Annotated in this window: 92 protein-coding genes and 1 pseudogene; 60 read left to right on the forward strand and 33 right to left on the reverse strand. The window is 64.0% G+C overall.

Features of this window, described 5'->3' with window-relative positions; genetic code table 11:
* Nucleotides 1-200 precede the first annotated feature (200 nt).
* From ACLV8F_RS11515 to ACLV8F_RS11570, 12 genes are all read left to right on the forward strand, one after another.
* On the forward strand, nucleotides 201-1,430 hold the full coding sequence (locus ACLV8F_RS11515; RefSeq protein ID WP_411884358.1) for an MFS transporter: 1,230 nt from the start codon (nucleotides 201-203) through the stop codon (nucleotides 1,428-1,430).
* A gap of 271 nt (nucleotides 1,431-1,701) precedes the next feature.
* The gene (locus ACLV8F_RS11520) at nucleotides 1,702-2,586 is read left to right on the forward strand and encodes a helix-turn-helix domain-containing protein (RefSeq protein ID WP_411880552.1); all 885 of its coding nucleotides are present in this window, start codon (nucleotides 1,702-1,704) and stop codon (nucleotides 2,584-2,586) included.
* 170 nt (nucleotides 2,587-2,756) lie between these two features.
* Nucleotides 2,757-5,789, forward strand: coding sequence for a xanthine dehydrogenase family protein molybdopterin-binding subunit (locus ACLV8F_RS11525; protein ID WP_411884359.1), 3,033 nt, complete (start codon nucleotides 2,757-2,759; stop codon nucleotides 5,787-5,789).
* Nucleotides 5,786-6,631, forward strand: a complete 846-nt coding sequence (locus ACLV8F_RS11530; protein WP_411884360.1) for an FAD binding domain-containing protein — start codon at nucleotides 5,786-5,788, stop codon at nucleotides 6,629-6,631. The genes ACLV8F_RS11525 and ACLV8F_RS11530 overlap by 4 nt, the downstream gene beginning before the upstream one ends.
* Nucleotides 6,628-7,176: a (2Fe-2S)-binding protein gene (locus tag ACLV8F_RS11535; protein WP_411884361.1), complete on the forward strand. Its 549-nt coding sequence runs from the start codon at nucleotides 6,628-6,630 to the stop codon at nucleotides 7,174-7,176. Before ACLV8F_RS11530 ends, ACLV8F_RS11535 begins: the two co-directional genes overlap by 4 nt.
* Nucleotides 7,169-8,716 (forward strand): AMP-binding protein, encoded by a 1,548-nt coding sequence (locus tag ACLV8F_RS11540; RefSeq protein WP_411884362.1) that lies wholly within the window; start codon nucleotides 7,169-7,171, stop codon nucleotides 8,714-8,716. The genes ACLV8F_RS11535 and ACLV8F_RS11540 overlap by 8 nt, the downstream gene beginning before the upstream one ends.
* Nucleotides 8,717-8,748: 32 nt before the next feature.
* Nucleotides 8,749-9,555 (forward strand): enoyl-CoA hydratase/isomerase family protein, encoded by an 807-nt coding sequence (locus tag ACLV8F_RS11545; protein WP_411884446.1) that lies wholly within the window; start codon nucleotides 8,749-8,751, stop codon nucleotides 9,553-9,555.
* A 57-nt stretch (nucleotides 9,556-9,612) separates the two neighbouring features.
* Complete coding sequence (locus ACLV8F_RS11550) at nucleotides 9,613-10,782, forward strand: ABC transporter substrate-binding protein (RefSeq protein ID WP_411884363.1); 1,170 nt, start codon at nucleotides 9,613-9,615, stop codon at nucleotides 10,780-10,782.
* Between the two features lie 52 nt (nucleotides 10,783-10,834).
* A complete protein-coding gene (locus tag ACLV8F_RS11555; protein ID WP_411884364.1) occupies nucleotides 10,835-11,728 on the forward strand; it encodes a branched-chain amino acid ABC transporter permease in 894 nt (297 codons plus the stop codon).
* Nucleotides 11,721-12,746, forward strand: a complete 1,026-nt coding sequence (locus ACLV8F_RS11560; protein ID WP_411884365.1) for a branched-chain amino acid ABC transporter permease — start codon at nucleotides 11,721-11,723, stop codon at nucleotides 12,744-12,746. Before ACLV8F_RS11555 ends, ACLV8F_RS11560 begins: the two co-directional genes overlap by 8 nt.
* Complete coding sequence (locus tag ACLV8F_RS11565; protein WP_411884366.1) at nucleotides 12,743-13,531, forward strand: ABC transporter ATP-binding protein; 789 nt, start codon at nucleotides 12,743-12,745, stop codon at nucleotides 13,529-13,531. Before ACLV8F_RS11560 ends, ACLV8F_RS11565 begins: the two co-directional genes overlap by 4 nt.
* Nucleotides 13,524-14,231, forward strand: coding sequence for an ABC transporter ATP-binding protein (locus ACLV8F_RS11570; protein WP_411884367.1), 708 nt, complete (start codon nucleotides 13,524-13,526; stop codon nucleotides 14,229-14,231). The genes ACLV8F_RS11565 and ACLV8F_RS11570 overlap by 8 nt, the downstream gene beginning before the upstream one ends.
* A 65-nt stretch (nucleotides 14,232-14,296) precedes the next feature.
* Here ACLV8F_RS11570 and ACLV8F_RS11575 read toward each other — a convergent pair whose 3' ends face one another.
* Entirely contained in the window at nucleotides 14,297-15,046 is a 750-nt protein-coding gene (locus ACLV8F_RS11575) for an SDR family NAD(P)-dependent oxidoreductase (protein ID WP_411884368.1), read from the reverse strand.
* A gap of 218 nt (nucleotides 15,047-15,264) precedes the next feature.
* On the opposite strand from ACLV8F_RS11575, the gene ACLV8F_RS11580 reads away from it, so the two are divergent.
* From ACLV8F_RS11580 to ACLV8F_RS11595, 4 genes are all read left to right on the forward strand, one after another.
* Nucleotides 15,265-16,170 carry a LysR family transcriptional regulator gene (locus ACLV8F_RS11580; RefSeq protein ID WP_411884369.1) on the forward strand — a complete coding sequence of 302 codons (906 nt, stop codon included), beginning with the start codon at nucleotides 15,265-15,267 and terminating at the stop codon, nucleotides 16,168-16,170.
* Nucleotides 16,171-16,370: 200 nt separating this feature from the next.
* Nucleotides 16,371-16,700, forward strand: a complete 330-nt coding sequence (locus tag ACLV8F_RS11585; protein ID WP_411884370.1) for a YciI family protein — start codon at nucleotides 16,371-16,373, stop codon at nucleotides 16,698-16,700.
* Between the two features lie 155 nt (nucleotides 16,701-16,855).
* On the forward strand, nucleotides 16,856-18,502 hold the full coding sequence (locus ACLV8F_RS11590) for a methyl-accepting chemotaxis protein (RefSeq protein WP_411884371.1): 1,647 nt from the start codon (nucleotides 16,856-16,858) through the stop codon (nucleotides 18,500-18,502).
* 60 nt (nucleotides 18,503-18,562) lie between these two features.
* A complete protein-coding gene (locus tag ACLV8F_RS11595; protein WP_411884372.1) occupies nucleotides 18,563-18,835 on the forward strand; it encodes a hypothetical protein in 273 nt (90 codons plus the stop codon).
* A 21-nt stretch (nucleotides 18,836-18,856) separates the two neighbouring features.
* On the opposite strand, the gene ACLV8F_RS11600 is transcribed toward ACLV8F_RS11595, so the two are convergent.
* A complete protein-coding gene (locus ACLV8F_RS11600; protein ID WP_411884373.1) occupies nucleotides 18,857-19,606 on the reverse strand; it encodes an SDR family oxidoreductase in 750 nt (249 codons plus the stop codon).
* Nucleotides 19,607-19,705: 99 nt separating this feature from the next.
* On the opposite strand from ACLV8F_RS11600, the gene ACLV8F_RS11605 reads away from it, so the two are divergent.
* From ACLV8F_RS11605 to ACLV8F_RS11615, 3 genes are all read left to right on the forward strand, one after another.
* On the forward strand, nucleotides 19,706-20,611 hold the full coding sequence (locus tag ACLV8F_RS11605) for an AraC family transcriptional regulator (RefSeq protein ID WP_411884374.1): 906 nt from the start codon (nucleotides 19,706-19,708) through the stop codon (nucleotides 20,609-20,611).
* A gap of 44 nt (nucleotides 20,612-20,655) precedes the next feature.
* Complete coding sequence (locus tag ACLV8F_RS11610; RefSeq protein ID WP_411884375.1) at nucleotides 20,656-21,240, forward strand: TetR/AcrR family transcriptional regulator; 585 nt, start codon at nucleotides 20,656-20,658, stop codon at nucleotides 21,238-21,240.
* 149 nt (nucleotides 21,241-21,389) lie between these two features.
* Nucleotides 21,390-21,980 (forward strand): DUF308 domain-containing protein, encoded by a 591-nt coding sequence (locus ACLV8F_RS11615; protein WP_411884376.1) that lies wholly within the window; start codon nucleotides 21,390-21,392, stop codon nucleotides 21,978-21,980.
* A gap of 72 nt (nucleotides 21,981-22,052) precedes the next feature.
* On the opposite strand, the gene ACLV8F_RS11620 is transcribed toward ACLV8F_RS11615, so the two are convergent.
* A complete protein-coding gene (locus tag ACLV8F_RS11620; RefSeq protein ID WP_411884377.1) occupies nucleotides 22,053-24,026 on the reverse strand; it encodes a GAF domain-containing protein in 1,974 nt (657 codons plus the stop codon).
* A gap of 243 nt (nucleotides 24,027-24,269) precedes the next feature.
* On the opposite strand from ACLV8F_RS11620, the gene ACLV8F_RS11625 reads away from it, so the two are divergent.
* The 9 genes from ACLV8F_RS11625 (at nucleotide 24,270) to ACLV8F_RS11665 (ending at nucleotide 33,130) form a co-directional block, all read left to right on the forward strand.
* Nucleotides 24,270-25,061, forward strand: a complete 792-nt coding sequence (locus ACLV8F_RS11625; RefSeq protein WP_411884378.1) for an SDR family oxidoreductase — start codon at nucleotides 24,270-24,272, stop codon at nucleotides 25,059-25,061.
* A 27-nt stretch (nucleotides 25,062-25,088) separates the two neighbouring features.
* A complete protein-coding gene (locus ACLV8F_RS11630; protein WP_411884379.1) occupies nucleotides 25,089-26,345 on the forward strand; it encodes a branched-chain amino acid ABC transporter substrate-binding protein in 1,257 nt (418 codons plus the stop codon).
* Between the two features lie 47 nt (nucleotides 26,346-26,392).
* The gene (locus ACLV8F_RS11635; RefSeq protein ID WP_411884380.1) at nucleotides 26,393-27,334 is read left to right on the forward strand and encodes a branched-chain amino acid ABC transporter permease; all 942 of its coding nucleotides are present in this window, start codon (nucleotides 26,393-26,395) and stop codon (nucleotides 27,332-27,334) included.
* 1 nt (nucleotide 27,335) lies between these two features.
* Complete coding sequence (locus ACLV8F_RS11640) at nucleotides 27,336-28,628, forward strand: branched-chain amino acid ABC transporter permease (protein ID WP_411884381.1); 1,293 nt, start codon at nucleotides 27,336-27,338, stop codon at nucleotides 28,626-28,628.
* A complete protein-coding gene (locus ACLV8F_RS11645; RefSeq protein WP_411884382.1) occupies nucleotides 28,625-29,380 on the forward strand; it encodes an ABC transporter ATP-binding protein in 756 nt (251 codons plus the stop codon). The genes ACLV8F_RS11640 and ACLV8F_RS11645 overlap by 4 nt, the downstream gene beginning before the upstream one ends.
* The gene (locus ACLV8F_RS11650; RefSeq protein ID WP_411884383.1) at nucleotides 29,377-30,096 is read left to right on the forward strand and encodes an ABC transporter ATP-binding protein; all 720 of its coding nucleotides are present in this window, start codon (nucleotides 29,377-29,379) and stop codon (nucleotides 30,094-30,096) included. The genes ACLV8F_RS11645 and ACLV8F_RS11650 overlap by 4 nt, the downstream gene beginning before the upstream one ends.
* A 26-nt stretch (nucleotides 30,097-30,122) precedes the next feature.
* Nucleotides 30,123-31,061, forward strand: a complete 939-nt coding sequence (locus tag ACLV8F_RS11655; RefSeq protein WP_411884384.1) for a 3-keto-5-aminohexanoate cleavage protein — start codon at nucleotides 30,123-30,125, stop codon at nucleotides 31,059-31,061.
* Nucleotides 31,062-31,134: 73 nt separating this feature from the next.
* Nucleotides 31,135-32,181 carry an SMP-30/gluconolactonase/LRE family protein gene (locus ACLV8F_RS11660; RefSeq protein WP_411884385.1) on the forward strand — a complete coding sequence of 349 codons (1,047 nt, stop codon included), beginning with the start codon at nucleotides 31,135-31,137 and terminating at the stop codon, nucleotides 32,179-32,181.
* 40 nt (nucleotides 32,182-32,221) lie between these two features.
* Nucleotides 32,222-33,130, forward strand: a complete 909-nt coding sequence (locus tag ACLV8F_RS11665; RefSeq protein ID WP_411884386.1) for an SDR family NAD(P)-dependent oxidoreductase — start codon at nucleotides 32,222-32,224, stop codon at nucleotides 33,128-33,130.
* 57 nt (nucleotides 33,131-33,187) lie between these two features.
* On the opposite strand, the gene map is transcribed toward ACLV8F_RS11665, so the two are convergent.
* The 3 genes from map to ACLV8F_RS11680 form a co-directional block, all read right to left on the reverse strand.
* Nucleotides 33,188-33,979, reverse strand: a complete 792-nt coding sequence (gene map / locus ACLV8F_RS11670) for a type I methionyl aminopeptidase (protein ID WP_411884387.1) — start codon at nucleotides 33,977-33,979, stop codon at nucleotides 33,188-33,190.
* A complete protein-coding gene (locus ACLV8F_RS11675; RefSeq protein ID WP_411884388.1) occupies nucleotides 33,979-34,239 on the reverse strand; it encodes a ParD-like family protein in 261 nt (86 codons plus the stop codon). Before ACLV8F_RS11675 ends, map begins: the two co-directional genes overlap by 1 nt.
* 85 nt (nucleotides 34,240-34,324) lie before the next feature.
* The gene (locus ACLV8F_RS11680) at nucleotides 34,325-36,067 is read right to left on the reverse strand and encodes a sensor histidine kinase (protein ID WP_411884389.1); all 1,743 of its coding nucleotides are present in this window, start codon (nucleotides 36,065-36,067) and stop codon (nucleotides 34,325-34,327) included.
* Between the two features lie 350 nt (nucleotides 36,068-36,417).
* Between ACLV8F_RS11680 and ACLV8F_RS11685 the strand changes: the two genes are divergently transcribed.
* The 3 genes from ACLV8F_RS11685 (at nucleotide 36,418) to ACLV8F_RS11695 (ending at nucleotide 38,574) form a co-directional block, all read left to right on the forward strand.
* Complete coding sequence (locus tag ACLV8F_RS11685) at nucleotides 36,418-37,206, forward strand: SDR family NAD(P)-dependent oxidoreductase (RefSeq protein ID WP_411884390.1); 789 nt, start codon at nucleotides 36,418-36,420, stop codon at nucleotides 37,204-37,206.
* A gap of 56 nt (nucleotides 37,207-37,262) precedes the next feature.
* Entirely contained in the window at nucleotides 37,263-37,502 is a 240-nt protein-coding gene (locus tag ACLV8F_RS11690) for a hypothetical protein (RefSeq protein ID WP_411884391.1), read from the forward strand.
* Nucleotides 37,503-37,626: 124 nt separating this feature from the next.
* Nucleotides 37,627-38,574 carry a pseudouridine-5'-phosphate glycosidase gene (locus ACLV8F_RS11695; RefSeq protein ID WP_411884392.1) on the forward strand — a complete coding sequence of 316 codons (948 nt, stop codon included), beginning with the start codon at nucleotides 37,627-37,629 and terminating at the stop codon, nucleotides 38,572-38,574.
* Nucleotides 38,575-38,831: 257 nt separating this feature from the next.
* On the opposite strand, the gene ACLV8F_RS11700 is transcribed toward ACLV8F_RS11695, so the two are convergent.
* Nucleotides 38,832-38,984 carry a hypothetical protein gene (locus tag ACLV8F_RS11700; protein WP_411884393.1) on the reverse strand — a complete coding sequence of 51 codons (153 nt, stop codon included), beginning with the start codon at nucleotides 38,982-38,984 and terminating at the stop codon, nucleotides 38,832-38,834.
* 440 nt (nucleotides 38,985-39,424) lie between these two features.
* Between ACLV8F_RS11700 and ACLV8F_RS11705 the strand changes: the two genes are divergently transcribed.
* The 3 genes from ACLV8F_RS11705 to ACLV8F_RS11715 all read left to right on the forward strand — a co-directional run bounded on the left by ACLV8F_RS11705 (nucleotide 39,425) and on the right by ACLV8F_RS11715 (nucleotide 44,265).
* Complete coding sequence (locus tag ACLV8F_RS11705; protein ID WP_411884394.1) at nucleotides 39,425-42,991, forward strand: CHAT domain-containing protein; 3,567 nt, start codon at nucleotides 39,425-39,427, stop codon at nucleotides 42,989-42,991.
* 39 nt (nucleotides 42,992-43,030) lie between these two features.
* Nucleotides 43,031-43,867, forward strand: a complete 837-nt coding sequence (locus ACLV8F_RS11710; RefSeq protein WP_411884395.1) for a M12 family metallopeptidase — start codon at nucleotides 43,031-43,033, stop codon at nucleotides 43,865-43,867.
* A 182-nt stretch (nucleotides 43,868-44,049) separates the two neighbouring features.
* Nucleotides 44,050-44,265, forward strand: a complete 216-nt coding sequence (locus ACLV8F_RS11715; protein WP_411884396.1) for a hypothetical protein — start codon at nucleotides 44,050-44,052, stop codon at nucleotides 44,263-44,265.
* A 76-nt stretch (nucleotides 44,266-44,341) separates the two neighbouring features.
* Here the strand turns inward: ACLV8F_RS11715 and ACLV8F_RS11720 are convergent, their stop codons facing one another.
* The 3 genes from ACLV8F_RS11720 to ACLV8F_RS11730 all read right to left on the reverse strand — a co-directional run bounded on the left by ACLV8F_RS11720 (nucleotide 44,342) and on the right by ACLV8F_RS11730 (nucleotide 47,527).
* Nucleotides 44,342-44,734: a GFA family protein gene (locus tag ACLV8F_RS11720; protein WP_411884397.1), complete on the reverse strand. Its 393-nt coding sequence runs from the start codon at nucleotides 44,732-44,734 to the stop codon at nucleotides 44,342-44,344.
* Nucleotides 44,735-44,903: 169 nt separating this feature from the next.
* Nucleotides 44,904-46,874 (reverse strand): ATP-binding protein, encoded by a 1,971-nt coding sequence (locus tag ACLV8F_RS11725; protein ID WP_411884398.1) that lies wholly within the window; start codon nucleotides 46,872-46,874, stop codon nucleotides 44,904-44,906.
* The gene (locus ACLV8F_RS11730; RefSeq protein ID WP_411884399.1) at nucleotides 46,871-47,527 is read right to left on the reverse strand and encodes a TetR family transcriptional regulator; all 657 of its coding nucleotides are present in this window, start codon (nucleotides 47,525-47,527) and stop codon (nucleotides 46,871-46,873) included. Before ACLV8F_RS11730 ends, ACLV8F_RS11725 begins: the two co-directional genes overlap by 4 nt.
* A 128-nt stretch (nucleotides 47,528-47,655) precedes the next feature.
* Here ACLV8F_RS11730 and ACLV8F_RS11735 point away from each other — a divergent pair, with 128 nt between their 5' ends.
* Entirely contained in the window at nucleotides 47,656-48,321 is a 666-nt protein-coding gene (locus tag ACLV8F_RS11735; protein ID WP_411884400.1) for an O-methyltransferase, read from the forward strand.
* Nucleotides 48,322-48,426: 105 nt separating this feature from the next.
* Nucleotides 48,427-49,653 carry an arabinose transporter gene (locus ACLV8F_RS11740; protein WP_411884401.1) on the forward strand — a complete coding sequence of 409 codons (1,227 nt, stop codon included), beginning with the start codon at nucleotides 48,427-48,429 and terminating at the stop codon, nucleotides 49,651-49,653.
* Between the two features lie 26 nt (nucleotides 49,654-49,679).
* Here ACLV8F_RS11740 and ACLV8F_RS11745 read toward each other — a convergent pair whose 3' ends face one another.
* The gene (locus tag ACLV8F_RS11745; RefSeq protein ID WP_411884402.1) at nucleotides 49,680-50,609 is read right to left on the reverse strand and encodes an AraC family transcriptional regulator; all 930 of its coding nucleotides are present in this window, start codon (nucleotides 50,607-50,609) and stop codon (nucleotides 49,680-49,682) included.
* Nucleotides 50,610-50,743: 134 nt separating this feature from the next.
* Here ACLV8F_RS11745 and ACLV8F_RS11750 point away from each other — a divergent pair, with 134 nt between their 5' ends.
* Nucleotides 50,744-51,712 carry a quinone oxidoreductase family protein gene (locus tag ACLV8F_RS11750; RefSeq protein WP_411884403.1) on the forward strand — a complete coding sequence of 323 codons (969 nt, stop codon included), beginning with the start codon at nucleotides 50,744-50,746 and terminating at the stop codon, nucleotides 51,710-51,712.
* Nucleotides 51,709-52,146, forward strand: a complete 438-nt coding sequence (locus tag ACLV8F_RS11755) for a hypothetical protein (RefSeq protein ID WP_411884404.1) — start codon at nucleotides 51,709-51,711, stop codon at nucleotides 52,144-52,146. The genes ACLV8F_RS11750 and ACLV8F_RS11755 overlap by 4 nt, the downstream gene beginning before the upstream one ends.
* A gap of 35 nt (nucleotides 52,147-52,181) precedes the next feature.
* Here the strand turns inward: ACLV8F_RS11755 and ACLV8F_RS11760 are convergent, their stop codons facing one another.
* Nucleotides 52,182-52,541, reverse strand: coding sequence for a FlxA-like family protein (locus tag ACLV8F_RS11760; protein WP_411884405.1), 360 nt, complete (start codon nucleotides 52,539-52,541; stop codon nucleotides 52,182-52,184).
* Between the two features lie 123 nt (nucleotides 52,542-52,664).
* Between ACLV8F_RS11760 and msrA the strand changes: the two genes are divergently transcribed.
* Nucleotides 52,665-53,375, forward strand: a complete 711-nt coding sequence (gene msrA, locus ACLV8F_RS11765; protein WP_411884406.1) for a peptide-methionine (S)-S-oxide reductase MsrA — start codon at nucleotides 52,665-52,667, stop codon at nucleotides 53,373-53,375.
* Between the two features lie 11 nt (nucleotides 53,376-53,386).
* On the opposite strand, the gene ACLV8F_RS11770 is transcribed toward msrA, so the two are convergent.
* From ACLV8F_RS11770 to ACLV8F_RS11800, 7 genes are all read right to left on the reverse strand, one after another.
* Nucleotides 53,387-54,166, reverse strand: a complete 780-nt coding sequence (locus ACLV8F_RS11770) for an ABC transporter ATP-binding protein (RefSeq protein ID WP_411884407.1) — start codon at nucleotides 54,164-54,166, stop codon at nucleotides 53,387-53,389.
* Entirely contained in the window at nucleotides 54,163-54,936 is a 774-nt protein-coding gene (gene modA / locus ACLV8F_RS11775; RefSeq protein WP_411884408.1) for a molybdate ABC transporter substrate-binding protein, read from the reverse strand. The genes ACLV8F_RS11770 and modA overlap by 4 nt, the downstream gene beginning before the upstream one ends.
* A 17-nt stretch (nucleotides 54,937-54,953) precedes the next feature.
* Entirely contained in the window at nucleotides 54,954-55,637 is a 684-nt protein-coding gene (modB, locus tag ACLV8F_RS11780; protein ID WP_411884409.1) for a molybdate ABC transporter permease subunit, read from the reverse strand.
* 172 nt (nucleotides 55,638-55,809) lie between these two features.
* Nucleotides 55,810-56,157 carry a winged helix-turn-helix domain-containing protein gene (locus ACLV8F_RS11785; RefSeq protein ID WP_411880613.1) on the reverse strand — a complete coding sequence of 116 codons (348 nt, stop codon included), beginning with the start codon at nucleotides 56,155-56,157 and terminating at the stop codon, nucleotides 55,810-55,812.
* A gap of 54 nt (nucleotides 56,158-56,211) precedes the next feature.
* The gene (locus ACLV8F_RS11790) at nucleotides 56,212-57,216 is read right to left on the reverse strand and encodes a transporter (protein ID WP_411884410.1); all 1,005 of its coding nucleotides are present in this window, start codon (nucleotides 57,214-57,216) and stop codon (nucleotides 56,212-56,214) included.
* Between the two features lie 105 nt (nucleotides 57,217-57,321).
* Nucleotides 57,322-57,774, reverse strand: a complete 453-nt coding sequence (locus ACLV8F_RS11795) for a hypothetical protein (RefSeq protein WP_411884411.1) — start codon at nucleotides 57,772-57,774, stop codon at nucleotides 57,322-57,324.
* A 93-nt stretch (nucleotides 57,775-57,867) separates the two neighbouring features.
* Nucleotides 57,868-58,422 (reverse strand): hypothetical protein, encoded by a 555-nt coding sequence (locus ACLV8F_RS11800; RefSeq protein ID WP_411884412.1) that lies wholly within the window; start codon nucleotides 58,420-58,422, stop codon nucleotides 57,868-57,870.
* A 266-nt stretch (nucleotides 58,423-58,688) separates the two neighbouring features.
* Here ACLV8F_RS11800 and ACLV8F_RS11805 point away from each other — a divergent pair, with 266 nt between their 5' ends.
* The 8 genes and pseudogenes from ACLV8F_RS11805 (at nucleotide 58,689) to ACLV8F_RS11840 (ending at nucleotide 64,854) form a co-directional block, all read left to right on the forward strand.
* Nucleotides 58,689-58,934, forward strand: a complete 246-nt coding sequence (locus ACLV8F_RS11805) for a hypothetical protein (RefSeq protein WP_411880617.1) — start codon at nucleotides 58,689-58,691, stop codon at nucleotides 58,932-58,934.
* A gap of 105 nt (nucleotides 58,935-59,039) precedes the next feature.
* Nucleotides 59,040-60,044 carry a LacI family DNA-binding transcriptional regulator gene (locus ACLV8F_RS11810; protein ID WP_411884413.1) on the forward strand — a complete coding sequence of 335 codons (1,005 nt, stop codon included), beginning with the start codon at nucleotides 59,040-59,042 and terminating at the stop codon, nucleotides 60,042-60,044.
* A gap of 43 nt (nucleotides 60,045-60,087) precedes the next feature.
* A complete protein-coding gene (locus ACLV8F_RS11815; protein ID WP_411884414.1) occupies nucleotides 60,088-61,101 on the forward strand; it encodes an ABC transporter substrate-binding protein in 1,014 nt (337 codons plus the stop codon).
* Between the two features lie 24 nt (nucleotides 61,102-61,125).
* Nucleotides 61,126-61,950, forward strand: a complete 825-nt coding sequence (locus ACLV8F_RS11820; RefSeq protein ID WP_411884415.1) for an ABC transporter permease — start codon at nucleotides 61,126-61,128, stop codon at nucleotides 61,948-61,950.
* A gap of 4 nt (nucleotides 61,951-61,954) precedes the next feature.
* The gene (locus tag ACLV8F_RS11825; RefSeq protein WP_411884416.1) at nucleotides 61,955-62,752 is read left to right on the forward strand and encodes an ABC transporter permease; all 798 of its coding nucleotides are present in this window, start codon (nucleotides 61,955-61,957) and stop codon (nucleotides 62,750-62,752) included.
* A pseudogene (locus tag ACLV8F_RS11830) lies at nucleotides 62,742-62,879 on the forward strand (Fe3+/spermidine/putrescine ABC transporter ATP-binding protein); the annotation flags it as partial. The gene ACLV8F_RS11825 and the pseudogene ACLV8F_RS11830, both read left to right, overlap by 11 nt.
* Nucleotides 62,880-62,962: 83 nt before the next feature.
* Nucleotides 62,963-64,021: an ABC transporter ATP-binding protein gene (locus ACLV8F_RS11835; protein WP_411884417.1), complete on the forward strand. Its 1,059-nt coding sequence runs from the start codon at nucleotides 62,963-62,965 to the stop codon at nucleotides 64,019-64,021.
* A 5-nt stretch (nucleotides 64,022-64,026) separates the two neighbouring features.
* Nucleotides 64,027-64,854, forward strand: a complete 828-nt coding sequence (locus ACLV8F_RS11840; RefSeq protein ID WP_411884418.1) for a phosphodiesterase — start codon at nucleotides 64,027-64,029, stop codon at nucleotides 64,852-64,854.
* A gap of 50 nt (nucleotides 64,855-64,904) precedes the next feature.
* Here the strand turns inward: ACLV8F_RS11840 and ACLV8F_RS11845 are convergent, their stop codons facing one another.
* The 5 genes from ACLV8F_RS11845 to ACLV8F_RS11865 form a co-directional block, all read right to left on the reverse strand.
* Nucleotides 64,905-65,264 carry a hypothetical protein gene (locus tag ACLV8F_RS11845; RefSeq protein ID WP_411884419.1) on the reverse strand — a complete coding sequence of 120 codons (360 nt, stop codon included), beginning with the start codon at nucleotides 65,262-65,264 and terminating at the stop codon, nucleotides 64,905-64,907.
* 79 nt (nucleotides 65,265-65,343) lie between these two features.
* Nucleotides 65,344-65,706 carry a hypothetical protein gene (locus tag ACLV8F_RS11850; protein WP_411884420.1) on the reverse strand — a complete coding sequence of 121 codons (363 nt, stop codon included), beginning with the start codon at nucleotides 65,704-65,706 and terminating at the stop codon, nucleotides 65,344-65,346.
* Nucleotides 65,703-66,089: a roadblock/LC7 domain-containing protein gene (locus ACLV8F_RS11855; RefSeq protein ID WP_411884421.1), complete on the reverse strand. Its 387-nt coding sequence runs from the start codon at nucleotides 66,087-66,089 to the stop codon at nucleotides 65,703-65,705. Before ACLV8F_RS11855 ends, ACLV8F_RS11850 begins: the two co-directional genes overlap by 4 nt.
* Nucleotides 66,086-66,631: a GTP-binding protein gene (locus ACLV8F_RS11860; protein ID WP_411884422.1), complete on the reverse strand. Its 546-nt coding sequence runs from the start codon at nucleotides 66,629-66,631 to the stop codon at nucleotides 66,086-66,088. Before ACLV8F_RS11860 ends, ACLV8F_RS11855 begins: the two co-directional genes overlap by 4 nt.
* Nucleotides 66,628-67,317: a hypothetical protein gene (locus ACLV8F_RS11865; RefSeq protein ID WP_411884423.1), complete on the reverse strand. Its 690-nt coding sequence runs from the start codon at nucleotides 67,315-67,317 to the stop codon at nucleotides 66,628-66,630. The genes ACLV8F_RS11860 and ACLV8F_RS11865 overlap by 4 nt, the downstream gene beginning before the upstream one ends.
* A 295-nt stretch (nucleotides 67,318-67,612) precedes the next feature.
* Here ACLV8F_RS11865 and ACLV8F_RS11870 point away from each other — a divergent pair, with 295 nt between their 5' ends.
* The 4 genes from ACLV8F_RS11870 (at nucleotide 67,613) to paoC (ending at nucleotide 73,098) form a co-directional block, all read left to right on the forward strand.
* Complete coding sequence (locus ACLV8F_RS11870; RefSeq protein ID WP_411884424.1) at nucleotides 67,613-68,896, forward strand: phospholipase D-like domain-containing protein; 1,284 nt, start codon at nucleotides 67,613-67,615, stop codon at nucleotides 68,894-68,896.
* A gap of 391 nt (nucleotides 68,897-69,287) precedes the next feature.
* Nucleotides 69,288-69,938 carry an aldehyde dehydrogenase iron-sulfur subunit PaoA gene (gene paoA / locus ACLV8F_RS11875; RefSeq protein ID WP_411884425.1) on the forward strand — a complete coding sequence of 217 codons (651 nt, stop codon included), beginning with the start codon at nucleotides 69,288-69,290 and terminating at the stop codon, nucleotides 69,936-69,938.
* Nucleotides 69,935-70,891: an FAD binding domain-containing protein gene (locus ACLV8F_RS11880; protein ID WP_411884426.1), complete on the forward strand. Its 957-nt coding sequence runs from the start codon at nucleotides 69,935-69,937 to the stop codon at nucleotides 70,889-70,891. The genes paoA and ACLV8F_RS11880 overlap by 4 nt, the downstream gene beginning before the upstream one ends.
* Nucleotides 70,888-73,098 carry an aldehyde oxidoreductase molybdenum-binding subunit PaoC gene (paoC, locus tag ACLV8F_RS11885; RefSeq protein WP_411884427.1) on the forward strand — a complete coding sequence of 737 codons (2,211 nt, stop codon included), beginning with the start codon at nucleotides 70,888-70,890 and terminating at the stop codon, nucleotides 73,096-73,098. Before ACLV8F_RS11880 ends, paoC begins: the two co-directional genes overlap by 4 nt.
* A gap of 1,115 nt (nucleotides 73,099-74,213) precedes the next feature.
* On the opposite strand, the gene ACLV8F_RS11890 is transcribed toward paoC, so the two are convergent.
* From ACLV8F_RS11890 to ACLV8F_RS11910, 5 genes are read right to left on the reverse strand one after another with little or no spacing between them, the layout of a single operon-like run.
* The gene (locus ACLV8F_RS11890) at nucleotides 74,214-74,915 is read right to left on the reverse strand and encodes a hypothetical protein (protein ID WP_411884428.1); all 702 of its coding nucleotides are present in this window, start codon (nucleotides 74,913-74,915) and stop codon (nucleotides 74,214-74,216) included.
* 22 nt (nucleotides 74,916-74,937) lie between these two features.
* Nucleotides 74,938-76,215 (reverse strand): TRAP transporter large permease, encoded by a 1,278-nt coding sequence (locus ACLV8F_RS11895; protein ID WP_411884429.1) that lies wholly within the window; start codon nucleotides 76,213-76,215, stop codon nucleotides 74,938-74,940.
* A complete protein-coding gene (locus ACLV8F_RS11900; RefSeq protein WP_411884430.1) occupies nucleotides 76,212-76,784 on the reverse strand; it encodes a TRAP transporter small permease in 573 nt (190 codons plus the stop codon). The genes ACLV8F_RS11895 and ACLV8F_RS11900 overlap by 4 nt, the downstream gene beginning before the upstream one ends.
* Nucleotide 76,785: 1 nt before the next feature.
* Nucleotides 76,786-77,244 carry a type II 3-dehydroquinate dehydratase gene (locus ACLV8F_RS11905; protein ID WP_411884431.1) on the reverse strand — a complete coding sequence of 153 codons (459 nt, stop codon included), beginning with the start codon at nucleotides 77,242-77,244 and terminating at the stop codon, nucleotides 76,786-76,788.
* 19 nt (nucleotides 77,245-77,263) lie between these two features.
* Nucleotides 77,264-78,274, reverse strand: a complete 1,011-nt coding sequence (locus ACLV8F_RS11910) for a TRAP transporter substrate-binding protein (RefSeq protein WP_411884432.1) — start codon at nucleotides 78,272-78,274, stop codon at nucleotides 77,264-77,266.
* 288 nt (nucleotides 78,275-78,562) lie between these two features.
* Here ACLV8F_RS11910 and ACLV8F_RS11915 point away from each other — a divergent pair, with 288 nt between their 5' ends.
* The 4 genes from ACLV8F_RS11915 (at nucleotide 78,563) to ACLV8F_RS11930 (ending at nucleotide 81,665) form a co-directional block, all read left to right on the forward strand.
* Nucleotides 78,563-79,342 carry an IclR family transcriptional regulator gene (locus ACLV8F_RS11915; RefSeq protein ID WP_411884433.1) on the forward strand — a complete coding sequence of 260 codons (780 nt, stop codon included), beginning with the start codon at nucleotides 78,563-78,565 and terminating at the stop codon, nucleotides 79,340-79,342.
* 197 nt (nucleotides 79,343-79,539) lie between these two features.
* Nucleotides 79,540-80,595: a type IV toxin-antitoxin system AbiEi family antitoxin gene (locus ACLV8F_RS11920; RefSeq protein WP_411884434.1), complete on the forward strand. Its 1,056-nt coding sequence runs from the start codon at nucleotides 79,540-79,542 to the stop codon at nucleotides 80,593-80,595.
* A complete protein-coding gene (locus ACLV8F_RS11925) occupies nucleotides 80,558-81,409 on the forward strand; it encodes a nucleotidyl transferase AbiEii/AbiGii toxin family protein (protein WP_411884435.1) in 852 nt (283 codons plus the stop codon). Before ACLV8F_RS11920 ends, ACLV8F_RS11925 begins: the two co-directional genes overlap by 38 nt.
* Before the next feature lie 16 nt (nucleotides 81,410-81,425).
* Nucleotides 81,426-81,665, forward strand: coding sequence for a hypothetical protein (locus ACLV8F_RS11930; protein ID WP_411884436.1), 240 nt, complete (start codon nucleotides 81,426-81,428; stop codon nucleotides 81,663-81,665).
* A gap of 44 nt (nucleotides 81,666-81,709) precedes the next feature.
* On the opposite strand, the gene ACLV8F_RS11935 is transcribed toward ACLV8F_RS11930, so the two are convergent.
* Nucleotides 81,710-82,039, reverse strand: coding sequence for a helix-turn-helix domain-containing protein (locus ACLV8F_RS11935; protein ID WP_411884437.1), 330 nt, complete (start codon nucleotides 82,037-82,039; stop codon nucleotides 81,710-81,712).
* Between the two features lie 240 nt (nucleotides 82,040-82,279).
* Here ACLV8F_RS11935 and ACLV8F_RS11940 point away from each other — a divergent pair, with 240 nt between their 5' ends.
* The 5 genes from ACLV8F_RS11940 (at nucleotide 82,280) to ACLV8F_RS11960 (ending at nucleotide 94,143) form a co-directional block, all read left to right on the forward strand.
* Nucleotides 82,280-82,477 carry a hypothetical protein gene (locus tag ACLV8F_RS11940; RefSeq protein WP_411884438.1) on the forward strand — a complete coding sequence of 66 codons (198 nt, stop codon included), beginning with the start codon at nucleotides 82,280-82,282 and terminating at the stop codon, nucleotides 82,475-82,477.
* Between the two features lie 1,218 nt (nucleotides 82,478-83,695).
* On the forward strand, nucleotides 83,696-88,930 hold the full coding sequence (locus tag ACLV8F_RS11945) for a DEAD/DEAH box helicase (protein ID WP_411884439.1): 5,235 nt from the start codon (nucleotides 83,696-83,698) through the stop codon (nucleotides 88,928-88,930).
* On the forward strand, nucleotides 88,927-90,135 hold the full coding sequence (locus ACLV8F_RS11950; RefSeq protein ID WP_411884440.1) for a Druantia anti-phage system protein DruA: 1,209 nt from the start codon (nucleotides 88,927-88,929) through the stop codon (nucleotides 90,133-90,135). The genes ACLV8F_RS11945 and ACLV8F_RS11950 overlap by 4 nt, the downstream gene beginning before the upstream one ends.
* Nucleotides 90,136-90,415: 280 nt before the next feature.
* The gene (locus tag ACLV8F_RS11955) at nucleotides 90,416-91,618 is read left to right on the forward strand and encodes a hypothetical protein (protein WP_411884441.1); all 1,203 of its coding nucleotides are present in this window, start codon (nucleotides 90,416-90,418) and stop codon (nucleotides 91,616-91,618) included.
* On the forward strand, nucleotides 91,615-94,143 hold the full coding sequence (locus ACLV8F_RS11960; RefSeq protein ID WP_411884442.1) for a hypothetical protein: 2,529 nt from the start codon (nucleotides 91,615-91,617) through the stop codon (nucleotides 94,141-94,143). Before ACLV8F_RS11955 ends, ACLV8F_RS11960 begins: the two co-directional genes overlap by 4 nt.
* Before the next feature lie 282 nt (nucleotides 94,144-94,425).
* Here the strand turns inward: ACLV8F_RS11960 and ACLV8F_RS11965 are convergent, their stop codons facing one another.
* From ACLV8F_RS11965 to ACLV8F_RS11975, 3 genes are all read right to left on the reverse strand, one after another.
* Nucleotides 94,426-95,220, reverse strand: a complete 795-nt coding sequence (locus ACLV8F_RS11965) for a citryl-CoA lyase (RefSeq protein WP_411884443.1) — start codon at nucleotides 95,218-95,220, stop codon at nucleotides 94,426-94,428.
* A gap of 8 nt (nucleotides 95,221-95,228) precedes the next feature.
* Nucleotides 95,229-96,761: a class I adenylate-forming enzyme family protein gene (locus ACLV8F_RS11970; protein ID WP_411884444.1), complete on the reverse strand. Its 1,533-nt coding sequence runs from the start codon at nucleotides 96,759-96,761 to the stop codon at nucleotides 95,229-95,231.
* Nucleotides 96,762-96,787: 26 nt separating this feature from the next.
* Nucleotides 96,788-97,623 (reverse strand): tripartite tricarboxylate transporter substrate binding protein (locus ACLV8F_RS11975; protein WP_411884445.1); only part of this gene is annotated, 836 nt, incomplete at its 5' end.

The following is a 97,623-nucleotide window of genomic DNA, read 5'->3' on the forward strand; positions in this document are numbered from 1 at the left end:
CCTTCCAGGCGCAGGCCCAGCAGGATCTGGGTGAGGGGATCGGGCCCCGCGGCGGGCAGGCCCGCACCTTCGTGGGGCGGCTGGATGACGGGCGTGAAAGTTCTGGAGGAATCGTCAAGCATTTCGGCTCTTTCGCCATGGGAAAGTGCCGATGCTAGGCCTAAGCTGGTCACCCTGTCCGCAACAAGGCTTCACATTCCATGTCATCCAATTCTTCTTCCGCCACCCTGGACCCGCTGGCTGCGGGCGCCATCCCCGCCGGCGATCCACCCGGCGAGGCCGCCGCGCTCTGGGCGGCGGTCGCTTCCCTCTCCCTCGGTGTATTCGGCCTGGTCACGGCGGAATTCCTGCCGGCCAGTCTGCTCACCGCCATGGCGGCCGACCTCCACGTCACGGCGGGCGCGGCCGGCCAGGCCGTCACGGCCACCGCCCTCGTGGGCGCGGTGGCCGCGCCCACCATTCCCCTGCTCACGGCGCGCTTTGACCGCAAGCGGGTGTTGCTGACGCTCACCGCGCTTTTGCTGGTGTCCAACGTGATGGCGGCCACGGCCGGCTCGCTCGCGGTGCTGCTGTTCGCGCGCGTGGTGCTGGGCGTCGCGCTGGGCGGTTTCTGGTCCATGGCGGCGGCGCTGGCCATGCGCCTGGTGCCCGAGCGGCTGTTCCCGCGCGCGATGTCGCTGGTGCTGACGGGCGTCTCGATTGCCACCGTCTGCGCGGCGCCGGTCGGCGCGTGGATGGGTAATCTGTGGGGATGGCGCAGCGCGTTTGTCGCGGCGGGCATCGTCGGTTTGGTGGCGTTTGTGGTGCAGCTGGTCGCCTTGCCGGCCCTGCCGCCGCGCGACCAGGCCAGTTTGAAGGGCTTGCGCGAGCTGCTCACGCGCGGGCCGGTGCGCATCGCGCTGCTGGCGGTGCTGCTGGTGATCTCCGGCCACTTCGCGGGCTTCACCTATATCCGGCCCGTGCTGGAAGACGTGACCAAGCTGCCGGTGGCGGCGATTTCCGCTGTGTTGCTGGGCTACGGCATAGGTGGCTTCTTCGGCAACTTCGCGGGCGGCTGGCTGGCGGGGCGCAGCGAGCGCCACGCCATCGTCGCCGGCAGCGCGATGATCGCCGTGCTGGCGGCGGCGCTGCTGGTGGGCGGCAGCTCCACCGTGGTCACCGCCGTGGCCGTGGCCTTGTGGGGCTTCGCCTTCGGTGCGTTCCCGGTCGGCTTCCAGACCTGGATAGTCCGCGCCGCGCCCGACCAGGCGGAAGCCGCGGGCGGCTTGCTGGTGGCGGCCTTCCAGATCGCCATTGCCACGGGCGCCATTGTGGGCGGCCTGATGGTGGACTGGACAGGCGCACTGGGCGCTCCCGCCTTTGCCATGGTGGCCGTCGCGCTTGGCGGCTTGCTGGCCTGGCGCAACGGCCCCGGTTCCCGCCGCGGCTGAACCGCAAAGCGCACGGAGGCCATCGTGAGCAATCCGAAACCCGACCCGAACACGCTGGGCGCGCCCGGCATGCCGGGCTTCACCCGCACGCGGGGCCGAGGCAAGCTTGTGGTGCGTCGGCAGGCGTAGCGGCAGGGGCGGCGGGCCCTGCTGGCCGGTTTCCTTTGCCGGCTTTTGCCTGCGATCCCAAGCCCATGGTTTGCCCGTTTGCGCTTCGCGGCGCAGCCATCTATGATGAAAAACCCGGGCTTCACCACGTACTTGGACCGCAATGTCGAACGCCATCAAAATTTTCCAGGGCCGTTTTGGTCGAGTCGCCTTGCTGGACATGAATGCCTCGCTGATAGGCCATGCGCACCACCATTGCCACATCCTGCTCAAGGCCGGCGGGGCTGACAGCGCGTTCTGGGTCAGGGGTGCGAGCCGGCCTTTGACGGCCGACACGGCCGTGCTGGTGAACGCCTGGGAACCGCACGCCTACACGCATGCGCCGCCGCAGGGAGAGCAGACCCTCATCCTGGCCCTCTACATCGAACCCTCCTGGCTGTCGGACATACAGCGCTCCTTGTCGCTGTCGTCGCACCCGCGCTTCTTTCCGGAGTCCTGCGTCAAGATCAACGCCCGCACACAAAAAATCGTCGAGGAGTTTGTGCTCGAGCTCTGGTGGGCCGATGAGGTCGCCGCCGCCCGGCTGGAGGACCTGCTCTTCAACCTGGTGATCTCCGTCATCGACAGCTACTCCGGCTGGCGGGACATCGCCGGGCTCCTGAAGTCGCGCCCGCCGTCGGCGATTGACCCGCGGACACGCAAGGTCATTACCCACATGCGCGAGAACCTCGCCAGGGATTTCGACATGGATGACCTGGCCAGTTATGCGGGCCTCTCACGGGCGCATTTCTTCTCGCTGTTCCACCGCGACACCCAGGTCACGCCGCTGGTGTATGCCAACGTCCTGCGTTTTGAAGCCGCCATCAAGGGGCTCTCCGATTCGACGATTCCCGTCGGCAATGTCGGCCATGAGCTGGGGTTCTCGACCTCCAGCCACTTCGCCCGGTTCTTTCGCCAGCACCTGGGCATCACGCCGTCCAACTACCGCCGCGCGGTGAACCTGTACGAGCCGCCCCGGGAAGAGACGCCCGTCTCCGACCTGCTTTAAACGCAGCCGTTCGCACTTCGCGAAGATGCCGTGATGCTGCGATGCAGCATCGAATCCACCGGATTAACCGGTCCAATACCAGACGATTTGGTCCTTTGCCGGACTTTCCTGTTCACGCCGCACGGTGATGCCTGCCTAAGCTCCATCAAGAGCAAAAAGCAGGAGACAGTGTGCAGAGTGAATCGACCGTGGCGCCGGCGCTGAGCCGGCCTGCGAACCTGGAGCATGTCGGAAAGTCCGTGGAGCGCGTCGAAGACGGCGCGCTGCTGACCGGGCACGGCCGCTTCGGCGACGACCTTGGTATCACCGCCGCGACGCTGCATGCCGCGGTGCTGCGCTCACCCCATGCGCATGCCGAGTTGCTGGGCGTCGATGCCGCGGCGGCGCTGCGGATGCCCGGTGTGCGCGCCGTGCTGACGGGTGAAGACGTCAGCTTATGGTCGCAGCCCTTTGTGGTCGGTGTCAAACAGCCCATGCAGCATTGGGCGCTCGCGACCGACCGCGTGAGGTATGCGGGAGAGCCGGTTGCGGTGGTCGTCGCGGAGAGCCGCTACCTGGCGGAAGATGCGCTCGACGCCATCAAGGTGAACTACCGCGGCCTGCCTTCGGTCGTGGACATCGAGCGGGCCATCGACCCTGAAGCGGTTGTGCTGCACGCGGACGTCGGAAGCAACATTGTTTCGGACCGCAGCTTTTCCTACGGCAACTGCGCCGACGCCTTTGCCACCGCGGACCACACGGTGTCCACCACGGTGCACTACCCGCGCAACTCCTGCACGCCCATTGAATGCGGTGTGGTGGTGGCGGAGCATCTCGCGGGCGACGCGGGTTACGACGTGCTGTCCAATTTCATGGGCCCTTTCTCGCTGCATGCGGTGATGGCCCTGGCGCTCAAGGTGCCGGGCAACAAACTCCGGCACCGCATTCCCCGCGACTCGGGCGGCAGCTTCGGCGTCAAGCAGGCGGTCTTTCCCTATGTGGTCCTGATGTGCCTGGCATCGCGCAAGGCGGGCGCGCCGGTCAAGTGGGTCGAGGACAGGCTGGAGCACCTGACGGCCGCCACCTCGGCGACGGCCCGCCTCACGCGCATAGAAGCGGCCGTGTCGGCCGATGGCCGCGTGCAGGCCATCCGCTACGACCAGATGGACGAGGTGGGCGCCTATGTGCGCGCGCCCGAGCCCGCAACCTTCTACCGCATGCACGGCGCGCTGACGGGCGCCTACGACGTGTCCAACCTGGAGGTGCGCAACCGCGTCGTGCTGACCAACAAGACGCCCACAGGCCTGGTGCGGGGCTTCGGCGGGCCCCAGGTGTACTTTGCGCTCGAGCGGCTAATGGACCGCATCGCCACGGAACTCGGTATCGACCCCTTCGAACTGAGGCGCCGCAACTTCGTCAAAAAAGAGCAGTTCCCCTTTCATGCGGCCGCGGGCGCGGTGCTCGATTCCGGCGATTACGCCAGGGCGCTCGATCTCGCGGCGGAACGCGCCAACATGCCGGCCCTTTACGCGCGCCGCGATGCCGCCAGGGCCGCCGGCATGCTTTACGGCATCGGCTGCGCCGCCATTGTCGAGCCGTCGATTTCCAACATGGGCTACATCAGCACGGTGCTGACGCCGGAGCAGCGCACCAAGGCCGGGCCCAAGAACGGCGCGATCGCCAGCGCCACCGTCGCCATCGACCTGCTGGGCGGCGTCAACGTCAACATCGCTTCCGCCCCCGCCGGGCAGGGCCACATGACGGTGTGCTCCCAGGTGGTGGCGGACGTGTTCGGGCTGCGGCCCGAAGACGTTGTCGTGAACGTCGAGTTCGACACCGCCAAGGATGCGTGGTCGGTGGCGGCCGGCAATTATTCAAGCCGGTTTGCCGGCGCGGTGGCCGGCACGGTGTTCCTCGCCGCGAACAAGCTGCGCGACAAGCTGGCGCGCATCGCCGGCGCGGCCTTCAATTGCAGCCCGGGCGAGATCAGGTTCGCGAACGGGAAGGTTTTCAACGCCAGCCTGCCCGCGCAGTCCCAGCCCTTCACCCGGCTGGCCGCCAGCCCGCACTGGGCCCCCGGGCTGCTTCCGCCGGATGTGGAGCCCGGCTTGCGCGAGACGGCGTTCTGGAGCGCGCCCACGCTGTCGGCGCCGGACGCCCATGACCGCGTCAACACCTCGGCCGCCTACGGATTTGTGTTCGACATCTGCGGCCTGCTGGTGGACCCTGAAACCGGCCGCGTGACGGTGGACCGCTACGTCACCGCCCACGACGCGGGAAAAATCCTGCATCCCGGCATGGCCGATGGGCAGATACGCGGCGCATTCGCGCAAGGCCTGGGCGCGGCCCTGCTCGAGGAGTTCCGCTACGCGCCCGACGGCGGTTTCCAGTCGGGCACGCTGGCCGATTACCTGATGCCGACGGCGTGCGAGGTGCCCGACCCGGACATCGTGCACATGGAGACGCCGTCGCCGTTCACGCCGCTGGGCGCCAAGGGCCTGGGCGAGGGCAACAACATGAGCACGCCGGTGTGCATTGCCAATGCGTTTGCCGATGCGCTGCGGCCGCTGCACGCAAGGATAGGGGACGTCAGCGACATCCGCCTGCCGCTGACGCCGTCCCGCGTGCTGGCCCTGGTCGCGGCCGCCGAAGCGCCGCCGCCGGCCGCGCTTGCCACATCGATGGCCGCCCGCCCGGCGCCCAAGGCCCAGGGCGGCCTGTCCCTGAATGCCAGCGGGGAAATCCGCATCGCGGCGCCGCCGGAAAAAGTCTTTTCCGTCCTGCTGGACCCCGCCGCACTCGCCAAGGTGATTCCCGGCTGCCATGAACTTTTGTCCACCGGGGACAACAGCTACCGCGCCGACGTGACCGTGGGTGTGGGGCTGGTGAAAGCGCGCTACGCGGCGGACATCGTGTTGTCCGAGATCAACGCGCCGCACAGCCTGAGGCTGGCCGGGCAGGGGACGTCGTCGCTGGGGACCGGCGCCGGAAGCGGGACCGTCCGCCTGGAAGCGACTGCGGAGGGGACCTTGCTGCACTACGACTACGCGGCGCAAGTGGGCGGGAAAGTCGCCGCGGTCGGCAGCCGCATGCTGGAAGGCGCGGCCCGCATCATTCTTGCCCAGCTGTTTGAATCGCTGGGCCGCCAGGCGACCGGTGAGGTGCAGGGGGCGCACGCGACCTGGTGGCTGCGCCTGAAAAAATTCTGGAGCCGCACACCATGAAGCCGCCCCTGTTTGACTACCTGCGGGTTGAGCAAGCCGACGAGGCCGCCGCGGCGCTGGCCCAGTACGGCGAAGACGCGCGCATCCTGGCGGGCGGGCAATCCTTGATGGCGGTGCTCAACATGCGGCTGGCCCAGCCGTCCCTGCTGGTCGACATCTCGCGAAGCCGGCAGCTGGCGGGCCTTCGCATCTCGGAGGGCCGCCTGTGCATAGGTGCGGCAGTGACCCAGGGCAGGGTGCAGGACATGGCCGGCCTGGCCAGGGATGTCCCGCTGCTGGCTTTGGCCATTCCCCACATTTCGCATTTCCAGATCCGCAACCGCGGAACCGTTGCCGGCTCCATCGCGCACGCCGACCCGTCGGCCGAACTGCCGCTGTGCCTGCTGGCCTTGAAGGGCGAGGTGGTGCTGCGCCGCGCCAAGGGCAAGCGGGTGGTGCCTGCCGCTGACTTTTTCACCGGCATGTTGATGACGGCGCGCCGGCCGGATGAATTGATCGAGGAAGTCAGGTTCCCCGTGGCGAGCCCCGGCACCGGCTATGGCTTTGAAGAGTTCTCGATGCGGCATGGCGACTTCGCGGTGTGTGCGGTGGCCGCCGTCGTTGATGCTCACAGCCTGCGCATTGCCGTCGGTGGCGTCGCCGACCGGCCCACCGCCCGCGACTTGCCGGTGCTCGGCGGCGGCGACCTGGAAGACGCCCTGAACGACCTCGCCTGGTCCCTGGAGGCCCGTGACGAACCGCAGGCCAGCGCGCAGCTGCGGCGGCAGCTCGTGCGGACGCTGGGCCGCCGCGCCGTTGAACAGGCCATGACAAACCGAACCTTGAACACGACCCCACGATGACTCTCAAAATGCCCCTCCCGATGGCGGCTGCGCACAAGCAGCCCATCCAGCTCACCCTCAACCGCAAAGCGCGCAGCGGCCACGCCCAGCCGCGCATGCTGCTCACCGACTTTCTGCGCGAGGAGCTGGGCGCCACCGGCACGCACGTGGGCTGCGAGCACGGCGTGTGCGGCGCATGCACCGTGCGCATTGATGGAATCGCTTGCCGGGCCTGCATGACCCTGGCCGTCCAGGTCGACGGGCAACACATTGAGACGGTGGAGGGCCTGGCCGATGCCGACGGTGTGATGAACGACCTTCAGCTGGCCTTCAAGCGGCACCACGCGCTGCAATGCGGGTTTTGCACGGCCGGAATTTTGATGTCGTGCGCCGACTGGCTGGGGCGGCTGCAGGCCCCGGGCGCCGCGCCCCGCATCCCTTCAGAGGCGGACGTGCGCGACATGCTGTCGGGCCATCTGTGCCGCTGCACCGGCTACACACCCATCGTGGCCGCCGTCATGGAAGTCGCCGCCGCACGCGCCGCCGCAAAGGAATCTCATGCTTGATCTCGGACGAACTTTTTTGCAGAGCGCGGAACGCAGCCCCGGCGCCCTGGCCGTGGTGGACGGAGACACCCGCCTGAGTTATTCGCAGTGGGCTCTGCGCATAGGCTCCGTGCAGAAGGCGCTGGCGGACCTGGGCGTGCGGCGCGGCGACCATCTTCTGTCGGCGCTGCAAAACAGGCTGGAAGCCGCCACCCTGCATTGGGCCTGCCAGTTCGCGGGCATTGTCATCACGCCCGTCAACTGGCGCGCGAAGGCCGACGAGATCGAATACTGCCTGGAGGACTCCGGGGCCAGGGTCCTGGTGTTTGAATCCGTCATGCAGGAGGCGATAGCCGCAGCGCGCTTGCCCGAAGGCGTCATCAAGATAGGCGTGGGCGAGGTTCGCGATGCCGCCGCGTCGTTCGGCGACTGGCTGGCAAGCCCGCGCATGCCCGAGCCGCTGGCTGGCCCGGAAGACCTGTCGCTGATGCTCTACACCTCCGGCACGACGGGAAAACCCAAGGGTGTGCCGCGACGCCAGCGCATAGAGCGCATGGCCGCACTGGCGCACGTCGCGCAGAACTGCTACGCCAGGTCGGAGCGCACGCTGGGCGTCATGCCGCTGTACCACACCATGGGTGTGCGCTCGCTGCTGGCCATGGCCCTGGTCGACGGCTGCTTTGTCTGCATGCCGAAGTTCGAGGCCCAGGCCGCGCTGGCGGCCATCGAGAAAGAAAAGCTGACGCATCTCTACCTGGTGCCGACGCTGTACCACGACCTGCTGTCGCATCCCGGGTTCGCCCGCTCGGATGTCTCCAGCGTCCGCAAGCTGGGGTTCGCCGGGGCGCCCATGCACGATGCCCTGCTGCACAGGCTGGTGCTGGCGTTCAGGCCCGAGCTCTTCGTCAACCACTACGGCAGCTCGGAGGTCTACACCTGCGCGATCAACCAGGACGCGGTGGCAAAACCCGGCTCGGCCGGAAAGGCCGGTATCAATGCACGCCTGCGCATCGTCAAGCTGGATGCGGTGGACCCGGAGATGACGGCCGCGCAGGGCACGGAAGGGCAAATCCTCGCCGAGCTTGCCGGCGACGAGGCCTTCGAGGGTTACCACAAGCGCCCCGACGCGAACGCCCGCAGCCTCAGGAGCGGCTGGTACTTCACCGGGGACACCGGCTACTTCGACGCGGACGGCGACCTCTTCGTCACGGGGCGTGTCGACGACATGATCATCAGCGGCGGGGAAAACATCTCTCCCGTCGACATCGAGTCGGTGCTGTCGCTGCACCCGTCCATCGACGAGGTGGCCGTAGCGGGTTTGCCCGACGAACGCTGGGGCCAGCGCGTGGTCGCGTTCGTGAAGACCCGCGAGCCGGTGGCCGCCGACGCCCTCGATGCCCATTGCCGCACCTCGGACCTGGTGAACTTCAAACGACCCAGGGAATACGTGTTTGTGCGCGAGATTCCCAAATCACCCGTCGGAAAAATCCTCCGGCGAAAACTGGTCGCCGGCGAATTCGACACGGACCCACGTACGGTTTTGCCCGGACCCGGCCATTGACTTTCAACCCACCAAGGAACGCAACAGTGAAATTGAACGATCTCCCCCATCAGCTGAACAGCCTGCCGCAGGAACTGGACGGGTTCACGGTCACCGTCGACGAAAAGCGCGAGCGCGCGGACATTGTCCTGTCCCGCCCGCCGCTCAACGTCATCAGCATGACGCAGCGCGAGCAGCTGCGCCTGGTTTTTGAAGCGCTGGACGGCGACGAGCGCGTGCGCGTCATCGTGCTGCGCTCGGAGGGCGAGCACTTCTCCAGCGGCGGCGACATCCGCGGCTTCCTCGAGGCTTCGCCCGAGCATGTGTCCAGGCTGGCATGGAACATCGCCGCGCCGGCGCGCTGCTCCAAGCCGGTGATTGCCGCCGGCCGGGGCTACTGCTTCGGCGTGGGCTTTGAAATTTCCCTGGCCTGCGATTTCCGGCTGGTGACGCCGACGACGCTGTATGCCCTGCCCGAACAAAAACTGGGGCAGATCCCCGGTTCCGGCGGCTCGGCCCGCCTGCAGAAGATGGTGGGCATCACGCGCACCAAGGACATCGTCATGCGCTCGCGCCGGATATCCGGTGTGCAGGCCGCGGAGTGGGGCGTCGCCACCGAATGCGTCCCGGACGCCGAACTGGAAGGCGTGACCGACGCGCTGGTCAACGAGCTGCGGGCTTTTTCCCCGCTGGCCCAGCGCACCGCCAAAAAACTTCTCAATGACACCGAGGACTCCCCCCTGTCCATCGCCATTGAGCTTGAGGGGCACAGCTATTCACGCTTGCGGAGTTCGGAAGACTTCCGCGAGGGCGTGGAGGCCTTCCATGCGAAGCGCCGTGCGAATTTCACCGGTAAGTAAAGAAGCAGGCAGCAACCCCGTGCAACGGGACCATCAACCAGAAACCAGGAGACAAGAATGAAGATGTACAGACTCACCGCTCTGGCGGTGCTTTGCTCGGCCCCGATACTTGCGGCGGCCCAGGCCGGCCCCGTCAAGATCGGCGTCGTCACCCCGTTGTCGGGCACCTATGCGGGCATAGGCCAGCAGGTCCGGTGGGGCCTCGACCTGGCCGCCGCTGAAATCAACGCGGCGGGCGGCATCGACGGCCGCAAGCTCGAACTCCTGTACGAGGACGAAGAGGCGAACCCGGCCGTCGCGACACAGAAGGCCGAAAAGCTCTTCCAGGTCAACAAGGTGGACTTCCTCACGGGAACCGTCAACTCCGGCTCGACGCTTGCGGTGGGGCAGGTCGCGGAGCGCAACAACAAGCTGATCGCGACGACCGTGTCGTTTTCCGACGCCATCACCACCGACAAGTGCTCGCCCAACGTGTTCCGCGTGAACGCCCGGGCCGGCATGCAATCGGCCGCGCTCGCCGAATGGCTGGCCAAGGAAAAACCGCAGGCCAATGTGTTTTACCTCGGGCCTGACTATGAGATGGGCCGCAGCACCGTCGCCGCTTTCAAGAGCGCGGCCGAAGCCAAGGGCTCAAAGACGGTGGGTGAGGTCTACGCACCGCTGGACAACAAGGATTACTCCCCCTTCTTCGGCCAGATCCGCTCGACCAAACCCGCCGTGATCTACACCTCGATGGCGGGGAACGACACGGTTCGCCTGTTCAACCAGATGGCCGAGTTCGGCGTGAGCCGCAACGTGCAGGTGGTGGGCGCCTCGGGAACCATCACGTCGCAGAACGTCACCGCCATCGGCAAGGCCGCGGACGGCTTCGTCACCGGCGTCGGCTATTCGCCGAACATCGACAGCGCGGAAAACAAGAAATTCCTGGCCAGCTTCACCGCCGCCTACAAGGCCCAGCCCGACCTCTACGGCGCGGACTCGTACGGCGTGCTGTTCTTCTACAAGGCCGCGGTGGAAAAAGCCAAGAGCACCGACACCGCCAAAGTCCGGGAGGCCATGCGCGGCCTGCAATGGGCCACGCCGCAAGGCATGAAGACCATGCGCGCGGGCGACCACCAGGCGATGCAGGACATGTACGCGGTGCGCGTCAAGGGCGGCGACTTCGAGATCGTCGGCAAAGTGGCCGGCGCCCAGGCCATAGGCGCGGACACCTGTACCAGGTTCTAGTCGATCAACCGTGGCGCCCGGCCCGGCCGGGCGCCACTTACGGGGAGCCGAGATGGCAGAGTTGTTTGAGTGGCTGCAGTTTGTGCTGGCGCCGCAGGTGATCAATGGCGCGTCCATTGGTGTCGCGGTGGTGTTGATGGCGCTGGGGCTGACCATTATTTTTGGCCTGCTGGACGTGATCAACATGGCGCATGGCGAGTTTTATGCCATAGGCGCCTACGCCGCCGTGGCCTTGCTGGGGGTCGGGGTGCCGTTCTGGTGGGCGCTGTTCCTGACGCCCTTGATGATGGCCGTCCTCGGTTATGTCACGGAGCGGGCGCTCATCCAGCGGGTGTTTCATTCAAAGGACCGGCACACGCTGACCTTGCTGCTGACCTTCGGGCTGGCGATTGTGCTTGAGGATGCCCTGAAGATTGTGTTCGGTGCCAATCCTCTGCGGCTTGAGGCGCCGATCTCGGGCGCCAGTGAATTCCTCGGCCTGTATTTCCCGAATTACCGGCTCTTCGTCATGGCGGTCGGCAGCCTGGTGATAGGTGTTGTCTGGGTCGTGGTGTTCCGCACGCGGCTGGGCGCCATGGTGCGCGCCGCAGCCTACGACAGGAACATGACCGCATCGCTGGGCGTTCCGGTCAGCGTGGTCTACGCCGGCACCTTCGCGTTCGGTGTCGCCCTGGCGGGCCTGGCCGGCGCCTTGCTTGCGCCCATCTACTCGGTGTTCCCGACCATGGGCAGGGACTTTGTCCTCATCGCTTTTTCGGTGGTGATCATTGGCGGCATGGGCTCCATCAAGGGCGCCGTCATCGCCGGGCTGGTCCTCACCCAGATTCAATCCATCTCCAGCCTGTACATCTCGCCGGTCTGGAGCGACCCGCTGCTGTTCGCCATCATGGTGATCGTCCTGATGTGGCGGCCCCAGGGTCTTTTCGGGAGGCTCGGACATGCATGACGCCCTTGCGCCCTCCAAGGCGGCACCGGCCGGCGCCGCGTCGCCCAGGAAACCCGCAACGCTTTTTGCCTGGGTGTTTTTTGGCCTGGCCCTGGTGTTCGCGGCCCTGGCCGCGATTCGCGGCGACGTGTTCTTCCTCCGACTGGCCTGCGAGGCGCTGATCTTCGGCGGGCTGGCCATGTCGGTGGACCTGCTGCTAGGCCGGACCGGGCTGCTGCCCCTGGGGCAGGCGCTCTTTTTCGGCTTCGGCGCCTATGTTTCGGCCCTGGTGCTCAAGCATGCGATCCCGTCCTTCTGGCTGGCGCTGCTGGTCACCCTGCTTGCCACCACGGTGGTGGGAGCGATCGCCGGGCTGATTGCGATCCGCGCCAAGGGTGTGTACTTCGGTCTGATCAGTTTCGGGCTGGCCCAGGTGGTCTCCAAGGTCGTCTTCAACACCCGCGAGCTGGGGGCTTCCGACGGCATCATCGGCGTACCGGTTCCGCAGATCTCTTTCGTGTTCTTTTCGGTGGACGCGGCCAGCCCGGTCGGGTTTTTCCTGGTCGTGCTGGCTTTCACGGCGGTGCTTTACCTGGGCCTCACCTATTTGCTGGGAACGCCTTTCGGCCACCAGCTGGCCGCCATCAAGGCGAACGAGAGCCGCGTTCCCTTTCTGGGCTTCGATCCCTGGCACTACAAGCTTGCGGCCTTTGTGCTGGCGGCGGATGTGGCGGCCCTCTCAGGCGCCTTGTATCCGATGCTGCGGGGCTTTGTGTCGCCGGAGCTGATGTTCTTCCAGGTGTCGGGCAACGCCATCATCAACGTGCTGGTGGGCGGCACCGGAACGTTGATCGGGCCCTTGTACGGGACTGCCATCCTGACCCTGCTGCGTTCCGTCATAGGCACGGTGACGGAGCACCACCAGCTTGTGATCGGCGTGATCTTCATCGTGTCGGTGATTTTCTTTCCGCGCGGGCTGATCGGCTACGCGATCGAGGCGCTTGCCCGCAGGAACTCGCGCAAAGGACACCCCAAATGATGCAAGAGCTTGAAACCCCGGGCGCAGCGCAGGCGGACGCACTGCTGTCCGTCAGCGACCTCACGGTGCGGTTCGGGTCCCTGGTCGCCGTCAACAAGGTCAGCTTTGAGGCCGGACGCGGGAAGATCACTTCGCTGATCGGGCCGAACGGCGCCGGGAAGAGCACGGTTTTTAATCTGGTCAGCGGGGCGATCACGCCCAGCGCCGGCGTGGTGAGCTTTGACGGCCGTGTGTTGACTGGCGCCGGGCCGAACCAGATGCTGGCGGCCGGGCTGGCCCGCTCCTTCCAGATCACCAACCTGTTTTTTGAACTGAGTGTGCGGGAGAACCTTCGCCTGGCGTCGCAGTTCCTCGAGCGCGGACGCGGCTTGCTGCGGCCCATCGCCAGCAGCCGCGCCGCACTCCAGCGCGTGGACGAACTGGTCGAGCAGTTCAACCTTGCCAAAAAGACGGAAGAACTGGCGGGCTTTCTGTCGCACGGCGAACAGCGCCGCCTGGAGATCGCGGTTGCGCTGGCCTCGCGCCCCCGCATGCTCTTGCTGGACGAGCCGACCCAGGGAATGAGCCACACCGACACGCAGGAAACCGGCGCCATGATCCGGCGGCTGGCCGCCGGCTCCCTGACCATCCTGCTGGTCGAGCACGACGTGGACCTGGTGATGAGCCTTTCGGACCACGTGGTCGTCATGCACCAGGGGCAGAAGCTCTACGAGGGGACGCCCCAGGACGTGAGGCGCAATCCCGCCGTCCAGTCCGCCTACTTTGGAGATGCAGCGCATGCTTGAGCTCACCAACGTGCATACCCATTACGGCCTGAGCCATGTGCTGCAGGGCGTGTCGCTTCGTGTGGGGGCCGGCGAAGTCGTCGGCCTGTTCGGGCGCAACGGCGTCGGCAAGACCACCGTCATGAAAACCATCGCCGGCTGGCTGGCGCCCACGCAAGGCGCCATCACCCTCGACGGAAAACCGATAGGCGGCGTTTCCCCCGATGTCATCTGCCGCCGCGGCGTGGGCTTTGTGCCGGAAGACAGGCGCATATTTCCGGGGCTGACGGTCGAGGAAAACCTGGTGCTGGGATTCATGCAGTGCCCGGGGCGCTCACGCAGCGAGTCCAGGCGCCGCATCAGCGAGCTGTATGAGCAGTTCCCGCGCCTGGGCGAGCGCCGGTCCCAGATGGGGACCACCTTGTCGGGTGGCGAGCAGCAGATGCTGGCCATGGCCCGGGTGCTGGCCGGCGAACCCAGGCTGCTGCTGATCGACGAACCCACCGAGGGGCTGGCCCCGAAGATCGTCGATGAGATATTCCGCATCATCGACGGCCTGCGGCTCAGGGGCATTCCCATCATCCTCGTCGAGCAGAACGTCCGCCGCGCCATCGACATTTCCACGCGCTTCTATGCGCTGGAGCGCGGAATGGTCACGCTGGAAGGCGACGCCTCGGATGCCGCGCATCGCAGCGAGCTGTTCCAGCGGATTGCCGTGTGACGGGATGAAGCGGCGAAGGGCGCAAGGAAGGTGGCTTCCTTGCGCCTTCCCCGCGCGAAAGGCGCTTACAGCGAGGTGATGCCGCCGTCCGCCACCAGGTCTATGCCCGTGGAGTAGCTGCTGTCGCTGGATGCCAGGAACAGGATGGCGGCGGCCATCTCTTCGGGCTTGCCCATGCGGCCCATGGGCGTCATGTTGCGGAACATCGCGCGTGCACCGTCGGCCTGTTCCTTGTCGGGGAACTGGACTTCGATGATGGGCGTCTCAATCACACCGGGGCTCAGCGTGTTGACGCGAATGCCGCGGTCCTTCAGTTCATGCGCCCAGGTCCGCGAGAACGAGCGGATGGCGGCCTTGGTGGCGGCGTAGGTGCCGTAGGCCGGGTAGCCCTTGACGTTCATGCCGGAGCTGACCAGCACGATGGCGCTGCCGTCGGCCAGCAGCGGCAGCGCCTTGGCCACCGTGAAATAGGTGCCGCGAACATTGGTGTCGAAGGTCTTGTCGAAGTGCTCCGCGGTCGCCTCTGCAAGCGGCTGGAGTTCGACAAAGGCCGCGTTCGCGACGATGACGTCGAGGCGGCCCTTCTCTGCGCGGATCTTGGCGTACAGGCGGTCGAGGTCGGCGAAGCTCGCGATGTCGCCCTGCACGGTTTCGGCCTGGCTTCCCAGCAGTTCACGCGCCTTGTCGAGTTCGTCCTTGCGGCGGCCGGTGATGTAGACATAAGCGCCTTCCTTGATGAAGGCCTGCGCGGTGGCCAGGCCGATGCCGCTGCTGCCGCCGGTGATGAGGGCGATTTTGTTGTGTAGCTTTCCCATGATGGATCCTTGAGGGTGAGAGTTGAACGAGCCGGCCAGGCAGTGGAATCACTCGCTGGCCGTGCCCTTAGTCTGGGGTCGCATGCGGCCCGCGATAAGGCCGCGCGGCGGCATACAAGCTATGCCGCCGGTGAATGGGCGGTGTACGGGGTTGCCGCCTGCCTGGCGGGGGTGTCCCATAATGCAAGCCACAACCTTCCCCTGGAGAGCCGCTTCAAATGGACAGAATCGATGTCATGCGTTTGTTCCTGCGGGTCGCAGACACCGGCAATTTCTCCAAGGTCGCGCGCGAGTCCGCCATCAGCCAGCCGACGGTCAGCAAATTGATCGCCGGCCTTGAGCTCAAGCTCGGGGCCCAGTTGCTGCGCAGGACCTCGCGCGGCCTGAACCTCACCGATGCGGGGCAGGATTTCTACGAGGCGGCTACCGAGATCGTGCAAAGCGTGGACGACGTGGAGGCGCGCGTCGGCAAGGGCGAGGCCTCACCCGCCGGCCTGGTCCGCGTCGCGCTTTCACCGGCCTTCGGCCGCATGCAGATCGTGCCGCGGCTGCCGGAATTTTTCGCGCGTTATCCGGACGTGTCGGTGGACTTTGACGTCTCGCAGCGCTATGTGAACCTGGTGGAAGACGGCCTGGACCTCGCCATCCGCATGGGGACGCTCAGCGATTCAACCCTGATGGCGCGGCGTATCGGCAGCATGGCCTATATGACCGTGGCCGCGCCCGCCTACCTGGAGCGCGCCGGCGTGCCCCAGACGCCGGACGAGCTGAAGGACCACCGCTGCATCGCCTTCATGGCCAAGGACGCGCCCAGGCCCTGGCAGTTCCAGGGCGCGTCAGGCCCGGTCGAGTATGTGCCGCAAGGCCCCCTGCGCAGCAACGATGCGGAATACATCCGGGCGGGCGTTCTGGCCGGCCTGGGCATTGCGCACAACGCCGGGTGGCTCTATGCCCGGGACGTCGACGAGGGCCGTCTTGTGCCCCTGCTCCAGGGCTATGCGCCCGCACCCTTCCCCATCCATGCGGTGTGGCCGGGCAGCCGGCGCCTGCCGGCCAAGACACGGGTGTTCATTGAATTCCTGGCGGAGCTGTTCGCCGAAAACCCGCTCCTCAAAATCCGCTAGCCCGGCCGGCCGGCGCCTCAGAAGAGGCCGGGCATGCCGCCACGGCATAGGACCTATAGCCCCGCCCGGCCTTCCGCCAGCGGGGCGCCGAACCTACATTTCATACCAGGGCGCCGCGACAGGACGTGACACGAAGTGGCACAAGCGGTACCCCAAGCCCCCGAGCTTTTCTTGGGGAACCGATCTACCGGAGTATGAAAATGATTGACGAAAACGGCCCCCACTACTTTGTCGCCTTCCAGACGCCGGGCCCCAACTGGGTCCAGGGCGTGAAATACAACGAACAGCCCGAGTTCATGGGCCACGTCGGCTACATGATGAAAATGCAGGAGCAGGGCCTGACGGTGCTGAGCGGCCCCTTCATGGAGAAAGCCGGCGGCCTGAATGGCGTGCTGGCCGACGGTGGCATGACCATCTTCAAGGCCGCCGATCTTGCGGAAGCCACCAGGATCGGGAACGACGACCCGACGGTGCAGTCCGGCATGTTGAACGTCGACGTGAAGATGCTCTGGGTGCCCTTTCACACCTGATCGCCGCGCCACCCGCCCCGAAAAAACGCGCGGGCAGGCGCGCCGCCTAAAGTTCTTCCCTTCGCTGCCGATAAGAAAGCAGTAAGCATTCTTTCGATTGCACGGCCGATGCGGTACTTGCTGATCGACTGTTTCAACCAAGGGGAGAGAAAAAAGTGAATATCGCAAACCTGAAAATAGGCCAGAAACTGATGCTCAGTTTCGGCGCCGTGATCGCATTGCTGCTGCTACTGGCAACCCTGGCCCACACCCGGGTGTCGGGGATGAGCGAAGACATCCACTTGATGAATACGGACCGCTATCCCAAGACGGTGCTGGCGCACACGGTCAAGGATGAGCTGAACGAAACCGCCCGCAACATGCGCAACCTCCTGCTGATGAGCGATGCGGAGGAGATCAAAAAGGAGTTTGCCAACATCGAGGAAAGCACGCGCATCATTGTTGATTCGCTGGAAAAGCTCGACAAGATGATCACTTCGGCCAAGGGCCGTGAGCTGATGCAGGCCGTGAATGCGTCGAGAGCCTTGTTTGTCACCCAGAGGACCGCCTTTATCGCGCTGGCCAAGGAAGGAAAGAAGGACGAAGCGCTGGCGCTGTTGATCAAACAGCTGCGGCCGACCCAGCTGGCCTATTTCGCCGTGCTGGACGACATCATTGAGCTCCAGTCCGGCCTGATGGTGGAGTCGGGCAAGGAATCGTCGGCCCAGGCCAGCCAGACACGGATGCTGCTCCTGCTCATTTCCGGAGTGGCCGCGGCCGTCAGCATCGCGCTGGGCCTGCTGGCGACGCGCAGCATCACGCGGCCGCTGAACGAGGCGGTCGCCATCGCCCGGCGCGTGGCCGACGGCGACCTCTCGGCAACCATTGAGGTCACCACGAAGGACGAGACCGGGCAGATGCTGCAGGCCCTCAAGGACATGAACGAAAGCCTGGCCGGCATCGTCAGCGACGTGCGAAGCGGCACCGACACCATCGCGACGGCGTCCAGCCAGATCGCCACCGGCAACCACGACCTGTCGTCGCGCACCGAAGAGCAGGCCAGCTCGCTCGAAGAGACGGCCGCTTCGATGGAAGAGCTGACCAGCACCGTCAAACAGAACGCCGACAACGCCAGGCAGGCGAACCAGCTGGCGGTTTCCGCCTCCAGCGTGGCCGTCAGGGGCGGCAGCGTGGTCGCCGAAGTCGTCGGCACCATGGGCGCGATCAATGCGTCGTCCAGGAAGATCGTCGACATCATTGGCGTGATTGACGGGATTGCTTTCCAGACCAACATCCTGGCGCTCAACGCCGCTGTGGAGGCCGCGCGTGCCGGCGAGCAAGGCCGCGGTTTTGCCGTGGTCGCCGCCGAGGTCAGAAGCCTGGCGCAGCGCAGCGCCGCCGCCGCGAAAGAAATCAAGACCCTGATCAGCGACTCGGTCGACAAGGTCGAGGAAGGCAGCAAGCAGGTCGCCGAAGCCGGCAAGACCATGGACGAGATCGTCGACAGCGTCAAGCGCGTGACCGACATCATGGCCGAGATCACCGCGGCCAGCCAGGAACAGACTTCGGGCATAGAGCAGATCAACCAGGCCATCACGCAGATGGACCAGGTCACGCAGCAGAATGCCGCGCTGGTCGAGGAAGCTGCCGCGGCCGCCTCCTCGCTGCAGGAGCAGGCCAGCGGCCTGTCGCAGCTGGTCAGCGTGTTCAGGCTGCGCGCCGGGCACGAGCAGCGCGGCGTGGCGCAACGCGGAAGTGCGAACAGGCCGGTGGATACGCCCCGGCAGCCGCCGCAGGCCTGGAAGGCGATCGCCGCTTCCTGACATGTCATCAAGAGGTCTCCCGGGGCGGCTCCAATCAACACGGAAATCCCGGGCCATCCCATGCAACACAGTTTTATTTACCGCCACCAGATCGTCACCATCCATATGCGCCGGCATGACGAGCAATGGATGTCGCGACAACAGCTGGAAGGAACACTTCTTGGCGAGGGCCGGCATACCGGTACGGCCGAGCGCGCCCTGCACGAAGCGTCGCAATCCGCTTGCCGGAAGATAGACGAAGACCTGGAGCGGACCGCCGGCATGCCCTGCGCGGCGCCGCACGGCAGGGTCCGCGCACCGGAAGGGCGGCTGGGCACTCCAGGCGGCGCCTGAGCCCCCGGGAGGCGGCGCGGATCAGCGCGCTTCGGCGGCCCACTGCACGGCGTCCGCGCCGGCCGGGATGTGCAGCGGGGCCGATGGGTCGGTCGCCGCGAGCCAGACGGCCTCGGCGACGTCCGTGGCGCGCGTTCCCGGGCCGGTGGACGCCATCATGCGGGCGATGGCCTGCTTCATGAATTCGCCGTAGGCCGCGTCCTCGATGCCGCGCAGCCCGGCGCGCGCGGTCTCGCGGAAGTTGGTCTCGCCCGACGAGCCGGGCAGCACGATGCGCACGCGCACGCCGAAGGGTTCGGCCTCGGCCGCCAGCGATTCGGTGAACGCGTTCACCGCCGCCTTGGCGGCGCGGTACACGCCGACCAGGGGCAGCGGCTTGTAGGTCACGCTCGAAGTCACGTTGACGATGACGCCGGATTGGCGCTCGCGCATCTGCGGCAGCACGGCCTGCGTGACCGCCATGGTGCCGAAGGTGTTGGTCTCGAACAGCGCGCGCACCGTCTCCATGCTGGTGAGCTCGAAGGGCGCGGGCGCGCCGAAGCCGGCGTTGTTGACGAGCACGTCGATGGGCCCCGCGGCCTCGATGGCGCGGCGAATGCTTTGCGCATCGGTGACGTCGAGCTGCAGCACGCGCAGTCGGCCGGACGGCGGCAGCAGGTCTTCGCGCGGCGTGCGCATGGTGGCGATCACGCGCCAGCCGCGTTCGAGGAAGTGGCGCGCGGTCTCCAGGCCGAAGCCCGAGGAGCAGCCGGTGATGAGGATGGTTGGCATGGAAGTTCTTTCATGTGATGGGTGATTCACCGACGATAGGCCGCCAGGCCCGGACTTGCTACCATCGAGGGTCCGTATCTCATGTTCAGGAGTCCGACCATGGTGGATCCACTGGCCGAGGTGGTGTCGCTGCTGCAGCCCGCCGCCCGCTTCGCCAAGCAGGTCGTCGGCGCGGGCGCGTGGCGAATCCGCCGCTCGGACGCCGGCCAGCCTTTTTATTGCGTCGTGCTGGAGGGCGGCTGCCGCCTTGCGCTCGGCAAGGATGAGCCGGTCGAGCTGCAGGCCGGTGATTTTGTGCTCATCCCCGCGGCCTTCGGCATTGCCATGTCAAGCCTGGCGCCGCCCATTGGCGTGGCCGACTCCATGCCCGTCGAAGTGGGCCAGGGGCTGTTCAGGATAGGCGCGCAGCAAGGCCCGACGGACCTGCGCATCCTGGCGGGCCACTGCAGTTTCGGTTCGCCCGACGCGGCCCTGCTGGTCCCGCTGTTGCCGCAGCTGGTGCACGTGCGCGGCGAGCAGCGGCTTGCGACGCTGGTGCAACTGGTGAGCGATGAGACGCGCGGGCAACGGCCGGCGCGCGAAGTGGTGCTCGCGCGCCTGCTGGAGGTGCTGCTGATCGAGGCCCTGCGCTCGGCGGCCGGCACGGCGGCGTCGCCGGGCCTGGTGCGCGGGCTGGCCGACGCGCGCCTTGCGGCCGCGATACGCGCCATGCACGAGGCGCCGGCGCGGGCCTGGACCGTCGCGGAGCTGGCGAAGGAGGCGGCGCTTTCGCGCTCGACCTTCTTCGAGCGCTTCAGCCGCACCGTCGGCCTGACGCCCATGGAATACCTGCTGGCCTGGCGCATGGCCCTCGCGAAGGACCTGCTTCGCCGCCGCAAAGCCGGCATTGCCGAAATCGCCGAGCGCGTCGGCTACGGCTCCGCGAGCACCTTCAGCGTGGCCTTCACCCGCCACGTCGGGCAGTCGCCCACGCAGTACGCGCGCGGGCTGGCAGCCGCGGAATAAGCCGGCTGCTTGACATTAACCTACTAGTTGGTAGACTACCGCCCATGGAACCAGAACTCTCTTCGCGGGCCGGCGAAATCATCACGCGCGCCCAGGCGCTGCTGGCGGCGGGCGGCTACAACGGCTTCAGCTATGCCGATATCTCGGCGTCGGTGGGCATCAGCAAGGCCAGCGTCCATCACCATTTCCCCGGCAAGGCTGACCTTGTGCAGGCCGTGGTGAGGCGCTACCGCGAGCAGGCGCGCACAGGCTTGGCCGCCATGGAGAGCCAGATCAGCGACCCGCTGGCGCAACTTCAGGCCTATACGGGGTACTGGGCGGCCTGCATCCTCGACAGGTCCTCGTCCTTCTGCGTCTGCGCGATGCTGGCGGCTGAACTGCCCGCGATCCCCGAGCAGGTGGCCGACGAGGTCAGGGGGCATTTTTGCGACTTGGCGGCCTGGCTCGCGGGTGTGCTGGAGAAGGGCGCCGCAAAAGGCGTCTTCCGGCTGCGTGCCGATCCGGAGCCGGAAGCGATGGCCCTGATGGCGACGGTCCACGGCGCGATGCTGTCGGCCCGCGCGCTTGGCGACCCGGAGGTCTTCGCCACCATCGTGGCGGCCAGCGTGGAGCGACTGACCCGCGCCTGAACGGCGGCACGCCCTGGCCTCAAGCGGCCATGCGTGCCTTTTTTTTCGCCTCACAACCTACCTACTGATAGATAGCGATTTTCCCCTTGCTCAACACCGCCGCCGCAAAGGCGCGTCGGCTCTCTACTTTCATTTCACAGGACAAACTCATGACTGACACAAACACCCAACCCACTTCCCCGCAGGGAAACCAGTGGCTCAAGCCCTACTATTTTTCGCGGGCGGCCTTCTCGGCCGTCTGGGTGCTGGCCGCCTTTACGGTGGGCAAAAGCATGCCGGGCGCCGCCGCCGCGCTGCTGCTGGTTTATCCCGCCTGGGACGCCGCGGCCAATTTTGTCGACGCGCGGCGTAATGGGGGACTGCAAAAAAATCTTCCCCAGTCGCTCAACATGGTGGCAAGCGGCGTAACGGCCGTGGGCGTTGCGATCGCACTCGGGATCAGCATGAACGCGGTGCTCGGTGTGTTTGGCGTCTGGGCCGTGCTGTCCGGCCTCTTCCAGTTGGCAACTGGCGTGCGGCGCTGGAAACACCATGGCGCGCAGTGGGCGATGATCGCCAGCGGCGCGCAGTCGGCGCTGGCCGGCACCTTCTTCGTCAGGCAAGCGACGGCCCCCACGGTGCCCGGCATCACCGACATCGCCCCTTACGCGGCGTTCGGCGCCTTCTATTTCCTGCTCTCGGCCCTCTGGCTTGTGGTGTCCGACATGCGGCGCCGGAAACCCGGGTCCATCCAGGCTTGATGCCTTGATCGTCCGCACGCGGACCGGCCGGGTCAGGTCCCGGCCGAATTCAACAAGGGACGCGGCGGGCCATCACGTTCCCTCGCCGAGGTCGCGGCCCAGGTTCCACAGCCGCAGCGCGATATGGATTTCCAGCGCGCGCGTCGCGTTGCCCCAATGCCCGATCAGGTCTTCGACGGTGGCCAGCCGCTGCCGCATGGTGTTGACGTGGATGCCCAGTCGTTCGGCCGCCGCCCTGGCGTTCTGGTTGCTGTCGAAATAGCTCAGCAGCGTGGTCGCCAGTTCGGAGCCGCGCTTCTGGTCGTGCGCCGTCAGCGCGCCTATGGTGGTGTCCAGGAAGGCGGCCAGGCTGGCCCGGTCGTGCGTTTCGAACAGGGTTGAATACAGGGCCAGTTCGTTCTGGCCGACGATGCGCCCGCGCACGCCTATGCGCCCCAGCACGGGCAGGGCCCGCCGCAAGGTCAGGTGCGCGGCCGGTATGTCGGCGGGGCCGGCGAGGGGCCGCGACACCACACCGCGGTAGTCGGCGCCCAGGTTGGCGCTCGCCAGCCCGGCGACGGTGCGGCGCACGTCCTCGGCCTGCGTCGTCGCGCAGAGGATGGTGAGCACGCCTTCCATCTCGTCGAACACCGTGTTGGGCAGCAGGTTGGCCGCGCGCAGCCGCCTGGATTCCTGCGCGGCCTGCGGGTCGCCCATCTCCACCAGGATCAGCGAGCAGGGCTGCGACAGCTCCAGGCCGAAGCGGCCGGCGCGCTCGCAAAGGATGGCGAGGTCGTCCTGGCGCGGTGAGGCCAGCGCCCGCAGCAGGGCCGACTGGTCGCGGCTGCGGGTCGCCTCCATGCGTTCCCGCGAGAGCAGGACGATGCCCACGATGCTGGTGCTGCGCTCAAAGGTGCGAATAGCCATTTCATCAAGTTCGCCGCGGCGGAACAGCAGCACGGAGCCGAGCACGCCGTCGCCGGCGATCACCGCGCTGGCGCGGCAGGACTCCCCGTCGACGTCGTAGGCGGCCACCGATCGGCCGATTTCCCGGCTGCCCCGCAAGGCCTTCACCAGCGCGCCGCTGTGGTCGCCGTGCGCTTCGTAGCGTTCCGCTGCGGAGTCCGCATAACCGGGCGCGCTGCCGCGGCCTATGACCTGGGCGCCGTCGTCAAGCACCAGCACGCTGCCCTGCATGAGCCGGGCGATCAGTTCGCAAAGTTTGCCCAGGGACGCGCCCTGGGCCAGCAGCGAGGTCATCTGCTCGTGCGCCTCGGCGGCCGCCTGCACCTTGGCGGTGTGCCGCTCCAGTTCGGCGCGCGCGGCTTCGGCGCTGGCGAGCGCCGCGCCGGCCTGCTCAAACGCCAGGGCGTTCTTGATGGCCACGGCGGCGTGCGTGGCCAGGGTGGAGAGCACGGAGATGTTCTGCGCCGTGTGCGTGCGGTGGTAGCGGTCGGCGACGAACAGCAGGCCTATCACTTCGTCTTCCCACAGCAGCGGCACGCCGACTACCGCCGCAATGCCTTCTTCGCGAAAGCTGGCGTCCAGCGCCGGGTCGTGGGGAAAGCGGGTGTCGTTCAGGTAGTCGGGCGTGGTGAAGGGCAGGCGTGTCCTGACGACGACGCTGACGATGCCGAGGTCGCGGCCGGCGACCATTTCCCCGGTGCTGCGCACCAGGGCGCCGTCGGCGGCCAGGACGTGGAAGGCGGCCAGGCCGGTGTCGTAGGCGGAGAGCCAGGCCAGCTGCGCGCCCAGCATGTTGCGCGCGCGCGAGACGATCGCGCCCAGCAGTTCCTTGACGTGCAGGCGGCTGGAGAGGTCGCGCGCCGATTCGATGACCGCCATCATGCCGCTCTCGCGCTGCTGCGACAGGTCGAGCCGGTTGCGAAGCGCCATCGCCATGCGCACGAGCTCGACCAGGCCCGGCTTGGCCGCGCTGCTTTCCGGTAGCAGCTCCACCCGGGCGAGCTGGTCGGCGAAGTCCGCCGCGGCGGCTCCCTGGTGCAGCATCCTGACGAGGTCCCAGGCGGTTTCCTGGGCGGCCTCGGCCTCGAACTCGATCGACATATCCGGCTCCTTGCCCGGCGTGCAATGCCGCCGGACCGCAGAGGCTAACAGACGGGCGTTGCGCGCGCTGCGCGTGCTTTCCCGGGGCAGGCCCGCGCGCGCGGGCGCATTCCCCTTCGGGTTTGTACGGAGTCTTCCCCGCACATCTAAACACGGCATCCGGTGTGGGGGCGGCACATTGGATTCGCGGGGGCGATCCGCGACAGTCATGCCAACGCCAACCTGAACACGGATAACCATCGCATGACCATTCTCGACTCGCTCCGGCCCGCGCCCGGCCTGAGGGTCCTTGTGACCGCCGGTGCCAGCGGCATAGGGGCGGTGATCGCCCGCGCGTTCACCGAGGCCGGTGCGCATGTCCACGTCTGCGACATCGACCGCGCCGCGCTGGACCGGCTGGCCGTGCAGGCCCCCGGCATCACCAGCAGCGCGGCGGACGCGTCCATCGAGCGCGACGTGGACCTCGTCTTCGACGACGTGCGCGGCACGCTGGGCGGCCTGGACGTGCTGGTCAGCAACGCCGGCATCGCGGGGCCCACGGGGCCCGTCGAGAGCATGGACGCGAGCCTGTGGGAGCGCACGGTCGCCGTCAACCTCCATAGCCAGTTCCTGTTCGCCCGCCGGGCCGTGCCGATGCTCAAGGAGTCCCAGTCCAACCCCTGCATCGTGGCCATGAGTTCCGTCGCGGGCCGCCTGGGCTACGCCTTCCGCACGCCCTATGCGTCCACCAAGTGGGCGGTGGTGGGGCTGGTGAAGTCGCTGGCGATCGAGCTTGGTCCGCAGGGCGTGCGCGCCAACGCCATCCTGCCCGGGATCGTGGAAGGCGAGCGCATCAACAGCGTCATCGCCGCGCGCGCGGCCGCCACCGGGGTCAGCGCCGACGCGATGCGCGACGAGTACATCCGAAAGACTTCGCTCCGGCGCATGGTGAGCGCCGAGGACGTGGCCGCCATGGCGCTCTTCCTGTGCTCGCCCGCGGCCCGCAACATCAGCGGCCAGGCGGTCAGCGTGGACGCCAACATCGAGTATCTGTAACAGCACTTCAACGCAGGAGACATCATCATGAAAAAAAGCAAGCGTCCTTCCACTCTCTTCAACCTGGCCGCGCTGGCCGCCGCCTGCCTGGCATCCGGCGGCGCCCTGGCCGACCCGGTCAAGATCGGCGTGATTGAAACGCTCTCGGGCCCGCAGGCCGCCTCGGGCCTGACCTACCGCGCCGCGGCGCGCTACGCCGTCGAGCGCATGAACGCGGAGGGCGGCTGGAACGGCCAGCCCGTGCAACTGCTTGAATACGACAACCAGGGCGGCCCCGGCGGCGCGGCCGACAAGCTGAAGGCGGCCGTGGCCGACGGCGTGCACATTGTGGTGCAGGGCGCTTCGTCCGCCGTGGGCGGGCAGATCACCGAGGACGTGCGCAAACACAACCTGCGCAACCCCGGCAAGGAAATCATCTACGTGAACGTCGGCGCCGAGGCGCTGGAACTCACGGGCGAAAAATGCCACTTCCACCACTTCCGCTTCAGCGGCAACGCGCAGGTGCGCACCAAGGCGCTGGTGCTGGCGATGAAGCAGGCCAACGCGCTGGGCTCGCGGGTGTACTCGATCAACCAGAACTATTCCTGGGGCCAGGACATGGAGCAGGCCATCGTCGACAACGCGCAGCTGGGCGGCTACCAGGTCGTGGAAAAGACGCTGCACGACGTGAACAAGATCCAGGATTTCGCCCCCTACGTCGCCAAGATAGGCGCCGCGAAGGCCGACACCGTGATGACGGGCAACTGGTCCAACGACCTGCTGCTCTTGATGAAGGCGACCAAGGCGGCGGGGCTGAAGGCGCGCTTCGGCACCATCTTCCTCGACCAGCCGGGCAACATCGGCAACGCGGGCGACCTGGCGATCGGCCACTTCGTCGCCCACACCTTCAACCCGGAAGCCGGCGGCGCCGAGGGCGAGCGTTTCGTCAACGACTACAAGGCCAAGACCGGCCACCTGCCCGTGGCCACCGAGCCGCAGACCGTCTTCGGGATGGCCATGGTGGCCGATGCGCTCAAGCGGGTGAAGCCCGAAGGCGGCAAGCTCAACGTGAACCAGCTGGCCAAAGCCATGGAAAGCTCACGCGTGAAGACGCCGAACGGTGAAATGACCATGCGCGCGGCCGACCACCAGGCGCTGCTGCCCATTGTGGTGTCCACGGTCGCCAAGGACGCGAAGTACAAGGCCGACGACACCGACATGGGCTTCAAGCCGGTGAAGCTGTTCAGCGCGGCGGAAGCGGCCACGCCAGCGCAGGCCAGCTGCAAGATGCAGCGGCCTTCCTGAAGCCCCGCGGCCGGCGCCCGGCGCCGGCCCGCATGCCATCAAGACACATGGACACTCTCATCGTTTCCCTGCTGAACGGGGTCATCTACGGCCTGCTGCTTTTCATGGTCTCGGCCGGCCTCACGCTGATCTTCGGGATGATGGGCGTGCTCAATTTTGCGCATGCCTCTTTCTACATGCTGGGCGCCTACTTCGCCTACGCCCTGCAGGGCGTGCTGGGTTTCTGGGGCGCGCTGGCCGTCTCGCCGCTGCTGGTCGGCTTCGTCGGCATGGCGGTCGAGCGCTTCTTCCTGCGCCGGGTGCACCGCCACGGCCATGCGCACGAGCTGCTGCTGACCTTCGGGCTTTCCTTCATCATCGCCGAGCTGGTCAAGCTGTTCTTCGGAAACTTCCCGGTCAACTACCGCATCCCCGCGTCGCTGGACTTCGCCGCGTTCACCATCGGCAGCGCGAATTACCCGGCCTACCGGGTGCTGATGGGCGGCGTGGCCGTGGCCATGTTTGCCGTGGTTTACCTGCTGCTCACGCGAACGCGGGCCGGCATCGTGGTGCGCTCGGCCATCTACCGGCCGCGCATGGCCGAGGCGCTGGGGCACAACGTGCCCCTGGTCTTCATGGGTGTGTTCGGCGTGGGAGCGGCGCTGGCCGGCCTGGCCGGCGCGGTGGCGGGCGCGTTCTACACGACCAATCCCAACATGGCGCTCGAGCTGGGCGTCATGGTCTTTGTGGTGGTGGTCGTCGGCGGGCTCGGATCGCTCGAAGGCGCGATGCTGGCCTCGTTGCTGATCGGTGTCGTCACCTCCCTGGCGGTGGCTGTGGATGCGACGCTGGCCGACGCCTTCGCCCTGGTTGGCGCGCGCGCCTGGGCCGAAGGTGTGGGCGGCTTGCTCACGCTGAAGGTCTCCAGCCTGGCCGCCACCATCCCTTTCGCGCTGATGCTGCTGATCCTGCTGGTGCGTCCCACCGGCCTGCTGGGTGAAAAGGCCTGACATGAAATTCCGGTCTGCTCCCGTTATGGCCATCCTCGGCGTGCTGCTGCTCGCCGCCGCCCCGGCGCTGCTGTCGCAAGGGCTGTTAAATGCCGCGATCCAGATGCTGATCGCGGTGTTATTCGCCAGCGCCTACAACGTGCTGTGCGGCCAGGCCGGCATGCTGTCCTTCGGCCACGCCGCCTACTTCGGCGTGGGTGCCTTCGCCACCGTGCACGCCATGAACGCCGTGGGCGGGGCCGGCCTGCTGCCGACGCCGCTGCTGCCGCTGGCCGGCGCGCTGGGCGGGCTGCTCATGGGGGCGGTTGCCGGCTGGTTCGCCACCCAGCGCACCGGCACCTATTTCGCCATGATCACGCTGGCCATCGCCGAGCTGCTGCACTCGCTGGCGCCGCACCTGAAGGGGCTTTTCGGCGGGGAGGCTGGTGTCTCGGCCATGCGCATGCCGTCCATGGGCCTGAGCTTCGGCTCGACCTCGCAGGTTTACTACCTGACGCTGGCCTGGGTGCTGGCCTGCCTGGCGCTGCTGTACTTCTTCACCTTCACGCCGGTAGGCCGGCTGGCGCTGGGGCTGCGCGAGAACGGCCACCGCCTGGCCTTCCTGGGCTATGACGTGCACCGCCTGGGCGTGCTGGTGTTTTCCATCTCGGCGATGTTTTCCGGCGTGGCCGGCGGCCTGCAGGTGATCAACAACGAGGCCGCCAACTATGTGGTGCTCGACGCGCACCTGTCGGCCTCGGTCGTCCTCAACACGTACATAGGCGGCGTCAAGCTCTTCCTGGGCCCGGCGCTGGGCGCTTCGATCATGACCTTTTTCGGCTATGCGGCTTCGGACCTCACCCAGTCCTGGCTGCTGTACCAGGGCATCCTGTTTGTCCTGGTGATGATGTTCATGCCCGAGGGCCTGGCAGGCCTGTTCGGCGCCGCGGGGCGCTTGCGCCGCCGCATCGGCACGGCCCGCTTCGTGCCGGTGCTGCTCGCCTGCATGGCCGCCGCCGCGCTGCTGGCCGCCGGCACGGCCTTCACGGTGGAGTTGCTGCAACGGATGTTCTCGCAGGACTACCGCGCGATGGCCGGCGCCAACCCTTCCGCGCCCTGGCCGCCCATCGCCCTGTTCGGGCGGGCCTGGCCGCCGTCGGCCGTGCTGACATGGCTGGTGCCCGCGCTGCTGCTGGCGCTCGGCGGCTCGCTGGTGCTGGGCGTGCGGCGCTGGCTCTGCGTGCTGTCGGCGCGGGAGGAACCGGATGCCGCGCCGGGCGCGGCCGTGACCGGAACCCCAGGGAGCGCGGCATGAGCGAAGGCGTCCTCAGCCTGCGCGGCGTGCGCAAGGCCTTCGGCCCGACCGAGATCATCCGCGGCGTGGACCTGACTTTGCGGCCCGCCGAATGCCACGCCCTGATCGGCCCGAACGGCGCCGGCAAGTCCACCGTGTTCCACCTCATCTCGGGCAACCTGCGGCCGAGTTCCGGCGAGATTGTTTTCGACGGCCGGCGTATCGACGGCCGCTCGCCGCAGGAGGTCAACCGGCTCGGCTTGTCGCGCTCGTTCCAGATCACCAACATCTTCCCGAAGCTGAGCGTCTTCGAGAACCTGCGCCTGGCCGTGATGCGGCCCTACGGCCTGCAGTACAGGCTGTGGTCGCTGGTCGGCAGGGAGCGGCGCATCAATGAAGAAACGGAGCGGCTGCTCGAGCAGGTGCGCCTGCAGCGGCGCGCGCAGGCCATTGCCGGAGAGATGTCCTATTCGGAGCAGCGCTCGCTGGAGATCGCCATGACGCTGGCCTCCGATCCCAAGGCCATCCTGCTCGACGAACCGATGGCCGGCATGTCCAACGAAGAGACGGCTTACACCGCGGAGCTGATACGCAGCGTCACGCGCGGACGCGCGCTGCTGATCGTGGAACACGATATGAAGGTGGTGTTCTCCCTCTGCGACCGCATCAGCGTGCTGGTCTACGGCGAGGTCATCGCCACCGGCACCCCCGAAGAAATCCGTGCCAACGCGGCGGTGAAGGAAGCCTACCTGGGCGAGGAGGTGTCGGCATGACCGGCTCCGTCCCGCTGCTGTCGCTGGAAGAGGTGCACGCCCATTACGGCAAGAGCCACATCCTGCACGGCGTCAGCTTCCACGTCGGGCGCAACGAAGTGGTGAGCCTGCTGGGCCGCAACGGCTCCGGGCGCTCCACCACGATGAAAGCCATCATGGGGCTGGTGCCGCCCACCGGCGGGCGCATCCACCTGATGGAGCGCGACATCACCGGCGCGCGGCCGTATGCGATCTGCCGCGCGGGCGTGGCCTATGTGCCGGAGGAGCGCGAGGTCTTCCACAACCTCACGGTGGACGAGAACTTCCGCATGGGCGAGCAGCCCGCCGCGCCCGGCGCCACGCGCTGGACGGTCGAAGACATGTTCGCCTACTTCCCCCGGCTGAAGGAACGACGCCACACCAAGGCCGGCAACCTCTCGGGCGGCGAGCAGCAGATGCTGACGATCTGCCGATCGCTGCTGGGCAATCCTCAGGTCATCCTGGTCGATGAGCCGACCGAGGGCCTGGCGCCCAAGATCGTCACGGCGGTCGGTGAGTGCATCCGCGACATGCACCGCAAGGGCGTGTCCGTCGTGCTGGTGGAGCAGAAGCTCGCGATCGCGCTGAAGGTGTCCACGCGCGTCTGCGTGATGGGCCACGGGCGGATCGTGTTTGAAGGAACGCCGCAGCAGCTGGCCTCGGACGAGAAGCTGCTCGCGGATTGGCTGGCCGTTTGACTGGCCGTCTGACATCAAAGGAACCCATGGCAAAAGCCCAGGAAAAAATCATCATCTCGTGCGCGGTCACCGGCTCGGTGCACACGCCGTCGATGTCGCCCTACCTGCCCCTGACGCCGGGCGACATCGCGCAGCAGGCCATCGACGCGGCCCAGGCCGGCGCCGCGATCCTGCACCTGCACGCGCGCGACCCCGGCGACGGCCGGCCCACGGCGGACCCGGCGGTCTTCGACCAGTTCGTGCCGAGCATCAAGGCGGCGACGGATGCCGTGATCAACATCACCACCGGCGGCAGCACGCGCATGACGCTGGAGGAGCGCCTGGCCTACCCGCTGCAGGCCCAGCCCGAGATGTGCTCGCTGAACATGGGCTCGATGAACTTCTCGATCCATCCGGCGGCGGGCAAGATCCACGAATGGCGCCACGACTGGGAGAAGCCCTACATCGAAGGCATGGAAGACCTGATCTTTCGCAACACCTTCCGCGACATCAAGCGCATCCTGAAACTCCTGGGCGAGGACTGCGGCACCCGCTTCGAGTTCGAGTGCTACGACGTCGGCCACCTGTACAACCTGGCGCACTTCATGGACGAAGGCCTGGTCAAGGGGCCGCTCTTCATCCAGATGATCCAAGGCATCCTGGGCGGCATAGGCCCCGACCCGGAAAACCTCGTCTTCATGAAAACCACGGCCGACCGCCTCTTCGGCGACGCCTACCGCTTCTCGGTGCTGGGCGCCGGCCGCCACCAGATGTCGCTGCTCACCATGGGCGCGGTCCTGGGCGGCAACGTGCGCGTCGGCCTGGAAGACAGCCTCTACATCGGCAAGGGCCGGCTGGCGGCGTCCTGCGCCGAGCAGGTGCTCAAGATCCGCCGCATCCTGGAAGAGCTGTCGCTGGAAATCGCGACGCCCGACGAGGCGCGGGTCATGCTGGGGCTGAAGGGCGCGGACGCGGTCGCCTTCTAGGCGTGCCGGCTCTCTTGCATCCACCGCCGAACGCTTCACGTCGCACTGTTTGTTCCACCCACCGGAGAACACGATGAACGACCCGCAAACCATCCGCCTGAACCGGCGCAGCACCCTGCGCACGCTGGCCCGGTCCGCGCTGGCGCTTGCGCCGTTGCCCTGCTTTGCGGCCGCGCCGGCCTTGCGCTACCGGCCCGACCTGCGCGGCCCTTTTCCCATTCCGCCGGCGGAGCGCGGCCTGCTCACCGTCACCGCGCGGCCCTTCTTCAAGGTGTCCAGCGAGGGGCTGCAGCTGGAGGGCGCCTCCTTCGACCGTGCCGGCAACCTGCTGTTCGTGGACGTGTTCGGGGGCACGGTCTTCAAGCTGACACCGGGCAAGGTGCTCAGCACGGTGCTGCCCGCCAATGCGCTGGGTTCGGCCGGGATCGCCATCCACAAGGACGGCCGCATCTTCGTGGCCGGCCTCGGGAACTTCGTCGACACCGGCAGCATTTTCTGGATCAACCCGGACGGCAGCGGCCTGACCACCGTCGTGCCGGCCAGCGCCGGTTACCTGCCGGACGACCTGGTGTTCGATGCCGACGGCGGCTTTTATTTCACCGATTTTCGCGGCAGCTCCAGCGACCCCATAGGCGGCGTGTATTACGTGTCGCCGGATTTCAGGACCATCACGCCCATGCTGAAGAACATGGCCATCGCCAACGGCGTGTGCCTCAGCCCCGACGGCAAGGTGCTGTGGGCCACGGAGCTTAGCGCGGGCCGCCTGCACAAGGTGGAACTGGCCAACCCGACCACCATCGCGCCCTTCGGCACCGCCGTGCCCTACCACTTCAACGGCTTCGCGCCCGACTCGATGCGCTCGGACAAGGATGGCAACGTCTACGTCGCCATGTATTCGCAGGGCAGGGTGCTGGTGTTCAACCCGAACGGCATCGCCATCGGCCAGGTGCTGCTGCCCAAGCGCGAAAGCGGGCACAACCTGCGCTCCACCAGCGTGGGTTTCATCCCCGGGACGGACGAGATGGTGATCCTGACCAACGACGCCAAGGGCGGCGAGGGCTCCTGGATTTTTCATGCCAGGGGCTTCGCGGCGGGGACGGCCCTGTACTCGCATCGCTGAGCGCGCAATCGCAATCGTTTTTTTTTATGGAAAGAGCTTCATGAGTCAACATTTACAGGGAAAAGTGGCCATCGTCACCGGTGCGGGCGGCGGCCTGGGGCGCGCGCACGCGCTGGAGCTGGCCAGGCACGGCGCGCGCGTGCTCGTGAACGACCTGCACGGCGACCGCGAGGGCTCGTCCGCCGCGCGCGTGGTGGAGGAGATCCGGCGTCTCGGCGGCGAGGCCCTCGTCGACGGCGGCGACGTGACCGACTACGCGCAGATGGAGGCCATGGTGGCCAAGGCGGCTGACACATGGGGGCGTGTCGACATCCTGGTGAACAACGCGGGCATCCTGCGCGACAGGTCGTTCGCGAAGATGCCGCTCGACGACTTCCGGCTGGTGCTCGACGTCCACGTCATGGGGGCGGTCCATTGCAGCAAGGCGGTGTGGGAAACGATGCGCGCCCAGAACCACGGCCGTATCGTGATGACGACGTCGTCTTCGGGCCTGTACGGCAACTTCGGCCAGGCGAACTACGGCGCGGCCAAGATGGCGCTGGTGGGCCTGATGCAGACCCTTGCGCTGGAAGGCGCCCGGCACGGCATCCGCGTGAACTGCCTCGCGCCCAGCGCGGCGACCGGGATGACCGAAGGCGTGTTGCCGCATGAAACCCTGCTGGGCCTGGCGCCCGAAAAAGTCAGCCCCGGCCTGGTGGCGCTCGTCGGCGACGACGCACCGACGCGCATGATCCTGCTGGCCGGCGCAGGCAGCTTTGAATGCGCGCACGTGACCATGACGCGCGGCGTGTTCATAGGCGGCGGCGACGACGCGGCCGATGAGGTCCGTAGCCGCCTCGACGAAATCCGCGGCCGTGAAGGCGAAATGGTGCCCGCTTCGGGATGGGAACAGTACAGGCTGGAACTCGCCAAGGCGGGGCTGGACACGGAAGCGGCTGCGGCGGGCTGATTGCGCGGCTGGTTGCACGGCTGGTTGCACGGCGCTCCATCGGCAGGCCGCCGGGCGTCACACCGGCGCGTAAGCGCCCGTGCCTCCCGGCCAGGCGGTCAGCACTTCATAACCTTGGGGTGTGACGGCGACCATGTGTTCCCACTGGGCGGACAGGGACCGGTCTTTTGTCACGACGGTCCAGCCGTCGGGCATTTGCCGGGTTTCCGGCTTGCCGGCGTTGAGCATCGGTTCGATGGTGAACACCATCCCCGCCTCCAGTTTGAGCCCTTCCCCGGGCCGCCCGTAGTGCAGCACCTGCGGTTCATCGTGGTAGACCTTGCCGATGCCGTGGCCGCAGTATTCGTGCACCACGCTGAAATGCTCGCGCCGGGCGACCGACTGGATCGCATGGCCGATGTCGCCCAGCGTCGCGCCCGGCCTGACCTGGCGTATGCCGGCCAGCATGGCTTCGTAAGTCGTCTCCACCAGGCGGCGCGCCAGCACGCCGGGCTCGCCGACAAAAAACATGCGGCTGGTGTCGCCGAACCAGCCGTCCTTGATGACGGCGACGTCGATGTTGATGATGTCGCCCTTCTTCAAAATCCTGCCGGGCGAGGGAATGCCGTGGCACACCACCTGGTTGACGGAAGTGAGCACGGTCTTCGGGTAGCCGAGGTAGCCCACGTTGGCGGGAATGGCGCCCTGGACCTTCACGATGTGGTCGTGGCAGATCTGGTCCAGCGTCTCGGTGCTGACGCCCGGCACGACGTGGGCCTCAATCATGCCGAGGACCTCGGCCGCAAGCTGGGCGGCCCGCCGTGACATCCCGATGTCCGCGGTGGAGTGGATGGGAACGCCGCGGGCCATCAGTGTTTCCTGGCCGGGGAGGGGGCGGCGCGGGGTTTGTCGGGCTGCGCCGTGGCCGCCACGGTGATGTCCAGGCCGCCCGCCAGTTCAGCGCGCACCAGCAGCCGGCAGATTTCGCGGTAGTCCAGGTCCGGGTGCATCTCGGTCAGCATGCCGACCCGCATCCAGTGCTCGGCCTGCGCATTGATGGACCGGCTCAGCGCGTTGCCCGCCACGCGCAGGTTTTCGTGCATCAGGTCTGAAATCTTGACAATACCCATGGCTGGCTCTCTATATGAAACGTAGATGAATTATATGCGTTTCATATGTCCTGGCTTGATGCAAGGCCGTCTGCGCGCAAGCCGCTCACCCGGCAGGTTCAGGATGCACCGCTTCGGTCCCCGGGGACAGCGTGAAGAACACCGAGGTGCCTTCACCCAGTTTCGATTCCAGCCATATCCGCCCCCCGTGCCGGTGAACAATCCTCTCGCAGGTCGTGAGCCCAATGCCGGTTCCGCTGAACTCGCTGAGCGTGTGGAAGCGCTGAAACGGCTGGAAGATCAGCCCGGCTTGATCCGTGTCGAAGCCCACGCCGTTGTCCCGGATACAGACCACCGCATCGGGCGCGGCGCTGTCCGCGGACAGGCGGATAGACGCATCCTCGCGCTTGCCGGTGAACTTCCACGCGTTGCCCAGCAAATTCGCCAACAGCGGGCGGACCAGGCCCAGGTCCGCCCGCACCCGCAGTGATTCCGGCGCCTCGAAGCGGACCTTGCGCTCCGGCTCCTGGTCTTGCAGTTCCTCCAGGATGTCACGGGCAATCGGGACAAGGTCCACATTCCTGATTTCCAGTGGGGCCGTCGAAGCCCGGGACAAGGACAACAGGTCGTCGATCAGGTGGGCCATCTGTTTGGCCGAACGGTCGATGCGGCCCATCATTCTGGCGCCTTCGCCTTCCAGGGCGGATGCATAGCGCTTGCTGACCAGCTGGGTGAAGCCGACCACGGTGGTCAGGGGTGCCCGCAAATCATGGGCGATGGTCCTGGCGAAGGCGTCGAGCTCGGCGTTCACGCGCTGCAGTTCGGAGGTGCGCTCCGCGACCTGCCGTTCCAGCTCCAGGTGGCTGGCATCGCGCAGGGTCTCCCGCTCCTTGTCCGCGGTGATGTCCTTGAGGATGCCTCCCATCATCGTGACCAGCCGCTCGTCGTCAACAATCAGCCGCTTGCGGTCGCTGATCCATTTGACCTCGCCCGACGGCGTGCGGATGCGGTATTCACAGCTCGCCTCGCCCATCGCCAGCAGGGTGTGGTGCGACGCCGCGGCGATGCCGGCGTCGTCCGGATGCACCAGCTGAAGCCACATGTCGGGGTTGGCGATCAAGGCCTCCGGGGAATGGCCGTAGAGATGCTCGGCCGACGGGCTGACATACAGCATGGTGCTGCCGTCGGCGGAGGCGATCCACAGCACATCGGCCAGGCTCTGGTGCAATTGCCGGAACTGCGCCTCCTGGCGTTCGAGCGCGCGCTTGGACAGGACCTCCGCCGTCACGTCGAGAGCCATCACCATCGCGGCGTGGCGTTGCGCAAACTGCACGGCATGCAGGGCAAGGTGGACAAAGACGAGTTCACCGCTTTTTTTACGGTGCCGCACCACCCCGATGTCCCTGTGGCCGCCCTCGGCCCTTTGTCTCGCGGCCAGAAAGCCAGCGACATCCTCCGCCGGTCGGATGTCCTTCAAGGTCATGCGCATGAACTCTTCGCGCGAGTAGCCGTAGTAGCGTATCGCGGCATCGTTGACCGCGAGGAATTCGAGCGTTTCCTTGTCGTACACCCACATGGGCTGCGGGTGCTGCAGGAACATGTCGCGCATACGGAGTTCCGTGCTTTCGACGCGGTCCAGTGCCTGGAACAGGCGCTTGTAGCCCGCGCTGATCAGGAAGACAAGCGCAAAAGAAGTGCTGAGAACATAAAAGACTCCCTTGTAGCGTTGCGCCGATGCGGTCCATTCAGGGTCGGTGGAGATCGATGCCACCAGCGCATCCGACCCGAAAATCCACGACAGGCCCAGCACCGCATACAGCACACCGATGCCCAGGGCCGTGCGTGCCATGCCTGGCAAGACTGTTTTCAGGTTCCGAAAGGTTGGCATCGCATTCGCTCCAGCCGATTCAAGAAGATTGAAGCCAGGGCGCTCACTGTGTATCCCGGGAATTCGAGCAAGGCCAGCGCGCGGCTCCCGGGGGCCGCGACCTGCGTTGGCCCACCATAGCACGGAGAAATACGGCGAAGGGCATCGTTTTCCAGCACAGAACCGGAAGGTGTTACGAGACGCATTCAGGATGGCGCGGCTGCGTCAATCCGCCCCGGCTTCCGGATGGATCGAATGGTGAATTTGACCGGGGCGATTGTCAATGAATGGCAAATGATTCACAGTAGACGGCCTACACAAGGAGCTGCATCATGGTCATTGATTTCACGGGGCGCCGGGTGCTCATTACCGGTTCAACCAGCGGCATCGGCTTTGCCGCCGCCAGGGGTTTTCTGGCGTCGGGCGCGAGTGTCGTCATCAACGGGCGCAGCGAGAAGGGCGTGGCCGCCGCCATCGCAAAGCTGGGCGGCCCGGCAGCGAAGGTGGCCGGCTTTGCCGGTGACCTGAGCGACGAAGCGGCCTGCGCGCGGCTGGTCGCCGAATACCCGGACTTCGACATCCTCATCAACAACCTCGGCGTGTTCGGCCCCCAGGACTTTTTTGAAACGCCCAACAGCGAATGGCAGCGTTTCTTCCAGGTCAACGTCATGTCGGGTGTGCAGCTGTCCAGGGCCTACGGGCCCGGCATGGCCAGCCGCGGATGGGGGCGGATTGTTTTTATCTCGTCGGAGTCGGGGGTCAACATCCCCGCCGACATGATTCATTACGGCTTCACGAAAACCGCCCAGCTGGCGGTCTCGCGCGGCCTGGCCAAGCGCATGGCCGGAACGGGCGTGACGGTCAATGCCGTGCTTCCGGGGCCCACCCTTTCAGAAGGCGTGGCCGACATGCTCAAGGCCGACGTGGAACGCACCGGCGAGAGCCTTGAAAAGGTCGCGGCCGACTTCGTCAACACCCACAGAAGCTCCTCCATCATCCGGCGCGCGGCCCGGGTGGAGGAGGTGGCGAACATGATCCTCTACGTCAGTTCCGAACAGGCGTCCGCCACGACCGGCGCGGCGCTCCGGGTCGACGGCGGCGTGGTGGACACCGTGGTCTAGGCCGTCGAAGCCCGGCATCGCCTGCGGCTACAGTCAATGCATTCAAGGAGCTGCCGATGGACATTCTTCGCCAAGCCCTGGTCCACATGCGTTCGGGGCGCTGGGATGAGGCACACACGCTGGTGCAAAGCGACGAGTCGGCGCCGGCCGCCTGGCTGCACGGCATCCTGCACATCCAGGAAGGCGACCTGGGCAATGCCGGGTATTGGTATGGCCAGGCCGGGCGGGATTTCCGCGGCCGCGGGACGACGGTGGAGGAGGAACTGGAACGTTTCGAGGCCGAGCTGCCCGGCTAAGTACAGCCGTCACTTCAGAAGCAAGGGTGTCGCTGCCCGAAGGGCATCCCCTGCGCCTGCATGCAATCGCAGGCCTGCCTGATGCGACATACTCAGCTGGAACTACACCGTTGAAAGCACAGCCATGGTTTCCGACTTCGCCCGTTCCTGGTTGACCCGCAGCGCGCCCGTGGCGGCTGCACAGGCCGCGGGGCGCCCGGTGGTGGCGCTGGAGTCCACCATCATCGCGCACGGCATGCCCTACCCGGAGAACGTATGCACCGCGCGCGAAGTGGCGGCCTTGATCCGCGGCATGGGCGCCGAGCCGGCGACCATCGCCGTGATCGCGGGGCGGATACGCATCGGCCTGTCGGATGAGGAACTGGAGCTGCTGGGCCGTTCCGGCCAGGCGGCCAAAGTCAGCCGCCGCGACCTGCCGGCCGCGCTGGCCGGTGGCGGGCTGGGCGCCACCACGGTGGCCGGCACGATGATATGCGCGGCACTGGCCGGCATCGAGGTCTTCGTCACCGGCGGCATAGGCGGTGTGCACCGCGGCGCGCAGGAGACCTTCGACATCTCGGCCGACCTGCAGGAGCTGGCGAAAACCTCCGTCGCGGTCGTGTGTGCCGGCGCGAAGTCCATCCTGGACATCGCCCTCACCCTCGAATACCTGGAAACACACGGCGTTCCGGTGCTCAGCTGCGGGCAGGACAACTTCGCCGCGTTCTACACGCGCGACAGCGGCTTTCGCGCGGACTTCAGGCTGGATGCCGCGGCGGACCAGGCCCGCTTCATCCGCACCAAGTGGGACCTGGGCCTCGCGGGCGGTGTGCTGCTGAGCACGCCCGTGCCGCAGGCGGCGGCGATGCCGCGCGAAGAGATTGATGCGCTGACGCAGCAGGCGCTTGCAGAGGCTGGCGCGCAGGGAATCACCGGCAAGGCCGTGACGCCCTTCCTGCTGGACCGCATCAAGGCGCTGACGGGCGGGCGCAGCCTGGCGACCAATATCGCGCTGGTGAAGCACAACGCCGAGGTGGGCGCCAGGCTGGCATTGGCGCTGGCGCAAGCGGGGCGTGGGGCGGGCGCGGCGTAGCACCCACGCGTCCCATCGTGCGGCCGCGCCGCGTCGAATTGCCCTAGACCCTGGGTTTCCCGGCCGACGGCAGCGATGCAGAACCGCAAGCTTGGGAGACCAGCGTGATTCTTCGACCGGCAGCACGCCGGTGGCGCCGTACAGAAATGTCTGCCGGTCAAAGCGCACCCCGGCCACCACCGACCAGGCGCCGAAGTCCACCTTGTCCTGGGCGGTGGCGCCGATGGCCTTGAGGTTCTCGGTTGTGAGCGTGCGTGTCAACGCGGCGCCGGCGACCTGGGCATCAAGATGCCCAGGCCGCCGCTGGCGATGGCCTGGAAGTGCGTGCCGGCGTCATTGCTTGCCTGGCCCGCATGGGCGGCGCCCAGCATGCCGAGGGCGAGGGAGGTGGCGAGGAAATAGCGTTTCATGGGGAATCCAGTGGAAGTTGAGGGGAGTAAGCCTCTGCATAGACGGGCCGGCCTTTGCACTTATTCCAATGGATTCGAAAAATTGTTTTCGGCATCGTCCCGCGACGGCCTTGCCATTGCCTGTTACCGCTTTTTAACCCTGGTGCTGCCTCCTCAGAATGGAGGAGGCAAACCTGCTGGAAAGTGGGTATTGTCAAAAACAGTTGGCCCGCTGGATTTGCATTCAGACTTTGTCAACCCCCTGAACTTCAGACGCTCACTGTCATTGGAGGCCGCGAATGGTCACGCAGACAAGGGTATCCGGAATAAGCATCGAGACGCGCGGTGGCGCGGAAATCGCGCGCGCACCTCCGATTCGGCGGGCACGCCTTGGCGGGTTGGCGTCGGCGTCTCCGGCAGGAAAAGGCCGGCGGCGGGCGGCCGCTGCACCCGTCTCGCCGATGACGGAAGAGGAGGCCATCGTCAACGCGATGGAAGACCGGCAGCTCGTCCTGGTGGATGCCATTGCCGTATCACCCGGTGCGGCACGCCGCCGCGGCGCCGGGGCTACGGGCGAGGGCGAGGCGAGCCTTTCCGTTCCATTGGCTGCAGGCGAATCCGCCGTGGTGCTGGTCAGCCAGGACGGCGTCTACCAGTGGAAGCTGTCTGATGCCGAGGGGCCGGCGCCGGCAGAGGCACCAAACGTGCGCCGCAGCGCACGCGCCTCGCGCCGGGACGCCGCTCCCCGGCGCACCTTGGTGTTCAAGATCGCACTGCAGCCGGCGGCTTCGGTGTCGGCTGTGCAGGCGCCCCGCCGGCGCCGAGGGCTGCTCACCAAAGTGGGGGTGGGCAACGTGCTGGTGTATGTGTTCCGGTTTCTGGCCCCGCCCGTCGTCAGAGGTGTTGCCAGCCTCCTGGAACGCGATGTGAAACAGGGCTTGGTGCACATCACCTCGCCGGACCCGCGGACCTGGGTCACGCTTGCGGACGATGAACCTGTTGCCGTGCCTTCCGGCCGGGCCGCTCGCGTGTTGATGCTGGTGCACGGAACCTTCAGCTCGACCGTCGGCAGCTTTGGGGCATTGGGCGGCACGCCGCAGGGCTGCGCTTTCCTCGAGGCCGCATTGCACAAATACGACCTGGTCATCGGCTGGGATCACCCCACGCTCGGCCAGTCGCCCTTGGACAATGCGATTGCCCTGGCCGCGCGTCTTGAGCGCGTTGGTTTCGGCGAGTCGCCGGTGGTCGATGCGGTCAGCTACTCACGTGGCGGCCTCGTGTTGCGCAGCCTCATTGAGTACGTCATGCCGTCGTCGCGCCTGAAGCTGGTGGTGCGGCGCGCCGTCTTCGTGGGGGCCACCAACGGCGGAACGGAACTCGCGAATCCGAAGAACTGGCATCGCCTGGCGGACCGCTATACGAATCTGGCGGCCGCTGGCGCCCGTGTCGCCGCCATGGTGCCGGGCTTCGCATCCGCCGGCGCTATCCTGGCCGCGGCGGTCAGTGGCATCGGCGTGCTTGTCAAGGTCATTGCAAGCGCGGCGATCACCGACGCGGCTGTTCCCGGTCTTGCCGCGATGGACCCCGGCGGCGGCTTTATCCGCGATATCAACGGCCCGCAGCCCGGCCAGCCCAAACCTGAACAAACTTACTATTGCGCCATCACTTCCGAGTTCAACCTCGATGCCGCCGCGGCGCTGGCGGACGCCGGACTGATGTCGCATGGGCTGCTGCTCGCACTGGCCGACAAGGCGGCTGACGCGCTCTACGGCAAGCCCAGCGATCTGGTCGTCCCCGTTGAGTCGATGACGCAGATCGACGAATCCGTGGGGACGTATATCCGCGAACGCTTCGACTTTGGGAAAAATGGCAAGGTGCATCACTGCGCTTACTTCAGCCAGCCGGAGACCGCCGTGAGTTTATCGACATGGCTGGAAATAAACGCGCAGGTGGAGGCGGCGCCCAAGGTGGCCCGCGCTGGAGTCATCTCGAGGATGGAGGAGATGCCGGTCATCAAGCTGCGCAGCACCCAGCCGGTGGACGTCGCACTGGCGCGTGTGGAAACTGCTCGCCAGCCGTGGATCGTGATCGAGCGGCGCACCGTGGAAGATGGCAAGCCGGTGACGTTGCGATATGCCCATCCCGCCTCGCTGGGACGCGAGTGGCTGGCGCAAATGAGCAAGGTTCCCGGCGCAACCGTGCACGAAGCATTCGAATTGAGCGAGTCGCGCCGGTCACCGGAGGCTCCCGTGGGTACCGCTACCGGCGCCATACCGCCACAGGCGCTCCCGGATGACTTGCGGGACAAATTTGCAAGCCGGTTCCGGACCATCGAGATGGACAAGGGTGAGCCGGTTAACGTGACCGCGCCTGACGAGATCGCGGCGCCAAAGATGGCGGCAGCACCGAATGCCAGGCCGGCGGCCGCAGGGCGTCGCCGCAGCGCCGGTGTCAAAGCCGCGGCGAAGAAAGCGTCATCCAGGCAAAGTCCTCCTGTGGCGGCGCCCAAAGAGGTGGAATGCCATTTCCGGGCGGAAACCGATGACGAGTACGTGCTCGAACATGTGCACACCGTAGAGCTCACCGTTGCCCGGGAGGTTTTGCAACCGACAGGCCGGGGTGCAAGCGTGACCAAAGCAGGCAAGGTCAAAGCGGCGAAGCCTCTGGTCATCGAGTGCATACCGATGCTGCGTGTCTCCTTGCTGGACCCGGACGACGCCCGCGTGGAGATTCCCGTTCCTGCATCCGGTGCGCCCGCTTGTTTGCGTTTCGACCTCAAGGGCAACGAGGCCGGCAGTGGACAGGTTCGGGTGCAGGTCCGGCAGGGGCCACTGCCGCTGGTGACGCTCACGCTCGACTTCAGCGTAGTGCAGACCCGCTCCGGCACGCCGCGCCCGGTGACGGCTTCCGCCACCCTCGCCGAATTCCCCGAGACTCCGCGCGCAACCGACGAGCTGCGCATCTGGCAGCGTCAACCGGCGGGCGGCAAGACCCAATACGCCTACGAGCTGAGCTTGCCCAGCGCGCGCGTGCGCAAGGCTTTTGAGTCGCCGCTCCTTGACGTTGCTCCCGCCGAGTATGTCGCGTCCATCCACAAGCGCATCGAGGATAGATGGGCGGAGCATCGCAGCGAGAAAGAAGCTTTCGCGCGCGACTTGCGTGCCATAGGCAGCGAACTGTTCGATGAACTGTTCCCGTTGGAACTCAAGCAACTCCTGTGGAAACACTTGCAGAGCATCCAGAGTGTGCAGGTGCTGTCATCCGAGCCGTTCATCCCCTGGGAACTCGTGCTGCTGCGTAACCCTGGGCAGCGCAAGCCGGGGCCGGACGCGGCCTTCCTTGGCGAACTCGGCGTGGTGCGCTGGCTGATAGACGGCTACCCGCCGGAGGTGCTGCGGGTTCGCAAAGGCAAGGCTCGCTATGTCATTCCCGCCTATCCGGCGCCGAATGAACTGCCCGGTGCGCAGCAGGAAATTGACATGTTGAAGAACCGGTTTGGTGCGACCGAAGTGCCGGCACAAGCGGAGGCGGTGTACAGCTTGCTGGAGAAGCCGGGGAACTTCGATCTTCTGCATTTCGCCTGTCACGGCGCTGCAAACCCGATGGACATCGGAACGGCACGGCTGGAGATGCCGGGCAGGCTGCGCTCGGACGGCTCTCTGAGCGAAGAGGACATCCTGGCGACCACGGTCCGCCATGAGGCCGAACTTCGCTCCGGCGCCATGCAGCCGATCGTGGTACTCAATGCCTGCCAAAGTGGGATCAGCGGCTACACACTCAAAGGAATGGGGGGCTTTGCTGAAGCGTTCCTCCAGGCCGGCGCCGGCGTTTTCGTCGGTACAGGCTGGTCCATTGGCGATACGCCGGCCCTTGCCTTCATGAACGAGTTTTACGCGCAATTCGTGGATGCGCGCAAGCCGTTGGCAAGTGCCGCGGCCGCGGCGCGCAAGAAAGCCCGAGAGGACGGCGATGCCACGTGGCTGGCATACGTCGTGTACGGCCATCCGCGAGCCAGGGTGAACGCCTGAAGGTTTGAATTGAGTTGATCGTCAAACAGGAGAAATGACATGGCACGGAAACCAAGGTCTGCAACTGAATCCGCGGAAGGCACCCCCCTGCAAGCCGTGGTGCGGCGCGCGCATATCTGCTTCGAACGTATCGTTCCCGACGAACTCGACCCGGAACGGCATGTACGCCGCGCGCTGCGCGCGGAGATGATGGCGGCAGCCGGGACCGGCCGGAGGCTGGCTGCCGACGAGGTGGGCCGTGTAACACGCATGGCCGTGGTCACCTCGAAGAAGTGGGGCCCCGGTTTCAAGTTGCGCTGTCGCTTTCTCGACGGCAGTCCGAAGATGCAAAAGAAGGTCCGCACTGTGGCGGAAGAGTGGCAGAAGCACGCCAATGTCAAGTTGCAGTTCATAAAGGAAGGGCCGGCCGAGGTGCGTATCTCCTTCTATGCCGACGATGGCTCCTGGTCTGCCGTTGGGCGCGATGCGCTCAATGCCGCTTATTTTCCGCTGCACCAGCCGACGATGAACTTCGGCTGGGTGCGGGACGATTCCGACTCCGTGGAAGACCGGGCGGTCATCCTGCACGAGTTCGGTCATGCGCTGGGCTGTATCCACGAACACCAAACGCCTACTTTCGATCGAAAATGGAACGAGGCTGCGGTGATGAAATATTTCAAGGGGCCACCCAACTACTGGGACGAGGACGGTATTCGGCAGAACGTCCTGATGAAGTATTCGCCCAAGGGGATCAAGGCCACGCAGTTCGACGCGAAGTCGATCATGCTGTACTCGTTCGATGCGCAGCTGTTCTCGGATGGCCGGGGCCCCACCAACCAAAACTCCCGGCTTTCGCCCACCGACCAGACGATGGTCAAAAAGATGTATCCAGGTTGACGGCCCGAACGGAGTGGCGCCCGTTTTATCGCCAGCTGCGAATCTGCGCCGATCCGCAGGCAACAAGCCGGGCGCGCTTACATTTTCAGACCGTTTGACGTTGCATCCAGACCACGATCAGTGGTTTCCACCCTCGATTTGGGGTCTCCCGCGTGGAAAATGGACCCGTGAACTTTCAAACCATGCGTCCCACCCTCATCGTCAACCTTGTCGCCGCGGCTTTGCTCGGCGCTTTGCTCTGGGTCGCGATGCCGGCCGTCATTGGCCGTCCCCTCAGGCTCTGGGAAGTGTTTGTGCTTGCCGCCGTGGCCTTGGCCCTGCTCGAATTGTGGCGCTGGCACCGGCAGCGGCGCGAGCGCGAGCAAACCGAAAGCCTGCGCGACTCAGCCCTCTGGTAACGGCTACTGGCCAGCCAGCCTTGGCCGGCATCCCGCCTGTTTCCGGTGATGGCCGCCGTGAATGGGTATCGGGGCACTACTCCTCAAAGCGGCTCGTGGCGTCCCTGTCCTGCTCGTACCGTCGCGTGAGCGGAAACGGCGGCAGCCAGGGCTCGCGGCGGACGATCCAGCTTTCGTAAGTCGGCACCAGTTCGCCGGGGGTATCCAGGGATCCCAGATTCACTTCGATTTCATCGGCGGTGCGCGCGAACACCGGCGAGCCGCAACGGGGGCAGAAAAACCGCCCGGCGTAAGCGCGTGTTTCGCCGTCGATGGTCACCGCATCCTGCGGAAACACGGCCAATGCATGAAAAAGCGAGCCATGGTGCTTGCGGCAGTCCAGGCAGTGGCAAAGGCCGATCCGGTAGGGGTGTCCCGATGCTTCAATCCGGACGTCGCCGCACAGGCAACCACCTTTGAATCGTTCCATGATGTGTCTCATTAAGCTTTGTGCGGGCAAACCCACCCGCGTTCCAGGCAAGGTCAAAACGTCAAGCCTACCCACTGCGGGGCTTCGGTCTGTCGGAGGGCCCTGATACCCTTGTAGGGGCACGCCGATGCGCGCGCGGCGCGGCGCGAACAGACCGCAGGCGTGTGGTTCAGCCCGCAACGGGCAAGGGCTGGCCGCCGCCGCGCTCCAGCGGCAGCCACAGCATGAATTGCGTCCCCGCGGGCCCCGACTTCCAGCTCACCTTTCCATCAACAGCCTGGGCGCGGCGTTGCTGGTTGTGCAGGCCGCGCCCCGCGGCGGCGCCCAGGGCTTTTTCAACGTCAAATCCCTGGCCGTTGTCTTCAATGGTCACCTGAACGCCTTCGGCCGACAGTGCGGTGCCGACCCGGATCTCGCTGGCCCGGGTGTGGCGCAGGATGTTGGCGATGGTTTCCTGCACGATGCGCAAAATGTTCAGCGCACTCGACGGATCCAGCCAGGCCAGCGTGGGCATCTCCCGCACCTCCCACAACAGCGCGACGCCCGTGCCTTCCAGCCGCGGTTCCAGCCTGAAGCGCAGCGTGGCCAGCAACAGCAGCAGGTCGGCCTCGACCGGCTCCATGGAGTCGATGGTCAGCTTCAGGTCGTCCAGGCAGTCCTTGAGGATTTGCGAGACCTGCAGGTCGCTGGCATCGCCGCGCTCCACGGAACGGATGGCGCTGATCAGGTAGGAGCCCAGGCCGTCGTGCATGTCCTGCATCAGGCGCTGGCGCTCGTCGCTGATGGTCTGCCGCATCTCCGCTTCGCGCAGCCGCTGGTAGCTCAGTTCCAGTTCGGCTTCGCGCGTTTGCAGGCGCTGCGCCAGGCCGGCATTGACCTGTTCCAGGCTGGCGTTGAGCTGCTCCACCTTGCCGATGGCGTTGACGTAACGCCGGTACATCAGGAAACCGAACATGGCAAAGGTGACGGCATTCGTGTAGGCCCCCAGGAACCATCCCTCGGGGCTGATGACGTTGTTGTGCAGCAGCCAGTCGGGCACGCCCAGCAAGGTGCACACGCCCAGGCCGAGGGCCAGCAGCCGGCCTTCGCCGGAGCGGCGCCAGGCGCTGATGCCGCCCACCAGGCACACCGTGGCGGCCATCAGCACCACGATCGCGTACATCACCGGCACCAGCACGGACGTGCTCGGGAACACCGGCAACACCGCCACCACCGGCAGCGTCAGCACGCTCGTCAGCACGGTGACGCCGACCACCGCGCGCGTCAGCCAGGTGAGCGGGCGGCCGTGCAGCCGGCGCAGGAATAAATGAAACACCGTGAGCAACCAGAACAGCGCATTGCTGGTCAACCAGGCAAACCAGTCGTTGAGGATGGGCAGGCCCACGTAGTAGTGCAGGTGGCCCGCGAAAGAGACGGTGGCGAGGTTGAAGAACAGCAGGTAGTCGGTTTCCTGGCGGCGCCGCATCCACACCAGCAAGGCAAAGATGCCCACCACCAGGAAGGCCGCGCTGAGTGTGGCGGGCAGCTCGCGCTGCAGCCACTGGCGCAGGTAGTAGCGCCCGCGCAAGGCCTCGGGCGGGCCCAGCCACAGCGACGACAGGCCGACACGCACCGCGGGCGGGTGTTCCAGGCGGACCAGGATTTCGCTGACAGCCGCGTCGTCCGCGCGCTTGTCCAGCACCAGCCAGAGCGGCGTGAACAGGCTGTTCCACAACTGGCCTTGTTGCTGCGCCCGGTGCACCAGCCTGCCGTCGGCATACACCGCCACCGTGCCTTCGACCTTGAGGCGCGCCCCATAGAGCGCGAGCGGCCCGGAGGGCATGGGCTGCCCCTGCGCGGACAACCTGACCCAGGTGGTGCGGACCTTGCCGGCGGTTTGATCCGGCGCGGCGGGCAAGGCCGACGGCAGTACGGCATGCTGCCAGGGGCCCGCCAGGGCCTTGCTGTCCTGCGTGAGCGGCGGCGCGGTGAAATCCGGCGCATCGCCGGCCACCTGCCAGTCGGCCTGCGTCAGGTGCAGGCTGGCCGAAGCCGGCTGCGCACCGCCGCCCGCCAGGTACCAGGCGCCCACGGCCACCAGCACGGCCACGGAAAGGACGAACACCACATTGGCAAGAAAGGGAGCGGGGCGGTATCTCATGCGGTCTTCCGGGTAGGGCTTTGCCGATGCGCAAGGCCCGCAATGTAAAAGCTGAACATGTCAGTCATGGCGTCGGCATAACGTTTGATCTCCGCGTCGGTGCGGGGCGTTTCCGAAAATTCCTTGCCGGCGGCGCCCAGCGTGGTGGTGATCAGGTCGCTGGCCAGCGCACAGGTGTCCCGGGATGCGCCGGGAAGCACTTCCTTGATGAATGCCTTGAAGATCTTTTCACCCGCGGCTCGCGCTTCACGCGCCTCGGGCGCATCGCGGTAGAGCGGCGCGGCGTCATTGAGCGCGACCCGCATCCCGGCCTCTTCGCACTCCGAGCGGATGAAGGCATGGACCAGGCTGCGCAGCCGCTTGAACGGCGGTTCGCTCACATCACCCAGGATGCGCGCAAGCATGTCCGTGGTTTGCCGCCATTCTTCGCTCTGCAGCCTGAACAGGATGGCCGCCTTGTTCGGGAAATACTGGTAGACGGACCCGACGCTGACGCCGGCCTTTTCCGCGACGCGCGCGGTCGTGAAGCGCTGCGCCCCCTCCTTGGCCAAAACCTGAGTAGCCGCTTGCAGTATGGCCGCCACGAGATCCGTGGAGCGGGCCTGTTGCGGTTGTTTTCGGGAGGAGATCTGGGGCGTTTGGCGTCGGTTCATGGTGGCTGTCCGGTCCGCACGGGAATGCGAATGGTAAATGCGACGGATCAATCGTATCATTTAAATGCGACGGATTCGACGCATTTCATCCATTTGCCGCAAGGCATCCAACATTGCATTGACGCTTTATGAGCAACCTGAACACCCTCACCAATTTCCCGCTGGCCCCCTTGCTGGATCGCCTGTTCAAACAGGCAGACGCAGCCGGCAGCCCCGCGCTGGCGGGCGTTTCCCGCGAGGAGCGCACGCGCCTCATGCACAGCAAAACCGACTACCTGGACTTCTATACGCGGCTCAAAGACCTCTGGCTCCCGGTTTCGCGGGAAACCGGCGTGCTGCTCTACACCCTGGCGCGGTCCTCCAGGGCGCGCGCGATTGTCGAGTTCGGCACCTCCTTCGGCATCTCCACCCTGCACCTGGCGGCAGCCTTGCGGGACAACGGCGGCGGCCGCCTGATCACCAGCGAGTTTGAACCCTCCAAGGTCGCCGGGGCGAAAGCGCACCTGAGCGAAGGCGGCCTGATCGACCTGGTGGAAGTCCGTGAGGGCGACGCGCTCAAGACCCTGGGCGTTGATCTTCCCGAGGCGGTCGACCTGGTGCTGCTCGACGGCGCCAAGGCCCTTTACAACGACGTCCTGGACCTGGTGGAAAGCCGCCTCATGCCGGGTGCGCTGGTCGTCGCCGACAACGCCGGCTACAGCCCCGACTACCTGGCGCGTGTACGTTCACCGGGCAGCGGCTACCTGTCGGTGCAGTTCGGCAACGACGTCGAACTGTCCATGCGGCTCGGATGAGCTTGCCGCTTCGCCAACAACTTTGAAACTGGAATTTGCACTCATGAACATCTCCATCACCGGCCGGCCTGGATCGGCCGGGTTGCTGCGCCGGGCGAACACGCCATGACGCAAAAACGAATGCCATACCCGCCAACCCCGGCCGCCCCCGCAGCACCTGCAGCAGGCGTCTTCCTGCAACTGCTGCCGATCACGCTGGCGGTATTCGTCGCTTTCCTGGCCATGGGGATGCAGTTGCCGGTTCTCCCCCTTCATCTGCACGACACGCTGGGCATGGGAACGCTGGTCGTGGGCTCGGTCACCGGATCGCAGTTTGTGGCGGCGCTGCTGTCGCGTTCCTGGGCCGGCAACTTTGCCGACATGCGAGGCGCCAGGCGCGCCGTCATCGCCGGCTTTCTGTTGGTCGCCGCCTCGGGCCTGCCTTACGCCGCATCACTGTGGGCCCCTGACCCCGCGGCGGCGGTGTGGCTGTTGCTGCTGGGTCGCATCGTGCTGGCCCTGGGTGAAAGCCTGATCACCACCGGCGCCATGGGCTGGGCTGTCGGCCTGGTCGGGCCGCAGAACACCGGCAAGGTGATGGTGTGGATCGGCATCGCCATCTTCGGCGCCTATTCCCTGGGCGCGCCCGTCGGCGTCATGGTCAACGGCCATTGGGGCTTTGCGGGCATTGCCGCGGCCACGGTGTTGACGCCGCTGCTCGCATGGGCCGCCGTATCGGGCGTTCGTGCCGTGCCGCCCACGGCAACCCGGCGAACACCGTTTTACACGGTGCTCAGCGTCGTGTTGTGGCCCGGTATCGGATTGGCGTTGTCGAGCGTGGGCTTCGGCTTGATCGCGGCTTTTATCGCCCTTCTGTTCGCCGCCAAAAACTGGGGCGATGCATCGCTGGCATTTACCGCCTTCGGCTTTGCTTTCATAGCAGCGCGGATTTTCTTCGGGCATTTACCCGACAAGGTCGGCGGCGCACAGGTCGCGTTGGTGAGCGTCGCCATTGAAGCCGTGGGGCTGCTGCTGATCTGGGGCGCCGACACACCGGCCCTCGCTTATCTGGGCGCGGCATTGACCGGCTTCGGTTATTCGCTGGCCTTCCCGGGCTTCGGTGTCGAAGCGGCGCGGCGCGCCCCACCGCAAACCCGCAGCCTCGCCATGGGGGCGTATGTGGCGTTCCTGGATATTGCCCTGGGCGTGACCGGTCCGCTGGCGGGTGCGTTGGCCGGCGTACGCGGGATCGGTTCCGTCTACCTGGCCGGCGCCGTCACCGTCGCATTGGCGCTGGCCGTCGCCTTGAAGCTGCTGGCTGAGGGGCCATCGAAGGGAATGCGGCAAGGGTGATTTCTGGCCGGCGTTCCCGGCGTGGCCTACACCGCCGCGGACTCCTGTTCGGCCGCCTTGCGGAATGCGCCCGGGGTCAGGCCCGTCTCGCGCTTGAACACGCGGTTGAACGCGGCGGCCGATTCATAGCCCACGCGCTGCGCCACGTCGGCCAGCGAGGCGTTGCGTTGCTGCATGAGGCGCGTCGCGCAGTACACGCGCCAGTGCGTGAGGTAGTCCAGCGGCGTCTGGCCCACCACGGCGCGAAAGCGCGCGGCAAACGCCGAGCGCGACATGCCGGCCTCCTGGGCCAATGACTCCACCGTCCAGTCCCGTGCGGGATCCCCATGCATGGCCTTGACCGCGAGCGCCAGGTGGCGGTCTCCGATGGCCGCCAGCCAGCCCCGCGTGGGCGCGTCCGGGTGTGAGGAGTAGGCGCGGATCGCATGCACGAACAGCAGTTCGAACAGGCGGCTGACAACCGCGTCGGAGCCCAGGCCCGGCCCCTCCGTTTCCACGGCCAGCAACTCCAGCACCGACTGGAAGGCCAGGCTGCGGTGCTGGTCGAGTTTTAAATGCAGCAGCCTGGGCAGGGCATCGAGCAGCGGCCTGGCCTGCAGCGCATCGATCTGGAAGAGGCCGCTCACGAACGAGGTCGCCGCACCGCCGCCGCCCAGCGCAATCCGGTTGCCGACGCGCAGCTTTTCCACCTCCACGCAGGCCATCGTCAGCGAGCTCTCGTGGTCGTGCATCTGGTAAGCCTCGTCGTCAAACATCATGAAGACGTCGCCGCCCTGCAGGGCGATGGGCTCGGGATGGCTTGCCGACGTGAGGATCGCCGAGCCGCGCACCACCAATACGAACTTGACGCCGGACTCGCCACCGGAGTTCAGGCCCCAGGGGGCGCTGGCATCCAGGCGCGTGAACTGGGCTTGGCGGATGCGCATGCCGGTGAGGATGTCTGTGAGGGGATCCATGTGTGGACAGGCTTTGGACGAGTGAGCAAAAACTGTGGACTTTTGCAACTTGAACGTATCGGTATTGTGCCTAAACTTCCCTGCCTGAACAGTCCTGTGGATTGCTTTTTTTTGACTCAAATGAAAGTCTCTTTATGAAATCAGTACAGATGTCGGCACCGGGCGGCCTTGAGGTCATGGCCCTGACGGACCAGCCCGAACCCGTGCCGGGCCCCAACCAGGCCCTGGTTGAAATCACCGCCGCCGGCGTGAATTTCATGGACACCGGGGTGCGCCGAGGGCAGTTCTGGACGGAGATGCCCGACCCCAAGACCCTGGGCGTGGAAGGTGCCGGCCGCGTGCTGGCCGTCGGTTCCCAGGTGCAATCCGTTCGCCCGGGCCAGCGCGTCGCCTGGGTGTATGGGCCGGGCAGCTATGCCCAGCGCATTGCCGTCGATGCGGATGCGTTGGTGCCGGTGCCGGACGCGGTCGATGACCGCACCGCGGCGGCCGTCATGATGCAGGGCCTGACTGCCAGCCATTTCGCCACCGACTTTTATCCCGTCCAGCCCGGCGACGTCGCGCTCGTGCATGCGGCGGCCGGCGGGTTGGGGCTGTTGCTTAGCCAGATCATCAAACTGCGCGGCGGTACGGTGATAGGCCGGGTTTCGCACGCCGGCAAGGTGGCGGTGGCCAAGGCCGCCGGAGTGGATCACGTGATCGTCGACGACGGCGGCAACTTTGCCGCCGAGGTGCTGCGCCTGACCGGCGGCGAGGGTGTGCACGTGGTGTTCGACGGCTCCGGCCCCGCAACTTTCGAGGGCTCGCTCGCGTCGCTGCGCCGCAATGGGACCTTCTGCTGGTTCGGGCCGGTGCTGGGCGCGCCTGGCCCCTTGAACCTGCTCGACCTGCCCAAAAGCATCAAGATCGGTTACGCGGTCTTCAGGGACCACGTGCACACCCACGCGCTGTTGCGCAGCCACGCCGCCCGGTTGTTCGACTGGATTGCGCGCGGCGACCTCAAGGTCACGGTGGGCGGTGTTTATCCACTCGCCGATGCGGCACAGGCGCACGCCGACCTGGAGAGCCGCCGCACCACGGGCAAACTTTTGCTGCTGCCGTGACGGCTTCAGCGGACGCCCCGAAGCGCGCGGCGCTGACCGCCCGGTTGATCGCCTTCCTGCGCGCCAAAGGCCGCAGCTGCGAGGAGAACGTCAAGGTCACGCTGACGGCCTCCCTGTCGAACGTCGAGCCCTGCATCAGGGCGCAACTGCACACGGTGCAATTCGATGTCTTCTCGCGCTTTGAGGAGCGCGCCGTGCGGCATCAGGAAGCCCACCTGTACCAGGTGGCCGTCACCCGTTCCGATTTCCTCGCGCTGATGGCGCAATGCAACAAGCGCGCTGTCGCGGAATGGGTTTGCGAAGGGTTTTATATCGTCGCCCCGGCGGGCGTGCTTGCACCCGAAGAAATCCCGGCTCACTACGGGCTGCTAACGCCTGATGGAGAGAGCGGATTCACGTGCGTCAAAAGCGCCATGGCCCCGGCCAGGGCCTGAACCGCGTATCCCCGTGCAAGAGGGGCGGCGCAGCCTCAAGCCTGCGTGTCGACCAGGCTGCCCAGCATCAGGTCGCGTTGTTTCCCGCCGGCTTCCGCGGCCGCCTTCGCGCTTTCGACGGCCGGGGCATCTTTCACCGCGTCCGCAGCGCCGCCCTGGCTGCGCAGCATGGCGATCTGCTGCTGGATCATCTGCATCTGCGCGCTGACGGCATCCACCTGCAATTGAATCGCTTTCCGCGTCTCGGCATTGGTGGTTTCCGTCAACTGCTTTTGCAGGCCCACCATCTGCTTCTGCATGGCACTGAACTGCTTTTGCAGGGCGGCGACCTGCGCGTTGACACTTTTGCCGCCGGCCGCCGAAGCGCTGCCGCCCGAAGTCACTGCCGCAACCATGCTGCTCCTTGTGTTGTGAGTTCCATCCCACGGTTAACGGCAGGACAGTCAAATACTTGAGGGCCGGTGAAGGCCGCATGGCCCTGCACCCACCGCCGGCGTAAACAGGACAAAATGCGGCTTATGAACCCAACTTTCAAAACGGCCACACGCGCGGCACTTCTCGCCGCAGCGATAGCGGGCTTCGCCAGCCTGTCATTTGCCGTGGAAACCGCCGTGGTGCTGCCGGCGCCCGCCCGCGACATGGCGCCGGCGCCGTCCGCCAAGTCGGAAACCGCCGTGATTGCGGGTGGCTGTTTCTGGGGCGTGCAGGGCGTGTTCCAGCACGTTGAGGGCGTCAGCGGCGCGGTGTCGGGCTATGCGGGCGGCGACGCCAAATCGGCCAACTACGAAGCCGTCAGCGGCGGCAACACCGGCCATGCGGAGGCGGTGCGCATCACGTATGACCCCGCCAAAATCAGCTACGGCCAGATCCTGCAGATTTACTTTTCGGTGGCGCACAACCCCACCGAACTGAACCGCCAGGGCCCGGACACCGGCACCCAGTACCGGTCGGCGATTTTTCCTTCCAATGCCGAACAGCTTCAGGTGGCAAAGGCCTATGTCGCGCAACTGGACAAGGCCAAGGTGTTCAAGGCCCCCATCGTGACCACCACCGAGACAATGAAGGTTTTTTACCCGGCCGAGGCCTACCACCAGAATTACCTGACGCGTCATCCCGACGATGCCTACATCCTGGAAAACGACATTCCCAAGCTGGACAACCTCAAGAAGGTCTTCCCGAAGCGCTACCGCGCGGCGCCGGCGCTGGTGGGTGCCGCGCCGCCCGGCTAGAGGCCGGCATCTTACGGTGCGCCGCCCAGCAGAAGCCGGCGCAGCTTCTGTTTCAGCGGGGCTTCTGCAGGCGTTTCCACGCCCAGCTTCGCGCGCGTGAATTCGCGGCTTTCTGCGGTGCGCAGGTTGACTTCTTTTTCAATCTGCCCGTGCCCGTAGACAAACGCCACGTCGGCCAGTTCCAGCACGTCTTCCACGTCGTGCGTGATCATGAGCGCCGGTATGCCCCATTGGCGCCGCACCTCCGCGAGTTCCGCGCGCAGCGATTGCCGCAGCATGGGATTGAGTGAGGCGAAAGGCTCGTCCAGCAACAGGATTTGCGGCTGGCAGGCCAGCGCGCGGGCCAGTGCAACGCGCTGCCGCTGGCCGCCGGAGAGGGTGTCCGGCCGGCTACCGGCCATGGCGGCGAGGTCGAAACGCTCCAGCAGCGACTGCACCTGGGCGCGGTCTTGTTCCGCAAGGCCGCGTCGCCAGCTCGTCAGGCCGAACTCGATGTTCTTGCGCACGGACAGGTGGGGGAACAGCGCATAGTCCTGGAACAGGTAGCCGATGCGCCGCTGCGAGGGCGGCATGTGGATGCCGGCCGCCGAATCGTAGAGCGTGCGGCCGTCTATCTTGATGTGGCCTTTGGCGGGATGCAGCAATCCCGCGATGGCCTGCAGTGTCAACGTCTTGCCGGAGCCCGAAGGCCCGTACAGGGCCGCGAACGGCGCGTCGGTCGAGAAGGCGACGCGCAGGTCGAAGCGTCGCTGACCGTCGCTGACTGACAACTGCAGGGCTACGTCAATCACGGCTTGCCGAAACCATATTTGGTGAGCACCTGCTGGGCGGCGTCGGTGGACAGGAAGTTGACGAAGTCCCGGGCGACGGCTTTTTGTTTGCTGTCCGCCACCACGGCCACCGGGTAGGCGACCGGCGTATGGCCTTCAGGCGACAGCACGATCCTGACCTTGTCGCCCATGACGGCGGCGTCGGTGCGATAGACAAAACCCGCCTCGACCTCGCCGCGGCCGACATAGTCCAGCACCTGGCGCACGCTGTCGGCCTGGACGAATTTGGGCTCCAGCGTGGTCCACAAGTTGGCCGCGTCCAGCGCCTGTTTGGTGTAGCGGCCCACCGGCACGGTCGCGACCTTGCCGACGGCAATCTTCCTGACGGCGGGGCCGGAGAGGTCCTGCAGGCGCTTGATGCCCACACCGTCCCTGGCCGGCTCTATCAGCACCAGGCTGTTGGTGGCGAAGTTCTTGCGCGTGTCGGTGTCCACGAGTTTCTGGTCGGCGGCGCGCACCATGGTTTCCTGGTCCGCGCTGGCGAAGACGTCGACAGGCGCGCCCTGGCTGATCTGCTGCAGCAGCACGCCCGATGCGGCGAAGTTGAAGCGCACCGTGGCGCCCGGCTTGGCGGCTTCGAATTTGGGCCCCAACTCCTTGAAGGCGTCGGTCAGGCTGGCCGCGGCGGAGACGGTGATCTGCTGCGCGGCCGCGCCCAGGGGCAATGCCAGTGCAAGGACGAGCGGCAGGAGGCGGGAAAGAAGGCGGGAATGGAGGCGAGCTGGGCGCATGGTTCAGGTCCTTGAGGTTAGCGTAAAGAGAAAAACCGGTTCGCCAGAACCAGCACGGTGATGGAAATCACGGAGGTCACGATGACCAGCATCAGCGCGACGTCGTCGTTGCCGGCCTGCACCGCGTCATAGATGGCCATGGACAGGGTTTGCGTCTGTTTGGGGATGGAGCCGGCCACCATCAGCGAGGCACCGAACTCGCCCATGGCGCGCGCAAACGCGAGCAGGGTGCCGGCCAGGATGCCCGGCCAGGCCAGCGGCAGCGTCACGCGCAGGAAAACGGAGAGCGGCGACTGGCGCAGCGTGCTGGCCGCCGCTTCCAGCGAGCGGTCGACATTGGCGAAGGCCGCGCTGGCCGACTTGAGCACCAGCGGCAGCGCCACCACGGCCGAGGCCACCACCGCCCCATGCCAGCTGAAGATGATGGTGTAGTCGAGGTGTTCGCGCAGCCAGGCGCCCAGGGGGCTGCGCCGGCCCGCCAGCATCAGGATGCCGTAGCCTAGCACCGTGGGCGGCAAGACCAGCGGCAGCATGAACACGGCTTCCAGCACGGTGCGGCCGGGAAAACGCTTGCGCGCGAACACCCAGCCCAGCGCCACGCCGGCGATCAGCGCCAGCAGCGTGGCAAAGGCCGAGACCTTGAGCGAAAGGCCCAGCGGGAACCAGTCGGTCGAAGCCAGCAGGGAAGTCGTTGTGTTCATGGGTATACGGCGGAATTGTCGCATGGGCCGCGACGGCGTGGCCTTAACAGGCTTTCAGATTTCGGGTAAACCCGTATTTCGGGGGCTGGTGGGGATTTTTCGTGGAGGCGGTGAGTGGCATGTACCCCGCCGCGTCGGCCTTATGCACTGAAAGATACAGCGCTGGCGGAACTCAGGGCGCCAGCAGCCGGGTCAGCGCCGCGATGTCGGCGGTGGCGGCCACGCGCGCGGTGTTCTCGACGGAGCGGTAGCGCTTGACCAGCTCTTCCCCCACCGGGGTCAGGGCGGTGCCGCCGCCGTGCGAGCCGCCGGCCAGGGTCTGCACGGCCGGCGAGCTGAGCGCCTTGTTGGTCTCGTCGACCAGCACCCAGGCGCGCCGGTAGGACATGCCGATCTGCCGCGCCGCCGCCGAAATCGAGCCGGTTTCGGCGATGGCCTCCAGCAGCGCGACCTTGCCGGGGCCGATGGCGATGCTGTCGTCCCGGTAAATGCGCAGGCGGAACTGGACTTTGGGTTTCATGTCCGGGATTGTGCAGGATCACGCCGCCTTCCGGCCGTGTGCCGCCCGGCAAGGCTACTGCTTCTGCCGGTAAACGTACCAGGCCGCAAACGCGGTGAAGAGGCCGATGATCACCACGATCACCAGGAAGCCGTGCGGCGAGTCGGCCAGCGGCACGCCGCCCACGTTCATGCCCAGCAGGCCGGCCACGATGTTGATGGGTAGCGCCAGCACCGTCACCATGGTCAGGATAAAGACGCTGCGGTTGGTGGCTTCGCTCACCTGCGCGGCGATTTCTTCCTGCAGCAGCTTGATGCGTTCCTTGAGCTCCGACATGTCGCGTATGGTCAGCGAAAACTCCTCGGTGGCCTGGCGCAGTTCTTCCAGGTCGCCCTCGCTGACCCAGGGCGGCGGCACGCGCAGCAGGCGGAACAGCGCGCCGGGCTCGGGCGCCAGCAGGCGCTGCAGCCGCACCAGCACGCGGCGCAGCTTGCCCAGGTCGGCGCGGCGGTTGTGCAGCCGGCCCACCAGGAATTTGTCTTCCACCACGTCGACCTGCACGGTCGCGTCGCGCACGATGCGCACCAGCACATCGCCCTGCTCGCGCAGCAGGTGGTTGAGGAAGGACACCGAGGATTCCAGCGGCTTGCCGTTCTTGATGGCGTCGCGCAGCCTGTCTATGGAGCGCAGCGGGTGTGAGCGCGCGCTCAGCGCCATGTGCGGCGCCACGTTGAGCCACAGGCTGGACATCTCGGCCGGGTCGAAGGCGAACTCGTAGGCCACGTCGTTGACCACGGCGATCAGCGTGTCGTGCGCGTCCTCGATGCGTGTGGAGCGCGAGCCCTCGTGCAGCGCTTCGAAAAACTCCGGCACCGCGTCCAGCTGCTTGCGTATGCTCGCCTCCGCCGCCGCGTCGCTCAGGTTGAAGTGCAGCCAGACGAAGTCGGATTTTCCCTTGGGCGCCTCGCTCTTGAGCCAGGCGGCCGCTTCCATGAGATCCACCGGCACGCCGGGCGCGCCGTTTTCAAACCGGTAGCCGCAGAGCAGGCCGGTCCTGTCGGCGCCGTAAGTGATGTCCATTCAGGGATGCGCGTGAAGTAGTAACAGGGCGGCACGAAAGCGCCGGCGTCCTGCCGCCGCCTCATTCAGAGGCGGCCGTCCAGTGTGTGGGGTGCGCGTGACAGTTCAGTGACAGGGGCTTGCCGCGGTTATGCCGGATTGCAGCTGCCGGGGAAAGCGATGGCGTGGCGCCACGGCCGGCGCGGGCCGGGGCGGCTCCGCCGCCAGCGGTGCGGGGCCGCTTTCGGAAAACCCGGCCACATGCGGCGCAAGCTGCGCGAAGTTGGCCGTGATGCGCGGGCACACCCAGTGGCGCACCCACAGCGAGATCGCGATCTTCGGGTCGCCCGCCCGCAGGCTCGCCATAAAACGGTCGTTGCGGAAAAAGCGCTCCACCGACAGTTCCACCAGCGGCGTGGCCTCGTCGGCGACCCAGTCCAGGAAGCCCGGGGAAATCCTGAGCTTGCTCGCCTTCACGAGGCTGGTGACCATTTCGTCCAGCGCCGCCACCGCCAGGATCTGCACGCTCTTTGGGGTCAGGGCGCCGCGCGGGGCGAGTGAAGTGGGAAAGCGGGACATGGCGGGCAAGAGGTGGGCAATGGCAAAGAACCGATCTTGCCCGCGCAAGATGACACTGGCGTGTATTCCGGCAAACCAGCCCATGCCGGCCGCTCACTGCTCGGACGGCAGCAGCATCGCAATGCGCTCGCGCAGGCCGTCGGCGCGCTCCGGGCCCGCGAGTTCTTCCACGTTCAGGATGATGTCGCGCGCGATCGCGACCATGGATTCGCGGGTGCGCGCTTCCCGAAGCTGGTCGCGGTAATGGGTGGCCATGGCCGGCATCTTGCGCACGAACATGCGCTCGCAGATGTCGAACAGGAACATGCGCGTCGTCGCCAGGGAGCGTTTGCCGTCGAAGTTGTCCGCACCCTTCGCCGCCGCCGTATCGGGCGGCGGGGTTGGCTGTGCGGGCGGCAGCATTCCCGGCTCCGTGTTCTGGAATGCGGGGCGGGGCGATTCCAGGGCCTGGGGGCTTTCACTGATGAACAGGTAGCCGGCCTCCATGAGCTTGCGCAGGATGGCGCCGTCGTCCTGTAGCAGCGCCTGCACTTCCTCATGCGTGCGCAGCCCGTCCGCCAGGAACAGCGCGCTGCGTTCGCGCAAATTCAGCACCCGGTTCCTGGATGCCAATTCGTCCCTGGCTTTGTCCGACCGGTGGAGCGTCATGCGGGCCTCGCGAGACTCATGTTGTAAACAAGCGTTCATCGTACGAAGGCTTGATGTCCTGGCTGTGACATGCGCGGCCGGCGGTTTTCGCTCTCGTGCGCATGAGGTGCCGCCGCCGGGCCGCCCCTCGACTTGATATGCATCAAGGTATTTGGTTACTTTTGGCTGTTCACGATAGACAACGCCGTCATGCGGTCGACATAATTTTGAAGCCACGCGCAGGAGCCTTCTGCGTGCCCATTGATCCGCCCACCAGGAGTTCACCCTTGAACGCAATAAAGAAAGCCCGCAAGCTGATTGCCAAAGATCCCACGACGCCGGAGGCCGCCGCGCTCGCGCGCCTGGTGCGCGCCCTTGAGTCGGATGAAAAATTCGAACTGGGCGAGCTTTACCAGCTCGACTACGACGACTTCGACCTGGCGATCGACATCCTCAAGGAATGGCGGCTGGACCGCTATTACATGGGCAAAGCCAAGCTGCACGACCTCGCGGTGCAGGTCAACGAACTTTGATTCTTTGACGGCTGCGGCCGTTTTTTCAAGCCCTGATCGCGCGCGCATGTCATAAGGCGGTCATGTTCGGCGGCTCCAATGTAAACGATTACATGAGGAGCGCGAGTGAGCATTCAGGCGGTGGCGGACCAGGCGGGCGTATCGGTGGCAACGGTGTCGCGGGTCTTCAATGCGCCCGAAAAAGTCAGCCCGCAAACCCGCGAGCTGGTGGAAAAGGCGGCGCTCGAGAGGGGCTACATGCCCAATGCCAGTGCGCGCACGCTGCGCACGCAACGCAGCCGCGTGCTGGGCGTCGTGCTGCCCACCCTGCTCAATCCCGTGTTCGCCGAATGCCTCGAAGGCATCGCGCGTTCGGCCACCCGCGCCGGCTATGCCATCCTGCCGCTGACCACCGACTATCGGCTTGAGCAGGAAGAGCAGGCCGTCAACCTGCTGCTGGCCGGCAACGTCGACGGCATGATCCTGGTGGTCTCCAGCCCGGAGACTTCCAGAGCCCTGCAGCGGCTTTGCGTCGCGGGCCTTCCTTATGTGCTGGCCTACAACCGCCACGAGGAACATCCCTGCATTTCGGTCGACAGCGAACAGGCCGTGGCGCAACTCGTGCTGCGTCTCGCGGGCCTGGGGCACCGCGACATCGCGATGGTCAGCGGCCAGCTCAGCGCATCGGACCGCGCCCAGCAGCGCCGCCGCGGTTTCCTGCAAGGCATGGAAGCCGCCGGCCTGGCCGATCCGCAAGTGCTGGAAGTGCCCTTTGTGGAAACCGCCGTCAGCGAGATCACTGAATTGTTGAACCGCCGGCCGCGGCCCAGCGCATTGGTCTGCTCCAACGACCTGCTGGCCATCCGCAGCCTGCGCGCCGCGCACCTCGCGGGCCTGGCGGTGCCGCGCGACTTGACGGTGGTGGGCTTTGACGGCATCGCGCTCGGCGAAGACCTCACGCCCATGCTGAGCACCATCACCCAGCCCAACGCCGACATAGGCCGCTGCAGCGTCGAGCTGCTGGTGCAGGCGCTGACCGGCGGCGCGGCCCTGACACCCGACAGCAGCCTGTCGCTGGCGCACGGTTTCCGCGAAGGCGAATCCTGCGCCGCGCCTTCATCCATCCCGTAATCCCGTCCCTGACTTTTCACCTCACCACCACCACGGAGTTTCCATGAAGACATCCCTGCAACGACTCGCCAAAGCCGCGCTGCTGGCCATCGGCCTGGCCGCCGGCGCCAATGCGCTGGCCCAGACCGCCATCTGCTACAACTGCCCGCCCGAATGGGCCGACTGGGGCACGCAGCTCAAGGCCATCAAGGCCAGGACCGGTGTCACCGTGCCGCCCGACAACAAGAACTCCGGCCAGTCGCTCGCGCAGATGACGGCCGAAAAAGCCAACCCCGTGGCCGACGTGACCTATCTGGGCGTCACCTTCGCCATCCAGGCGCAGAAAGACGGCCTGGTCGGCAGCTACAAGCCGGCGGCATGGGGCGAAATTCCCGACGGCCTCAAAGACCCGCAAGGCCACTGGTTCACCATCCATTCCGGCACCCTGGGTTTTATGGTCAACGTCGATGCGCTCAAGGGCAAGCCGGTGCCGCGCTCCTGGGCCGACCTGCTCAAGCCCGACTACAAGGGCCTGGTCGGTTACCTGGATCCTGCCTCGGCTTTTGTCGGTTACGTGGGCGCCGTGGCGGTGAACCAGGCGCGCGGCGGCACGCTGGACAACTTCACGCCCGGCATCGAGTATTTCAAGGCGCTGCAAAAGAACGAGCCCATCGTGCCCAAGCAGACCTCGTATGCGCGCATGCTGTCCGGTGAAATCGCCATCCTGCTGGACTACGACTTCAACGCCTACCGCGCCAAGTACAAGGACAAGGCCAACGTCGAGTTCGTGATCCCGGCCGAAGGCACCATCGTCGTCCCCTACGTCATGAGCCTGGTGGCCAAGGCGCCGCATGCCGAAAACGGCAAGAAAGTGCTGGACTTCGTGCTGTCCGACGAAGGCCAGGCCATCTGGGCCGACGCCTACCTGCGCCCGGTGCGCGCCAGCGCGATCTCCAAGGAAGCCCAGTCGCGCTTCCTGCCGGCCGCCGAATACGCGCGCGCCAAAAGCGTGGACTACGCGCGCATGGCCGCCGTGCAAAAAGGTTTTTCCGACCGCTACCTCAAAGAAGCCCAGTAAGCCGGCTTCGCACCGACACCACGCATGAACTCGTCCACCTTCGCGCCTTCGCGCCGCCTGCTGCTGGCCTGTTCAGCGCCGGCGGTGGCCTTCTTCGCGGCCTTCTGGCTTCTGCCGGCGGTGCAGCTTCTGGCTTTGCCGGCCGGGCTGGGGTGGGCGGCTTATTTTGTGGTGCTGACGAACAGCCGCTACTGGCAAAGCCTGCTGCAGACCCTGGGCCTGTCGCTGGCGGTGACCCTGGTCACGCTGGTGCTCGGCGCCCTGGTCGGCATCACGCTGGCGCGCACGCGCTTCGCGGGCCGCAAGCTGCTGCTCTCGCTGCTGGCTTTGCCTTTGTCGTTTCCGGGCGTGATCATCGGCTTTTTCATCATCCTGCTGGGCGGCCGGCAGGGCCTGGTGGCCGACCTCGGCGACGCGCTGGGCCTGGGCCGCATCACCTTTGCCTACGGCCTGGCCGGTTTGTTTCTCGGCTACCTGTATTTTTCGCTGCCGCGCGCCATCGTGAGCTACACCGCCGCGGCCGGCGCCATGGACCTTCCGCTCGAAGAAGCCGCGCGTTCGCTGGGCGCATCGCGCTGGCGCGTCGTGCGCGACGTCTGGCTACCCGAACTCGCGCCCACCAGCCTGGCCTGCGGCGCGATGGTGTTCGCCACCGCCATGGGCGCCTTCGGCACGGCCTTCACGCTGGCCAGCAAGTTTGAGGTGCTTCCCATCACCATTTACAACGAATTCACCAACTACGCCAACTTCGCGCTGGCCGCCAGCCTGTCCATCACGCTGGGGCTGATCACCTGGCTGGTGCTCTTCCTCTCGCGGCGCGCCGCCGGCCCCGCCGGCGCGGGGATTTGACGCCATGAGAACGCCCCGCCAGGTATCCCCTTTGCTCATGCTGCTGACCGCACTGGTGGCAGTCTTCATGCTCGCGCCCATCGCGCTGTCGGTGCTCGCCGGGCTTGTCAACAACTACAGCGCCGGCCTTAAAAGCGGTCTCACGCTGCGCTGGCTGGGCGAAGTGTGGGAGCTGTACGGCGGCACCGTCGCCGCCTCGCTGCTGCTGGCGCTGCTGTGCGTGCTGGGCAACCTGCTCATCGGCATCCCCTGCGCCTACGCGCTGGCCCGCAGCCGCTCGCGCGCCGCGCGGGTGTTTGAAGAGTTGCTGACGCTGCCGGTCGCCGTGCCCGGCCTGGCCACCGCGCTGGCGCTGATCCTGGCCTACGGGCAGGTCAGCGGCTTCCGCCAAAGTTATGCCTTCATCCTGGTGGGCCACATGGTGTTCACGCTGCCCTTCATGGTGCGCACCGTGTCCTCGGCCTTCCAGCGGCCCGAGCTGCATTCGCTGGAGGAAGCTGCGCGCTCGCTGGGCGCCGGTTTCGCGCAGCGTTTTACCGGCGTGCTGCTGCCCGCCGTGCTGCCCGCCATCGTCGCCGGCTGCCTGATGGTGTTCACGCTGTCTGTCGGCGAGTTCAACCTCACCTGGATGCTGCACACGCCGCTCACGCGCACGCTGCCCGTCGGCCTGGCCGACAGCTATGCCTCCATGCGGCTGGAGGTGGGCTCGGCCTACACCCTGGTCTTTCTCCTTGTCATCCTCCCCGTGCTGTGGGGCCTGCAGGCCGCCGGTACCCTGATTGAAAAACACCATGCAAGCTGAACGCACGCGCGTGGACATCGTCCAGTGCGCCAAAACCTATGCCGACGGAACGCGCGGCCTGTTGCCCACATCGCTCTCGGTGGAGCCCGGCGAGGCGCTGGCGCTGCTGGGCCCCTCGGGCTGCGGCAACCACCTTGCGTCTTTCTCCTTGTCATCCTCTCTCCGTGCTATGGGGCCTGCAGGCCGCCGGTACCCTGATTGAAAAACACCATGCAAGCTGAACGCACGCGCGTGGACATCGTCCAGTGCGCCAAAACCTATGCTGACGGAACCCGCGGCCTGCATCCAACCTCGCTGTCGGTGGAGCCCGGCGAAGTGCTGGCCTTGCTGGGCCCCTCCGGCTGCGGCAAGACCACGCTGCTGCGCCTGGTCGCCGGGCTGGAAGCGCCCGACGCCGGTAGCCGCATCCTGTTCGGCGACACCGACGTCACCCACCTGCCGGTGGAGCGGCGCGGCATCGGCATGGTGTTCCAGCACTACGCGCTGTTCCCGCAGATGACGGTGGAGGCCAACATCGCCTACGGCCTGCGCGTGCGTGGCGTGGACGAGTCCGAAAAGCGCCGTGTGGTCGGCGAACTCATAGACCTCGTGCGCCTCAACGGCCTGGAGAAAAAACGCCCGGCCGAACTCTCGGGCGGGCAGCGCCAGCGTGTGGCCCTGGCCCGCGCCGTCGCCGTGCGCCCGCGCGTGCTGCTGCTCGACGAACCCCTGACCGCGCTGGACGCCAAGCTCAAGGAATCGGTGCGCGACGAACTGGCCGAACTGCTGCGCCGCCTGCACATCACCGCCATCCACGTCACGCACGACCAGCAGGAGGCGCTCGCCATCGCCGACCGGCTGGCCGTGATGCAGGCCGGCCGCATCGTGCAGGTCGGCAATGGCGAGGCGCTGTACCGAACGCCCCAGCATCCTTTTGTCGCCAGCTTCCTGGGCCGCGTGAACCGGCTTGAACGCGACGAGGCCGCGCGCGCCGCCCACGTCGTCCGGGTCGGCGACATGGACGTCGCATGCCCGCCGGCCTGGCAGGCGCAGGCCACCGTGCTGGTGCGGCCCGAAGACGTCGAGGTCGGCGAAGTCACGGCCGGCTGGGGCGACGCCGTGGTGTCGCAGCGTGTCTTCCTCGGCGACCGCATCCAGCTCAAGCTCATGCTGCCCGACCAGACCAGCGTCAACGCGGAAGTAGGGCGCGACCACCCGGCCTGCATGGGTGACGTCGTCGGCATACGCATACAACCGCACCACCTCATGCCCGGCAGCGAACTCGCCTGAATTCCATGACCACCACTTCACTGCTGCAACTTTCCGACCTGCACATCCGCGAACCAGGCCGCCTGGCTTACGGCCGCATCAACACCGCGCCTTACCTGGCGCAGGCGGTCGCCTCCATCCTCAAGCTGCCGCAGCAGCCCGACGCCGTCGTCATCACCGGCGACCTGACCGACTTCGGCCGCGCCGCCGAGTACGCGCACCTGCGCGAGCTGCTCGCGCCGCTGGCCATGCCGGTCTACCTGATGCCCGGCAACCATGACGAGCGCGCGCAGCTGCGGTTGAGTTTTCCCGGCCACAGCTACCTGGGCACGGAGGAGTTCGTGCAGTACAGCGTGGCCATAGGCGCGCTGCAACTCATTGCGCTGGACACCGTGGTGCCCGGCGCCAGCGAAGGCAGCCTGTGTGAAGCCAGGCTGGCCTGGCTGGCCCGCGAGCTCGAAGCGCACCGCGGCCGGCCTGTGGTCATCGCCATGCACCACCCGCCCTTCAAGACATTGATTGGCCACATGGACGACATAGGCCTGCTCAGCGGCGCGTCCGAACTTGAAGCGCTGGTCAGCCGCTACCCGAATGTGGAGCGCATCATTTGCGGCCACCTGCACCGCGCCATCCAGGTGCGCTTCGGCGGCAGCATCGCGGCGACCATCCCTTCACCGGCCCACCAGGTCCGCCTGGACCTGGCGCCCGACGCCGCCTCGGCCTGGGTGCTGGAGCCGCCCGGCTTCGGGCTGCATGTGTTGCCCGAAGGAGGGCGGCTGGTCAGCCATACCGTCGCGAGCGGCGCGTATGAAGGGCCGTTTCCTTTTCACGAAGGCGCGGTGCTGATCGACTAGCCCGGTCGACGCAAGCAGCCGCGCCCGGCCCGGCGCATTCAGCGCCCGGCTTAGAAGTTCAGGTCTTTCTCGATGTCCTGCATCTTGCGGCGCGCGATGGCCAGGTTGGACTTGGCCTTGTCCAGCACGAAATAGATGAACACGCCTTCCTTGCGCGACAGCGGGCGGATCAGGTGGTATTGCTTGCCCAGCGTGATCAGGATGTCTTCGATCACGTCGTTCAGGCCCAGCGAGCGCATGGTCTTGAGCTTGGCGCGCATGACTTCGGTGTTGCCGGCGGCGGCCACTTCCAGGTCCACGCCGGTGCCGGCGGAGCCGAGCATCATGCCGCTGGCGGAGTCGACGACGGCGGCGCACAGCGCTCCGTCCAGCGTCAGGAGTTCGTCGAGAGATTGTTTGATGGTTGCCATTTTTGTTAAACCCTAGCGCGCATGTTGTGAAAGGGAAGCGGGGTAGACATGCGCGCCACCAACCCCGTGCCCGTTGAATTCATCCCTGGCTTATCAGCCGTCCGAGCTTGCCGACCTTCTGGAACCAGGCGCCCATGTCCAGCGCCATGCGCCCCGACAGCGTGGCCATCACGATGCCCTTGCCGCAGGGCATCAGGCTCAAGACGCCGTCCTGGTGGATCATCGAGATGGCCTGCAGCGGCCCGAGCCCGGCGAAGGGAACGCCGCTGCGCTGGTGCAGGCGCCAGTAGTCGCTGGCCGCCTCGGCGATGGAATCGATCTGCGGATGGCCGCCGGCCGACAGGTAGACCATGCCCGTGGCCGAGTCGACCAGCGCGCAGGCGTTCACGCCCGGCGTGGTGGCCATGGCCGCCAGTTCGGCGGCGATCTGCTGCGTGTTCACGCCGCTTCCAGCGCCCTGGCGCACTCGCCCGCGCGGTAGGCGACCTGCGCGAGGATGGCGTGCTCGTTGGCGATGACGTTCACCACCAGGTCCACGTCGCCGCGGCGGACCGCGCTCAGGAAGGCAAAGCCCGCGTCGGTGTTGATGGTGACGCTGCGGCTGCGGCCCAGCCGCGCCTCCTGCGACACCACGGCGCCTATGGCCGAGATCGAACTGGCCAGCGCGGCCACGCGCACCGGGTCTATGTCGCGCGTCACGGCGCTGGCGATGTCGAAGCCGTCGGTGGTGGCGACCACCACGGCCACGACACCGCTCACTTCTTCCAGCATGCCGCGCGCCTGTTCCTCGGCCGCCTTGCGCAGCGCTTCATTCACCATGCTCATGTTGTTTCGTTTCCCGTCGTTGAGGGTTCCATCTGCGACAGCAGGGTGTCGATCAGCAGCGCCACGTCCTCGCGCAGGCGCACGTCCACGGCCAGCACCGGCAGCACCAGGCCGTGCCGCTCCAGCCGCGCCGAAAAGTCGTCCAGGCCGGGCTGCGTGTGCGCGTCCATCCTTCCGACGCCGACGGTGCAGGGCGTGTGCGCCAGCACGTCGGCAAAACCTTCGAGGTAGGCGTCCAGGTCGGCCAGCGGGTCGGGCCGGGAGTTGTCGATCAGGATGATGATGCCCAGCGCGTTCTGCGCCAGGATGCGCCACATGAAGTCAAAACGCGCCTGGCCCGGCGTGCCGAACAGGCGCAGCCTGTCGCCGGTGTCCAGCGTCAGCTGGCCGAAATCCAGCCCGACCGTGGTTTTCGCCTTGGCGAGCGAGGCGTCGTTGTTGGCCACGTCGGTGACCACGGGCGGCGTCTCGCTGATGGCCGCGATGGCCGTGGTCTTGCCCGCACCCATGGTGCCGGTGAAAACGATTTTGTATTCCCTCATCCGGCGCTCCGGCTGTTGCGGCCCAGGCCCAGGCGGCGGCGAATGCTGCTGAACAGGCTGGGCGCGCCATGGCCATGGCCGGCGTTTGCGGCGGCGGGCAGGCTAGGGGCTGCTTTGCGGGCGTGCGCGTGAACGGGCTGCCCGGGTGTTTCCCAGTTCAGCAGATCATGTTTTTCAAGTTCCAGCATGAAGGCGCCGCACGCCGCTTCGGGGTAGCCGGCCATGGTGCTCAGTTCATGCGCCGACCGGGATTGCCGCGACAACAGCGTCGCCAGGTGGATGCGTTCGCGGCTGGATCCCATCAAATAGGAAGGCGGCCAGCGCTTCAAGCGGCCGCGGCGCCAGGTTTGGGGCAAGGGAAGCGCTTCGCCCTGGCGCTCCAGGCCCGGGTCAGGCCTGACGGCCGGCGCCACACGCCCCAGCAGGGCCACAAAGTCTTCGGCCCTGAACGGCCGCTCCAGGAATTCGCCGCCCGGATTTTCCCCGCGCCGCACGACGGGCACCACGATCTGCGTTTTCGCGCCGCCGGGAATGTGCGCCGGCGTGGCGGCAAGCGCCGTCAGCAGGACGTGGCAGGGGCCGTCCTCCGTCAAAGTCCAGTCAACCGCCAACTGCGTGCTGAGCTTCAAAATGGTCCGCAGCAGGCCGATTTCCGCAGCGGATAAACCCTCGACGCCGATGATCATGATGATTGCTTTGTGACTAGTTTTTGACGGAAAACTGACGAAATTGTAGTAATTGTGCTTACGAATATAAGGCCGTTCTTATGAAAATTGGTGCTTAATTACTAAGCATGCAGATGGTTTGTGTGGGATTCGTCACACAAGCCGGGATTTCCGCGCCTGTTCGCGCCTGTTCATGCCCATCTCCGAACGTTGGCGAATGTTCCCGCACACCCGGACATCTTTCGGCAGGCGGCTTCAGCGTCTTGGCGTGCGCTCCTACCCGGCCGGCGCTTTGCCACCACCAGAATGGCAAGCCATGCAAACCCCCGCCCGCCCCTGGCTCACCGGCCTCCTCACATTCATCGCGGTCTTGGCCGCCGTCCTGCTGGCGCTTAATTTTTCAGCCGGCGAGAAAAAAGTCCGGCAGCAGCTGGAGCGCCAGTACAGCGTGGCCGACCCGCAATTCCACCGCGCCATGGGCAGCTTGCTGGGGCCGGGCATCGTGGGCGGCAACAAGGCGGCCGAGCTGCTCAATGGCGACCAGATTTTCCCGGCCATGCTGGGCGCGATCAAGTCCGCCACCAGGACCATCAGCTTTGAGACCTATATCTACTGGTCGGGCGAGATCGGCAAACAGTTCGCCGACGCGCTGTCGGAACGCGCCAAAGCCGGCGTCAAGGTCCACATCCTGGTCGACTGGGTCGGCAGCGCCAAGATGGACGACGCGCTGCTCCAGGAGATGCAGGATGCCGGTGTCGACATCCGCAAGTTCCACAAACCCGCCTGGTACAACCTCGCCAAACTCAACAACCGCACGCACCGCAAGCTGCTGGTCGTCGACGGCGCGGTCGGCTTTACCGGCGGCGTGGGCATCGCGCCCAAATGGACGGGCGCCGGGCAGGACGCCGAGCACTGGCGCGACTCGCACTACAAGGTCGAAGGGCCGGTGGTCGCGCAGATACAGTCCACCTTCATGGACAACTGGCTCAAGGTCAGCGGCGAGGTCCTGCATGGCGAGGCCTACTTTCCTGAACTCAAGCCCGTGGGCAACAGCCCGGCCCAGATGTTCTCCAGCTCGCCCACCAGCGGCAGCGAAAACGTCGAGCTGATGTACCACATGGCCCTCACGGCTTCCACCAAAACCGTGGACCTGTCCATGGCCTACTTCGTGCCCGACGAGGTCAGCCTGGCCATCCTGCGCGAAGCCATGCAGCGCGGCGTGCGGGTCCGCATCATCACGCCCGGCGAAATCATCGACACCGAAACCGTGCGCGCCGCCTCGCGCGCCACCTGGGGCCAGCTGCTGGCGGCCGGCGCCGAAATCTACGAGTTCCAGCCCAGCATGTACCACTGCAAGGTCATGATCGTCGACGGCCTCATGGTGTCCGTCGGCTCCACCAACTTTGACGCGCGTTCCTTCCGGCTCAATGACGAAGCCAACCTCAACATCTACGACGCCACCTTCGCCGCGCGACAGACCGAGGTGTTCGAGCAGGACATCCGCAAGTCCCGCCGCGTGACGCTGGAAGCGTGGCAGAACCGGCCGCTAAGTGAAAAGTTCTCCGAGAAGCTGGCTTCGCTGCTGAACTCGCAACTCTGAACTCGCCGGATGCGGAGAGGCTATCCGCAGATGACGCAGATTTCCGCAGATTAAAAACGGGAACTCTCTTACTCCCTCCCCCGCTGGGGGAGGGCTGGGGTAGGGGCTGGCGGCCTTTGAAATACTTCAGGCGCCGAGGGCCCCCATCCCAACCTTCCCCCAGCGGGGGAAGGCGTAAAACGACTCTGCATCATGGTGGTTTTAATCTGCGGAAATCTGCGTCATCTGCGGATTAAATTTATCTGCAGATTTACGCGGATTGAAGCAGGCAGTAACAGGCCCCGGCCGGCGCTGACGGACCTCCCAGCCAACGTCCTACAGTGAAATCCGGGGAACGCGAAGAAGCTTGCAAGCTTGCCTTGCCGGTGTTTCAATCAAAAGGTGACCCACGATGAACATTCCCGACTCCCTCCCGGTGTCCCGGCGAGGCGTGCTGATTGCGGGCGCCGCTTCGGCGGCCGCCGGCACCATCCCTGCCGATGCCATGGCCGCGCCTGAAGCCCCGCCAAAGCCCGCGCCCGGCGCCGTGCCCACGTCCCGCGTCACGCTGGAAGTCAACGGCCAGGCGCACACGCTGGACCTTGACAACCGCAGCTCCCTGCTCGACACCCTGCGCGAATACCTGCACCTGAGCGGCACCAAAAAAGGCTGCGACCACGGCCAGTGCGGCGCCTGCACCGTGCTGCTGGACGGCGTGCGCATCAACTCGTGCCTCACGCTGGCGGTGATGCACGAAGGCGCCAAGGTCACCACCATCGAAGGCCTGGGCACGCCGCGCAACCTGCACCCGATGCAGGCGGCTTTCGTCAGGCACGACGGCTACCAGTGCGGCTACTGCACGCCGGGGCAAATCTGCTCGGCCGTCGGCACGCTCGACGAAATACGCCGCGGCATACCGAGCCACGTCAGCGCCGACATCACCGCGCGCCCGCTGCTCTCGGCCGAGGAGTTGCGCGAACGCATGAGCGGCAACATCTGCCGCTGCGGCGCCTACTCCAACATCGTCGAGGCGATCACCGAAGTCGCGGGGGTGACGGCATGAAACCCTTCACCTATGAGCGCGCCAACACACCCGCCGAAGCGGCCGCCGCCGCCGCGCGCAACCCCAACGCGAAATTCATCGCCGGCGGCACCAACCTGCTGGATTTGATGAAGCTGCAGATCGAGGCGCCCGCCCACCTGGTCGACGTCAACGGCCTGGCCCTGGACAAGATAGAGCCCACGCCCGAAGGCGGGCTGCGCATAGGCGCGCTGGTGCGCAACACTTCGCTGGCCGCCGACGAGCGCGTGCGGCGCGACTACGCCGTGCTGTCGCGCGCGCTGCTGGCCGGCGCTTCGGGCCAGTTGCGCAACAAGGCCACCACCGCCGGCAACCTGCTGCAGCGTACGCGCTGCCCTTACTTCTACGATACCGACCAGCCCTGCAACAAGCGCCAACCCGGCAGCGGCTGCAGCGCCATAGGCGGCATCACGCGGCAGCACGCCATCGTCGGCACCAGCCAGGCCTGCATCGCCACGCACCCCAGCGACATGGCCGTGGCCATGCGCGCGCTCGACGCCACGGTGGAAACCGTGCGCCCCGGCGGCCAGGCCCGCGTCATCCCGATCGCCGACTTCCACCGCCTGCCCGGCGACACGCCGCACATCGAAACCGCGCTGGAACCCGGCGAGCTCATCACCTCGGTGACATTGCCCAAGCCGCTGGGCGGCGTCCACATCTACCGCAAGGTGCGCGACCGCGCGTCCTACGCCTTCGCCCTCGTCTCGGTCGCCGCCGTCGTGCAGCGCAACGGCTCGGGCCGCGTTGCGCTGGGCGGCGTGGCGCACAAACCCTGGCGCGACGACAGCGCCGACGCCGCCTTGCCGCAGGGCGCGGGCGTCGCCACCCGCTGGCTGCTGGCCGGCGCGCAGACCACCGAAGACAACGCCTTCAAAATTCCGCTGGTGGAGCGCACGCTCGCCGCCGTGTTGGCCCAGGCCAGGAGCGCAGCATGAAATTCGACACCCCCGCCACCACCAACCCCATCGACCAGCTCAAGGTCATCGGCAAGCCCACAGACCGCATCGACGGCCCGCTCAAGACCAGCGGCGGCGCGCCCTACGCCTATGAACGCCACGACGCGGTGCAGAACCCTGCCTATGGCTACGTCGTCGGCGCCGGCATCGCCAAGGGCCGCATTGCCTCCATGGATTTGAGCGCCGCGCGCGCCTCGCCCGGCGTGCTGGCCATCGTCACCGCGCGCAACGCCGGCAAGCTCGGCAAGGGCAACTTCAACACCGCCAAACTGCTGGGCGGGCCCGAGATAGACCACTACCACCAGGCGCTCGCGCTGGTGGTCGCCAACACCTTTGAGCAGGCGCGCGCCGCCGCGCAGCTGGTGCGCATCGAATACACGGCCACACCCGGCAAGTTCGACCTGGCCGCCGAAAAAGATTCCGCGCCGCTGGCCAAGCCCTCCGATTTCGGCGGCGCGCCCGAGTCCAAGATAGGCGACTTCGCCGGCGCCTTCGCCGCGGCCCCGGTGCAACTCGACGCCACCTACACCACGCCCGACCAGTCGCACGCCATGATGGAGCCGCATGCTTCGACGGCCGCCTGGAAAGGCAACAAGCTCACGGTCTGGACGGCCAACCAGATGATTGACTGGAGCGTCGGCGACATGGCCAAGACCCTGGGCATTCCCAAGGCCAATGTGCGCCTGGTCTCGCCCTTCATAGGCGGCGGCTTCGGCGGCAAGCTCTGGGTGCGCGCCGACGCCGTGCTGGCCGCACTCGGCGCGCGCGCGGCGCGGCGGCCGGTGAAGGTCGCGCTGCAGCGCCCGCTGATGATGAACAACACCACGCACAGGCCGGCCACCATCCAGCGCATACGCCTGGGCGCGGGCCGCGACGGCAAGATCACCGCCGTCGGCCACGAGGGCTGGTCCGGCGACCTGCCCGATGGCCAGCCCGAAACGGCCGTCAACCAGACCCGCCTGCTCTACGCCGGCGCCAACCGCCTGACCGCAACGCGCCTGGCCGTGCTCAACCTGCCCGAAGGCAACGCCATGCGCGCGCCCGGCGAGGCGCCCGGCATGATGGCGCTCGAAATCGCCATGGACGAGATGGCCGAAAAGCTGGGCCTGGACCCGATCGAGTTCCGCATCCGCAACGACACCCAGGTCGACCCCGAAAAACCCGAGCGCCCCTTCTCGCAGCGCCGCCTGGTTGAATGCCTGCGCCTGGGCGCCGAACAGTTCGGCTGGAACCGGCGCATGGCGCAGCCCGGGCAACTGCGCAACGGCCGCTGGCTCATCGGCATGGGTGTGGCCGCGGCCTTCCGCAACAACCTGCTCATGAAGTCGGCCGCCCGCGTACGGCTCGACAACCGCGGCGTCGTCACCGTCGAAACCGACATGACCGACATCGGCACGGGCAGCTACACCGTCATCGCCCAGACCGCCGCCGAAACCCTGGGCGTGCCGCTGGAGAAAGTGCTGGTGCGCCTGGGCGACTCCGCCTTCCCCGTGTCCTGCGGCTCCGGCGGGCAGTGGGGTGGCAACAGCTCCACCTCCGGCGTGTACGCCGCCTGCATGAAGCTGCGCGAAGCCGTCGCCAAAAGCGCAGGTATCAGCGCCAGCGATGCGGTCTTCGCCGACGGCATGGTGCGCGCGGGTGACCGCTCAATGCCGCTCGCGCAAGCCGCCGGCGACAAGGGCTTGGTCGCCGAAGACTTCATGGAATACGGCGACCTCGACAAAAAATACCAGCAGTCCACCTTCGGCGCGCATTTCGTCGAAGTCGGCGTGGACTTCTACACCGGCGAAATCCGCGTGCGGCGCATGCTCGCGGTTTGCGCCGCAGGCCGCATCCTCAACCCCAAGGCCGCGCGCAGCCAGGTCATAGGCGCGATGACCATGGGCGTCGGCGCCGCGCTGATGGAAGAACTCGCGGTCGACACCCGCCACGGCTTCTTCGTGAACCATGACCTCGCTGGTTATGAGGTGCCTGTGCATGCGGACATTCCGCATCAGGATGTGATCTTCCTGGATGAGACTGATCCCATCTCTTCGCCCATGAAGGCCAAAGGCGTCGGCGAGCTTGGGATCTGTGGCATCGCCGCTGCTGTTGCGAATGCGGTCTACAACGCAACCGGGGCGCGGGTTCGGGATTATCCGATCACGCTGGATAAGCTGCTTGATCGGTTACCTGTGGTGGCTTGAGGAGCGTGCTTTCTGCATAAGCTTGCTGGCCGGGAGTGGCCCGGCAGCCAGTAACTTTGGCGAAACCCGCAAAGCGGGTTTTCTTTTGTTCGCCAAAAGGCGCGCTGTGCGCGCGGGGTTCGCTCACTTCGCGCAGCGAAGTTACGCGAACACCAAAGTCACCAAAGTTCACGCAGTGGGGATTCGCTCACTTCGCGAGGCGAAGTTATGCGAATACCAAAAGGCGACCCTGGTTGCTGCGTCCCCTGCGCTTCGCTCCGGGGCAACCTGCGGTGCTCGGTCCAGCCGGGGTCTGGCTAAACTCGCTACGCTGCGCTTCGCTCAAACAACGCCAGCCCTGATCCGTCTGGCCCTGCGCTCCTCGGCGCATCCACAAGGGGCAATCGGGAGCGGGGACAAAAAAAGAAAGGGCAGAGCAAGAGCAGGTGGCGATGCGGGGGCCATGAATTTACTCCCTCTCCCTCTGGGAGAGGGCAGGGGCTGAGCGCTGCGGCTCCGGATGCGCCTGCGCGCATCTGGACAGCGCGAAGAAGCCCAGGCTCAGCCTGGGCTGCGGTCTGCAAGACAGGGCCGTCGGCGGTTGATGTGTCGCCGCGGGTGCGAAGGCTGCTGGCCCTCACCCTCTCCCTCTCCCAGAGGGAGAGGGGACAAGAAGGAAGACAAATACAAACAAGGACACGCCAATGGCGTGTCCTTGTTTCTTCAAGTATTCGGTATTGGTATTCGGCTGTTTGGTATTTCTCCTCCCCGCTCCCACCCCTTGTAGATGCGCCGAGGAGCGCAGGTTCAGGCGGATCAGGGATCGCGATTGTCTGAGCCGAAGGCGAGTTCGAGCGAGACCCCGCCTGGACCGAGCACCGCAGGTTGCCCGTAGCGAAGCGGAGGGACGCAGCAACCAGGGTCGCCTTTTGGTATTCGCGTAACTTCGCTTAGCGAAGTGAGCGAATCCCCACTACGTGAACTTTGCTTACTTTCTTTTGGCGAAGCAAAAGAAAAGTGAGTCGCTGCCGGGCGATTCCCGGCTCCGGAACTCAAAACAACATCAGCGCCAAGAATACACAAAGAGCCTTCAATACCTCAGTCCGACCGGTGAAGCGGGGACAGCTTCGACAAGCTCAGCCCGAACGGTGAGACAGAGACGTCAAATCATGCTTCCCCAAAGAAAACGAGAGCGCGTAGATGTCCTGCGTCATGGCCGCAAGCGCGCCCGCAGCCTCAAGCCGCTGCGGCGACAGCTCATCCGCCAGCGCGTGTTGCAAGACCTCCGTCTCATAAGACGACAGCAAGACAATCCAGTCGGCGACGGCATCCCCGCCGCGGATTTTTTGCTCTTGTGTCATGGCTGCCTCCGGCGTCCTGGTTTGCAGCAGGTGCGCCCCGACGATGCCTTTGCTTTCCGCCTGGCGGGCCAGCAGGTTTTCCAGCCAGGCCCGCAAAGGGCCGGCCTGGCCGTCCGCGGGTGACAGGCGGATCGTCAGCACCGCCTTGCCCAGCCCTCCTCCGAAACTGCTGAGCAGCTTGCACTGGCTGCGCACCATGTTCAGGTGGTGCGGCATCATCTTCGCCGACCATGGCGTCGGGTTGTTCAGGCTTCGCAGGTAGCCGGCAGAGGTGAGGGTTTCATACGATGCCAGCTCATACATCACAAAAAACCCGGTTCCCCCGTCAATGTTGGACCAGCGTGAGCCGCGCAGAAAGCCTTCAAGGCCCATGCGTTCCGGAAAGTGTTCGCGGGAGTGCCACTCCTGGAACTCCTCGCGTTGCGCGGGCAGGATGTCCCACCACATCGCTACTGCAGCCTTGCCTAGAAGTGCCATGTCGTCGAACCTTAATAGAACTTCAGTAGAACCAGCTTGCCGGAACCGTCACCAGTTTGGGGAACACCACCATCAAAAACATCACCGCGAACTCGGCGATCATGAACGGGATGACACCCTTGGTGACGTCGTCCATGCTGATCTTGCCGACACCCGCCACCACGTTGAGCACCGTGCCCACCGGCGGCGTCACCAGCCCGATCGAGTTGTTGATGATGAACAGCACGCCGAAGTAGACCGGGTCTATGCCCGCCGCCTTGACCACGGGCATCAGCACCGGCGTGAGGATCAGGATGGTCGGCGTCATGTCCATCGCCGTGCCGACGACCATGACCAGCACCATGATCGCCGCCATCAGCAGGATGGGGCTGCCCATGAAAGGCTTGAGCAGGTCCACCACCATGCCCGGCAGGTTGGCCACCGTGATCAGCCAGGCGCTGACCATGGCCGCGGCGATCAGGAACATCACGACGGCGCTGGTCTTGGCCGACGACACGAACACACCGTAGAGCTGCGCGGGCTTGAGTTCGCGGTAGATGAAGATGGAAACAAACAGCGCGTAGACGGCGGCCACCACGGCCGCCTCGGTGGGCGTGAACACGCCCATGCGCAGGCCGACCAGGATGATCACCGGCAGGATCAGCGCCCAGGTGGCGTCGCGAAAGGCCTTCATGATCTCGGCGCCGCTCTTGCGCGGCGGCGGCACGATGGCCTCGCGCCGCACCAGCCAGGCCCAGGTGACCCAGAGCGCCCCGCCTATCAGCAGGCCCGGCACAACGGCCGCGAAGAAGAGCTTGGAGATCGACACGTTGGCCGCCACGCCGAAGATCACCAGCCCGATGCTGGGCGGGATCACCGGGCCTATCACGCCCACGGATGCGATCAGGCCGCCGGCGCGCGCCTTTTCGTGGCCGGCCTTGACCATCATCGGCAGCAGCAGGGCGGTGAGCGCGGCCGCGTCGGCCACGGCCGATCCCGACAATGCCGACAGCAGGCAGCCCGCCATGATGGTCACATAGCCCAGCCCGCCCTTGACGTGGCCGACCAGCGCCAGCGCCAGGTTGACGATGCGGCGCGACAGGCCGCCGACGTTCATGATCTCGCCGGCCAGCATGAAGAAGGGCACGGCCAGCAGCGGGAAGCTGTCGGCGCCGCCGACCAGGTTCTGCGCCAGGATCTGCGCATCGAACAGCTGCAGGTGCCACATCAGGGCGACGCCGCTGGCCAGCAGCGCAAACGCGATCGGAATGCCCAGGGCCATGGCGGCCAGCAGCGCGCCGATAAAAACGGCAATCGTCATGGCCGTGCTCCCGCGGTGGTGTCCGGCCGGCGCGCATCGTCCAGCACCTGCTTGAGTTGCACGGCCTCTTCCGACTCCTGCACCATCACCAGTTCATCGTCCGACAGCCGGCCGGTGACGACCTTCCACACATCCAGCAGCAGCAGGCCGCAGGCCAGCACGCCGAACACCAGGCTCGAGAGGTAGACGATGGACATGGTCCAGCCGGTCGTGGGTGCCGTGACGTCCCAGTTGATCTTGACCTGTTCCCAGCTGCCCATGGCCAGCAGCACCACGATGAAGATCATCAACACGTGGCCGGCGACGAGGCAGATCTTTTTGCCCATGACCGGCAGCCGCCCGACCACCATGTCGATGCCCAGGTGGCCGTGTTCGCGCAGCGCCACCAGGGCGCCCAGGAAGGTGCCCCAGATGAAGAGCCAGCGCGACACCTCTTCGGAGACCGTGATGCCCGAGTTGAAGCCGTAGCGCAGCACCACGTTGCCGAACACCAGCACGACCATGATGGCCAGGCCGAGCGCGATCAGGAACTCGATGCCTTTGCAGGCCTTGTCGACGAAGGTGTCCATGTCACTTCTGCGCGGCAGGGGCCTGCGCTTCGCGCGCAATATCCGTCACGACCCGAAGGCCCTGCAGGTAGGAGCGCGGACCGAAGCCCTGGATTGTTCCTTTCACCGCCGGCGAGATGATCGAGTGGTGGCGCCAGGGCTCGCGTGTCGCGAGGTTGGACATGTGCACCTCGACCACCGGGAAGGGCATGGCCTTGATCGCGTCATGCAGCGGCACGCCATGCTGCGTCAGCCCGGCGGGGTTGACCAGCGCGCCCTGCGCCGTGTCGATGTGCTGGTGCAGGAAATCGATCAGCGCCCCCTCGTGGTTCGACTGGATCGTCTCAAGCGTCACGCCCAGTTCGCCGGCCAGTTTGGCCAGCATGGCGTCGATCTGGGCCAGCGTCGTGGTGCCGTAAATATGCGGTTCGCGCCGGCCGAACAGGTTCAGGTTCGGCCCGTGGAGGACAAGTATTTTCATGGCGTTCAGAATTTCGCCATCAGAACTTGGATACGCGTTCCAGCTCGGACTTGAAGAGCGTCACGATGGCCGGGTCATAGGCGGCCGAGAACTTGTCGTAGACGGGGCGCACTTCGGCGCGCATCTTGGCCAGCTCGGCGGGCGGCACGTCGTTGTAGAGCATGCCCTTGGCCGTCAGCTCGCCCAGCGCCTTCGCCGACACTTCACGGCTGACCACGCGCTGCCAGTTTTGGGCTTCGATGGCGGCGTCGGCCAGGATCTTGTGCTCCGTCGCCGAGAGCTTGTCCCAGAAGCGCTTGCTGATCTGGATCGGGTTGGTCGCGTAGACGTGGTTGGTGCCGCTCACGTACTTCTGCACTTCGTAGAACTTGCTCGAGGCGATCACCGCGAAGGGGTTTTCCTCGCCGTCCACCGCCTTGCTCTCGAGCGCGCCGTACAGCTCGGCAAAAGGCATGGGCACCGGGTTGGCCTTGAAGGCCTTGAAGGTTTCCAGGAACACCGGGTTCGGGATCACGCGCAGTTTCAGGCCTTCCAGGTCGGCGCCCTTCATGATGGGGCGCTTGCTGTTGGTCACGTTGCGAAAGCCCAGGTCGAAGAAGCCCAGCACGATCACGCCCTTTTCAGGCAGTTTGGCCGCGAGCATCTTGCCCAGCGGGCCGTCGACCAGCGCGTCGGCCTGCTTCGCATTGGCGAAGAGGAAGGGAAAGTCCAGCAGGCCGAATTCCTTGACGATGCCGTTCAGCGACGTCGTCGAGGCCACCAGCATTTCCTGCACGCCGCCCTGCAGCGCCGACTGCTGCTGCAGCTCGTTGCCCAGCTGCGAGGCCGCGAATTCCTGCACCTTGATCTTGCCGCCGCTCTTGGCGGCGACGATCTCGGCGAACTTGCGCACGCCCAGGCTGGTCGGGTGGTCCGGGTTGTTCAGGTGGCCGAACTTGATGGTCCGCTCCTGGATGTCCTGCGCCAGGGCGGGCATAACCGCGACCATCAGGGCGGCGACAAGGGTGAGGGTTCTGCGGCGAGCAAGCATGGTGATGTCCTTTTAGGGTGGCGCCCGAGCGCTGTTGTCAGCGTGGTCTGGCGATGTCTCTGTTGTCTATTACCGCAGCACAAGCTGCAGGCCGAGGGCATCATATTCGTGAAGTGGAAAGTCTTTCCATTGTGGAAAACCATTACCATTATTCAATTGCGGCCCGGTTCAGGCCATGGCCCAATCGGTCAAACCCGCATGTATATATAGAGGGCCCGGCCAATCCCCCAGGAAGCGGCCGGCACCCGCATCGCCCCCAGACACCGTCAAGCCAAAGAGTCCCACGCCATGAGCACCCTGCTGGAAAGAAGCTTTAAAACCCTGGAGCAACTCGCCGCCCACCCCCAGGGCATGACCGTCTCCACCATCGCCGCCACGCTGGACATGCCCCTCAGCGCCACCCACCGCCTGCTCGCCGAGCTGTGCCGCAGCGGTTATGTGCGCCAGGTGCGCGAGCAAGGCGAGTACGTGCTCACCATCAAGCTCGTCTCCCTGGGCCTGAGCTTTTTGAGCGCCTCCGGCGTCGTCGACGTCGCCCAGCCCCTGCTGGACCACCTGGCCGAAGAATGCGGCGAACTGGTCCGCCTGGCCGTCGTCGACGGCGACGATTTGACCTTCGTCGCCAAAGCCCAGGGCGCCCGCCGCGGCCTGCGTTATGACCCCGACATGGGCCTGTCGGTGCGCCTCTCTTGCAGCGCAGCCGGCCACGCCTGGCTCTCCACCATGAGCGATGAAGAAGCGCTAAGACTGGTCGCCCGGCAAGGCTTCGGCCAACCAACGGACTACGGCCCGAATGCCCCCACCACCGTCAAGGCGCTGCTGGCCTACATCCAGACCGCCCGCAAACGCGGCTTCAGCATGATCAGCGAAGTCTTCTCCCCCTCCATGACCGCCATGGCCGCGCCCGTGCTCGCGCCCTCGGGCGCGATCGGCGTGGTCACCATCGCGGGGCCGCTGGTGCGGCTGACCGAGGCGCGTATGGAGGCGTTGTCTGAGGCTTTGCTGGCGACGGCGGATGAGATACGGGCGGCCAGTGGGGGGTCGGCTATGTTCAAGAAGAGGGCTTAGGCCGGCGCTCCTGCAATCACCAAAGACTGTCAGTTAACAGTCAATGCTGAGTCCAGTTCAATTAAAACGTTTTAATTGTCCAATAATCAAGGTCGGCTATTAATAATGGACAAGAGATAATATTGGACAAATTGATCTGTTATTGGTTATTTGTCCAATATTGTGATTAGTCTATTAATAGTGGACAATTGCCAATAATGGACAAATTGCTTATCCCTGCTGAAAATCCCCTGCTGCAGGCGGCTATGAAGGCCGCTCAAAACTGGGGTGTGACCGTGCAGATTGAGCCCAATCCACCCGCGGGAACAGAAGCTGATGGATTTGTGCGCATTGCACGGGGTAAACAGAAATTGGTTTACCCGTTTGAAATACGCCATGCCTTGCAGCCGGCGACATTGGGAATCGCATTGCAGCGGCTGGCGCGGCTGGGTAAAAAGGCCCTGTTGGTCACCGACTATGTGACACCTGCGCTGGCCGACGAACTCAAAGCGCGCGGCGTCGCCTTTCTGGATACGGCCGGCAATGCCTATATCGAAGAGGGGCCGCTGCTTATTTGGGTGAAAGGCCAAAAGCGCCTTGAAAAACCTGGCATCACCACTTTCGCGGCTGGCAAGGCTTTTCAGCCGACAGGCCTGCAAATTCTTTTCACATTGTTGTGCAATCCCGGGGCGGTTAACCGGCCATATCGGGAACTGGGCAAGATGGCCGGTGTGGCCCATGGCACGGTCGGTTGGGTCATTCCCGACCTGCAACAGCAAGGATTTGTCCGCGACCTGAACGGGAAGCGCGGCACACGCCGGCTGTTTCAGCAGGAGCGGCTGCTTGCGCAATGGGCCGATGCCTATGCGCGAACCCTAAGGCCCCGTACCTTGCTGGGCCGCTATTACATCGGAACGCTCGATGGCTGGCGGGACTGGCCTTTACTGGACCATGGCGCACAGTGGGGCGGTGAACCCGCCGGCGCCCTCTTGACGGATTACCTTCGTCCCGGCGAGTTGACGATTTATGCGGAAAAAATGCCAGCCCGGCTGGCCGCGCGCATGAAGTTTCTGAAAGAGCCTGAACCCGGCCATGCGGCGGTGGTGGAAGTACGTAAACGTTTCTGGGACTTTCCCGCTGAACCCCATCACGCCAATCTGGTCCCGCCGCTTCTCACCTACGCGGACTTGCTGGCAACCGGCGACGCACGTTGCATTGAAACGGCCCGGATGATTTATGACGCCCATATCATTCGACTTTTCAACGAGGCCTGAGCTCCTGTCGCTCGCGCACATCGCGCGCGACTTGCAGGCGGTGGCCGAGCCCATGGGCATTGAGTTCTTCCTGATGGGGGCCATGGCGCGCGACCTGATGCTGCTTTACACGCATGGAATCAACACCGGCCGCCAGACAAAAGATGCCGATTTTTCGGTCATGGTGCGTGATTGGGAGGCATTTTCGGCGTTGCGCGCAGGGCTCGTCGAAACGGGGGCTTTTCTGGAGAGGCCGGGCCCGGCTACACATCGCTTGCACCACGTGAAAAGCGGTCTTCCGCTGGACATTGTTCCGTTTGGGGCTATTGAGCGCGCCGATAGAACAATTGCCTGGCCGCCCAAGCAACAGATCGTCCTTGACTGTTTTGGCCTCCGTGAAGCATTTGATGCCAGCCTTTCAGTTTTGCTGCCCGAAGGCGTGAGATGGCAGGTAGCAAGCATTCCTGCGTTGGCGCTGCTCAAGGTGGCGGCCTGGAAGGACAGGCATCAAGAGTTTCCCGGAAAAGACGCGGGTGACCTGGTGCTGCACCTGCGGCACTACCTGGATTGCGGGAACCTTGAGCGCGCGGGGGTGGAGCCCCCGGATCTTTTCGAGGTCGACGACTACCACCACGAAGCCACAAGCGCGCGGTTGCTGGGGCGCGATGTCGCGGTTCTGCTGGATGCGCAATCCAGGAAGCGTGTACTCGAAATACTGCGCCCTGAAGCGGACGAAGGCGGCCCGCTGATCCTGGCGGGCCAATCAGGCCCAAACCTGGAACAAGCCCGTCAACTCATCCAGGCCGTCTGTGACGGCCTTGCGGACAGGCGTTGAATGCTTCTCCCCCTCCATGACCGCCATGGCCGCGCCCGTGCTCGCACCCTCGGGCGCCATAGGCGTCGTCACGATCGCGGGGCCGCTGGTGCGGCTGACCGAGGCGCGCATGGAGGAGCTGGCCGAGGCTTTACTGGCGACGGCCGATGAGATACGGGCGGCCAGTGGGGGGGTCGGCTATGTTCAAGAAGAGGGCTTAGGGGTTGGCGGCCTAGCGGCTTGGAGCCGAGGCAAGCAAGGCCTTGGCTTTTTCTAGCTCCGCATGCTGAGGGGCGTCATCGCGATGCCTCAGCAGATCCATCAGAACGCGCCGCTATCGGCCTTGATCTTGGGTAGCCGTGCTCGGCGCGGCACTTTCTCATTCATCAGCGCCAGGCCGATCGTGTCTTGCCGCGTGTCCAGCAGTTGGTCCAGTGACCCCAGCCCCCCTAGCACCTGAAGCGTCCGTGCCAGGTGTTGCAGCGCGGTGCCGGGGTGGCCCGCCTCCATGCGCCGCACCGTGTTTACCGACGCGCCTATGCGCTCCGCCAATGCGGCTTGGGACAGGTTGCGGCGCAGCCGCGCCAACGCGATGTTTTGGCCAAGGCGTTGAAGGGTCCGGTCAACTGATTGGGGGATGGGGGTGGTCATAAATTAGTGTCCAAATATGGATATTTAAAAATTCTAAAACACTAAATATGGATGCTTGCCGTACTTTAGGGTGAGGAGGTCGATGACTGCTATACGGGCCCCTGAAGCAATCCATGCTGCATGTGTTCTCAACTTTGCTACAAGCGGCATTGCCAGCCTGGACACTTAGGCTCAAGCCCTCCGGCGCTGTGAAGCTCGCCGCACGCTTACGTGCAAACCGCGCGCAAACGCGGCTTCAGCATGATCATCGCAGTCTTCTCCCTCTCCATGACCGCCATGGCCGCATCCGTGCTCGCGCCCTCAGGCGCCATCGGCGTGGTCACGATCGCGGGGCCGCTGGTGCGGCTGACCGAGGCGCGTATGGAAGAACTGGCGGAGGCTTTGCTGGCGACGGCGGATGAGATTCGGGCGGCGAGTGGGGGGGGCGGCTATGTTTAAGAAGAGGGCTTAGGGGTTCTTCGGATAAATCGGGCGACTTCGAACGAAACCGTCTTCAGCGGGGTCTGGGCGTTTGTTTAATATCGGGCTAAAAAAGTCTGAAGATTTTTGCTTCCTGCAGATATAAATCCGGCTCATCAAGTTGTTGTAGCGAAGACCCTCCTGAAATACACTTCGGAACAAAGAGGCCGCATTGGCCCAGAAGGGATGGCCGTGAACTTTGTGCGAAGCAAGATGGCTAAAGACCATGCCTACGACCATAGGCATGATTGAAACTCGCAATTCGTACATTGACGCGATCAATTTCGGTCGAGCCACGATTGCCGCTCTCTCGTATGTGAATCAGACTGAGGCACGAGAAGTGCATATCATGCGCCTATCCACAGCCTTCCGAAGAGCAGGAATTTCGACTTCACTTAGATACGCCTTGAGCGTTCTAACGATGTTGCGCGAAGTTGAAAATCTAAATCAAGGGTACTGGCAACCGACGCCCAATAGGGTAGTCGCGATCGATCACTCCTTGTATTTACTTGTATCGATCTCCCCTACTTTGGAGCTGCAGAGGCACTTGGCCTCAGTACGGAATCTCGGGCGCATACGAACTATCGATAAGGCTGAGTCGCATATTTTCCCCTCACAGGCCTTGGACCATTGGCTTGGCAAGCCTCCCGCTTCTACGTTGACGTGGACTGAGGACTTCATCAGCTTAGCCAAGAAGACGTTACAGCCAACTCGTTATAGCGGGAGCATCGAATTTTTTGATATCTACCGCAGTAGGACGGGGATATGGTGTCCCAAGTGGAGCGAATCGCTCCCTGCTGAAGTGAGGGCAACTGACGGCATAGTTTTGGCGAGACATCGACTTACAGCCACAAGCAATAAGTATTTTGTTGCTCAGGTGTCAAAGGGCCAAGTTTGGGCTGAGAGTAATTTACCCGTTGATGCAGAGAGATTGCAATTTGGTTTGGCTGGCTTAGAAGGAAAACGAATGGGATGCCGAGCGGAAAGAAGAGGAGGGTCCTGTGCTTACCAATTCAACTTTCAGTTGCCTCGCCAAGAACGTCGCCTACTTCTTGCACTGGCTTCCCGCCAGCCCAGCATAGGGACGCGTTTGTACTTAGTAGAAGGTCTCGGAGCTAATAACGCAATAAGAAATAGATTTGATGCCTTAGGCATTGAAATAGGAGACGTGTGATGCAAGGGACAAAAGTGTATTCCGTGAGTACCGTATTTGAAGGAATTAGTAAGTCGTTTCATCAATACCTAGAAGCTCAGTACCATATTTGGGACGAGGGATTGATTGCGGAACGAAAGGCGCTACTCGATACAGCTGGGGTGACTTTTCAAGATCCTAGATTGGAAGCCACGCCGTTCTATGGATCTGCAAAACCGTACGCGGAACTGGAAATACCTTTAGCCGCTCAAAAAATCCTTACGCTAGCGTCAACACGTCCGCTCACCGGAATCTACGCTCGCCCGTATCAACATCAAGCGGAATCACTTCAATGCTTCCTAAAGGATGGCGGAGAGGTGATCGTGGCGACGGGAACAGGTTCTGGAAAGACGGAAAGCTTCTTGATGCCTATTCTTGGATCGCTGGCCATTGAATCCACGGCGCGACCAGAAGTTTGGGTGAAACCAGGAGTACGGGCGCTTCTGCTCTATCCCATGAACGCTCTAGTGAACGACCAATTGTCTAGGTTACGTCGTTTGCTTGGAGACGAAGAGATTGCCAAATCGCTGAGAGGCGGTAGAGCAGGGAACGCAACGTTTGGCATGTACACGAGCCGCACCCCGTACGCTGGCTCATCCAGTCCAGGAAAAGATAAGGACCGAATTGATCCACTGTTAGCACATCTGTTTAGCAACTTGAATGAGGGGGCTGAGCAACGACTGAAATCCGAAGGCAAATGGCCCGCAAAAGACATTCTTAACTTTGCGGCGAATAATTATCGAACACAAGAATTTGATTCGGAGCTCCTTACCCGACAAGAGATGAGAGCTCGTGCTCCCGACCTGCTTATTACCAATTACTCGATGCTCGAGTACATGCTTCTGAGGCCAATTGAACGACCTATTTTTCAGCAGACTGCTGCGTGGCTAGCCGCTGATGAGCGCAATAAGTTCACGATAGTTCTCGACGAGGCTCACATGTATAGAGGATCGAATGGAGCGGAGGTGGCTTATTTACTGCGGCGACTTCACTCTAGGCTCGGAGTTCCGCGGTCTCGTATTCGTTACATCCTCACCAGTGCAAGTTTGGGTTCAAGTAACGAAGCAATTAAGAAAGTCAAGGAGTTTGCGAGAGATTTGACGGGGCTCGCTGATACCTCCAAAAGCTTTACGGTGATCTCTGGAAAGCCACTTGTGAAAGTAGGTGCTCGACCAGCTACTCAGAGTGAGGCGAATGCACTGTCCCAATATCAATTTTCGTCATTGCATGAGTTGCATATAGATTCCGAAAAAGCCACGATCGAGCTTAAAAAACTTTTCGATGATCTGAAATTCCCCGTCAATGACGACGAGATGACAGTGGAACTTCTCCGTCATGCCGTATATCAGTGGTTAGCCCAGTTCGGTCCGGCCAGTCTCGCCTCGAATATCTTAAGTAACTCTCCCAAAACTATGGAGATGGTTTGTGCTGAGGTATTCCCTTCAGGAAGAAATGCCCATCAGTCGATGGAAAGCCTAATCTCACTCATGTCATTTGGTAGGGATGACGTGAGTGGAAAAGTCTATTCCCCCGTCCGAGCACATCTATTCTTCCGTGGCCTGCCAGGACTGTATGCGTGTGTTAACCCTGATTGTTCGGTTCGCGCACAAGGCAACTCTAAGCCATCATTGGGGAAAATGTACGCAGAGCCACGGCTGCGCTGTGATTGCGGCGGACGCGTATATGAACTGTTAACCCATCGGGATTGTGGCGCGGCTTTTCTTCGAGGCTACGTCAGCAGCGAGACAAAGGATTTCCTTTGGCATGAACCTTCAAAAGGTTTATGGAGCGACCGCCATCTGATGGAGGTTCATCTAGGAGTAGAAATAACCAGGCACGACTCTCACACAGCGACCGTGGGTGCCAGTAAAAATTGGCTGCATATTGGGACAGGCAGAATTATAAAAATCCCTCCGAGTGGCTCAGATGCGAAAGGCTATCTAGAAGTAATTCGCCCCGATTTCCCGATACAAGATAAGGGGAGATGGGTCCTTTCCTTTGATCGTGAGTGCCCCGTATGCCTTAAAAAATGGCAAGGCCAATCCAAAATAATGGATTTGGCAACAAAGGGTGAAGCCCCGTTTGCGCACTTAGTCAAAGAGCAGGTGGCTCTTCAACCCCCTACCCAGCCGGCATGTGCCCAGTCCCCAAATGAAGGCAGAAAATCGCTGTTATTTTCCGATGGCCGTCAAAAGGCGGCACGCCTGGCTAGGGATATACCAAGGGAAATAGAGCAGGATGTTTTTCGTCAGCTACTGCTGATGGCTGCAGAGCGACTAACGAAAGAAAAAATCGAGCCACTGCTGAATAAATCCATCTACATCGCATTTATCGATGTCTTGGCCTCAGTAAGTTTGCAGTTATTTGACGGCAAAGATCGTCATATTGTTCAAACGGCTGTTGCTGAATACATCGAATGGCATGAAGGAGATCTAAGAGGGGCGCTTCAAGATATCGATCTGACAGCACCACCTCGATTCAGCGCGCAGTTACTTAGGCAATTGGGATCAAGGTTTTATAGCGTGGCTTCATTGACTTTGGCATATATGAGGCCATCTGATAAAGCCCTGGCCAATTTGGCGAAAACTCTCGACAGACTTAAACCCGACGAGATCGTCGCTCTTTCCGTTGTTTGGCTTCAAGGGTTGTCGAACGAGTTTGCCTTCGACCCGGCAATACGCTCTGGAATACGTCTAGAAGCTGCGGGATATCCAGTGGGCATCCCCACAGCCAAAGGCTTCTCAAAACGACAGGAGGTGTTCTTAGCTGAACGTGGAATTTCGGTGCAGCCTATCAGGGACGCATTCAGTAATTTCCTCGCCGCGAAGGACGAGAACGGAAACTTCTATATCCATCCGGGACGGGTGAGGTTGGAAGTGGCCGTGAAAAAAAATTGGTTTCAATGCCTATCTTGTACTGCTACAAGTCCCGTATCTTGGTGGAACGCCTGCCCTAATTGCCAAGCGAAAAATATCACATCGGTGAACCCGGAAGATTCCGCATATCTTCGGGCCAGGAAAGGATTCTGGCGAGACCCGGTGGTTCGAATTTTGGAGGGGAAGGCGAAACCTATGAATCTCAATGTTGAAGAGCACACCGCTCAACTTTCTCATCGAGATGCTGATGGACCGAGCACGACTACGGAAGACTTTGAGAGGAGATTCAAGGATATTTTGGTGCGAAACGGAGATATTTCAATTGACGTCTTGTCTAGTACTACGACTATGGAAGTCGGTATTGATATCGGCTCTCTAGTTGCCGTGGGGCTTAGGAATATTCCGCCGCTGAGGCAGAACTATCAGCAACGAGCCGGGCGGGCGGGTAGACGGGGTGCGTCTATGTCCACGGTAGTTACGTACGCCCAAAACAGTCCTCACGACAATCATTATTTTAAAAATCCGGAAATAATTATTTCCGGTGATCCAGCGATGCCCGGAGTAGATACCAAAAACAGGAAGATTGTCGAGAGGCATGTACGGGCTCAGTTGATACATGCTTTTTTTATTGGGCGAGAGGGTAGCTCTGTCACTGGAAACATTTTCTCGATGCTTGGAGACACCTGGGCTTTCTTTACAGGAGAAGGCGATTTTTCCTTGAGGTCCCTGGTGGAGTGGATCGAGAAGTCGACAGACGCAGAGAAGGCTTATGCCGAAGTATCGCAATGGCTTCCGGTGGAGCTGGGTATTGATCCACGCACCGTAGCGAAGGAGTTTTGGGAGGTGCTTCATGCCGATCGGCCTTTAACTGAGGACGAAATCGACCAGGCGGATGAATACTTAATCGAGTATCTGTTTAGTCATGGGCACCTACCTGCGTACGCATTTCCCAGAGATTTGTGTGCGTTGCAGATCGAGCGAGATGGAAATGTCACCGGTCGTCCGCAGGTGCCCATACTTCAACGGCCGCAACAGGGACTAAACATCGCGCTAACCGAATACGCTCCTGGACGGCTAGTGGTAGTAAATAAGAAAACTTACCGAATTGGAACGGTGGCCGCTAGCAGTGGAAGTGCAGACGTGAACCGAGCGACACGGCTCTTTGCCGGAAAACGTAGCTATGTACATTGCGACTCTTGCCTGTTCACGGCAGGCTTTACTCATTCAAACTCCAACGCGACCAAATGTCCGCTGTGTGCAAATGGAAAATTACTGTCGGTTTCCGTGATCCAGCCGGAGGTGGTCTTTCCAGAGGGCGGAAGAGAAATTGATGAGTTCGATGATGAGCAGGTTTATAGCCAAGCAACCTCTGCGCAGTTGCCGCTACCTGAGGGCGCGGCACCTTTTGCTTGGGAACTAGTATTGACAAATGCGAAACTGGCAACTGCGCGGGACCAATCAATGGTGATGGTGAATAAAGGCGCAGACGTAAATGATGAGGAGGGGTTCTGGGTATGTCAGAAGTGCGGGAAAACTTCACTCACCGGGAAGCCACTGGGACCACACAAACGCGACTACAGGGTTCTGCCGAAGAAAGGCGAACCAAAACCTTCGGTTCAATGTGATGGTGAAGGGGAGCGCGTATTCCTAGGCTACTCGTTTTCCTCGGACATTTTACTTTTCAGAATTGATATAAGCAAAAATGTCAGATTTGATCCCGTTGATTCACGCCTAAAACTACCTATATCTGACGCGCTTCAATCGTTCTCTGAGGCTTTGGTTTTGGGCATAAGTCATACGCTCGATATCGACATAAGAGAGGTCAGCTCTGGATATCGATTTGTGCGGCTTGGAGACTCACAATACGCGGCAGATATCTTCATCTTCGACACCTTATCAGGCGGAGCCGGATATGCGACGCTTGCGGGAAAGATCTTTCCTAAAGTGTTGGATGCGGCAAAAAGCGTGCTCGAAAAATGCACTTGTTCAAGCTCTTGTGATAAGTGCTTGCGGCACTACGGAAATCGCCTGCATCATCCGGCCCTAGATCGTTTCCTTGCCCTAGAGCTTCTTGAGTATCTTTCCGTTGGCGCACTGCCTAAGCAACTTAGTAATTCGGAGCAAAGAGTTCTATTAAAGCCGCTGCGAGATCTGCTAGAGCTGGCGGGCTGGGTCAACAATGAGAAGACTTCGACACCCCTTCAGATGTCGAAGAACGGAGAGATTAAAGAAATCTTCCTTGGGCCCTCACTTGTCAGTCCGAACCTTTACGGATGGCCAAATGGAACACAGAAGGGACGATTGCTATTCACTCCATACGAGATTGCGAAAGACCTGCCTGGCGCATATGCGGAGGTTGAATGACCGCCAAAGTAATCCGTTTAGATGCGCAGAAGGCAAGTCTAAAAAGAAAATTGAGAGAACATCTCAAATCTTTGGGGTTTACGAAAGATGAAAACGGAGCCTTAGTTCCTCCCTCGATGACTAAAGAGAGCTACCGACTCGTCCATGCACATCATCGACAGCAAAAACTTAAGGATTCAGCGAAGTGGATACGAAATAATGCGGAGGAACTCATTGGGCATTTTGCCTCAGGTAGCGATATTGATGTCGCATCCATAAGGCCAAGCCTGCAGCTGGTTCCTGGAGATTCAGCGGCAAGTGATCTATTCAGGCTGGCCAGCATGAACTGGCAGATACCGGTGTCTGATGGATATGGTCGACGTTTGAGGTTCTTGGTCTGGGACGAGCACAACCATAAGCTCATGGGGTTAATCGCTCTTGGAGACGCGGTTTTCAACCTCAAAGCGCGGGATACGAAAATTGGATGGGACCACCTTCGCCGGAAGGATGCTCTTGTCCATATGATGGACGCTTATGTTCTAGGCGCGGTCCCTCCCTATAACACTTTGTTGGGAGGGAAAGTCCTAGCATCCTTAATTCGCACTAAAGAGGTAGTTCAGGCTTTCGACGATAAATATCGTCAAACGAAAGGACTTATTTCAAACAGAAAAAAGCGGGCCAGGCTGGTTGCGGTGACAACAAGCTCTTCGTTGGGGCGATCTTCAATCTATAACCGTGTGGCGCTAGATGGGAGGAAAATTTTAGAGCCAATAGGATATACATCCGGCTGGGGACACTTCCATATCTCAGATTCACTATTTGAGGACTTCCGTAGCTTTCTGAGTCTCAATAAAGATCCGTACGCTGACGGATTCGATTTTGGTCAGGGACCCAATTGGAGGATCAGAGTTGTTAAGCGGGCCTTAACCTTACTCGGACTTAAAGAGGATCTGGTTCAGCACGGCATGGTTCGGGAAATCTACTTATGTGAAATTGCCAAGAATGCGAGGCAATTTCTTTGTGGTGATGAGCCTGTACCAATTTATGAAGATTTGCCTAGCATTGATGAAATAGGGCGGAAAGCTGTGAACCGATGGATGGTTCCCCGAAGTGAGAGGAGGCCAGAGTTTAAGCAGTGGCGAGCTGAGCAGTTTCTGGATGTTATCGGCCCCAATGTGCTTCAGAAAATCTATAAGGAGAAGACCCGGAGTGGAATGGGCTCTTGATCAGTTGGGTAACCATGTTCATGCCACCACCTCAGGCTACTTTAGCCTGCGCCTGCTATGTCCCAGTTGTCGTGAGCCAGTTTTCCGTCGCGCGGGGCAATACAGACGAGCTAGCTTCGCTCACTTCAGTTACAGGGCCAAGCCTGGTTGTGAACTCTACACGCCGGGGCAGTCACCATCTTCGACATCAAACCCCGGACCCGCACTATCTACGCCGAAGACGCCACGCTTTGCCAGAAGTCGCTTACTAGCACGTTGGGACATCGACGGACGACTGTCATTGAGTCTTGTTCTGCCAAAAACTAAAGGTGGAGCAGAAATTCAGGGAACTCTTCGTGTTTCTGGTGATGCTGGAACAAAGTTCATTGAACACAAGCATTTGTCCAACAAGCAGGCTATTCCCCTTCGTCTCAGCTTTCCGCTGATAGATATAAATGGAACAGGCCAAATGGCTAATCTTGCCGATGAGCTGCTATCCCTTGTTGGCCAAGTTAGAAATGGCATAAATCTGTTCCACGCCATCGAAGACGGCGGCGAACTCCTAAGTTCGCAAGAACCATTGGAGCTCGGATGTAACTACGTTCTTATTGCGCCAACAAAGCAGCCGATGCCGTCTGACGATTCCCAAATACGACTGGTGAATAGAGCGTCATACGAGGGGTGGCAAATGTATGAGTTTCAATTACCACACGGCAATTCCGGTAGTCAACTGCAGTTGGTCAATCACGCATCAAATTATTTCAGGAGGCAAGTGAGAATTGAATCTCCTCGAGTATTTCTGGTTGACACGCCTCATCACTATGAGTGGGATGGCACAGCAGTTTTCCCTGAAGGTGACTCTGCGATAAGAGTTCGTCGAACCGCAAGTATTGAGTGCGATATTTATAGTCACGAAACGCAAGGGGTAGGGCCGAGCATTACTTGGCTCGATGATGAATTTGGTGAGATCAGGCGCAATCAAGAACTAAGCATTGCATTGTTCTGCGGTCAAAGAGAGCAACTTTCTATTAGGACGGAGAGCTGTCTCCTTTACGCTCCCGAAGGCGTGCGAGTCACTGTAGATGCGGCAACGCTGGAGCTATTCGATGAGGGTCTTCCCGCGATTGTTGGGAAAAACTACGAAATAGACGTGAACATTCGATTTCCAAGTGTTCGAGTAATGTCATTCGCGAGCTACGAAAAGACTGCCTGGAATACGGATGGCCTGACTATTAGTAGCCGTTGGCGAGAAGGAGTCTCTTCCGTTCGTGCGGGGAATTTTGGGTTACTGAGTGCTCCTGAGGTTCCGTTCTTCCAACCAAGAGCTGTGCTACCGAATCACGAGCAATTGTGGCTCTCAGGCATCAGATCACGGCATTCGTCAATCTCAGTTGGTAGTCGAATCGTTGCGAAAGAACGGGACGTCTTGGATGACGGATTCTCACTCAATAAAAATTTCCGTCCACATATTCAGTATCTAAAAAAGAAGGATGAATTGAAATGACTTATGGCGGAATAGATCGGAAGCGGTTTGAATACTTGTTAAGTGTTGGGACGGAAGAATTCGAACTCAGAAAATTTTTTGAGGACTCCCGCATCGAGCTAATACGACTAGGTGCCAAAGTTCAGAATCTCCCAAAGGGAAACCAGGCCCGGGTTAAGACTCTTGCCGCGGAATTGCCGCCAAAGACCGATTCCGTTGTGCGTTCATGGTTTAACAAAAATCTAACGTTGATAGATCCCATTGAGCCAGAAGGACTGGTCGATGAGTTCAAGCTCTATGAAGAACTTCAAGAAGAACTATTGCCCGATGAAGCGCGTCGCTTGGCACGTTCTTGCTTGATTCATCTTTTCGGAAATAGTCCGCCCAACTATCTACTAGATTTCTTAAAAACGCACCTTGGGGCTCCGCAGGGAAAAAGGCATAGTGCCGAAGCCGCTATACAGTTTGCTAAACCGGTGATTGGCGAGGCCGCCATCGACATAATGCCTAGCCTTCCGCAGATTTTTGTGTCATTGCTCAATGGGAATGACGTGGAGGGCTTTGTTAGCGGGCTACCGGCCAAGCTTGCAACATTTGTCTGTGGTTTACAGGCCGCTAAATTGGGGCGATTTAACGAGGCGAGGTCTGCGCTCGATGAATTGTCCCAGGATCTAAGTCTCCAAAAAACTCTGGAGGATTACCTCAGGGCGACGGAATCTAGGACAAAGCTTAGCGATTCTGCAAGAGGGTTTCATGTTCAGGAACAAATGGGTTTTTCTGGTGACCAATTAGAGGAAACCGATGAGGTAATGGCCTATTGCACTAATGCAAACTGGCCTAGCCCGGCGTTCTTGCAGCCGGTTGCGGTCGTGAGAGGTGGCCAAGCTTTTTTTATTCGAGATGGAGATGCGCAAGTCCTATTCCCTGAAACGGGTAACTTGATATCTTTCAGTGGTACCGGTCGGCCTAAACAGCCGGTGCGAGGAGAGGTTGGTGTTTGGAGGGTCGCTGAGCATGATACTGACAAGCGAACTCGATATCACATAGCGTCAGAAAAAAGGCCAATATACGTCTTAAGAATGGTGCCTTTTCCATCCACTGATCCTGATGCCGTTCGGCATTATCTTCAACAGAATCATGTTGCTAACCAGTCCTCAATCACGCCAAGCATCTATCAATTGCTTGATGGCCTAATTGTTTCTGCAAGACCAGAGCGAAGTGATCTATCCAAGGCTGAATCGTTTGAACTCGGACTCCTAGCGTGGAACTCCCTATCGGTAATTAGACTGGATGGTCGACTTCTCATATTGGGTCCATTGCCGACGGAATCATCGCTATATGAGTGTGCTGACCTGGGGTCGTTGGTAAAAGCCGTTTTCCGAAATAAGTCTGGTATTGGTGCGCTCAACAAAACTCAATTAAGGGAGCTGGCGCAAACTGTTGGAAGCCTCGACTCTCATTTAACTGGTCAACGTATTGCGAGGCTTGAAGTTGAATTGGAAAGGTTGGCCAACGATGAAGAGGCCTTGGAAACTGTTATTGAGCACTTAACGCTATTGCCGCAAATTTCTGTCAAGGTGGATGCGGTCGTCGAAGCGCAGAGTCGACAAAAGTTGATGCAGAAGAACGAGATAGACGCTGAGATTTCTCGGTTGCAAAAAGAGCGATCGGATTGGGAAACCAAAGTGCAAAAACAGAAGGAGGAGCATCGTAAGCTTAAAGATGAGACCGCCAAAATAGTTAAGACAACCTTTGACAAGGTAAAGGCTGAAGGATTGTTGAAGCTTGTGACAGAGGCATCCATTTACACTGAACTTTCATCTCGCAATAGTCAGGCCGTTGGAACTGATAACGCGCCTGATCGTGCACTTATGGCCGGGCCACTTCGAATTTCTATTGGAGAAGTCTTATCAGGCGATGCCGTTGCAGTTCTTCGTGACTTCGGTGTTACGAAGCGGAAGGCCACCGCATTCGTTGCTCTTACCGATCTTGCTTTTTCTGCCGGCCTGCCAATCATTCTTTCAGGCGCAGTTGCAAGGCCAGCGACCATCGCGTGGATTAAGTCGAGAGGGAGGTCATGTGAATGCTTCAATGTGTCCGTAGGAATCATTGAAGATTTGGTAATTTCCGCATTTTTGAATGAATCGGATCTGCCTGACAGCATGCTTCTGGTTGATGCGAACCTTTCGGCGCTAGATTTGTATGGCAGGTCATTATCGGACCGGCTCACGACTCGCCTAGCGTTAGGACAGGGGGCATTCTGCCCTTCAGTTTTTCTTGTCAAGTCTATTGAGCTTGGATCACTGCCAATTCCCAAATCGTTTTCGAGGATTGGAATTGAAATTGACTTTGATCATGATTATTCTTTTAAAACCGTAATTGAAAACCTTGATGAAAGTGAAGGAGAAACTCTGCCCTCACTCCCTACGCTTGAGTATCTCTGGCCGCCCGCAAGAGCAAGTCTTCAAAAAGAGTTCGAGAAACTGGATGTAAGGACTAAATCGCTGGTTGTATCGATACTTGACTCATCCTCACTTCCGGATTGACAGAAAATAGATCAAGCATATGCGTGGTAACCGCGGTCTCACGAAAGGCTTATGCGGGGTATCCCCGGCGGCTAACCCTCCGCCACTCCCTCAGCCCAAACTTCCCCGCGGTGCATCTCCACAATCTGCTTCACAGTCACCAGCCCGATCCCGGTCCCCTCAAACTGTGAACTCGAATGCAGGCGCTCAAACACCTAGAACAGTTTGTCGGCGTACGCCATGTCAAACCCGCACCGCTGTCGAGCACAGGAGTGGTGGCGGGCTTGGTCCCCGAGAAAGAGATCAGCTCCCTGCTTGGCCCGCCCTCCCCACAAACGGAATCGCCCCCTCCACCGTCTCCCAAATAAACCGCCCCGAGGGACTGCTTTGCTCCTCGACGATGTGCGACACCAGCCCCGCCGCGCGTGAAATGACGGCAAAGCCGCGCATCACGGCGGTGGGCACCCCAATCTCCCCCAGCAGCGCCGCGACGGCGCCGGTTGCGTTGATCGTGATGGGGCGGCCGGCGGCTTCATCGACGGCGGCGGAGAGCAATTCCAGTGCGCGAATCTTGTCGCCGGCCAGTTCTGGTTCGGCGCGCGCCAGGTCCAGCAGCTTGTAGGCGCGCGGGTCTACGGGTTTGTGCAGGTGGTGGCCGAAGCCGGGGACCGGGCTTTTGAGGCTTTTGTAATGCCGGGCGATGGCCAGGGCTTCGGCCTGGGGGTCGGCTGCGGCGCTGATGCGGTCCAGCAGGCCTGAGCAGTTTTCCATGGTGCCCACAAACGAACTGCCCACGGCCAGCAGGCCGGCGGCGACTGCGCCTTGCAGGTTTTCGGGGGCGCTCATATAGATCAGGCGGGTGGCAATCGCGCTGGGGGTCAGGCCGTGTTCCATCAGGACGATGAGGACCACGTCGGTGATGCGCAGGTCCACGCCGCGCGGCGCGCGGTTCAGGATCTGCATCAGCATGACTTCGGTAAACGTCTTCTTTCCCATCAGGTCTTGCACCAGGTCGGCGCCGCGGTAGTGCAGGCTGGTGAGGGTGTGGGTGCACAGGCCGGTGACGGGGGTGACGGGGGCGGCGGTGGTGGATGCCATAAAAACTTTCAAGAGGAAGAGGCGGCTGCGGCGCCGGCGGCCAGGGCGCGTTCGCGCACGGCGCTTTTGAGGACCTTGCCGACCGGCGACCTTGGCAGGGTGTCGTAGAAGTGGATGTGTTTGGGCGTCTGCACCGGGCCCAGGCGTTCGCGCACAAAGTGGATCAGTTCGGCCTCTGTGGCGGCGGGCTGGCCGGCGCGCAGTTGCACGGCGGCCTGCACGGCTTCGCCCCATTTGTCGTCGGGGATGCCGAAGACGGCGCATTCGTGCACCGCCGGGTGCTGGCCCAGCGCGTTCTCGACGTCGACGGGGTAGACGTTGAAGCCGCCGGTGATGACCATGTCTTTGAGCCTGTCCTTGAGGTAAAGGTAGCCGCGCCCGTCGATGAGGCCGCGGTCGCCGGTGTGCAGCCAGCCGTCCACGATGGTCTCGGCCGTCAGGCCGGGCAGGCGCCAGTAGCCGGACATCAGCAAATCGCCGCGCGCCACGACTTCGCCGACTTCGCCGGTGGGCAGCAGCGTGCCGTCAGGCGCCATGACGGCGACGTCGCTGAACCAGGTGGCGCGGCCCACGGCGGCCCAGTTGCGTTCGTCCTCAAAATCCTCGGGCCGCATCACCGTCAAAATTTGCGGCGCTTCGGTCTGTCCGTAGGTGGTGCCCAGCACGGGGCCGAAGAAGTTGCGGACTTCGCGGATTTTTTCGGGGGGCATGGGGGCGCCGCCGTAGATCAGGCGGCGCAGCTTCGGGAAGTCGGCGCGCGATGCGCGGGGCAAGGCCATCAGCATGTAGACCAGCGTGGGCGGCATGAAGCTGACGGTGCCGCCTTTGTCCTTGAAGGCCGCGCGCACCGCTTCGGCGCCGGCGCCGGCCAGGATGATGTGGCAGCCGCCCTGGGCCAGTATGGGCAGCAGGTAGGTCGAGGTGCCGTGGGTGACGGGCGCGGCCACCACATAACGTTCGTGTTCGTCGAAACCCCAGGCGTGGATCTGGTTGCCGATGCTGGCCAGCCAGGCGCGGTAGGTCTGCATCACGCCCTTGGGCGCGCCGGTGGTGCCGCCTGTGAACTTGATGGCCTGCGTGGCCTGGGGCGGCAGTTCAAACACGGGGCGGGGCGCGCCCGCGTACCGCGCGCTGAGGCCGGCCAGGGTGGGCAGCGGGTCGTCGCCCGCGGCCTGGCAGTAAATGCGCGCGCCCGGCGCGCCTTCAAGCAGCGGGATGCAGGCGGCGTCCAGGACGATGATGGAGGGCTCGGTGGCGTCGACGTTGCGGCGGATTTCCGCGCGTGTGCTTTTGGGGTTGAGCGGCACCCACACCTTGCCGCAGGCCAGCACGGCCAGCAGCGCGACGATGTGCTCGGTGCTGTTGCCGGCGCAGATGCCGACGCGGCTTTGCGGCGCCGGGTCCATGTTGACCAGCGCGGCGGCGAAGGCCGACACCCGGGCGGCCAGGGTGTCGTAGCGCAGCGTGCCTTCGGGGGCGTCGATGGCGATGCGCTCGGGCCAGCGTTCGGCGGCGCGCCAGAAAAAATCAATCGGGAACATGCGGGGTTGTGTCCTTGTCTTCGGGCTTATTCGGGCCGGGCGCCGGACTGCTTGACGATTTCGCGCCAGCGTTTGGCTTCCGACGCGGTCCAGGCGCGCATCTGCGCGGGGCTGCCGCCTTCGGGCGTGGCCGCGAGGTCCAGCAAGCGCTTGCGCACCTCGGGCATGGCCAGCACCTTGTTCAGCTCGGCATTGACTTTGTCGACCACGGATTTGGGCGTGCCCGTGGGCCCGGCCAGGCCGAACCACGATTGCACGTCAAAACCCGGAAAGCCCGACTCGGCCACGGTGGGCACGTCGGGCAGCAGGGGCGAGCGCTGGGCGCTGGTGATGGCGATGGCCCGCAGCTTGCCGCCGCGCACGTGCGGCAGCGACGAGGGCGCGTTGTCGAACATGGAATGCACCTGGCCGCCCAGCAGGTCGGTCAGCGCGGGCGCGCTGCCGCGGTAGGGCACGTGCATCATGGGAATCCTGGCGACCGACTTGAACATCTCGGCCGAGAGGTGGATGGACGAGCCGCTGCCCGAGGTGGCGAAGGTGACACCGGTTGGCGAGGTCCTGGCGAACTGCACGTAGTCGGCCACCGTCTTGATGGGCAGCTGCGGGTTCACGACCAGGATGTTGGGCACCTTGGCGATCAGGCCTATGGCCTCGAAATCCTTGAGCGGGTCGTAGGACAGCTTGTCGTACAGCGAGGCATTGATGGTGTTGGCGATGGTGTAGACATAGAGCGTGTAGCCGTCGGCCGGCGCGCGGGCGACGATTTCGGCGCCCAGGTTGCTGTTGGCGCCGGCGCGGTTGTCGACCAGCACGGGCTGGCCCAGCTGCTTGCCGAGCTCGGCCGCGACGATGCGCGCGACCA

Source organism: Polaromonas sp. YR568 (genome assembly GCF_943369675.1).
GTDB lineage: Bacteria > Pseudomonadota > Gammaproteobacteria > Burkholderiales > Burkholderiaceae_C > Polaromonas.

Coding starts and splice junctions, on each gene's coding strand:
- ACLV8F_RS11680 (WP_411884389.1), bottom strand. CDS start 36,067: ATGGCACGCACGGCCCTGGGCATCGGTGTGCTGTATGCGGTGCTGGGC.
- ACLV8F_RS11800 (WP_411884412.1), bottom strand. CDS start 58,422: ATGACGCTCCACCGGTCGGACAAAGCCAGGGACGAATTGGCATCCAGG.
- ACLV8F_RS11645 (WP_411884382.1), top strand. CDS start 28,625: ATGAGCGAAGGCGTCCTCAGCCTGCGCGGCGTGCGCAAGGCCTTCGGC.
- ACLV8F_RS11915 (WP_411884433.1), top strand. CDS start 78,563: ATGAGCACCCTGCTGGAAAGAAGCTTTAAAACCCTGGAGCAACTCGCC.
- ACLV8F_RS11935 (WP_411884437.1), bottom strand. CDS start 82,039: ATGACCACCCCCATCCCCCAATCAGTTGACCGGACCCTTCAACGCCTT.
- ACLV8F_RS11600 (WP_411884373.1), bottom strand. CDS start 19,606: ATGCCAACCATCCTCATCACCGGCTGCTCCTCGGGCTTCGGCCTGGAG.
- ACLV8F_RS11560 (WP_411884365.1), top strand. CDS start 11,721: ATGCATGACGCCCTTGCGCCCTCCAAGGCGGCACCGGCCGGCGCCGCG.
- ACLV8F_RS11900 (WP_411884430.1), bottom strand. CDS start 76,784: ATGGACACCTTCGTCGACAAGGCCTGCAAAGGCATCGAGTTCCTGATC.
- ACLV8F_RS11820 (WP_411884415.1), top strand. CDS start 61,126: ATGAACTCGTCCACCTTCGCGCCTTCGCGCCGCCTGCTGCTGGCCTGT.
- ACLV8F_RS11860 (WP_411884422.1), bottom strand. CDS start 66,631: ATGAGGGAATACAAAATCGTTTTCACCGGCACCATGGGTGCGGGCAAG.
- ACLV8F_RS11725 (WP_411884398.1), bottom strand. CDS start 46,874: ATGAGATACCGCCCCGCTCCCTTTCTTGCCAATGTGGTGTTCGTCCTT.
- msrA (WP_411884406.1), top strand. CDS start 52,665: ATGAACCCAACTTTCAAAACGGCCACACGCGCGGCACTTCTCGCCGCA.
- ACLV8F_RS11615 (WP_411884376.1), top strand. CDS start 21,390: ATGACTGACACAAACACCCAACCCACTTCCCCGCAGGGAAACCAGTGG.
- ACLV8F_RS11520 (WP_411880552.1), top strand. CDS start 1,702: ATGTCGAACGCCATCAAAATTTTCCAGGGCCGTTTTGGTCGAGTCGCC.
- ACLV8F_RS11920 (WP_411884434.1), top strand. CDS start 79,540: ATGGACAAATTGCTTATCCCTGCTGAAAATCCCCTGCTGCAGGCGGCT.
- ACLV8F_RS11570 (WP_411884367.1), top strand. CDS start 13,524: ATGCTTGAGCTCACCAACGTGCATACCCATTACGGCCTGAGCCATGTG.
- ACLV8F_RS11530 (WP_411884360.1), top strand. CDS start 5,786: ATGAAGCCGCCCCTGTTTGACTACCTGCGGGTTGAGCAAGCCGACGAG.
- ACLV8F_RS11515 (WP_411884358.1), top strand. CDS start 201: ATGTCATCCAATTCTTCTTCCGCCACCCTGGACCCGCTGGCTGCGGGC.
- ACLV8F_RS11555 (WP_411884364.1), top strand. CDS start 10,835: ATGGCAGAGTTGTTTGAGTGGCTGCAGTTTGTGCTGGCGCCGCAGGTG.
- ACLV8F_RS11550 (WP_411884363.1), top strand. CDS start 9,613: ATGAAGATGTACAGACTCACCGCTCTGGCGGTGCTTTGCTCGGCCCCG.
- map (WP_411884387.1), bottom strand. CDS start 33,979: ATGGCCCGCGGCGTTCCCATCCACTCCACCGCGGACATCGGGATGTCA.
- ACLV8F_RS11880 (WP_411884426.1), top strand. CDS start 69,935: ATGAAACCCTTCACCTATGAGCGCGCCAACACACCCGCCGAAGCGGCC.
- ACLV8F_RS11585 (WP_411884370.1), top strand. CDS start 16,371: ATGATTGACGAAAACGGCCCCCACTACTTTGTCGCCTTCCAGACGCCG.
- ACLV8F_RS11595 (WP_411884372.1), top strand. CDS start 18,563: ATGCAACACAGTTTTATTTACCGCCACCAGATCGTCACCATCCATATG.
- ACLV8F_RS11815 (WP_411884414.1), top strand. CDS start 60,088: ATGAAGACATCCCTGCAACGACTCGCCAAAGCCGCGCTGCTGGCCATC.
- ACLV8F_RS11745 (WP_411884402.1), bottom strand. CDS start 50,609: ATGGATCCCCTCACAGACATCCTCACCGGCATGCGCATCCGCCAAGCC.
- ACLV8F_RS11825 (WP_411884416.1), top strand. CDS start 61,955: ATGAGAACGCCCCGCCAGGTATCCCCTTTGCTCATGCTGCTGACCGCA.
- ACLV8F_RS11575 (WP_411884368.1), bottom strand. CDS start 15,046: ATGGGAAAGCTACACAACAAAATCGCCCTCATCACCGGCGGCAGCAGC.
- ACLV8F_RS11790 (WP_411884410.1), bottom strand. CDS start 57,216: ATGGACATCACTTACGGCGCCGACAGGACCGGCCTGCTCTGCGGCTAC.
- ACLV8F_RS11855 (WP_411884421.1), bottom strand. CDS start 66,089: ATGAGCATGGTGAATGAAGCGCTGCGCAAGGCGGCCGAGGAACAGGCG.
- ACLV8F_RS11620 (WP_411884377.1), bottom strand. CDS start 24,026: ATGTCGATCGAGTTCGAGGCCGAGGCCGCCCAGGAAACCGCCTGGGAC.
- ACLV8F_RS11565 (WP_411884366.1), top strand. CDS start 12,743: ATGATGCAAGAGCTTGAAACCCCGGGCGCAGCGCAGGCGGACGCACTG.
- ACLV8F_RS11635 (WP_411884380.1), top strand. CDS start 26,393: ATGGACACTCTCATCGTTTCCCTGCTGAACGGGGTCATCTACGGCCTG.
- ACLV8F_RS11870 (WP_411884424.1), top strand. CDS start 67,613: ATGCAAACCCCCGCCCGCCCCTGGCTCACCGGCCTCCTCACATTCATC.
- ACLV8F_RS11930 (WP_411884436.1), top strand. CDS start 81,426: ATGACCGCCATGGCCGCGCCCGTGCTCGCACCCTCGGGCGCCATAGGC.
- ACLV8F_RS11660 (WP_411884385.1), top strand. CDS start 31,135: ATGAACGACCCGCAAACCATCCGCCTGAACCGGCGCAGCACCCTGCGC.
- ACLV8F_RS11580 (WP_411884369.1), top strand. CDS start 15,265: ATGGACAGAATCGATGTCATGCGTTTGTTCCTGCGGGTCGCAGACACC.
- ACLV8F_RS11665 (WP_411884386.1), top strand. CDS start 32,222: ATGAGTCAACATTTACAGGGAAAAGTGGCCATCGTCACCGGTGCGGGC.
- ACLV8F_RS11690 (WP_411884391.1), top strand. CDS start 37,263: ATGGACATTCTTCGCCAAGCCCTGGTCCACATGCGTTCGGGGCGCTGG.
- ACLV8F_RS11735 (WP_411884400.1), top strand. CDS start 47,656: ATGAGCAACCTGAACACCCTCACCAATTTCCCGCTGGCCCCCTTGCTG.
- ACLV8F_RS11540 (WP_411884362.1), top strand. CDS start 7,169: ATGCTTGATCTCGGACGAACTTTTTTGCAGAGCGCGGAACGCAGCCCC.
- ACLV8F_RS11655 (WP_411884384.1), top strand. CDS start 30,123: ATGGCAAAAGCCCAGGAAAAAATCATCATCTCGTGCGCGGTCACCGGC.
- ACLV8F_RS11535 (WP_411884361.1), top strand. CDS start 6,628: ATGACTCTCAAAATGCCCCTCCCGATGGCGGCTGCGCACAAGCAGCCC.
- ACLV8F_RS11710 (WP_411884395.1), top strand. CDS start 43,031: ATGGCACGGAAACCAAGGTCTGCAACTGAATCCGCGGAAGGCACCCCC.
- ACLV8F_RS11925 (WP_411884435.1), top strand. CDS start 80,558: ATGACGCCCATATCATTCGACTTTTCAACGAGGCCTGAGCTCCTGTCG.
- ACLV8F_RS11795 (WP_411884411.1), bottom strand. CDS start 57,774: ATGTCCCGCTTTCCCACTTCACTCGCCCCGCGCGGCGCCCTGACCCCA.
- ACLV8F_RS11750 (WP_411884403.1), top strand. CDS start 50,744: ATGAAATCAGTACAGATGTCGGCACCGGGCGGCCTTGAGGTCATGGCC.
- ACLV8F_RS11605 (WP_411884374.1), top strand. CDS start 19,706: ATGGTGGATCCACTGGCCGAGGTGGTGTCGCTGCTGCAGCCCGCCGCC.
- ACLV8F_RS11675 (WP_411884388.1), bottom strand. CDS start 34,239: ATGGGTATTGTCAAGATTTCAGACCTGATGCACGAAAACCTGCGCGTG.
- ACLV8F_RS11905 (WP_411884431.1), bottom strand. CDS start 77,244: ATGAAAATACTTGTCCTCCACGGGCCGAACCTGAACCTGTTCGGCCGG.
- ACLV8F_RS11730 (WP_411884399.1), bottom strand. CDS start 47,527: ATGAACCGACGCCAAACGCCCCAGATCTCCTCCCGAAAACAACCGCAA.
- ACLV8F_RS11965 (WP_411884443.1), bottom strand. CDS start 95,220: ATGGCATCCACCACCGCCGCCCCCGTCACCCCCGTCACCGGCCTGTGC.
- ACLV8F_RS11835 (WP_411884417.1), top strand. CDS start 62,963: ATGCAAGCTGAACGCACGCGCGTGGACATCGTCCAGTGCGCCAAAACC.
- ACLV8F_RS11960 (WP_411884442.1), top strand. CDS start 91,615: ATGACTTATGGCGGAATAGATCGGAAGCGGTTTGAATACTTGTTAAGT.
- modA (WP_411884408.1), bottom strand. CDS start 54,936: ATGCGCCCAGCTCGCCTCCATTCCCGCCTTCTTTCCCGCCTCCTGCCG.
- ACLV8F_RS11630 (WP_411884379.1), top strand. CDS start 25,089: ATGAAAAAAAGCAAGCGTCCTTCCACTCTCTTCAACCTGGCCGCGCTG.
- ACLV8F_RS11840 (WP_411884418.1), top strand. CDS start 64,027: ATGACCACCACTTCACTGCTGCAACTTTCCGACCTGCACATCCGCGAA.
- ACLV8F_RS11785 (WP_411880613.1), bottom strand. CDS start 56,157: ATGAAACCCAAAGTCCAGTTCCGCCTGCGCATTTACCGGGACGACAGC.
- ACLV8F_RS11970 (WP_411884444.1), bottom strand. CDS start 96,761: ATGTTCCCGATTGATTTTTTCTGGCGCGCCGCCGAACGCTGGCCCGAG.
- ACLV8F_RS11705 (WP_411884394.1), top strand. CDS start 39,425: ATGACGGAAGAGGAGGCCATCGTCAACGCGATGGAAGACCGGCAGCTC.
- ACLV8F_RS11715 (WP_411884396.1), top strand. CDS start 44,050: ATGCGTCCCACCCTCATCGTCAACCTTGTCGCCGCGGCTTTGCTCGGC.
- ACLV8F_RS11685 (WP_411884390.1), top strand. CDS start 36,418: ATGGTCATTGATTTCACGGGGCGCCGGGTGCTCATTACCGGTTCAACC.
- ACLV8F_RS11865 (WP_411884423.1), bottom strand. CDS start 67,317: ATGATCATCGGCGTCGAGGGTTTATCCGCTGCGGAAATCGGCCTGCTG.
- ACLV8F_RS11720 (WP_411884397.1), bottom strand. CDS start 44,734: ATGGAACGATTCAAAGGTGGTTGCCTGTGCGGCGACGTCCGGATTGAA.
- paoC (WP_411884427.1), top strand. CDS start 70,888: ATGAAATTCGACACCCCCGCCACCACCAACCCCATCGACCAGCTCAAG.
- modB (WP_411884409.1), bottom strand. CDS start 55,637: ATGAACACAACGACTTCCCTGCTGGCTTCGACCGACTGGTTCCCGCTG.
- ACLV8F_RS11640 (WP_411884381.1), top strand. CDS start 27,336: ATGAAATTCCGGTCTGCTCCCGTTATGGCCATCCTCGGCGTGCTGCTG.
- ACLV8F_RS11895 (WP_411884429.1), bottom strand. CDS start 76,215: ATGACGATTGCCGTTTTTATCGGCGCGCTGCTGGCCGCCATGGCCCTG.
- ACLV8F_RS11890 (WP_411884428.1), bottom strand. CDS start 74,915: ATGGCACTTCTAGGCAAGGCTGCAGTAGCGATGTGGTGGGACATCCTG.
- paoA (WP_411884425.1), top strand. CDS start 69,288: ATGAACATTCCCGACTCCCTCCCGGTGTCCCGGCGAGGCGTGCTGATT.
- ACLV8F_RS11940 (WP_411884438.1), top strand. CDS start 82,280: ATGATCATCGCAGTCTTCTCCCTCTCCATGACCGCCATGGCCGCATCC.
- ACLV8F_RS11845 (WP_411884419.1), bottom strand. CDS start 65,264: ATGGCAACCATCAAACAATCTCTCGACGAACTCCTGACGCTGGACGGA.
- ACLV8F_RS11950 (WP_411884440.1), top strand. CDS start 88,927: ATGACCGCCAAAGTAATCCGTTTAGATGCGCAGAAGGCAAGTCTAAAA.
- ACLV8F_RS11610 (WP_411884375.1), top strand. CDS start 20,656: ATGGAACCAGAACTCTCTTCGCGGGCCGGCGAAATCATCACGCGCGCC.
- ACLV8F_RS11625 (WP_411884378.1), top strand. CDS start 24,270: ATGACCATTCTCGACTCGCTCCGGCCCGCGCCCGGCCTGAGGGTCCTT.
- ACLV8F_RS11700 (WP_411884393.1), bottom strand. CDS start 38,984: ATGAAACGCTATTTCCTCGCCACCTCCCTCGCCCTCGGCATGCTGGGC.
- ACLV8F_RS11910 (WP_411884432.1), bottom strand. CDS start 78,274: ATGCTTGCTCGCCGCAGAACCCTCACCCTTGTCGCCGCCCTGATGGTC.
- ACLV8F_RS11740 (WP_411884401.1), top strand. CDS start 48,427: ATGACGCAAAAACGAATGCCATACCCGCCAACCCCGGCCGCCCCCGCA.
- ACLV8F_RS11760 (WP_411884405.1), bottom strand. CDS start 52,541: ATGGTTGCGGCAGTGACTTCGGGCGGCAGCGCTTCGGCGGCCGGCGGC.
- ACLV8F_RS11695 (WP_411884392.1), top strand. CDS start 37,627: ATGGTTTCCGACTTCGCCCGTTCCTGGTTGACCCGCAGCGCGCCCGTG.
- ACLV8F_RS11650 (WP_411884383.1), top strand. CDS start 29,377: ATGACCGGCTCCGTCCCGCTGCTGTCGCTGGAAGAGGTGCACGCCCAT.